Origin of the sequence: Pseudomonas sp. Irchel 3A7, assembly GCF_900187565.1 — a bacterium.
Taxonomy (GTDB): Bacteria; Pseudomonadota; Gammaproteobacteria; order Pseudomonadales; family Pseudomonadaceae; genus Aquipseudomonas.
This window is the reverse complement of record NZ_FYED01000001.1, coordinates 285,849-401,191: the sequence shown is the minus strand read 5'-3', so window position 1 is coordinate 401,191 and position 115,343 is coordinate 285,849. Positions and strand designations below refer to the sequence as shown.

Sequence of the window (115,343 nt, the reverse complement as noted above, 5' to 3'; positions counted from 1 at the left end):
TAGGGACAGGTAATTATGTCATCGGCTTGGGGATGAGGACTTCGCTGTCTATTTCTGGCGGGTATTCGATCCAGCGCAAGCTGTCGGTATCGGCGTAACTGAAGTTGATGCCCAGCTCTGTGTCATCTTCGCGCAGCAAGGCGTAGTGACTCTGCAGCTGATAAACCGCCAACATCTTGTTTTTCGGAACGATAGAGGCGACGACTACGGTATTTGAGCTCTCCCATCCGCTGGACGATGTTTCGGTGTGAGTGAAGTCAGTGCTCAATTTTGCCGAGAAATTTATTGATCGCGCGTTGGAAACCCCGGTCGGCCATTCTGAGCTGACCTCGATAGATGTGATTCGGGTGAATAATTTCTGATTCCTGCGGCTCAGAACTCGGGGCGCTGTCCATGTGAACAGCCTGCTTTTTTCTCCATTGTTATGGCCATGCCCGACAAGCACGTATTGGTCGGTCCTTTCCAGTCGGTAGTAGGGTGATTTGCTCATTTTTTCTTTGGGAAGCCGGTCGTGTTCTTCGACAGCGAACCAGGGAATCGTGGCGATTTGAGTGGTCTCTGAAGTCTCATCAGGTGGAGTTTCAAATCCTGAAAGTACTGGAAGCTCAGGTGCGGAGTTGATCTGCAGCGGGATCTGCATGCGCAATGAATAACCAGCGACCTCTATTAAAGGTTTGGTATAGCTGTTGAAGCCGACAAAGGTGCCCGGTGCGAAGTAGATTTCCCCCGCTGCTGCTGCCGGGGGATCGATATTCCAGCCGCTGAAGTTCTGTTTGGCACCGCTGCCTTTATCATCCCAGATCAAGTCACCGAGATTTGAGGCGATCACTAGATCCGACCGGACGCAGCGTACCGCGTTCAAGGGAGGTTTTTCGTGGTCGGAACACACCAATCCAAGTGTCACATAGCCCTCAGGAGGGATTGGACGCCATAGGCTGCAGTCCTTTCTAGCCCCGGAGCCTGTATCTTTCCAGACCTGTTCAAAGTCCACGGGTTGGCTGAGCGCTTTGCCTTTAGCACTATCCGCGCTCGGCGCCTCAGCTTCGCATACAACCGCCACTACTTTGTTCCCGTTGATGTTGCCGTATCCGGAAGCAGCGACGTCACCCAGCGGGAAAAAACCCGGCAACAAATCAGGAGCAGGGCTGGGGCGCCAAAAGGTTGCAGGTTTTGAGTCTGAGCCCTTGGTGTCCCAGATCCGTTGGAACTCCGTCGTGAAGTTGATCAGCAGGTTGTCGAGTTTTATCGATTCCATTGGCCTGGAGGCTGTTGTGAGACTGTTCTCGGTATTCATAGTCATTCCTGATAATTGAAAAGCGACTCAGAGTCGCGACCTGTTGCAGGTCTCAATATCTGGAATTGGATGAGGTGGCGGGCGGTAACTATTTATAGGTGTGTGGCGGGTTGTTACCGATATATTCCGTCTTTTCCATGGGCGCTCATGGCGCGATTGCCGCGCACGCTGATCATTTGTCGGACATCGATCCACTCAATTCCCTGCGCCTTGAGCTTCGGCAATTCCCGCTCCAGCACTGCCAGGGTTTGTGGATAAGGATGGCCGATCATCACCGCCGATCCCTGTTTGCGCGCCAGGCCGATCGCAGTCTGCAGCTGGGTGTAGATTGCCGTCTCGGTGGGTTCGTCATCAAGAAATACATCCCGCGAAACGCTCGCCAGATCAATCTTCTGCGCCTGTTGCGCCGCCACGGTCTGGGCGCTGGTGCGGCTGTCGACGAAAAACTTGTGCCTGCGCTGAAGCTCGCCCATCAACCACGCCATGGCGGCGGGTTGCGCGGTCATGCGGCTGCCCATGTGGTTATTGATGCCGGCGGTATAGGGCACCCTTTTGAAGGCGGCGTTGAGACGATTTTCGAGTTCTTCGATGGGCAGTTCGGGATGCCAGGCGAACGGGCCGGTGGCCGGGTCCATGGGCATGTGCAGGATGACGATCTTGCCGGCGCGATGGGCTTCGCCGGCAAATTCGGTGGCGTGGGGTGTATCGGGCATGATCGCCGTGGTCACCGGGCCGGGCAGGGCCAGGACGCGGCGATCCCGGGGCAGGTTCTGCCCCAGGTCATCAATGATCAGACTCAGGTAGGCCTTGTGAGGCGTCGACCCGGCGGGATCTGCGTGAGCAGTGCCCGCCAGGCAGCACAACAGGGCGAGGATGAAGCGCAGGCACATCCTCAGCGGCCGGACGTGATGCTCAGCCCTTTGAGCAGGCTCAGGGCCTGGGCCAGTTGGTAATCGTCATCCTGCGGCATCGCCTTGGCCTTGCCGCCGGTGCCGGTCGGTCTGTCGGCGCCACCGTTGCCATTGCCCAAGTGACCTTGCAGATCGGCCTCCTTGAAGTAGTCGCTGTCCTGCTCGCTGGTGATCTTGGCCTTGCGTACTTCGATGTCCGGGACGATGCCCTGGGCCTGGATCGAGCGGCCGTTCGGTGTGTAGTACAGCGCTGTAGTAATTTTCAGCGCGCGCTCGTTGTTCAGCGGCAGCACGGTTTGCACCGAACCCTTGCCGAAACTGGTGGTGCCCATGACGACCGCGCGTTTTTGATCCTGCAGGGCGCCCGCGACGATTTCCGAAGCCGAGGCGCTGCCGCCGTTGATCAGGGCAACCATTGGCACGGCTTCGCTTTCGTCCTTGCCGGTGGCCGAGAAGCGCAGTTCTGAGTTGGCGATCCGGCCCTTGGTGTAGACGATCAGGCCCTTGGTGATGAAATGGTCGACCACTTCCACCGCCGCTTGCAGCACGCCACCCGGGTTGTTGCGCAGGTCGAGGATGATGCCGTTGAGTTTCTTGCCGTTGTCCTTGCGCAATTTGGCCAGGGCCTTGGAGACCTCTTCGCCGGTCTTGACCTGGAACTGGGTAATGCGGATGTAGCCGTAGCCGGACTCCAGCAGCTGGCTCTTCACGCTCTTCACTTGAATGATCGCGCGGGCCAGGGTCACGTCGAATGGCGTTCCACCGTCACGTACCAGGGTCAGGGTAATTTTCTGGCCGATCTTGCCGCGCATCTTGTCCACGGCTTCGGTCATGCTCTGGCCGCGGGTTGGCTGGCCGTTGATCTTGACGATGAAGTCGCCCGCCTGGATGCCTGCCTTGGAGGCCGGGGTGTCATCGATTGGCGAAACTACCTTGATGAACCCGTCCTCGGAGCCGACCTCGATGCCCAGGCCGCCGAATTCGCCGCTGGTGCTTTCCTGCAACTCGGCGAAGTCTTCCGGTCCCAGGTAGGCGGAGTGCGGATCAAGGTTGCTGAGCATGCCCTTGATCGCGTTTTCCAGCAGGGTCTTGTCGTCCACCGGTTCGACATACGCGGCCTTGATCCGATCCATGACCTCGGCGAAAGTGCGCAACTCTTCCAGCGGCAATGGCGCCTTGGTGGTCGCGGCAGTGCCCGCAGGCGCGACAGCCGGGACCGGTTGAGCGGCAAACGCCAGGGGCGCGCCGATCACCAGGGCGATCGTCAGGGCCAGCGAGGTAAGGCGGGACAAATGCAGCATGTCGAACGAACTCCTGAAGTAGGTAGCGCGCTTATCCTTGCGCGCGACACCATTGCGCCGGATCACTCGGGTGACCCTGCTGACGAATCGCAAAATACAATGCTGGCGTGTCCTGCCCACCACTGTTACCGACAGTGGAGATGGACTCGCCGGCTTTTACCACGTCACCCGCAGACTTGAGCAGTGTCTGGTTGTGACCGTAAAGACTCAAGAAACCGTTGCCGTGATCCAGAATCACCAGCAGGCCGGCGCCACGCAACCAGTCGGCGAACACCACGCGGCCACCGTGTACCGCATGCACTGCGCTGCCAGCCGATGCGCCGATCATCACGCCGTCCCATTTGGTCCGGGCATCGTCGCCGCGGCTTTCACCGAAGCGTGCAAGCAGTCGACCGTCGACAGGCCATGGAAGTTTGCCGCGGCTTGAAGCAAAAGGTCCGCCGAAGGTTTCGCCTGAGCTTGAAACCAGAGCGCCGGGTGTCGATTTGATGGGTTTGCGTGGGGCGTCAGTGGCCTCTGCTTGAGCCTGAGCCTCACGTAAACGCTTTTTTTCGGCTTCCTGCTGGGCGATCAGCGCTTTCTGCCGCGCCTCTTCTGCCTCACGAGCCTGGCGGGCCAGGGTTTCTTCAATGGTTTTAAGGACTTTAGACAGGTCTGCCTGATCCTGCTCGCGGGCTGCCAGTTTCTGGTCGCGGGCTTTCACGTCGTCATTGAGCCTGGCCAGGACTTGCTGGCGTTCCTGGCGGACTTTGTCGAGTTCATCGCGCTGGCTGTCGAGGCTGCTTTTCTGCACCAGCAACTGGGCCTGCTGCTTGGCGATGTCCTGCTCGACGTTGGCCAGTTGGCGCAGGGTTTCATTGAAATTCTTCAGCTGCTCCAGGCGGGCCTGGCTCAGGTAGTCGTAATAGGTGAGGGTACGGGCGAATTTTTCAGGATTCTGCTGATTGAGCAGCAGTTTCAAGTATTCCTGACGACCGTTCTGGTAGGCCGCCCGGGCCTGGATCGCGATCAGTCTTTGCTGTTCAGTGCGTGCGCTCTGGAGTTTTTTTTTCTCCGCGTCGAGTCGCTGCAGCTCGGATTCGCTCTTCTTCAGCTCTTTTTGCAGGGCATCGACCTGCTTCTCGAGCTTGCCCATCTCGGTCTCGGTGCCTTTGAGATCCTTCTGCACGCCGGATTTTTCTTCCTGCAGTTTGCCCAGCAGCTTTTTCAGCTCGGCAATGTCCTGACGCGTGGCGTCCAACTGTTGTTGGGTTTGCGCGCGCTCGTCAGCGAAGGCCGGTTGGAGCAGGCAAGTCAGAGCAAGGGCTATCAGGACGCGAAGCATAGAGGCGGGCGACACCAGGGAAAGGGACAGCCTAGTATGCCCGCCCCACGCTGCAAAAAAAACGCCCAAATGGGGTTGTGTGATAACTGGCCCGAAAAACACTGAAGATCAATGTGGGAGCGAGCCTGCTCGCGAAAGCGGCGTGTCAGGCAACGTTGATGTCGACTGACAGTCCGTATTCGCGAGCAGGCTCGCTCCCACAGGGTATTGCGGTGTTTGTAAGTCCGGATTACACCAGGATCGATGTCCCGGTCATTTCCGCCGGTTTTTCCAGGCCCAGCAGCTTCAGCATGGTCGGTGCCACGTCCGCCAGCACGCCGCCTTCGCGAACCTTGAGGTCACGCTTGCCGACATAAATGAACGGCACTGGCTCGGTGGTGTGCGCGGTGTGCGCCTGACCGGTGGTTTCGTCGGACATTTGCTCGACGTTGCCGTGGTCGGCGGTGATCAGCGCTTCGCCGCCGACTTTTTCCAGGGCATCGACAATGCGGCCGACGCACTGATCCAGGCATTCAACGGCTTTCACCGCGGCTTCGAATACACCACTGTGGCCAACCATATCGCCATTGGCGTAGTTGACCACGATCACGTCGTAACGCTGGTTTTCGATGGCATCGACGATACGGTCGGTGACTTCCGGCGCACTCATTTCCGGTTGCAAGTCGTAAGTGGCGACTTTAGGCGATGGAATCAGGATGCGTTCTTCGCCCGGGAAGGGTTCTTCGCGACCACCGGAGAAGAAGAAGGTTACGTGAGCGTACTTCTCGGTTTCAGCGATGCGCAACTGGGTCTTGCCGTTTTTCGCCAGGTAGTCGCCCAGCACGTTTTCCAGGCTGCCAGCAGCGAAGGCCGATGGCGCTGGGATGCTGGCGGCGTATTGGGTCAGCATCACGAAGCCGGCCAGTTTTGGCTGACGGCTGCGCTCGAATTCCTTGAAATCGTCTTCGACGAAAACGCGGGTCAGCTCGCGGGCACGGTCGGCGCGGAAGTTCATGAACACCACGGCGTCACCGTCTTCGACTTTCACCGGCTCGCCGATAGAAGTGGCTTTGACGAACTCGTCGCTCTCGCCCCGCTCGTAGGCGGCTTGCAGGCCTTGCTGTGCGGTGGCGGCGTTGAATTCGCCAGCGCCATCGACGATCAGGTTGTAGGCCTGGGACACTCGATCCCAGCGGTTGTCACGGTCCATCGCATAGTAACGACCGATGAGGCTGGCGATGCGGCCTTTGCCCAGTGCCTGGAAGGTGGCATCCAGCAGTTCGATCGACGATTGCGCGCTTTTCGGTGGCGTGTCGCGGCCGTCGAGGAAGGCGTGCAGGTAGATTTTTTCCGCGCCGCGTTTGGCGGCCAGCTCGGCCATGGCCACCAGGTGATCCTGGTGGCTGTGCACGCCGCCATCGGACAGCAGGCCCATGAAGTGCACGGCCTTGCCGGCGGCAACGGCTTTATCCACCGCGGCGCATATGGTCGGGTTCTCGAAGAACTCGCCGTCGCGGATCGATTTGGTGACGCGAGTGAAGTCCTGGTACACAACGCGACCGGCGCCGAGGTTCATGTGGCCGACTTCGGAGTTGCCCATCTGGCCATCCGGCAGGCCGACGTCCATCCCGCTGCCCGAGATCAGGCCGTTGGGCACAGTGGCCCATAGACGGTCCAGCACGGGCTTCTTCGCTGCAAAAATCGCGTTGGATTCAGGGCTTTCACTGTGACCGAAGCCGTCGAGAATCATCAGGACCAAAGGTTTGGGCGTGGTAGTCATGGAATCCACTCTGGCTTAAGTTAAAAGAGGCGATGGAAAAAGGGAGTCGCAGTTTAAAGCGAAGTTCCGGCCACGTCACCGCCGGACGGGGTTTGGCCCACCATGGGGGCTGTGTATACTGGCCGACATTTTAACGCCCTGGAACCTCCTTCGATGGTTGCTAACCTGATTCAATTTGCCACCAACCACTACATTCTCGTCGGTATCTTCGTCGTACTGCTGGCACTGCTGATTGCCTATCAGTTGCAAGGCGGCGGCCGCAGCCTGAGCACTGGCGAACTGACGGGCCTGGTCAACAAAGACGCAGGCGTGGTGATCGACATCCGTCCGAGCAAGGACTTCGCCGCCGGTCACATTGTTGGCGCGCTGAACATTCCTCACGACAAGCTGGCTGCTCGCGTTGGCGAACTGGAAAAACACAAGGCCAAGACCATCATCCTGGTCGATGCCATGGGCCAGACCGCCGGCACCCACGCTCGCGAACTGGTGAAGGCCGGCTTCACCGCCGCCAAGTTGTCCGGTGGTGTTTCCAGCTGGAAAGCCGACAATCTGCCGCTGGTGAAGTGATATGAGCCACGTCGTCGTCTACTCCAGCGATTACTGCCCTTATTGCTCGCGAGCCAAATACCTGCTCGAGAACAAAGGCGTGGCCTTCGAAGAGATCAAGGTCGATGGCAAACCGCAGGTGCGCGCCGCCATGGCTCAGAAAGCCGGACGTACGTCCGTGCCGCAGATCTGGATCGGCAGCACCCACGTCGGTGGCTCTGATGATTTGTTTGCCCTGGAGCGCGCCGGCAAGCTCGACGCGATGCTCAAGGCCTGAATTCCGTACCCAATAAAAGACCCAAGATCAGAAAGGATCTGAGATGACTGACCAACAGAACACTGCAGCTAGCGAAGAAGAAACCGCACCGCAATTCTCCTTGCAGCGCATCTACGTACGTGACTTGTCCTTCGAAGCCCCGAAAAGCCCGGCGATCTTCCGCCAGCAGTGGGAGCCGAGCGTCGGTCTGGATCTGAACACCCGTCAAAAGGCGTTGGAAAACGATTTTCACGAAGTCGTTCTGACCTTGTCGGTTACCGTGAAGAACGGTGAAGAAGTGGCGTTCATCGCTGAAGTGCAACAGGCCGGGATCTTCCTGATCAAGAACCTGGACGCGCCTTCGATGAGCCACACCCTCGGTGCGTTCTGCCCGAACATCCTGTTCCCGTACGCTCGTGAAGCACTGGACAGCCTGGTGACCCGTGGTTCGTTCCCGGCCCTGATGCTGGCGCCAGTGAACTTCGACGCACTGTACGCACAAGAGCTGCAACGCATGCAGGCGGCTGGCGAGACGCCTACCGTTCAGTAAGCGGTCTCAGGCAAGCGATATCAATGTGGGAGTGAGCCTGCTCGCGAATGGGGAGTATCAGATGACATCCAAGTCGCCTGACACACCGCCTTCGCGAGCAGGCTCGCTCCCACATTTTGTTTCGGGTGTTATTTGAAGCCGTTCTGCCGCCATGCTTCGTAAACGGCCACCGCCACGGTATTGGACAGGTTCAGGCTGCGGCAGCCTTCACGCATCGGCAGGCGCAGGCGTTGTTCGCCGGGCAGGGCGTCCAGCACTTCGGCCGGCAGGCCCCGGCTTTCCGGGCCGAACAGGAACGCATCTCCCTCCACGAAGCTGGCGTCGTGGAACAGTCGCGAGCCCTTGGTTGTGAAGGCGAACACTCGTGGGTTACCCAGGCTTTCCAGGCAACTGGCCAAGTCAGCGTGGCGTTGCAGAGTGGCATACTCGTGATAGTCGAGGCCGGCCCGGCGCAGGCGCTTGTCGTCCATCTCGAAGCCCAGCGGTTCGATCAAATGCAGGTGGCAGCCACTGTTGGCGCACAGCCTGATAACGTTGCCGGTATTCGGCGGAATTTCTGGTTGGAAAAGGATGACGTGAAACATGCACGGCTCCGAAGGTAAAGATGAGCGGCATTCTACGCCGCAACCCGATCCTCGTTCGAAACTATTCCCGCGAGTGATGGCATCGCTGGCGATTGTCGGGGTGATGGTGGGGCTGATGATCGGTCGCCTGACCACACCCGACCCCAGCGAATTGCAGCAGGTCGAGGTGACGAATGACGGGTTGGTGGTGTGGTTCAACAACGAACCCAAGACCCACGGCGAGATCGTCGACGGCAGCATCGCGTTGTTGTTCGAAGCGCAAGGCAAGGCGCAGCAAGGTCAGCTCAAGCTCAACGACAAAAGCGTGAACTGGCGGGTACGTTCGAGTGACGGGGGATTGTTGCTGACGGCGGTGGCGGCCCGGCCCCTGCAAGGGGAGTGGACCGGCAGCGAAGTCGATGACCGCTGGCGGCTGGAGATCCATCTCCGGGAGCAATAAAAGAGGGAATCCCCGGCCTGCCTGTACCAAGGACCCCAAAACGGCAGGGCTCGTCGCTTATGCGGTGTGAGCCCGGTGTAAAGAGGGAATCCCCGGCCTGCCTGTACCAAGGACCCCAAAACGGCAGGGCTCGTCGCTTATGCGGTGTGAGCCCGGTGTAAAGAGGGGAATCCCCGGCCTGCCTGTACCAAGGTCCCCGAAACTGGGTAGTGAACTGAATCACTGATGAGACTATTGCAGGGGGCGTGCCAGGTTTTAACAAGTTGAAACAGAAAGGCGCATAGAAATGCTGAGAGCCCCGTAATCCGGGGCTTTCGTGTTTTTTCGATAGGGGTTCGATTGCGAACGGAGGCGGGATTTCGGATCAGTTTCCGTGCGCGATTGCGGTTCACGGTGCATTCGTGCGGTGCACAGTGGCCCTAAAAGCTTCGCGAGCAGGCTCGCTCCCACAAGATTCGGTGGTGTTCACTCAATAGTGAAAACACTGCAAATCCACTGTGGGAGCGAGCCTGCTCGCGAATGGGATGTGACGGTCAGTGAAGAACCAAGGCTAATTAGCCCTCATCCCCCTCATCATCATCCCCACCATCAACCTTCATCCCCAATTCCTTGATCTTGCGCGTCAGGGTATTACGCCCCCAGCCCAACAAGACCGCGGCGTCGCGACGACGGCCTGCAGTGTGCTTGAGGGCCGTTTCGATCATGATCCGCTCGAAGGCCGGCACGGCGCTGTCCAGCAGGCTCGACTGACCGCGGGCCAGCGCCTGGTCGGCCCACTGGCGCAGCGCCTGCTCCCAGTTGGTCACCGGTGCCGAATCCTGCGGCAGGCTCAGCAGCTCCGGCGGCAGATCACCGATGTGCACTTCGCGACCGGAAGCCATCACGGTGATCCAGCGGCAGGTGTTCTCCAGCTGACGCACGTTGCCGGGCCATGGCAGGTTTTTCAGGTATTCCTCGGTTTCGCTCTTCAGCAGTTTTGGCTCGACGGCCAGTTCTTGCGCGGCGCGGCTGAGGAAGTGCTTGGCCAGGGTCGGGATGTCTTCACGACGGTCCGACAGGCGCGGGATGTGGATGCGGATCACGTTGAGACGGTGGAACAAGTCCTCACGGAATTTCCCGGCATGAACCAAGGTTTCCAGATTCTGGTGGGTCGCGGCGATGATCCGTACATCGACCTTCACTGGTACGTGTCCGCCAACCCGATAGAACTCACCGTCGGCCAATACCCGCAGCAGACGGGTCTGGGTGTCGGCCGGCATGTCGCCGATTTCGTCGAGGAATAGCGTACCGCCGTCCGCCTGCTCAAAACGTCCGCGACGCAGGTTGGCGGCACCGGTGAACGCGCCTTTTTCGTGGCCGAACAGCTCGGACTCCATCAGGTCTTTCGGGATCGCCGCCATATTCAGCGCGATAAACGGCGAAGCCGCACGCGGACTGTGGCGGTGCAAGGCATGGGCCACCAGTTCTTTACCGGTCCCTGATTCGCCGTTGATCAGCACGGTGATGTTGGAGTGGCTCAAGCGCCCGATGGCGCGAAACACTTCTTGCATCGCTGGCGCTTCACCGATGATCTCCGGGGTGCGGGTCAGGGTCGGAGCGACTTCCAGGCCTTGCTGTTCCTGGGCGTGCTGGTTGGCGCGCTTGACCAGCGAGACTGCTTCGTCGACATCAAAAGGCTTGGGCAGGTATTCGAACGCGCCACCCTGGTAGGACGCGACAGCGCTGTCCAGATCGGAGTGCGCCGTCATGATGATCACTGGCAGTCGTGGGTGTTGTTCGCGAATCCGCGCCAGGAGATCCAGGCCGCTGGCGCCAGGCATGCGGATGTCGGAAATGATCACGTCCGGCTGCTGGCGCGCCAGTCGGCTCATCACGCCATCGGCGCTGTCGAAGCTCTGCGTGGTCATGCCTTCCTGTTGCAAGGCTTTTTCCAGGACCCAACGGATAGAACGGTCGTCATCGACGATCCACACGGTTTCACTACGGCTCATGTCGATGTGGCTCCTTGTTCCAGTGGCAGAAAGATCGAGAAAGTGGTGTGGCCGGGGTGGCTGTCACATTCGATCAGGCCCTGGTGCTGGCTGATGATGTTCTGGGTAATGGCCAGGCCGAGCCCGGTACCGTCCGGACGACCGCTGACCATGGGAAAAAAGATGGTTTCCTGGAGTTCGGCAGGAATGCCCGGCCCGTTGTCGATGATTTCGATCTTGGTCACCAGGCGGTGACGCACATGGCCGATGGTGAATTGCCGCATGGCACGGGTGCGCAGGCTGATGCGGCCCAGGCGCAGTTCGTTCTGGCTGCTGATGGCCTGCATGGCATTGCGCACGATGTTCAGCACGGCCTGGATCATCTGTTCGCGATCGATCAATACATCGGGAATGCTCGGGTCGTAATCGCGCACCAAAGTGATGCAGCCCTGGCTTTCGGCCTCGACCAGATGACAGACGCGCTCCAGCACTTCGTGGACGTTGCACATGGCCAGCGACGGCAGCTTGTTGGAGCCGAGCATGCGATCTACCAGATTACGCAGGCGGTCGGCTTCTTCGATGATGACGTTGGTGTAGTCGCGCAAGCTTTCTTCCGGCAGCTCACGGGCGAGTAACTGCGCCGCGCCACGAATACCGCCCAGCGGATTCTTGATTTCGTGGGCGAGACCGCGCACCAGCATCTTGCTGGTTTCCTGCTTCGACAGCTGCGCTTCTTCCTTGGTGATGCGCAGCAGGCGGTCGCGGGGATGTACTTCAAGCAGCAGCAGTGTGTCGCCATTGCTCAGGATCGGCGTGACCGCGTAATCCACCGTCAGGGTCTGGCCGGTGAGCGCGGTGAGCATTGCTTCACGCTTGGTGAACGGATGCGCCTGCTGGACGGCCTGACGCAACGAGTTCAGTGCCTCGGTGGATTCGGTGAACAGCTCGCTGATGAATTGACCATGGCTTCGCTGGCCGCTGATGGCCAGGAGCATCTCCGCCGCCGGGTTCATGTACTCGAGTCGCAATTCGGCGTCGAGCAGGATGGTGGCGGTTGTCAGGTTGTCGAGTAGCAAACGATGCAGTGCGTCGCTGATGGTCATTCAGGACCTCTTTTGGCGCATGGATAAAGAGCTGATACCAGGAAACTGCAAAAACCAAACCAAGGCTCCGAAAAGAAGCGTTCAACGCCTGAAACGGGCGTTTGACGCTCGATTGCGTGGCGTCCGATCGGACTTGGCGGGTACTTTCGAACCAAAATGGGTTGGATTTCGAGCGCGGCGCAACCATTCGCACCAATATAGTGCGCAAAGCTGAACAAGGTTAGAAAATCGGCAGGAACCGGCTTTTTCTTCGGCTGGTTTATCGATGAGCGGACATTCCGGCCATTGGCCGTCTTCAATGGACGTGACGACCATCGCTGACGCAGGCAATGCGAGCAGGCAGGCAATCAGCAGTCAGGGCTTCAGCGCTTGTGTACCCGTTGCACGGTAAAGGTCACTGTGGGGCTTTGCTGGATCACGGTTGCGCCGTCAATCACTTGCACCGCGAGGCTGTGCAGGCCACGGTCGATGTTCACCAGTTGCAGGGCCGGTACGTTGCCTGGCTGGCCGTAAGGGTTGCCGTCCAGCAGAAGCCGGAACAGGTGCGAGCCTTTCAGGTGTGGTTTGATCAGCACATTGACGGTAAACGTGCCGTTATTCGCGCGCAGGGCTTCGGTGGTGGGCAGGCCCGTGAGTTCGAGTAACTCGTAGGCGCTCTGAGGTTGTTTGCGGGCTTCGGCGGCGGGTGAGGGGTTGCCGGTTGGCTGGGTTCCAACACTGTTGAGCGGTGGCAACTCGACCGGCTGAGCCCTCACGCCATCCGGCGGTTGATTGCTGTAGGCGGTATTGCCATCGGAATCTGTGTACTTGTAGATCTGTGCTGAGGCGGGCAGGGCGATCAGTAGCAGGATGAAGAGAAAACAGCGACCCATAAAATCGACCGGAAGCAAAAAAAAACGTTGGATTGCAGCATAGAGCAGGAAGGGTGGTTGGCCTAGCTTGTTAACAATTGGATATGGATTTGCCAGTTGTCCCCTGTGGGAGCGAGCCTGCTCGCGAAGGCGGACTTGCAGGCGACAACTGTTTTGAATGTACAGGCCTCTTCGCGAGCAAGCTCGCCCCCACCGGGGGTCTTCAGTGGTCGTTGAATCGCGGGCATAAAAAAGGCCTCCCTAAGGAGGCCTCTTTTTTCACGCCGCTTGCGCAGGCGTCACTGGATTAGCAGCTGTAGTACAGGTCGTATTCCAGTGGGTGTACGAAAGTACGTACCTTGATTTCTTCTTCGCTTTTCAGAGCGATGTAAGCGTCGATGAAGTCGTCGGAGAACACGCCGCCTTTGGTCAGGAACGCACGACCTTTGTCCAGCTCTTCCAGGGCTTCTTTCAGGCTGCCGCAAACTTGTGGGATCTCTTTCGCCTCTTCAGGCGGCAGGTCGTACAGGTTTTTGTCAGCGGCATCGCCAGGGTGGATCTTGTTCTGGATACCGTCCAGGCCAGCCATCATCAGTGCTGCGAAGCACAGGTATGGGTTGGCAGCCGGATCCGGGAAGCGCGCTTCGATACGGCGCGCTTTCGGGCTCGACACGTAAGGAATGCGGATCGAGGCGGAACGGTTACGGGCGGAGTAGGCCAGCATTACCGGAGCCTCGAAGCCTGGAACCAGACGTTTGTAGGAGTTGGTTGCCGGGTTGGTGAAGCCGTTCAGAGCCTTACCGTGCTTGATGATGCCGCCGATGAAGTACAGAGCGGTATCGGACAGGCCGGCATAGCCTTCGCCTGCGAAGGTGTTCTTGCCGTCTTTCCAGATCGACATGTGAACGTGCATACCCGAGCCGTTGTCGCCGTACAGAGGCTTAGGCATGAAGGTAGCGGTGCGGCCGTAGGCATCGGCAACGTTGTGCACGACGTACTTCAGGGTTTGGGTTTCGTCGGCTTTCTTCACCAGGGTGTTGAACTTGACGCCGATTTCGTTCTGGCCGGCAGTTGCCACTTCGTGGTGGTGAACTTCGACGGTCAGGCCCATTTCTTCCAGTGCGTTGCACATGGAGGTGCGGATTTCGTGGTCGTGGTCGAACGGCGGAACCGGGAAGTAGCCACCTTTGACGCCTGGACGGTGACCTTTGTTGCCGCCTTCCACGTCCTGGTCGGACATCCACGAACCTTGTTCGGAGTAGATCTTGAACATGGAGCCGGAAATGTCGGACTTGAACTTCACTTGGTCGAAGATGAAGAACTCTGGCTCTGGACCGGCGTACACGGTGTCACCGATGGCGGTGGACTTCAGGTACTCTTCGGCGCGCTTGGCGATCGCACGTGGGTCGCGGTCGTAGCCTTGCATGCTCGAAGGTTCGATGATGTCGCAGACCAGGATCAGGGTCGGCTCTTCGGTGAACGGGTCCAGTACGGCAGTGCTGTCGTCCGGCATCAGGATCATGTCGGAGGCTTCGATGCCTTTCCAGCCAGCAATGGAGGAACCGTCGAACATTTTGCCGACTTCGAAGAAGTCTTCATCCAGCGCATCGCGAGCCGGCATGGTCACGTGGTGCTGAGTGCCGCGGGTGTCCGTGAAGCGCAGATCAATCCACTTGACGTCATGATCTTTGATGAGTTGAACCGACTTCGACATAGTGTCCTCCGGGTGGATTAGGGCGGTAGTGGATGCCCTTAAATGTTTGTGATGCCGGCGCGAATACTCTGCCAAGGCAACCTGCCTCACAAGGGAGCAAATTGCATGCCAGTGCCCCAGCATGGGTTTTTTGCCCCAATTTCACGCTTATAGAGGTGCAAAGCGTCTTAAAACGGAAATCCTCGCCCCTTAATGTAGCGTGGAAAGCGGAAAGTGACCCGTTTTGGTGCGTGCAAAACCTTCTGCACATTAACTGGTTAAACCTTGAGCAATTTCCGCTATAATCCGCGCCCCCCTTTTTCGGCTGGCCCAGCGCGCGCTGTTTTCATGAAACTAATCGTAAAAGTCTTTCCCGAGATCACCATCAAGAGCCGCCCGGTACGGATGCGTTTCATCCGCCAATTGGCCAAGAACATCCGTGCCGTGCTCCGCGATCTGGACCCGGCTGTGGTGGTGAACGGCGTATGGGACAACCTCGAGCTGGAAACCCGCGTCAGCGACCCCAAGGCCCTGAAAGAGATGGGCGAGCGCCTGAGCTGCATGCCCGGCATCGCGCACTTCCTGCAAATCGACGAATACCCGCTGGGCGATTTCGACGACATCGTCGAAAAGTGCAAGCAGCACTACGGTGATGCACTGGCCGGGAAGATCTTCTCGGTACGTTGCAAGCGCGCTGGCAAGCACCCATTCAGCTCCATCGATATCGAGAAATATGTCGGCAGCCAGTTGCGCCGTCAGTGCGGTGCTGCCGGGATCGACCTGAAAAAGCCGGAAATCGAAGTCCGCATCGAAGTTCGCGACCAACGGTTGTTCGTGATCCACAGCCAGCACAATGGCATCGGCGGATATCCGCTGGGCGCGCTGGAGCAGACGCTGGTGCTGATGTCCGGCGGTTTCGACTCCACCGTCGCTGCCTACCAGATCATGCGCCGCGGGCTTATGGCGCATTTCTGCTTCTTCAACCTGGGCGGACGTGCCCACGAACTGGGCGTCATGGAAGTCGCGCATTTCATCTGGAAGAAGTACGGCAGCTCGCAACGCGTGTTATTTGTCAGTGTGCCGTTCGAGGAAGTGCTGGGAGAAATTCTCGGCAAAGTCGATAACAGTCATATGGGCGTAGTATTGAAGCGTATGATGTTGCGCGCTTCCTCCCAAATTGCCGATCGACTGCACATCGAAGCGCTGGTCACTGGTGAGGCGATCTCCCAGGTGTCGAGCCAGACGTTGCCGAACCTGTCCGTGATCGACTGCGTGACCGACAAGCTGGTCTTGCGTCCGCTGATCGCCAGTCACAAGCAGGACATCATCGACACGGCCAACGAAATCGGCACTGCCGATTTTGCCCGGCACATGCCGGAGTATTGCGGGGTCATTTCGGTCAATCCGAAGACCGCCGCCAAGCGCTACCGCGTGGAGCACGAAGAGAAAGAATTCGACATGGCAGTCCTTGAGCGTGCGCTCGAGAACGCCAAGCTGGTGCCGATCGATCGCGTGATCGATGAATTGGGCCAGGACTTGCAGATTGAAGAAGTCAGCGAAGCGCTGGCCGGTCAGATCGTGATCGACATCCGCCACCCGGATGCCGCCGAGGATGACCCGCTGGAGCTTGCTGGTATCGAGGTACAAACGATGCCGTTTTATGCTCTGAACGCTCGTTTCAAGGAACTGGACCCTACTCGCCAGTACCTGCTGTATTGCGACAAAGGCGTGATGAGTCGCCTGCATGCCCACCATTTGCTCAGTGAGGGGCATGCCAATGTGCGCGTTTATCGACCGAGCTAAGTGCCCGGGGCTGTTTGCCTGTGGCCTGCGTCACCGGCCCCCCGATGCCACCGTCAAGCTGTAACGGCTTTCACGGACGCTACTGTTAATCGCTGCCAAGACTTGTCAGCACACCGAATCCTCTGATCGAGATACACAAGTGATCGAAAATCTACGCAACATCGCCATCATTGCCCACGTTGACCATGGTAAAACCACCCTGGTAGACAAACTCCTGCGTCAATCCGGCACCCTGGAGCGCAACGAGCTCAACGACGAGCGCGTGATGGACTCCAACGACCAGGAAAAAGAGCGCGGTATTACCATTCTGGCGAAAAACACCGCCATCAACTGGAACGGCTACCACATCAACATCGTGGACACCCCGGGCCACGCCGACTTCGGCGGCGAAGTTGAACGCGTAATGTCGATGGTCGACTCCGTTCTGCTGCTGGTTGACGCTCAAGACGGCCCTATGCCGCAAACCCGTTTCGTGACCAAGAAGGCGTTCGAAGCCGGCCTGCGTCCAATCGTGTGCATCAACAAGGTTGACCGTCCAGGCGCGCGTCCGGACTGGGTTCTGGACCAGATCTTCGACCTGTTCGACAACCTGGGTGCCACCGAAGAACAGCTGGACTTCAAAGTCGTCTACGCCTCGGCCCTGAACGGTATTGCCGGTCTGGACCACAACGAAATGGCTGATGACATGACCCCGCTGTACCAGTCGATCGTCGACAACGTACCGGCGCCGGCTGTTGACCGTGACGGTCCGTTCCAGATGCAAATCTCCGCACTGGACTACAACAGCTTCCTGGGTGTTATCGGCGTTGGCCGTATCGCTCGTGGTCGCGTCAAGCCGAACACTCCGGTTGTGGCGATCAGTGCTGACGGCAAGAAGCGTAACGGTCGTATCCTGAAGCTGATGGGTCACCACGGTCTGCACCGTGTCGACGTTGAAGAAGCAGCTGCCGGCGACATCGTGTGCATCAGCGGTATGGACGAGTTGTTCATCTCCGACACCCTGTGCCAGCTGGACACTCCAGAGGCGATGAAGCCTCTGACCGTTGACGAGCCAACCGTTTCCATGACCTTCCAGGTCAACGACTCGCCATTCTGCGGTAAAGAAGGCAAGTTCGTGACTTCCCGTAACATCAAGGAGCGTCTGGACAAAGAGCTGCTGTACAACGTTGCACTGCGTGTTGAAGAAGGCGACTCGGCTGACAAGTTCAAGGTTTCCGGCCGTGGTGAGCTGCACCTCTCGGTACTGATCGAAACCATGCGTCGCGAAGGCTTCGAAATGGCTGTAGGCCGTCCGGAAGTGATCATCCGTCTGGTTGACGGCGTGAAGCACGAACCGTACGAAAACGTCACCATCGACCTGCCGGAAGAATCCCAGGGCAAGGTGATGGAAGAGATGGGCCTGCGTAAGGGCGACCTGACTAACATGGTGCCGGATGGCAAAGGCCGTGTACGTCTGGAATACAACATCCCTGCTCGTGGTCTGATCGGTTTCCGTAACCAGTTCCTGACCCTGACCAACGGTGCTGGCATCCTGACCTCGATCTTCGACCGTTACGACGTGATGAAGTCCGGCGACATGTCCGGCCGTCAGAACGGCGTTCTGGTTTCGGTTGAAACCGGCAAGGCGCTGACCTACTCCCTGGAAACCCTGCAGGCACGTGGCAAGCTGTTTGTTGAACACGGTCAGGAAATCTACAACGGTCAGATCGTTGGTCTGAACAGCCGTGACAACGACCTGGGCGTTAACCCTACCAAGGGCAAGAAGCTCGACAACATGCGTGCTTCGGGTAAAGACGAAACCATCGCCCTGGTTCCACCTGTTCGCTTCACCCTGGAACAGGCTCTGGAATTCATCCAGGACGACGAACTGTGTGAAGTGACGCCTAAGTCCATCCGTCTTCGCAAGAAGATCCTGGACGAAAGCGAGCGTACCCGCGCTGCCAAGAAAGCCAAGGCGTAACTAGCCCCGGCTGAACGAAAACGCCCCCGGTCGAAAGGCCGGGGGCGTTTTTGTTTGTCCGGGATTTGTGCGGCGGTTTACTGGCCTCATCGCTGGCAAGCCAGCTCCCACAGGGTTTTGAGTGGGTACATGAAATTCGTGTACGACAACAATCGCTGTGGGAGCTGGCTTGCCAGCGATGGCGGCCGATCAGCCGCCAGAGTTTCAGGACAGATCAGAACCGCTCGATGGTCCGCGAATTACGCTCGCGCTCCACTTCCTTGGGCTTGTACGCGCAATACCCCGGCCGTGGGCCGATTTTCGGGTGATTGCGGCAAGTGTCGGGGCGCTTTTCATAAATAGTGCACAGACGGCTCTTACGATCCAGATAGTAGCAATCGTTGTTACTCATGCGCTGGAGGGTGAAGATGCCTGATTTCTGGTTGAAGCGTTCGACCAACCCTTCCTTCTGCAGACGCTTGGCGATGTTCTTCGGTGGATCGCCCAGCTCGAATTCGTCGACCACGCCGATACGGACCAGGTCCTTGATTTTGACCTCCACCGGCAGCGTGCAGCAGCTGGAGACACACGAGCCGCACATCGGGGCCGAATATTTGGCCCAGGTATCGAGACGGTCGATCTCGGCGGCGGCAATCAGGTTGGGCTTCATCATCGAGGGTTTTACCAGGCGTATGCATCAGGGCGCGCGATCATACCGGGACTGGTGGATTTTTGAACAACCTTTCGCCAGATTTTTTCTGCGTCGGCCAGCAAACCACTAATCCGGCACGGCCCCTGCATTGTTTGATGTAACCGACAATGTATTGCCGATCGATTCGCATAACAGGAAAAACTGCCGAACCAGAGCCTCTACCGCCTGTCAGACCGTCTAGGCTCAGACAACTCCAAGCTCGCTCGAGGTCCTATCGATGACTCAAGAACCACTTGTTCGCGAAGCAGAGGTGGCCGCATTCCGCGACGCCGTCTTGACCAAGCTCACCTATGCGGTGGGCAAAGACCCGGATCACGCCTTCGACCATGACTGGTTCGAGGCCATCGCGCTGGCGGCGCGTGATCACATGGTCGAGCACTGGATGGACCACACGCGACAGATCTACCGCAAGGGTCAGAAACGCGTTTATTACCTCTCCCTGGAGTTTCTCATCGGCCGGCTGCTCTATGACAGTCTGAGCAACCTCGGCCTGCTCGACGTGGCCCGCGAGGCGATGACGGAGCTCGGTGTCGACATCGAACGCATTCGCCTGCTGGAGCCCGACGCGGCACTGGGTAACGGTGGCCTCGGTCGCCTGGCTGCGTGCTTCATGGAAAGCATGTCGACCCTGGGTATCGCCGGCCACGGCTACGGTATTCGCTATGAGCATGGCTTGTTTCGCCAGGCCATCGTCGACGGTTGGCAGCAGGAGCAGACCGAACACTGGCTGGATTTCGGCAACCCTTGGGAGTTCGAGCGGCCAGAGGTGGTTTACACGATCGCCTTCGGCGGCGGTGTCGAGACCGTGACCGATGACGCCGGCAAGTCAAAGCAAGTCTGGCACCCGGCAGAAACCGTTCGGGCCATTGCCTACGACACACCGGTGGTCGGCTGGCGCGGGGCGAGCGTGAACACCTTGCGTCTGTGGCGCGCCCGGGCCATGGAAGATTTGCACCTGGAGCGTTTCAACGCCGGTGACCACTTGGGTGCGGTCGCCGAAGTGGCCCGGGCCGAAAGTATCTCCCGCGTGCTCTATCCGGCGGACAGCACCGAAGCCGGCCAGGAGCTGCGGCTGCGCCAGGAATACTTCTTCGTTGCCGCGTCCCTGCAGGACTTGCTGCGCCGCCATCGCAACATGCACACCTCGGTGCTGACCCTGGGCGACCACGCGGCGATTCAGCTCAACGACACCCACCCCTCGATTGCCGTGGCCGAGTTGATGCGTCAATTGGTCGACGTCTATGACGTGGCCTGGGACGCGGCGTGGCAGATCACGGTCGATACGCTGTCCTACACCAACCACACGCTGCTGCCCGAAGCGCTGGAAACCTGGCCGGTCGGTTTGATGGAGCGCATGTTGCCGCGGCACATGCAGATCATTTACCTGATCAACGCCCAGCACATCGACTCGTTGCGCGCCAAGGGCATCCACGATTTCGACGTGCTGCGTGCGGTGTCGCTGATCGAAGAAGACAATGGCCGTCGCGTACGCATGGGCAACCTGGCGTTCCTCGGCTCCCACAGTGTCAACGGCGTGTCCGGGCTGCATACGCAACTGATGCGCAAAACGGTGTTCTCCGAACTGCACAAACTCTACCCGCAGCGGATCAACAACAAGACTAACGGCATTACCTTCCGCCGTTGGCTGTATCAGTCCAACCCGGAGTTGACCTCAATGCTGGTCGATGCTCTAGGGCCGGATGTGCTGGACAATCCCGAGGAGCGCTTGCTCGGCCTGGAGCCATTCGCCGAGAAGACAGCGTTTCACAAGGCCTTCGCCGAACAGCGCCTGCACAGCAAAAAAGCCCTGGCGTACATCATTCACGAACGGCTGGGGGTGGCGGTCAACCCGGCGGCGATGTTCGACGTGCAGGTCAAGCGGATCCACGAGTACAAACGCCAGTTGCTCAATCTGATGCACACCGTGGCGTTGTACCAGGCGATCCGCGCCGAGCCGGAAATCGACTGGGTGCCGCGAGTGAAAATCTTCGCCGGTAAAGCGGCGGCCAGTTATCACCAGGCCAAGCTGATCATCAAGCTGACCAACGACATCGCCCGGGTGGTGAACAATGACCCGACGGTGCGTGGTTTGCTCAAGGTAGTGTTCCTGCCCAACTACAACGTCAGCCTGGCGGAGAGCATCATTCCGGCGGCGGATTTGTCCGAGCAGATTTCCACGGCCGGTTTCGAAGCGTCCGGCACCAGCAACATGAAATTCGGCCTCAACGGTGCGTTGACCATCGGTACGCTGGATGGCGCCAACGTGGAAATGTGCGAGCGCATCGGTGCCGAGCACATGTTCATCTTCGGCCTCAGTGCCCAGCAGGTTGAAGCGCGCAAGCAGAACCACGAGTTCAGTGCGGTGCCGGACATCGCCGCTTCCCACCGGCTCAACGATGTATTGCAGGCGATTCGCGGTGGGGTGTTCTCGCCGGATGATCCGTCGCGTTACACAGGGTTGATCGATTCGTTGGTGGACTACGACCGCTTCCTGGTCTGCGCCGATTTCGATTCCTACTGGAACGCGCAGATGCGGGTCGAGGCCCATTGGCACGATTCGAAAGAGTGGTGGCGTTCAGCGGTGCTGAGCACGGCGCGGATGGGCTGGTTCTCGTCAGACCGGACGATTCGCGAGTACGCCACGGATATCTGGAAAGCTTTGGGATAGCTTGTAGCAATAATTGCGAGCAAGGCCCAGCGGCTGCCGGGCCTGATCGATATACTAAGCATCAGTTTTACCGGGCGGCAGGGTACATCAAGAGTCAGGAAACTGCGCAGGCCAGTGTGGGAGCGAGCCTGCTCGCGAAGGCGGACTGACATTCAACATGAATGCTGAATGTCATGGCCACTTCGCGAGCAGGCTCGCTCCCACATGGTTTGTGCCGTTGCGCACTAGACTCAGGTCAGACGCTGTACCGCCTGGACTCGCCCCATGAAGGGGCCGCTTAGGGATATCGACCATGCAATGGATGTTCATGCTGATTGGCCTGGTGCTGGGCTGGATGCTCGACGAGTCGTTCAGCGACGCGTTGCTGGGCGCATTGCTCGGTTTGGCGAGTGGCCAGGCCATTCGCATCGGCCGGTTGGCGTCGCAAGCCAATGAGCATCGCCGTCAGCTGGAGCAGGCGCAGGTGGCACTGCATGGCGTCGAGCAACGGCTGGCACTTCTGGAGGTGTCTGGCGTCACCGCCCCTGAAACCGCTGAACCTGTCATCAGCGAAACCACGGCGGCCCCGGACAGCATTGTCGGGCAAACCGCTGCCGAAACCCCGGAACTGGTCTGGGAGCTTCCGCCCGAACTCGATCCCGTCACCGAACCCGACCGTCCACTGCCCGTGGACCCCTGGAAACCGCAACCGGTTTCCCGCGAATCGCAACAACCCGCGATCCCCCTCGGCCCCCATTTCATCGAGCGCGCCATCAGCGCTGCCCGCGCTTGGTTGTTTGGCGGCAACACTGTATTGCGGGTGGGCTTGGTCCTGTTGTTCCTCGGTCTGGCCTTCTTGCTGCGCTACGCCACCGAAGGCATGGTGGTACCGATCGAGTTGCGTTACGCCGGTGTCGCGGCGGCGTCACTGGGACTGCTCGGGCTGGGTTGGTGGCTGCGAACCCGCAACAACAATTACGCCTTGATGCTGCAAGGCGCCGGGGTCGCGGTGTTGTACCTGACGGTGTTTGCGGCGATGCGCCTGCACCCGTTGCTCGATCCTTCGGCGGCGTTTGGCGTCCTGGTTGCCATCACGGTGTTCTCGGCGATTCTTGCCCTGACCCAGAATGCCATGGGGTTGGCGGCCGTCGCCGCGCTGGGCGGGTTCGCCGCACCGATCCTGGCCTCCACTGGCACCGGTAGTCACGTCGCGCTGTTCAGCTATTTCGCCTTGCTCAATGCCGGCATCCTGGCCATCGCCTGGTTCAAGGCCTGGCGCCTGCTGAACGTTATCGGCTTTGTGGGCACCTTTGGCATCGGTTTCGCCTGGGGGTTGCGTTCCTATACGCCGGATTTGCTGTGGAGTACCGAGCCGTTTCTGATTCTGTTCTTCCTGATGTACCTGGCCATCGGCTTGCTGTTCGCTCGTCGCAAGCTGCATGTGATAAGCGACGGGCCCGCGGAAGGTGATCGAGAAGCGCTGTTGCGCTGGTCGGCCCGCAAGGGCGATTACGTTGATGGCACGCTGCTGTTCGGCCCGCCACTGGTGGGCTTCGGGTTGCAGTTCGCCCTGGTGCAGCATCTGGAGTTTGCCGCTGCCTTCAGTGCTTTGGCCATGGGCATGATTTACATGGCGCTGGCCCGTCTGCTGATGGGGGGGCGTGCAATGCTGTTGGGGGAAACCTGCCTGGCGTTGGGGGTGATTTTCACCAGTCTGGCAATCCCGCTGGGGCTGGATGCGCGTTGGACCACCGCAGCATGGGCGGTGGAAGGCGCGGGAATTTTCTGGCTCGGCCTGCGTCAACAACGGCCGTTGGCCCGGGCCTTTGCCTTGCTGCTGCAACTGGGGTCGGCCCTGACGTTTCTCAGCGAGCTGCGCGGCGGCGAGGGCAACCTGCTCGACGGCACACCGTTGGGCGCGCTGATGCTGGGTGTCGCGCTGTTGTTCAGTTTCTATCAGTTGCACAAAGCGTCGCCGGAGCAAACCAAATCCTGGGAACGCCAAGGCACGCCCGTTTTGGCCTGTCTGGGCCTGGTATTTCTCTATCTGCTGGCGCCGCTGTTTTTCTTCAGCCATGGCACGGTGATCTGTTGGGCCTTGGCGGGGCTAGTGACGTTAGTTGTCGGTCTGCGCATTGAGTCGCGTGCAGTCCTGTTCAGCGCGCTTGCCGTGCAATTGTTGGGTGGCGCCTTGATCCTCGCAGCATGGCCGCTGTCTGGTGAAACGTTGCGACCCTTGGCCCATGGCGGGTTCTGGGCGCCGCTCTTGCTGGGGCTGGCTGCGTTGGTCGGTGCCTGGCGTTTGCACATCAGCAATCTTGCCATGGCGCCTGATGGTTTGCAGCGTTTGTCCCGGATATTGCTGGTGTGGGGCGCGGCCTGGTGGATGTTGGCGTGGGTCAGTGATGTGATGCGCTTTGCACCGTTGCCGCTGCAGGGGACGTTGCTACTGATCGTCGCGGCCGTAAGCGTTGCGATGTGGACAGTGCTGGCGCTGCGTCTGAATTGGCCGTCGCTGGGGGTACTCTGCACGGTGTTGATCCCTGCTGCCGCACTGGTGCTGCTTGGGGTCTGGTACCCGCGCTATCACCCGGCCGCCCATTTCGGCTGGCTGGTCTGGTCAGCGTTGTTCGTGGTGCATTTCGTCTCCCTGCGACGCCTGGCAACGATGTTGCCGGCGCGGGTTTTGAGTGCGGCTCATGTACTCGGCTGTTGGTTGTTGATCGGGGTGCTGGCCCTGGAATTGCGTTATGGCCTGTTGCTGTTGTCCGAGCAATACAACGCCTGGCGCTGGTTGGGCTGGGCGATTCTGCCGAGCCTGTATCTGGTGCTGATGGCGGCCCCGCGCGCCTGGCCGTGGCCGGTGTCGGCCTGCAACCGCGAATACCGCCTGTACGCCGCTGCCCCGTTGGCGCTGTTGATGCTTGCCTGGTTCTGGTTGGCGAACGCCTTCAGTAATGGCAGCGCCGAGCCATTGCCCTACGTGCCGCTGATCAACCCGCTGGAGTTGGGGCTGATCTTTGCGTTATTCGGCGTGTATGTCTGGTCCCGCAGCGCCGTGACGCAGCTTGGGGTGGGCAGGGAGTCCGCAGCCAAAGCCAGTCTGGCGATCACGGGTGTCTCGCTGTTTGTATTCTTCACCGCATTGGTCATGCGCACGGCGCACCAGTGGAGTGGCGTGCCGTTCGAGCTTGATCGGCTGCTTGAATCCATGCGGGTGCAGGCTGGCCTGTCTATCGTCTGGACCTTGATGGCCCTGAGTCTGATGATCGGCGGACATCTGCGTGGTCGTCGCGAGGTCTGGCTGGTGGGCGCCGTGCTGATCGGGGTAGTCGTGGCCAAGCTGTTCTTTATCGAATTGAGCAACCGCGGCGGGCTGGCGCGGATTGTGTCGTTCATTGGCGTTGGCGTATTGCTGCTGGTGGTGGGCTACTTCGCCCCATTGCCGCCCAAACGCATCGAGGCTGTGTCGGAAGCAGAAAAACCGGCACCGCAAACCGAAGGAGTGTCGTCTTGAGTCAGAAGCTGAACCTGGGCTGGTTAGGCGCTGTTGCAATGGGTATGGCGCTGGCAGCCGGCGCTCAGGAAAAACCGGCGGATTTCGCCACGCAGGTACCGTTGTCCGTGAGCGGTGAAGGTCCGTGGTATCGCCTTGAATTGCCCCTGGCGGTTCAGCTGAATGCACGGCAGACCGACCTCAGCGATGTACGCGTGTTCAACGCTGCCGGCGAGCCGCAAGCCTATGCTCTGGCCCGGGAACCTGCCCAGGTCGACGACAATCGAACGCTGACCGACGTCAAATGGTTCCCGCTGTACGACTCGGCGGACGACACCGAGCGCGCACCGGGCGTGCGGGTGCAATCAAACGTAAACGGCACGCTGGTCGAAGTGCAGCCGTCCCGTCAGTTGGAGGCGGGCGAAGAAGTACTGCGTGGTTGGTTGCTCGACGCCAGCGGTATCAAGGCGCCATTGCAGCAGTTGATCCTCGACTGGACCAGCGAGCGTGACGGATTCCAGCGGTTCAGCATCGAGGCCAGCGATGATTTGCAGCATTGGCAGTCCTGGGGCGAAGGGCAAGTGGCGCGGCTGACCTTTGCCGACGAACGGGTCGAGCAGCATGAAGTCGGACTGCCGGGGCAATCGGCGCGCTATCTGCGATTGCTGTGGAACACGCCGCAAGCGGCGCCGATCCTGACGTCGGCGCAGCTGCAGAGCGCCAGCCCACGCAGCCTGCCGCTGCCGTTAGTCTGGTCGCAAGCGTTGGCCGGTAGCAGTGTCAAGGCGGGGGAGTACATCTGGCAATTGCCGATGGGGCTGAACGTCGAGCGCGTTCAGATCGTACTGGACCAGCCCAACAGTCTGGCGCCCGTGGTGTTGTCCGGTCGCCGGGAGAGCAGCCTGCCGTGGCAGCCGATGAGCAGCGGCTTGTTGTATCGCCTGACCCAGAACGGCCAGGACGTGCTGCAGAACGAATTGCAGTTATCGGGGCAAACCGTGCAGCAGTTGAAACTGGTGGTGGACGAGCGCGGCGGTGGTCTGGGGGCTCAGGCGCCCACGCTGAAATTTGCCGTGCGCGCCACGCAATTGGTGTTTCTGGCGCGGGGGGCGGGACCTTTTACGCTGGCGTTGGGCAGTGCAACGGCGAAGGCGGCGAATTTGCCGTTGTCGACGCTGATTCCTGATTTCAACGCAGCGAAGCTGGCGACGTTGGGCAGGGCTTCGGTCGATGGTGGGGCGGTGGTCACCCCGGCTGCTGCGGCCGTACCGGCACCGACCGGCACCGACTGGAAGAAATTCGGCCTGTGGGCAGTGTTGTTGCTCAGCGTGCTTTTTCTGGCGGCGATGGCGTTCAGTTTGCTGCGCAAACCACCGGTAAAGCCCTGAAGGCGGGTGCTTTGCACCCATTCGCGAGCAGGCTCGCTCCCACAGGATCATGCGTTCCCATGTGGGAGCGAGCCTGCTCGCGAATGCGATCGATCAGTCGACAAAGACGCTGAAATGGCCGCTATTCTTTGGCCCCCATCTCGCCCATTTCCATCTACGCTGAACCCCGCGCATGAACTCTCTTCGACCGATCACGTCTGATAGGAGGAAATGCGCCCCGACTCGCGCTAAACTGCGCGGGTTTTTAAGCCCCCCATTCCTCCGGAGCCTTCCATGTCCCGCGTTACCTTGAGTCGCTATTTGATTGAGCAGACCCGCAGCAACAACACACCTGCCGATCTGCGCTTCCTGATCGAAGTGGTGGCGCGTGCTTGCAAGGAGATCAGCCACGCCGTTTCCAAAGGCGCCCTGGGCGGTGTTCTGGGCAGCATGGGCACTGAAAACGTCCAAGGCGAAGTGCAGAAGAAACTCGACGTACTCTCCAACGAAATCCTGCTCGAAGCCAACGAGTGGGGCGGTCACCTGGCTGGCATGGCGTCCGAAGAAATGGACAACGCTTACCAGATCCCGGGCAAATACCCGAAGGGCGCGTACCTGCTGGTATTTGACCCACTGGACGGTTCGTCGAACATCGATATTAACGCCCCGGTTGGCACGATCTTCTCGGTGCTGCGTTGCCCGAATGAATACCTGAGCCAGAACGAAGCGCTGAATGAAAAGGCCTTCCTGCAGCCAGGCACCCAGCAGGTTGCCGCCGGTTATGCCATCTACGGCCCTCAGACCATGTTGGTGCTGACCCTGGGCGATGGTGTGAAAGGCTTCACCCTGGACCGTGAAATGGGCAGTTTCGTCCTGACCCACGAAGACATCACCATTCCTGAAACCACCCAGGAGTTCGCGATCAACGCGTCCAACCAGCGTCACTGGGAAGCGCCTGTACAACGTTATGTCAGCGAACTGCTGGCAGGTGACGAAGGCCCGCTGAAAAAGAACTACAACATGCGCTGGGTGGCCGCGATGGTCGCGGACGTGCACCGCATCCTGACCCGTGGCGGTCTGTTCATGTACCCGCGCGACAGCCGCGAGCCGTCCAAGCCGGGCAAACTGCGCCTGATGTACGAAGCCAACCCGATGTCGTTCCTCGTGGAACAAGCGGGCGGTGCTTCCACTGACGGCCGCCAGCGCATCCTCGACATCCAGCCTGAAGGTCTGCACCAGCGCGTGGCGGTGTTCCTCGGCTCAAAAGAAGAAGTTGCACGCGTCACGGCCTACCACAAGGAATAAACCATGACCGCGCCCTGGCAGCCGTTGCTCGAATGGTGGTTCGGAAACTCTGAATCATCGAAGGAAGTGGCGGCGCAGAAGGGCAAGTTGTGGTTCGGCAAGCGTGACAGCCAGGACCTCGAAGCGCGTGAGCGTTTCGGGGACCAGGTCGAGCAGGCACTGGCCGGCGGTTTGACCGAGTGGGCGCAATGCCCCGAAGGTTGGCTGGCTCTGGTGTTGTTGCTCGATCAACTGCCGCGAATGATCTTTCGCGATTCTCCCAAGACTTATTCCGGTGATGCCCGGGCCCAGGCACTGGTGGCGCAAGGCATTGCGGCGGATTTCGATCGCCAGTTGTTACCGATTCAACGGGTGTTTATCTACCTGGTGTTCGAGCACTGCGAAAATCTCGCGGTGCAGAACGAAGCCGTTTCTCGTTATCTCGGTTTGCTGGCGCAACAGCCGGAAAGCGACCGGGCGTTGTTTGCCGATTATCTGGATTACGCCGAGCAACATCAGAAAGTGATCGCGCAGTTTGGGCGGTTTCCGCACCGCAATGCGGTGTTGGGGCGGGAGTCTACGACTGAGGAGTTGGCGTTTCTTTCGAAGCCCGGCTCAAGGTTCTGAATCTTCATTGCGGCTGATGCCGTCTTCGCGAGCAGGCTCGCTCCCACACGGGATCTGTGTCGTTCACAAATCCCCTGTGGGAGCGAGCCTGCTCGCGAAGAGGCCAGTGAGAGCGCCTTAGATCCGGAAGCTACCCACCAACTGCTTCAACCGCGCCGCCTGCTGCTCAAGATCGGCACACGCGCGCAAGGTCGATTGCAGGTTCTCCACACCTTCCTGGTTCAGCGTGTTGATTTCGGTGATGTCGACGTTGATCGATTCCACCACGGCCGTCTGTTCTTCCGTCGCCGTCGCCACGGATTGGTTCATGCCGTCGATTTCGCCGATGCGCTGGGTCACGCTGCCCAGGCGTTCGCCGGCCTGATTGGCGATGTTCACGCTGCTTTCGCTATGGCGCTGGCTTTCGGTCATGGTACCCACCGCTTCACGAGCGCCGACTTGCAGCTCTTCGATCATCTTCTGCACTTGCTGCGCCGAATCCTGGGTGCGGTGAGCGAGGTTGCGCACTTCATCGGCAACCACTGCAAAACCTCGTCCGGCTTCACCGGCACGTGCGGCTTCGATCGCGGCATTGAGGGCCAGCAGGTTGGTCTGCTGGGAGATGCTGGTGATCACTTCCAGAATTTGCCCGATGTTGACGGTGTTGCTGTTGAGCGTCTCGATGTTGCCGCACGAATCGCTGATCTTCGCCGACAGCTGATGCATCGCGGAGATGGTTTTATCCACCACCTGTTGGCCTTCTTCCGCCAGCGAACGGGCATCGCTCGAATGCTGAGAGGCAAGGGCGGCGTTCTGGGCGATTTCCTGGGCGGCGGCGCCGAGTTGGTTGATCGCCGCGGCGACGCTGCTGGTGCGCGAGGCCTGTTGGTCGGAGTTGAAAATCGACGAGTTGGATGCAGCCACCACTCGCAGCGCCACTTCGTTGACCTGGCCAGTGGCCGAGGACACCTCACGAATCGAAGTGTGGATCCGCTCGACGAAACGATTGAACGACAGCCCCAGTGCGCCGAATTCGTCGTGACCGTGAATGGTCAGGCGTTTGGTCAGGTCACCTTCGCCCTCGGCGATGTCATGCATGGCGCGGCCCATGGTCAGCAACGGCTGCATCAGGAAGTTGATCAGCATGCCCAGCAACGCGATGATGATCACCACAGCAATCACCATGGCAATAATCGCCGAGGTGCGGAATTCGCTGAGCATCGAGAAGGCGGTGTCCTGGTCGAGAACCAGCGCCACATACCAATCCGCCGACGGTACGCCGTTGACGTGGGTAAAGGAGATGAACTGGCGCTTGCCATCGATTTCGACTTCTTTCATGCCCGGGCTGACTTTCGGTGCGCCATTGGGGTAAGCATCGGTCAGGTTCTTGAGTACCAGTTTGCTGTCGGGGTGGATCAGGATCTTGCCGTCTGCGCCGACGATGAAGGCATGACCATGACCACCGAAGTTCAGGGAGTTGATGATCGCGCTGACGCTGGACAGGTCGATGTCGGCGCCGGCAACGCCGATCATTTGGCCTTGCTGCTTTACTGGCGTGGCGACTGTGATCACCAGTTTGCCGGAGGACGCGGCGATGTACGGTTCGGTAACGATGGTCTGCTGTGCACTGTTGGCTGCTTTGTACCAGCCTCGGGCGCGCGGGTCGTAGTCCGCTGCGCGGTTGCCAGCCGGAATCGAGAACATCACGCCATCGATGCCACCGAAGTAGCTCAGCTGGAAGTTGCCGGTATAGGCGGGCAGGTCGATGGCGCGTTTGAGGTTAACCTGGGCGCTGCCGTCCACGGCGATTTGTTGGGACAGCGATTGCAGCAACTGAATGCGGCTTTCCAGCCAGGTCTGGATGTTGCTGGTGGTCAGGCTGCCGAGTTCCTGCATCGAGGCCTCGGTGCTGCTACGCAACGTCTGGCGCTGGCGATAGTCGTTGAACAGGATGAAACAAGCGAATGCAACGGCCACCACGAGGGCAGCAGCCAACAGGATTTTGTGGCTGAACTTCATGTTTCTGGTCATTAAATGAGCTACCGCGGAAAGACTCGTCGACAAAGGGGGCAAATGCCTCGCAAGTGGGCATTGCGCTGCCTTGTATGTCGACTGAGCTGCGCCAAAGATTAGGCGTTTTTTGACGAAACCCGACGAAATGCCCGATAGCCCTGCAAAGTGGTTGATTATTCGGCGCAAGGCAGACGAGCGGCCCTATAAATACCCAGCGGGTGAGGGAACCAGAAAGGGGTTTTCTCTTCTAAGGTTCTGCTTGGCAGCCATGCCAATCCCTTTTGCCCCTGGAGTTACACCATGTCGCTGCGATCCATCGCCCTGCTTTCGTTCTGCGTGTTGTTGGCTGCGTGCAGCAAGGTCAATCAGGAAAACTACTCGAAGCTCTCGTCCGGCATGGACAAGGCCGAGGTTGAAACCCTGCTGGGCAAACCCGCCGATTGCTCAGGCGCGCTCGGCATGTCCAGTTGCACCTGGGGCGACAAGAACAGCTTTATCAGCGTGCAATATGCCGGTGACAAAGTGCTGATGTTTTCCGGCCAAGGCCTGAAGTAAACCGGGGCCGAGCGCCCACGGGAGAAAAATAATGAAGCGGTTGTTGATCATGCTTTTTGCCGGCCTGGTATTGGCCGGCTGTGCCACTTCTGGCCAGGATCCGTTGGCGCCCAAGACCGCCAACAGCGTCAATCTCAAGCGTTACCAGGGCACCTGGTACGAATTGGCGCGGCTACCGATGTATTTCCAGCGCAACTGCGCGCAATCCGAAGCTCACTACACGCTCAATCCTGACGGCAATGTGGCGGTGCTCAATCGCTGCCTGACGCCGCAGTGGGAGTGGGAAGAGGTCAAGGGCACGGCTTATCCACAGGTGCCGGGCAAGACCGACAAATTGTGGGTCGAGTTCGATACCTGGTTTTCCAGGCTGATTCCGGGCGTTGCGAAGGGCGAATACTGGGTGTTGTACGTCAGCGAAGACTACAAGACCGCCATCGTCGGCGACCCGAGCCGTCGTTACCTGTGGCTGCTGTCGCGCACCCCGACCGTCAATGGTGTCGTGCGGGAGGAGTTGCTGAGCAAGGCGCGTCAGCAGGGTTACGACACCACGCGGCTGATCTGGCGGGCGTCGGATACGCAGATGGCCAAGACCTCGAACTAACCGCCGCCAAAGAACAAAACTGTGGGAGCGAGCCTGCTCGCGAAAGCGGTCTGCCAGTCAACATCTCTGTTGAATATGACGACCTCTTCGCGAGCAGGCTCGCTCCCACATTTCGTTTTGCGTTAACCCAGGAGGTCGCGCAGGACTTGGGTGAAGGCTCGGTTACTCTCTTCTTCGCCGGCATGCCGTCCATCACGCACAACCCACTGACCATTGACCAGCACGTCCCGCACCTGGCGATCGCCCCCGGCAAACAACCAGCGGTTCAAAATCCCGTCACCACTGGCCGTCGCCAGATACGGATCACTTCCATCCAGCACTAGCCAATCCGCCCGCTTGCCGACTTCCAGCGCGCCAATCGGTTGACCCAACGCTTGCGCGCCGCCATCCAGTGCCGCGTCGTACAGCGTGCGGCCAACCATCGGCTGCTCCGCCCCATACAACCGGTTGCGCCGCTGATCGCGCAGACGCTGGCCATATTCCAGCCAGCGCAGTTCTTCCACCACGCTCAGTGACACATGGCTGTCGGAGCCGATGCCCATGCGTCCGCCCTGTGCAAGGAAGTCTACCGCCGGGAAAATCCCGTCGCCCAGATTCGCTTCGGTGGTCAGGCACAGGCCGGCGATAGCGCGACTCTTGGCCATCAGCGTGACTTCTTCCGTGTTGGCGTGGGTAGCGTGAACCAGGCACCAGCGCTGATCGACCTCGATGTTTTCATACAGCCATTGCAGCGGACGACGGCCACTCCAGGTCAGGCAGTCGTCGACTTCCTTCTGCTGTTCGGCGATGTGAATGTGCACCGGGCACTGCTTGTCGCTGGCCGCCAATACTTCACTGATCTGCTGCGGCGTTACCGCGCGCAACGAGTGGAAACACAATCCCAGCGATTGCACCGGTTGCTGCGCCAGGATCGGCTGCAAGCGCGATTGCAGTTTGAGATAGTTTTCGGTGCTGTTGATAAAGCGGCGCTGGCCTTCATTCGGGGTCTGGCCACCGAAACCGGAGTGGCTGTAGAGCACTGGCAGCAGCGTCAGGCCGATACCGGCGGAACTGGCCGCCTGGCTGATACGCAGCGCCAGTTCGGCTGGGTCTGCATAGGGCAGGCCGCTGGTGTCATGGTGCACGTAGTGGAATTCCGCGACCGAGGTGTAACCGGCCTTGAGCATTTCGATGTACAGCTGACGTGCGATAACGCCAAGTTGTTCCGGGCTGATTTTTCCGACGAGGCGATACATCAAGTCGCGCCAGGTCCAGAAGCTGTCATTCGGATTGCCCGCCACTTCCGCAAGCCCGGCCATGGCCCGCTGGAAGGCGTGGGAGTGCAGATTCGGCATGCCCGGCAGCAGCGGACCGCTCAACCGCTCGGCGCCATCTGCATGGGAATCGGCCTGGATATGGGTCAGGACGCCATCGGCGCTGACCTCAAGACGTACATTGTTGGCCCATCCACTAGGCAGCAGCGCGCGTTCGGCAAAGAAGGCGGACATGGTTCAGCACCCCATCGTGTGTTATTTGTATATACATATACAGACGTTTGCCTGCCCGGTAAACTCCGGCAAGCTAGCAATCTTTCTTCAATGAACAAGGATCCACCGTGCCGACTCCGCCTCCAGTCTCTCCGTTGGCCGCGAACATGGGCGACAGTCCGGCGCCCTTGTACGCCCGCGTCAAACAAATGATCACCCAGCAAATCGACAGTGGAAACTGGCCGCCGCACTACCGCGTTCCGTCGGAAAGCGAGCTGGTCAGCCAGTTGGGTTTCAGCCGCATGACCATCAACCGCGCCCTGCGCGAGATGACTGCCGATGGCCTGTTGGTGCGCATGCAAGGCGTCGGCACGTTCGTCGCCGAGCCGAAAAGCCAGTCCGCCCTGTTTGAAGTGCACAACATCGCCGACGAAATCGCCTCCCGTGGTCACCGCCACACGTGCAAAGTCATCACGCTTGAAGAAGAGGCCGCGGGGTCCGAGCGCGCCCTGGCCCTGGATATGCGTGAAGGGCAGAAAGTCTTCCACTCGCTGATCGTGCATTTCGAAAACGACATCCCGGTGCAAATCGAAGACCGTTTCGTCAACGCACTGGTGGCGCCGGAATACCTCAAGCAGGACTTCACCCTGCAAACGCCTTATGCCTACCTGAATCAGGTTGCGCCATTGACCGAAGGCGAGCATGTGGTCGAGGCGATACTGGCCGAACCCTCCGAATGCAAGTTGTTGCAGATTGAAAAGGGCGAGCCGTGCCTGCTGATCCGTCGCCGCACCTGGTCCGGCCGCCAGCCGGTGACCGCTGCCCGTTTGATCCACCCCGGTTCCCGTCATCGTCTGGAAGGTCGTTTTCATAAATAGAGAGCAGTAAATGAGTGAGTTGAAGGTTCTACGCGCGGTCGATTACCCGCGCATGCCGTGGAAAAACGGCGGCGGCAGCACCGAAGAAATCACCCGCGACGCCGGCACCGGCCTGGATGGGTTCGGCTGGCGCCTCTCGATTGCCGACATCGGCGAATCGGGCGGATTTTCCACCTTCGCCGGATATGAGCGAATCATCACCGTACTCCAGGGCGACGGCATGACCTTGTCGGTCGACGGCCAGGTCACACGGCCGTTGTTGCCCATCGATCCGTTTGCCTTCAGCGGCGAGAGCCAGGTGTCCTGCACATTGCTCGGCGGACCGATTCGCGATTTCAACCTGATTTATGCGCCAAAGCGTTACAGCGCACGGCTGCAATGGTTGAGCGGTGAGCAGCGGTTTTTCAGTGAGGCGGGGACTGTACTGGTGTTCAGCGTCAGCGATGCGCTGGAGGTGAAGGTCGGTAACAGTGCTTCGCAACTGGGTCGTCATGATTGTCTGCAACTTGTCGGTAACACTGGCCTGCTGGAAGTTTCCAGCAATGACGCCTGTTGCGTGATCGAACTCACCGCACGCTGATCCATCTCTGTAGGAGCGAGCTCGCTCGCGAAAAACCAAAATTCGCCGCTGGGCATCTGGTTCTGCGCGTTATCGTTGACCACCATCGCGAGCAAGCTCGCTCCTACAGAGAGCGTGGTTTGCCCGCGATGTTGTTTTACCACTCATACCGTTTCCCTCCGCGCACCACTTTGTTACCGAACGCCCCAGCGTGGCGCAAAACCACACTCAAGTAACAGCCCTCCCTTCCACCACTAAATCCCCTCGAAAAATTTCATCTACGCCGGAGCCCTTGATCCAGGCGCTCTCCAGCCGTGCGCATGGTTTTCTTGAATGCCCATCCAACAAGTTGGCCGCTTGATTGCATATGCTTGTATGTACAAGTAAAGACGTATGCGTATGAGTCGATCGAGACTCCCCGCAACGTCCACTGATTCGCTTGTAGCGCTTTGATGCGCACAGGCTGGCTTACCCACCGCCAGGGTTGGTTTGGATTGATCGCTGAGGAGTCTTTTTCGTGACTGACAATACCCAGAAAACCACTAAGTTTCGTGACGTTGAAATCCGCGCTGCTCGCGGTAACAAGCTGACCGCCAAGAGCTGGCTGACCGAAGCGCCGCTGCGCATGCTGATGAACAACCTCGATCCGGAAGTCGCCGAGAACCCTAAAGAACTGGTGGTTTACGGTGGTATCGGTCGTGCGGCACGTAACTGGGAATGCTACGACAAGATCGTCGAGAGCCTGACCAACCTGAACGACGACGAGACCCTGCTGGTGCAATCCGGCAAGCCGGTCGGCGTGTTCAAGACCCACGCCAATGCCCCGCGCGTACTGATCGCAAACTCCAACCTGGTACCAAAATGGGCCAGCTGGGAACATTTCAACGAACTCGACGCCAAAGGCCTGGCAATGTACGGCCAGATGACCGCCGGCAGCTGGATCTACATCGGCAGCCAGGGCATCGTCCAGGGCACCTACGAAACCTTCGTCGAAGCCGGTCGCCAGCACTACAACGATGACCTGAAAGGTCGTTGGGTCCTGACCGCAGGCCTGGGCGGCATGGGTGGCGCTCAACCTCTGGCTGCAACCCTGGCCGGCGCTTGCTCGCTGAACATCGAATGCCAGCAGGTCAGCATCGATTTCCGCTTGAACAGCCGCTACGTCGACGAGCAAGCCAAAGACCTCGACGACGCGTTGGCCCGCATCGACAAATACACCAAGGAAGGCAAAGCGATTTCCATCGCCCTGCTCGGCAATGCCGCTGAAATCCTTCCGGAATTGGTCCGTCGCGGCGTGCGCCCGGACATGGTCACCGACCAGACCAGCGCCCACGACCCGCTGAACGGCTATCTGCCTGCCGGCTGGACTTGGGAAGAGTACCGCGCTCGCGCCAAGACCGAGCCTGCTGCCGTGGTCAAAGCCGCCAAGCAATCGATGGCCGTGCACGTTAAAGCGATGCTGGATTTCCAGAAAATGGGCATCCCGACTTTCGACTACGGCAACAACATCCGTCAGATGGCGCAAGAAGAAGGCGTGGAAAACGCATTCGACTTCCCGGGCTTCGTACCGGCTTACATCCGTCCACTGTTCTGCCGTGGCATTGGCCCGTTCCGTTGGGCTGCGCTCTCGGGCAACGCTGAAGACATCTACAAGACCGACGCCAAGGTCAAGGAACTGATCCCGGACGACGCTCACCTGCACAACTGGCTGGACATGGCGCGCGAGCGCATCAGCTTCCAGGGTCTGCCGGCGCGTATCTGCTGGGTTGGCCTGGGCCTGCGCGCCAAGCTCGGTCTGGCGTTCAACGAGATGGTACGTAGCGGCGAACTGTCCGCTCCCATTGTGATCGGTCGTGACCACCTGGACTCCGGTTCGGTATCGAGCCCGAACCGCGAAACCGAATCGATGCAGGACGGTTCCGACGCCGTATCCGACTGGCCATTGCTCAACGCCCTGCTCAACACCGCGAGCGGTGCGACCTGGGTTTCCCTGCACCACGGCGGCGGCGTCGGCATGGGCTTCTCCCAGCACTCGGGCATGGTGATCGTCTGCGACGGTACTGACGAAGCGGCGGAGCGTATCGCTCGCGTACTGCACAACGACCCGGCGACCGGCGTCATGCGTCACGCCGATGCGGGTTACCAGATCGCGATCGACTGCGCCAAGGAACAAGGGCTGAACCTGCCGATGATTACCGGCAAGTAACTCTGGAAATCAGGGGGCTTTATGTGGGAGCGAGCCTGCTCGCGAATGCGGCATGTCAGCAAACATAGATGTTGAATGTGCTGGCCTCTTCGCGAGCAGGCTCGCTCCCACAGGAGCCAAACCAGAAATAATCGGTAAACCCAGAATAACAATCCACAGAGGTTGAACCATGGCTGTTAACAGCGAGCGTGCAGGCAGCAAACCGTTGATCGAGACGCGCTCGATCGACTACATCCCGGAAGCGGAAAGACACGGTCGTCTGTTTAGCCAGTTCACCCTGTGGATGGGTGCCAACCTGCAAATCACCGCGATCGTCACCGGGGCCCTGGCCGTGGTGTTGGGCGGTGATGTGTTCTGGTCGTTGATCGGTTTGCTGATCGGGCAAGTGCTCGGCGGCGGCGTCATGGCGTTGCACGCGGCGCAAGGGCCCAAGCTTGGCCTGCCGCAGATGATCTCCAGCCGGGTGCAGTTCGGCGTTTATGGCGCGGCCATCCCGATCGTGCTGGTCTGCCTGATGTACCTCGGATTCACCGCGACGGGCACCGTGCTGTCCGGTCAGGCGTTGGGTCAGTTGTTCGGGGTCAGTGACAGCGTCGGTATCCTGATTTTTGCCAGTGTCATCGTGCTGGTCACGGTGCTCGGTTATCGGGTGATCCATTGGATTGGCCGTGTTGCCAGTGTCATTGGTGTGATTGCCTTCGTTTACCTGTTCAGCCGTCTGATGAGCCAGACCGATGTTGGCGCATTGCTGCAAATCCGTCACTTCAGCTGGAGCAGCTTCCTGCTGGCGGTGTCGCTCGCGGCGTCCTGGCAGATCGCCTTCGGCCCTTATGTGGCTGACTATTCACGCTACCTGCCGAGCCAAACGTCCTCGGTGAAAACCTTTTTCGCCGCGGGCGCAGGTTCGGTCATCGGCGCACAAGTGGCGATGATTCTCGGTGTGTTTGCCGCCGCCTCGGCCAATGGCCAATACGCCGGCCATGAAGTGGCCTACATCGTTGGTTTTGCCGGCAGTGGTGCCACCGCTGCGCTGCTGTACTTCAGCATCGCGTTCGGCAAGGTCACCATTTCCACGCTGAACTCCTACGGCAGCTTCATGTGCATTGCGACCATCATCAGCGGTTTCCGTGGTGACCTGAAGGTCACGCGCTTGCAGCGTCTGGTGTTCGTGCTGCTCATCGTGGGTGCGGCGACCCTGATGGCGTTGCTCGGCCAGCACTCGTTCCTCGGTGCGTTCAAGTCCTTCATCCTGTTTTTGCTGGCGTTCTTTACGCCATGGAGCGCGATCAACCTGGTGGACTACTACTGCATTACCCGCGAGCGCTATGACGTACCGGCGCTGGCCGATCCGAACGGTCGTTACGGCCGTTGGAACGCCCTCGGTATCAGCGTCTATGTGTTCGGTGTGTTGGTGCAGCTGCCGTTCATCGCCACCAAGTTTTATACCGGACCGCTGGTGGAAGCATTGGGGGGTGTGGATATTTCCTGGATCATCGGTCTGGTGCTTCCCGCAGCGCTGTATTACGTGTGTGCGAAAAAATGGCACGGCACGGTACCCGATAAGCTGATCCTGCCGGTCGAGCAGGGCAGCGTTGTACAACCAGAAACAAGCGGGGCCGGTCGCGCTGCGGCGCAGGCCTGATTGGACGTGGACAGGGCTGGATGCCTCTTGACTGCCGTAAGCCAATTCATGATTAGGAGCGTCACACAATGAAATCGAACAAGACCCTGCTGACCACATTGCTTTCCATGGGCCTGCTGGCCAGCGCCGGCGCCACTCAGGCGGCGGGTTGGTGCGAGTCGGGCAAACCGGTGAAATTCGCCGGCCTGAACTGGGAAAGCGCCATGCTGTTGACCGACGTGATGCAAGTCGTGTTGGAGAAGGGTTACGACTGCAAGACCGACAGCCTGCCGGGCAACTCCATCACCATGGAAAACGCCTTGAGCAGCAATGACATCCAGGTGTTCGCCGAAGAGTGGGTTGGCCGCAGCGAGGTCTGGAACAAGGCCGAGAAGGCCGGCAAGGTCGTCGGCGTCGGTGCTCCGGTCGTCGGCGCTGTAGAAGGCTGGTATGTGCCGCGCTACGTGATCGAAGGCGACGCGAAGCGCAAACTGGAAGCCAAGGCGCCGGACCTGAAAAACATTGCCGATCTGGCCAAGTACTCGGCGGTGTTCAAGGACGCCGAAGAGCCTTCCAAGGGCCGTTTCTACAATTGCCCGGCCGGTTGGACCTGTGAGCTCGACAACAGCGAAATGCTGAAAAGCTACGGTCTGGAAAGCTCCTACACCAACTTCCGCCCAGGCACCGGCCCGGCGCTGGATGCCGCCGTGCTGTCGAGCTACAAGCGTGGCGAGCCGATCCTGTTCTACTACTGGTCGCCAACGCCGCTGATGGGCCAGGTCGACGTCGTGAAGCTCGAAGAGAAACCCGGCGTGAACAAGACCGTGACCATCAAGGTCGGCCTGTCCAAGACTTTCCATGAGCAAGCGCCGGAACTGGTGGCCGTGCTGGAAAAGGTCAACGTTCCAATCGACCTGCTGAACCAGAACCTGGGTCGCATGAGCAAAGAGCGTATCGAGTCGCCAAAACTGGCCAAGATCTTCCTGAAGGAACATCCTGAAGTCTGGCACGCATGGGTGAGCGAAGACGCAGCCAAAAAGATCGACGCGGCCTTGTAGGTTGAGCCTCACCGACTGCCGGCGACGGCAGTCGGATGCTTGATCGCAACCCCTTGATTGAGAGTCTCTTATGTTTCCCGAAAGCTTTACTTTTTCCATCGCCGACTGGGTCAACGGTTGGGTCGATTCGCTGGTCACCAACTACGGCGATGTGTTCCGCAGCATCTCCGACACCCTGTTGTGGGCCATCGTCAATCTTGAAGGGCTGCTACGCGCGGCGCCCTGGTGGCTGATGCTGGCGATCGTTGCCGGTGTGGCCTGGCACGCGACGCGCAAAGTGGTGACCACAGCGGTCATCGTCGGTTTGCTGTTCCTGGTGGGCGCGGTCGGCCTCTGGGACAAGCTGATGCAAACCCTGGCGCTGATGATGGTGGCAACGGTCATCTCGGTGCTCATCGGCATTCCGCTGGGCATTCTCTCGGCGCGCAGCAATCGCCTGCGTTCGGTGCTGATGCCGCTGCTGGACATCATGCAGACCATGCCGAGCTTCGTGTACCTGATCCCGGTGCTGATGCTGTTCGGCCTGGGCAAGGTCCCGGCGATTTTCGCCACCGTGATCTACGCCGCGCCACCGCTGATCCGCCTGACCGATCTGGGCATTCGCCAGGTCGACGGTGAAGTGATGGAAGCGATCAACGCCTTCGGTGCCAACCGCTGGCAGCAACTGTTCGGCGTGCAACTCCCGCTGGCCCTGCCGAGCATCATGGCCGGGATCAACCAGACCACCATGATGGCCCTGTCGATGGTGGTGATCGCCTCGATGATCGGTGCCCGTGGCCTGGGTGAAGACGTGTTGGTGGGGATTCAGACCCTCAACGTCGGACGTGGCCTGGAGGCCGGTCTGGCGATCGTGATTCTGGCAGTGGTGATCGACCGCATTACACAGGCGTACGGTCGCGCACGGCATGAGGTGAGCAAATGAACAGCAACGAAGACATCAGCAAGATCGAAGTCAAAAACGTCTTCAAGATTTTCGGCAACCGTGCCCAGGATGCACTGGCCATGGTCGGCCAGGGCAAGACCAAGGACCAGGTGCTGGCCGAAACCGGCTGCGTTGTCGGCGTGAACGACCTGTCATTGAGCATCGGTAGTGGCGAGATCTTCGTGATCATGGGCCTGTCGGGTTCCGGCAAGTCGACCCTGGTGCGCCACTTCAATCGCCTGATCGACCCGACCAGCGGCGCGATCCTGGTGGACGGCGTGGACATCCTGCAATACGACATGGAAGCCCTGCGCGAATTTCGTCGGCGCAAGATCAGCATGGTGTTCCAGAGCTTCGGCCTGCTGCCCCACAAAACCGTGGTGGATAACGTCGCCTACGGCTTGAAAGTGCGTGGCGAGAGCAAGCAGATGTGCACCGAGCGCGCGCTGCACTGGATCAACACCGTGGGCCTCAAGGGCTACGAAAACAAATACCCGCACCAGCTTTCGGGCGGCATGCGTCAGCGCGTGGGCCTGGCCCGCGCCTTGGCGGCGGATACTGACATCATCCTGATGGACGAAGCCTTCAGTGCCCTCGACCCGCTGATCCGCGCCGAGATGCAGGACCAGTTGCTGGAACTGCAAAAGACCCTGCACAAGACCATCGTTTTCATCACCCACGACCTCGACGAGGCCGTGCGCATCGGCAACCGCATCGCGATCCTCAAGGACGGCCGCCTGATTCAGGTAGGCACCCCGAAAGAGATCCTGCATTCGCCGGCGGATGAATATGTCGACCGGTTCGTACAGCGGCGGGCGGCGGTGGTTTAAGAGATTTGCAGTGACTGTGCTGACCTCTTCGCGAGCAGGCTCGCTCCCACATTGGAATGCATACCCCTGTGGGAGCGAGCCTGCTCGCGAAGGCGGCGGCAGAGCTGCATCAATATTCAGGTTGTACGCATGAGGTTAATAATGTCCCAGGCTGAAAAAATCGTTATCGCCGATGCCCCGTTGCGTTGGCAGGATGTGGTCGCGGTCGCCCGCCATGGCGCACAGCTTGAGCTGTCGGCGCAGGCCTGGGCACGGATCGAGAATGCCCAGGCAATCGTCCAGCGCATCGTCACCAGCGGCGAACGCGCCTATGGCGTCAACACCGGCCTGGGTGCCTTGTGCAATGTCTCGCTGAAGGACGAACAACTCAGCCAACTGTCGCGCAACACTCTGCTCAGTCACGCCTGTGGCGTTGGCGCTCCGTTGGCCGACGAGCAGACCCGCGCAATCATGTGTGCGGCTATCCTCAATTTCACCCAGGGCAAATCCGGCGTGCATCGCCGGGTGGTCGAAGCCCTGCTGGCGCTGCTCAACCGCGGCATCACCCCGCAAGTGCCCTCCCAGGGTTCGGTCGGTTACCTGACCCACATGGCCCATATCAGCATCACTTTGCTGGGTGTCGGTAACGTCAGCTATCGCGGGCAAATCGTGTCCGCACAACAGGCGCTGGTCGAAGAAGGCCTGCAACCGGTTCAACTCGGCGCCAAGGACGGTCTGTGCCTGGTCAACGGTACGCCGTGCATGAGCGGTCTCAGCTGTCTGGCGATTGCCGACGCCACGCGTCTGTTGCAGTGGGCCGACGTGATCAGTGCCATGAGCTTCGAGGCCCAGCGTGGGCAGATCGATGCGTTCGATGCCGAGATCATCGCGCTCAAGCCGCATCCAGGCATGCAACAGGTCGGGATCAATCTGCGCGCACTGCTCGATGGCAGTGAAGTGATTGCCCAGAGCAAAGGCATTCGTACTCAGGATGCGCTGAGCATCCGCTCGATCCCGCAGGTGCATGGCGCCGCTCGCGATCAGCTCGAACACGCTATCAAACAAGTCGAAACCGAACTCAACGGCTGCACCGATAACCCGCTGCTGCTGGGGACGCCGGACAACTTCCGCGTCATGTCCCAGGCGAACCCGCACGGTCAATCGGTGGCGCTGGCAGCGGATTTGCTGGCCATTGCCATGGCGGAAATCGGCTCCATCGCCGAACGACGCCTGGACCGTTTGATCAACCCGCACGTCAGCGGTCTGCCGGCGTTCCTGGTGGCCAACCCGGGGGTGAACTCCGGGATGATGATCGTGCAATACGTCGCCGCTTCGCTGTGCGCGGAGAACCGTCAGCTGGCGCAACCGGCAGTGCTCGATAACTACGTGACTTCGGGCTTGCAGGAAGACCACCTGAGCATGGGCACCAACGCCGCGTTGAAGCTGCATCGCGCCCTGGAAAATTGCACGCAGATCCTCGCCATCGAGTACCTGCTGGCGGCCCAGGCTTTCGAGTTCCTCAAGGAACAACGTTTTGGTGCAGGCACCGATGCGGCGTGGCGCCTGCTACGTGAGCGCGTGCCTGCCTACGATCAGGATCGCTGGCTGGCACCGGACATCGCCGCCGCCGCCGGCGTTTTGAAAGACCCGGCCTTGCTGCAAAAAGCCTTGCCGAATTTGAACTGATTTTTAAACAAAACCAGCGTGCCAAGGCGCCAGCCCTCTCACAAAAGGGGGAAGCGACGGACAACGGATATCTCCGGAGCGTCTGGTAGTACTCTTCTTGAAAAAAGAAGAAAACTCTCAAAAGGAGAATGAATGTGACTGCGCTTAATTTGATTCCCGGCCAACTGACCCTTGCCCAACTGCGTGATGTTTATCAGCAGCCGGTGAAACTGACCCTCGACCAAAGCGCTTCGGCCCAGATCGAAGCCAGCGTCGCCTGCGTGGAACAGATCCTCGCCGAAAACCGTACCGCTTACGGCATCAACACCGGTTTCGGCCTGCTGGCGTCGACTCGCATCGCCAGCGAAGACCTGGAAAACCTGCAGCGCTCGCTGGTGCTGTCCCACGCCGCCGGTGTCGGCGAGCCGATCAGCGACGCATTGGTGCGTTTGGTCATGGTGCTCAAGGTCAACAGCTTGAGCCGTGGCTTCTCGGGTATTCGCCGCGTCGTGATCGATGCGCTGATCGCTTTGATCAACGCCGAGGTTTACCCGCACATTCCGCTTAAAGGTTCGGTCGGTGCCTCCGGTGACCTGGCGCCGCTGGCGCACATGTCGCTGGTGCTGCTGGGTGAAGGCAAGGCTCGCTACAAGGGCGAGTGGATGGAAGCCACCGAAGCACTGAAAATCGCTGGCCTGAAACCCTTGACCCTGGCTGCGAAGGAAGGCCTGGCGCTGCTCAACGGCACCCAGGTGTCCACTGCGTTTGCCCTGCGCGGTCTGTTCGAAGGTGAGGACCTGTTCGCCGGTGCCCTGGCCCTGGGTGGTCTGTCGGTCGAAGCGGTACTCGGTTCGCGTTCGCCATTCGACGCACGCATCCACGCCGCCCGTGGCCAGAAAGGCCAGATTGATGCTGCCGCCGCTTACCGCGATCTGCTGGGCGAGCGCAGTGAAGTCTCTGATTCTCACGAGAACTGCGAAAAGGTCCAGGACCCGTACTCCCTGCGTTGCCAGCCGCAAGTCATGGGCGCCTGCTTGACCCAGTTCCGTCAGGCCGCCGAAGTGCTGGCTGTCGAAGCCAACGCGGTCTCCGACAACCCGCTGGTGTTCGCCGCTGAAGGTGACGTGATTTCCGGCGGCAACTTCCACGCCGAACCAGTGGCCATGGCCGCTGACAACATGGCGCTGGCCATCGCTGAAATCGGCTCCCTGAGCGAACGCCGCATCTCGCTGATGATGGACAAACACATGTCGCAACTGCCGCCGTTCCTGGTGGCCAATGGCGGCGTGAACTCCGGTTTCATGATCGCCCAGGTGACCGCGGCCGCTCTGGCCAGCGAAAACAAGGCGCTGTCTCATCCGCATTCGGTAGACAGTCTGCCGACGTCCGCCAACCAGGAAGACCACGTGTCCATGGCCCCGGCTGCCGGCAAGCGCCTGTGGGAAATGGCTGAAAACACCCGTGGCATTCTGGCTGTGGAATGGCTGGCGGCGGCCCAGGGTCTGGATCTGCGCAACGGTCTGAAGACCTCGCCGAAACTGGAAAAGGCTCGGGCGATTCTGCGTAAGGAAGTGCCGTTCTATGAAAAGGACCGTTTCTTCGCGCCGGACATCAATGCAGCGACTGAGTTGTTGGCGTCGCGTTGCCTGAATGAGCTGGTCACGGCGAAGTTGCTGCCGAGCCTGTAAGGGCCTCTTCGCGAGCGGGCTCGCTCCCACAGGGAGTACGCATTCCACTGTGGGAGCGAGCCTGCTCGCGAATCGATCTATAAATTTGTGGAGACTAAGGGATGAAAACCCTCTGGCAACACTGCCACGTCGCAACCATGGCGCAAGGCGTCTACTCGATCATCGAGGATGCGGCCATCGTGACGTCCGGTGCGCACATCGAGTGGGTCGGCCCGCGCAGTGAACTGCCGTCCGGCGAATACCCGGCGGTCAATGATTTGAAAGGGGCCTGGGTCACACCGGGCCTGATCGACTGCCATACCCACACGGTGTTTGGCGGTAACCGCAGCGGTGAATTCGAGCAGCGCCTGCAAGGCGTCAGCTACGCGCAAATCGCCGCAAGCGGCGGCGGCATCGCCAGCACCGTACGCGCCACCCGTGCGGCGAGCGAAGACGAATTGTTCGCCAGCGCCGCCAAGCGCCTGAAAAGCCTGATGCGTGACGGCGTCACCAGCGTCGAAATCAAATCCGGCTACGGCCTGGACCTGGCCAACGAACGCAAGATGCTTCGAGTCGCCCGTCGTCTCGGTGCCGAACTGCCGATCAGCGTGCGCAGTACCTGCCTGGCCGCTCACGCCTTGCCGCCAGAGTATGTCGATCGCGCCGACGACTACATCGAACACATCTGCTCTGAAATGCTCCCGGCCCTGGCTGCCGAAGGGCTGGTGGATGCGGTCGACGCGTTCTGCGAGTATCTGGCGTTTTCGCCAGCGCAGGTCGAGCGCGTGTTTATCACCGCACAGAAACTGGGCTTGCCGGTGAAGCTGCACGCCGAGCAGTTGTCGTCCTTGCACGGTTCCAGCCTGGCGGCGCGTTATCACGCACTGTCCGCTGATCATCTGGAATTCATGACGGAAGAAGACGCCATCGCCATGGCCGCGTCTGGCACCGTGGCAGTGTTGCTGCCTGGCGCCTTCTATTTCCTGCGCGAAACCCAATTGCCGCCGATGGACGCCCTGCGCAAGCACGGCGTGAAAATCGCCATTGCCAGCGACCTCAATCCCGGTACCTCGCCAGCGCTGTCGTTGCGCTTGATGCTGAACATGGCTTGCACCTGTTTCCGCATGACCCCGGAAGAAGCCCTCGCAGGCGCGACGATCCATGCGGCTACGGCATTGGGCATGGCCGACACCCACGGTTCGATCGAGGCCGGCAAGGTGGCGGATTTCGTCGCCTGGCAAATCGATCGTCCAGCCGACCTGTCGTACTGGCTGGGCGGCGATCTGGAAAAACGCGTCGTGCGTCACGGCGTCGAAACGAGCGTGTAGGAGAGCAGTTGTGGATAAGGTTCTGAACTTCAAACAAGGCCGCGTGCCGCTGCTGATCAGCATGCCTCACGCCGGTGTGCGTCTGACCCCGGCGGTCGAAGCCGGGTTGATTCCCCAGGCGAAAAGCCTGCCGGACACCGACTGGCACATCCCGCAGCTGTACGACTTCGCCGCTGAACTGGGCGCCAGCACCTTGGCCGCGGAGTATTCGCGGTTTGTCATCGACCTGAACCGGCCATCCGACGACAAGCCGTTGTACGTGGGCGCCACCACCGGTCTGTACCCGGCGACACTGTTTGACGGCGTACCGCTGTTTCGCGAAGGTCTGGAACCTTCGAAAGCCGAGCGCGCGACTTATCTGGAGCAGATCTGGACGCCATACCACAGCACCTTGCAGCAGGAACTGGCGCGTCTCAAAGCCGAGTTCGGCTATGCGCTGCTGTTCGACGCGCACTCGATCCGCTCGCTGATCCCGCACCTGTTCGACGGCAAACTGCCGGATTTCAACCTCGGCACCTTCAACGGTGCCAGTTGCGATCCGCAGTTGGCTTCGCAGCTGGAAGCGATCTGCGCCGGGCACCCGGACTACAGCCATGTGCTGAACGGGCGCTTCAAGGGCGGCCACATCACCCGCCATTACGGCAATCCAGCGGAAAACATTCATGCGGTGCAACTGGAGTTGGGCCAGTGCACGTATATGGAAGAGTTCGAGCCGTTCCGTTATCGCGCGGATCTGGCGGAGCCGACGCGGGTGGTGCTCAAAGAGTTGCTGCAAGGCTTGTTGGCCTGGGGCAAAAAGCACTACAACCGTTAAAGCCGGGCGAATAACCCTGTGGGAGCGAGCCTGCTCGCGAAAGCTGTATTTCGGTCAACATCTCAGTTGGCTGATATTCCGCCTTCGCGAGCAGGCTCGCTCCCACAGGTATTTTGTCTCGCCACAGATTCGTGCGTGCTGACAGTCGCCACCGTGCAAAACACGGTCGCCACAGGTCGCTTTTACCGCTCGTCTGCTGCGTAATGTTTCCGGCACGGTGCACAAAGACACCGGCCCGACAATAATCCGCTGCCGCACGAGAATGCTCCCCATGACAAGCATCAAAGGTCTGTTCACCCGCTGTCTCTCAATCCTCTGCGGCACTGCTTTTCTGAGCGCCAGCGTCCTGGCCGCTGACGACCCTTCCTGCAAGGCCGTGCGCATGGGCGTGGTCAACTGGACCGACGTGATCGCCACCAGCGGCATGGCCGACGTGCTGCTCAATGGCCTCGGTTATGAAAGCAAGCAAACCAGCGCCGTGCAGCAAATCATCTTTGCCGGTATCCGCGACAAGCGCCTGGACATCTTCCTCGGTTACTGGAAACCGGCGATGGACAAGAACATCGCGCCGTTCCTGGCCGCCAATCAGGTCAAGGTCATGGACCGGCCAAGCCTGGCTGATGCCCAGGCGACCCTCGCGGTCCCTGACTACGTGGCGGCCGCCGGCCTGAAAACCTTCGCCGATATCGCAAAGTTCAAGGATCAGCTCGGCGGCAAGATCTACGGCATCGAACCGGGCAGCGGCGCCAACACCACGATCAAAACCATGATCGAGACCAATCACTTCGGTCTCAAGGACTTCAAGCTGATCGAATCCGGTGAGGCCGGCATGCTCGCCGCGGTGCAACGGGCCGTGAACCGCAAGGAGTTCGTGGTGTTTGTCGGCTGGACCCCGCACCCGATGAACATCAACATGAGCATCGCGTACCTGACCGGCAGTGAAGACGTCTACGGGCCGAACGAAGGCGCGGCGACCGTTTCTACCGTAACCGCCCCCGACTACGCCGAACGTTGCCCGAATGTCTATCGCTTGCTGGAAAACCTGACCTTCACCGCCGCCCAGGAAAGCCAGTTGATGGTGCCGATCATGGAGCGTCAGACACCCCAGGACGTCGCAAAAAAATGGTTGCGTGAGCACCCGCAGGATTTGCAACGCTGGCTGGCGGGTGTCAGCAGTTTTGATGGCAAGGACGGCGTGGCCACGGTTCAGGCCAGTTTGAAAAACTGACGGCAACCGCGAAACCTGTGGGAGCGAGCCTGCTCGCGAAAGAGTGTGCCAGCCAGGATTGATGTTGTCTGACACACCGCCTTCGCGAGCCTGCTCGCTCCCACAGGGGGCAGGCCCCCTATATTTTCCCTGAACGGGCAACAGGCTCATGGCTCCTTACTTGCTTTCTGAACAGATGCAGGCTTTCGTCAAGAAAACCGTCAGTTTCAACAGCACCGAAACCAGTCTGGAAGGATTGCGCCAGGCCTACAGCGAGATGTGCCGGGCGTTCACGCCACCCCGTCCGGCCGGGCTGTACGTGGTCGATTTCGAGTTGGCGGGTGTCTGCGTTCGCTCGTATCAACCCCCGGATTCACCCTCTGCTGGCGGTGTGCCCTGCGTCGTTTACTTACACGGCGGCGGGTGGGTGGTGGGGGATCTTGACTCCCACGATTTCATCTGCGCCGAGCTGGCCTCGACACTGGGTGTGTTGGTGATTGCCGTCGATTACCGTCTGGCGCCGGAGCATCCGTTTCCGGCCGCCTTCGATGACTGCCTGGCCGTCTGGCGGGCGTTGCGTACCGGGCCGTTTCGGCTGGACCCAGAGCGTACGTTGGTGGCCGGGGACAGCGCCGGCGGCAATCTTGCTGCTGCGTTGTGCCTGGCGCTACGCGATGCCGGCGAGCCGGTGCCATGCGCGCAAGTCCTGATTTATCCGGGACTCGGTGGTGATCACCGGTTACCGTCACGCAGCGAATGCGCTGACGCCCCGTTGCTCGGCAGCAGCGACCTGGATTGTTATCAGGCGTTGTATCTGCGTGGCACGCCAAAGCCGGGCGCTTACGCGATGCCGTTGCTGGCCGGGGATGTGAGCGGGTTACCACCGGCCTGGATCGCGGTGGCGCAATTCGACCCGCTGCGCGATGACGGCGTGCAGTATGCCGAACGACTTAACGCCGCCGGCGTGCCCACGACGCTGTACTACGGCAATGGACTGGTTCATGGCTGTTTACGGGCGCGAGGGCAGGCGGCCGAGGTCGATGCGCTGTATCAAACATTGATTGATTTTCTGGCGGCAAAACTCTGACTCCGCAAGGGCATGCTCATTGGCGTAATTCGGGTTTATGATGCCGGACGGCAGAATAATAGAAGTCCCCCCAGGGATGACCTCGACCCCTTACGGAGCGCGCAATGCAGACTTTGTACCCGCAGATCAAACCTCACGCCCGGCACGATCTGGCCGTCGACGAGACTCACACGCTGTATGTCGACGAAAGCGGTTCACCGGAAGGATTGCCGGTGGTTTTCATACACGGCGGCCCCGGCGCCGGGTGCGATGCGGCGAGCCGCTGCTACTTCGATCCCAACCTGTACCGTATCGTGACTTTCGACCAGCGGGGTTGCGGGCGTTCCACGCCCCACGCCAGTCTGGAAAACAACACCACCTGGGATCTGGTCGCCGACCTTGAGCGAATCCGCGAGCACTTGGGCATCGACAAGTGGGTGCTGTTCGGCGGTTCCTGGGGATCGACCCTGGCGCTGGCCTACGCGCAAACCCACCCGGAGCGTGTACACGGCCTGATCCTGCGCGGCATTTTTCTCTGCCGTCCGCAGGAAATCGAGTGGTTCTATCAGGCTGGCGCCAGCCGCTTGTTCCCGGATTACTGGCAGGACTACATCGCCCCGATCCCGTTGGACGAACGTGGCGATCTGCTCACCGCCTTCCACAAACGCCTGACCGGCAACGATCAGATCGCCCAGATGCACGCGGCCAAGGCCTGGTCCACGTGGGAAGGCCGGACCGCGACCCTGCGTCCGAACCCGCTGGTGGTCGATCGTTTTTCCGAGCCCCAGCGCGCGCTGTCCATTGCTCGCATCGAATGCCACTACTTCACCAACAATGCGTTCCTTGAGGCCAATCAGTTGATTCGCGACATGGACAAAATCGCCCATTTGCCCGGCGTGATCATCCATGGTCGCTATGACGTGATTTGCCCGCTGGATAACGCCTGGGAGCTGCACCAGGCCTGGCCGAACAGCGAACTGCAAATCATCCGTGACGCTGGCCATGCCGCCGCTGAACCCGGGATTACCGACGCATTGGTGCGTGCTGCCGATCGGATGGCGCGACGTTTGCTCGATCTGGCTCCCGACGAAGCATGAAGGGGTTGCTGCAACGCGTGCGTGGCGCGCGAGTCGAGGTGGCGGGGGAGGTGGTGGGTGCGGTCGACCAGGGCTTGCTGGTGCTGGTGGCCGTCGAGCCCGAGGACACTCGGGCCAGCGCCGACAAACTTCTCAATAAGCTGCTTAACTATCGGGTGTTCAGCGACGCTGAGGGCAAGATGAATCTGTCCCTGTCGGATGTGGGCGGCGGGTTGTTGCTGGTCTCGCAATTCACCCTGGCCGCCGACACCAAGAACGGGTTGCGCCCGAGTTTTTCGACCGCGGCCCCCCCGGCCCTGGGTGAGGAGCTTTTCGACTATCTATTAGTTAAAGCGAAACAGGTGCATGGCACTGTGGCATCAGGTAGATTCGGCGCGGATATGCAGGTGCACCTGGTCAATGATGGCCCGGTAACCTTCCTGTTACAGACCTGAAAGCGCTTGAAACATCTTTTTAAGCGCTTTTCGACTGAAAACAGGCGTTTTTCCCGATAAATACTTTGTTACCCCTGATGCGTTGTAACGCGGCCTACTAGATAATCGCGCGCTACGGGGATCAGCGTTCGTTGGTCCATTTTGACTTAGGTAGAGACTTGTCCTGAACCGTTTGGGGAATCATTTCGCCCCATCGGAGTCGGAACAATGCTCGCCAACTTGGCAAGAGTGGTCTGCAAGGCCGGGTTTTTCACACCGGATACCGTACAGACCCTTTAACTGGCCGTTGGTTTTTTGATCTGTTTTCGGCGAGGGTTGCTCGTGATTGTTAGTCCCTGTAACGCACCAAAATTGTCTGCCAAACGGTTACGTAGCGCTCTGGTAGCGGGCTCGGCAATGCTCTGCCTGCTCAGCGCGGGCCAGCTTTGGGCATTCAATCTGGATGATGTGTCGGCCAAGGCAAAAGAGCTGGCTGCTCAGAAATACGAAGCGCCGCGCAGTAACCTGCCGACCGAATTCCGCGAAATGAAGTTCGCCGATTATCAGAAAATTCGTTTTCTGACGGAAAAAGCCGAATGGGCGGACCAGAAGACCCCATTCAAGCTGTCCTTTTATCACCAGGGCATGCACTTCGATACGCCGGTGAAAATCAACGAAATCACCGCGAACACCGTCGAAGAGATCAAATACGATCCAAGTCGTTTCGATTTCGGCGACGTCAAGTTCGACCCCAAGGCCACGGAACAACTGGGCTACGCCGGTTTCCGCGTGCTGTACCCGGTCAACAAGGCCGACAAGCAAGACGAAATCATGACCATGCTCGGCGCGAGTTACTTCCGCGTTGTTGGCAAGGGGCACGTCTACGGCTTGTCCGCTCGCGGCATGGCGATCGATACCGCGTTGCCGTCCGGTGAAGAATTCCCGCGTTTTCGCGAGTTCTGGATCGAGCAGCCGAAGCCGGGCGACAAGCACCTGGTGATCTTCGCGCTGCTGGATTCGCCACGGGCGACCGGTGCTTATCGTCTGACCCTGCGTCCGGGCAGCGACACCATTGTCGACGTCAAGGCGCAGATGTTCCTGCGCGACAAGGTCGGCAAACTGGGTATCGCTCCACTGACCAGCATGTTCCTGTTCGGCGCCAACCAGCCGTCGAAAATCCTCAACTATCGTCGCGAACTGCACGATTCGAGCGGCCTGGCGATCCATGCCGGCAACGGCGAGTGGATCTGGCGTCCGCTGAACAACCCGAAACACCTGGCGGTGAGCAATTTCTCGGTCGAGAACCCGCGCGGCTTCGGCTTGCTGCAACGTGGCCGTGACTTCAGCCACTACGAAGACCTCGACGACCGCTACGACAAGCGCCCAAGCGCCTGGATCGAACCGAAAGGCGACTGGGGCAAGGGCACCGTCGATCTGGTCGAGATTCCGACCGCCGACGAAACCAACGACAATATCGTGGCTTTCTGGAGCCCGGAAAAGATGCCGGAACCAGGCCAGCCGCTGGACTTCGCCTATCGCATGCACTGGACCATGGACGAAGCGGCGTTGCACGCACCAGACAGTGCCTGGGTCAGTCAGACGCTGAAATCCACCGGTGACGTCAAACAGTCCAACCTGATTCGTCAGCCGGACGGTAGCGTTGCTTATCTGGTGGACTTCGAAGGTCCGTCCCTGGCGGCATTGGCACCGGACACCGATGTGCGCAGCCAGGTCAGCGTCGGCGAAAACGCCGAACTGGTCGAGAACAGCGTGCGCTACAACCCTGAAACCAAGGGCTGGCGCCTGACCCTGCGCATGAAGATCAAGGACCCGAGCAAGTCCACCGAAATGCGTGCTGCACTGGTGCAGAACATCGTGCCTGCCGATCTGGCCAAGACTTCGATTCCTGCGTCCAACTCTTCCGTTGCCAAGGCCGACAAGGTGGCTGCCAAGCAAGCGGAGAAAGCGGAGAAGGAAGCGAAGGCCGCCGAAGCCAAGCAGGCCGAAGCCAAGCCAGTCGCAGCTGCCAAGGACAAGGCGAACAACAATGACGCCAAGCAGCCTGCTGCTGCCGACGCGGCCCCAGCCACACCGGAATCGGCACCGACTGAAGAAGTCCTGACCGAGACCTGGAGCTATCAGTTGCCTGCCGATGAGTAATTCTCAAGTACAGCCAGAGACGCTTTCCGAGTATCTGGCGCATCTGCCGATGACCGACCAGCAGCGCGCGGAACTCGCGGGCTGCAGGTCCTTCAGTGAACTGCATGAGCGTCTGTCGTCTTCGACGTTCGACGCGCCGACTGAGGCCGCCCAGGCTTCGGTGGGCAAGCGCCTGACGCTCAGCACCGCCGAAGAATTGCAAGACGCCGAAATGCTGGCGCTCGACGCCAGCGGTCGGGTCTGCCTCAAGGCAACCCCACCGATTCGCCGGACCAAGGTTGTGCCGGAGCCATGGCGTACCAACATTCTGGTGCGCGGCTGGCGGCGCCTCACCGGTCGCACCAATCCGCCCAAGCCGCCGAAAGACGAGAACGTGCTCCCGGCGGCACGCTGGCGCACCGTCGGTTCGATCCGCCGTTACATTCTTCTGGTGCTGATGCTCGGCCAGACCATCGTCGCCGGCTGGTACATGAAAGGCATCATGCCGTACCAGGGCTGGTCGTTCGTCGACCTCGAAGAAGTGCTGCACCAACCGTTCCTGCAAACCGCCACGCAAGTGCTGCCGTATGCGTTGCAGACCAGCATCCTGATCCTGTTCGGGATTCTTTTCTGCTGGGTTTCGGCCGGTTTCTGGACTGCGCTGATGGGCTTCCTCGAGTTGCTCACCGGTCACGACAAATACCGCATTTCCGGCAAAAGCGCCGGCAACGAGCCGATTCCGAAGGACGCGCGCACTGCACTGGTGATGCCGATCTGCAACGAAGACGTGCCGCGGGTGTTCGCCGGTCTGCGCGCGACGTTCGAGTCGGTCGCGGCCACGGGTGACCTCGATCGTTTCGACTTCTTCGTCCTCAGCGACAGTAACGACGCCGATATCTGCGTCGCCGAGCAGCAGGCCTGGCTGGACGTCTGCCGCGAAGCCAAGGGCTTCGGCAAGATCTTCTATCGCCGCCGCCGTCGTCGCGTTAAACGTAAAAGCGGTAACCTCGACGACTTCTGCCGTCGTTGGGGGGGTGATTACAAATACATGGTCGTACTCGACGCCGACTCCGTGATGAGCGGCGAGTGCCTGACCAGCCTGGTGCGCCTGATGGAAGCCACGCCGGATGCCGGGATCATCCAGACCGCGCCGCGTGCGTCGGGCATGGACACCCTGTATGCGCGCATGCAGCAGTTCGCCACCCGGGTATACGGTCCACTGTTCACCGCCGGTCTGCACTTCTGGCAGTTGGGCGAATCGCACTACTGGGGCCACAACGCGATCATTCGCATGAAGCCGTTCATCGAGCACTGCGCCCTGGCGCCGCTGCCCGGTAAAGGCGCGTTTGCCGGTGCGATCCTGTCCCACGACTTCGTAGAAGCCGCGCTGATGCGCCGTGCCGGTTGGGGCGTGTGGATTGCCTACGACTTGCCGGGCAGCTATGAAGAGCTGCCGCCGAACCTGCTGGACGAACTCAAGCGTGACCGTCGCTGGTGCCACGGCAACCTGATGAACTTCCGCCTGTTCCTGGTCAAGGGCATGCACCCGGTGCACCGTGCGGTGTTCCTGACCGGTGTGATGTCTTACCTGTCGGCGCCGCTGTGGTTCTTCTTCCTGGTGTTGTCGACGGCGCTGCTGGCGGTCAACACGCTGATGGAGCCGCAGTACTTCCTCGAACCGCGCCAGCTTTACCCGCTGTGGCCACAATGGCACCCGGACAAGGCAATCGCGCTGTTCTCGACCACGATCGTGCTGCTGTTCCTGCCGAAGCTGTTGAGCATCATCCTGATCTGGGCCAAGGGCGCGAAAGAGTTCGGTGGCAAGTTCAAGGTGACGCTGTCGATGCTGCTGGAGATGCTGTTCTCCATGCTATTGGCGCCGGTGCGGATGATTTTCCACACCCGTTTTGTCCTCGCCGCGTTCCTGGGTTGGGCCGCGACCTGGAACTCGCCGCAGCGTGACGATGACTCCACGCCATGGAGCGAAGCGGTCAAGCGCCACGGTCCGCAAACCTTGCTGGGCTTCTTCTGGGCCTTGCTGGTGATTTGGCTGAACCCGAGCTTCCTGTGGTGGCTGGTGCCGATCGTCGGTTCGTTGATGCTGTCGATCCCGGTGTCGGTGATTTCCAGTCGTGTCGGCCTGGGCCTCAAGTCCCGTGACGAGAGCCTGTTCCTCATCCCCGAGGAATACAATCCGCCACAGGCGTTGCTGGCGACCGACCAGTACACCCATGAAAACCGCTGGCACGCACTGAACGACGGCTTCATACGTTCGGTGGTCGATCCACAGCAGAACGCCTTGGCGTGTTCGCTGGCGACTTCTCGTCACCGCGAGGCCGAGCCGATCGAATGGTTGCGGGTAGAGCGGGTACGCCACGCTATGAAGGTCGGACCGGAAGGCCTGACCAACAACGAGCGTGTGCAGTTGCTGAGCGACCCGGTGGCATTGGCTCGCCTGCATGATCAGGTCTGGAACGAAGGCCACGCCGAGTGGCTGGGCGCATGGCGCAAGTCGGTCAAGGCCGATCCCCATGCACCGCTGCTGCCGCTCAGGCCGCTGAGCGTTCAGCCTCAGTTGGCATGATGAAAAGCCCCGCTAAATCAGCGGGGCTTTTTTTTGCGTTGACGATCAACGGTCAGTGTTCGAGCAACAAATCCCGCCTAAACCCTTGTGCAATCGAGCGAGTGCGTTAGCATCCGTCCCCGAATTGGTGCGCCCGGACCGTTTTGTGTCCGTATCTATCGGTTTTCACAGGAAAACAGTCGATTTCGCGCCGCAAACGCAATGGTTTTGGGGACTTGAAGATGAAGAAGTATCTGTCGATGCTGCTGGTCGGCGTCACGGCATTGGTTGCAGTCAGCGCGGCGCAGGCCGGTGCCATTGATGACGCGGTCAAGCGCGGCACATTGAAGGTCGGCATGGATCCGACCTACATGCCGTTCGAAATGACCAACAAACGCGGCGAGATCATCGGCTTCGAAGTCGACATCCTCAAGGCCATGACCAAGGCCATGGGCGTCAAGCTGGAACTGGTGTCCACCGGTTACGACGGCATTATCCCGGCCCTGCTGACCGACAAGTTCGACATGATCGGCAGCGGCATGACCCTGACCCAGGAGCGCAACCTGCGCCTGAACTTCAGCGACCCCTTCATCGTGGTCGGCCAGACGCTGCTGATCCGCAAGGAGCTGGAAGGCACTATCAAGTCCTATAAAGACCTGAACACTGCCGATTACCGCATCACCTCCAAGCTCGGCACCACCGGCGAAATGGTCGCCAAAAAGCTGATCTCCAAAGCCAAGTACCACGGCTACGACAACGAGCAGGAAGCCGTGCTCGACGTGGTCAACGGCAAGGCTGATGCCTTTATCTACGACGCGCCTTACAACGTCGTGGCGCTGAACAAGGTGGGTAACGGCAAACTGGTGTTCCTCGACAAGCCGTTCACCTACGAGCCTCTGGCCTTCGGTCTGAAGAAGGGTGACTACGACAGCCTCAACTTCATCAACAACTTCCTGCACCAGATCCACGAAGACGGCACCTACGATCGCATCCATGACAAGTGGTTCAAGAGCACCGAGTGGCTCAAGGACATGGAGTAACACTCGGTCTGACAGACCGAGTCGCCCCATTCGCGAGCAGGCTCGCTCCCACATTTGATCTCGGTTCAATGTGGGAGCTAGCCTGCTCGCGAAGACGGCCTCCTTCGCGACACAAAATTCGGAATTTGCAGAGTAAATGAAGCATAAAAAAGCCCAATGGCCCTGGCACGTATTGACCGTGCTGGTGCTGATCGGCCTGGCCGGCGCGCTGTATTACGCCACCTCGCTGATGTCCTACGAATGGCGCTGGAACCGTGTGCCGCAGTACTTCGCCTACCACGCCGAAGAGTCCCAGCGCGCCGCCGACATCTCCACCGTCAGCGAACTGGTGCGCAAGGGCGACAAGGCTGAAATCACCTTGCGCAACGACGCGGGTGACGAGCAACACCTGACCGTTGACGAAAACAGCCTGCAAGTCGCCCAGGGCGATGAAGTTGCCGAAGGCGATGTGATCGGCGTGACCCGCCACTGGGCCGCAGGGCCATTGATGTGGGGGCTTTGGACGACCTTGTGGCTGTCCGTGGTGTCTGGCGTGCTCGGTCTGCTGATCGGCCTCGCCACCGGCCTGTGCCGGCTGTCGAACAACCCGACGCTGCGCGATCTCTCGACCATTTACGTCGAACTGGTGCGCGGCACGCCGCTGCTGGTACAGATCTTCATTTTCTATTTCTTCATCGGTACGGTGATGAACCTGTCCCGGGAATTCGCCGGGATTGCCGCGCTGTCACTGTTCACCGGCGCTTACGTAGCGGAAATCATCCGCTCCGGGGTGCAGTCGATTGCCCGTGGCCAGAACGAAGCCGCGCGCTCCCTGGGTTTGAGCGCTGGCCAGTCGATGCGTCACGTGGTCCTGCCGCAAGCGTTCAAACGCGTGCTGCCACCGCTGGCCGGGCAATTCATCAGTCTGGTGAAAGACACCTCGCTGGTGTCGGTGATCGCGATTACCGAACTGCTCAAAAGCGGTCGTGAAGTCATCACCACGTCGTTCTCGCCGTTCGAAATCCTGTTCTGCGTTGCCGGACTGTATTTGTTGATCAACCTGCCGCTGTCGAAAATCGCCGGCCGGCTTGAGCGGAGGCTCGCGCAAAGTGATTGAAGTCCGCGATCTGGTAAAAGTCTTCGACACCCGTGGCCAGGTGGTGCGCGCGGTGGATAACGTGTCCACCCATGTAGCCAAGGGCGAAGTGTTGGTGGTGATCGGTCCGTCCGGTTCCGGCAAATCGACGTTCCTGCGCTGCCTCAATGGCCTGGAAGCGTTCGACTCCGGCTCGGTGAGCATCGACGGCCTGCAACTGGCCGACCCGAAAACCGATGTGAACGCCTATCGCCGCGAAGTCGGCATGGTGTTCCAGCATTTCAACCTGTTTCCGCACATGACCGTGCTGGAGAATCTGTGCCTGGCCCAGAAGGTCGTGCGCAAGCGCGGCAAGAAAGAGCGCGAGGCCAAGGCCCTGGCGCTGCTGGAGAAAGTCGGGATTGCGCAGAAGGCCAACGAGTTTCCGTCGCGCCTGTCCGGCGGCCAGCAACAGCGCGTGGCGATTGCCCGCGCACTGGCCATGGAGCCGAAGGTCATGCTGTTCGACGAACCGACCTCGGCGCTGGACCCGGAAATGGTTGGCGAAGTGTTGGACGTGATGAAAAACCTGGCCCTGGAAGGCATGACCATGGTCTGTGTTACCCACGAAATGGGCTTTGCCCGGGAAGTGGCGGACCGGGTGTTGTTCTTCGATCACGGCAAGTTGCTCGAAGATGCTTCGCCGGCGGAGTTCTTCGATGCACCGAAGGACCCGCGGGCGCAGGCGTTTTTGCGGCAGGTTCTCTAACCTCGGCGCCTGCCGAATCGCCTTCGCGAGCAGGCTCGCCCCACATTGGATCTAGCGCACTCTGTGGGAGCGAGCCTGCTCGCGAAGGCATCACCTCGGTCCCAAGCAAACCGAGGCCCTCGCTTCACCTCAAACCCTGAACTTGCCCACCAGCATCTGCAAATGCGTCCCCAACCGCGCCAGCTCAACACTGGACGCCGCTGTCTCTTCACTCGCCGCCGATGTCTGATCCGACACATCGCGCACATTCAGCACGCTGCGGTTGATCTCCTCGGCCACGGCGCTTTGTTGCTCGGCAGCGGCGGCGATCTGTTGGTTCATGGCCTGGATCGCCGACACTGTGCGGGTGATGCTCTCCAGTGAGCCGCCGGCGCGGCGGGTCAGTTCGACGCTGCTATCGGTCAGGCTGCGGCTGTTGTCCATGATGGTCGCCACTTGCTGGGTGCCGTTTTGCAAGCCGACGATCAGCTCTTCGATTTCTTCGGTGGACTTCTGTGTGCGTTGAGCCAGGCTGCGGACTTCGTCGGCGACCACGGCAAACCCGCGTCCGGCCTCACCGGCACGGGCGGCTTCGATGGCGGCGTTGAGCGCCAGCAGGTTGGTTTGCTGGGCCACGGACTTGATCACGTCGAGCACGCTGCCGATCTTGTCGCTCTCGCGCTTGAGCTCGCCCATGGCTTCGGTGGAGTTACCGACTTCCAGGGCCAGGCGTTCGATCTGGGCGATGGCTTCGCCGACCACCTTGTCGCCTTCGCGGGCCTGCTGGTCGGCGGCGACGGCGGCTTCGGAGGCTTCCTCGGCGTTGCGCGCGACTTCCTGCACGGTGGCGGTCATTTCGTTCATGGCGGTGGCCACCTGGTCAGTCTCGACCTTCTGGCTGTTGACCCCGGCACTGGTCTGTTCAGTGACCGCCGAGAGCTCTTCGGCGGCGCTGGCGATTTGCGTGACACCGTCGCTAATGCCGCCGATCAGTTCGCGAAGGCCTTGGGTCATGCTCTGGATGGCGCGTTGCAGCTGGCCCAATTCGTCCTGACGTTTGGAGGTCAGGTTGTGAGTCAAATCACCGGCGGCGATGCGTTCCGCCACCTTGAGGGTTTGATTCAGCGGAATCACGATCTGGCGCGTGATGGCCCAGGCGGCGAACAGACCGAAAATCAAGGCCAGGACGGTGGCCAGTAGTAGCATATTCTTGGCGTGCGCCACGTCGGTATCGCGTACGAGGGTTTGTGAGGCGGTGAGCTTCTTGCTGACATCGAGGAGGATTTCACCTTGGGCAGCCATGCGCTTGAGCGCTTCGGCTGCGGCGACCTGGGAGTCCCGGTACTGGCTGACGGCCGCGCGGTAGGCCTTGAGCGAGTCAGTTGCTTGCTGAAGGTTGGCGATGTGTTGTTCCGGCAGTTTCGACGGCAGGCTTTCGAGGTATTTCAGGGCGTTGTCGATGGCATCCAGCGCGGGCTGCTCGGCCTCGGATTTGCCGCTGTAGGTGTAGCCCCGCACCTGAAAGCGTGCTTGCTGGATCAGTTTGCTCAGGTCGATCACGCTGTTGAACTGCGCAACGCTGTCGCCCTGCAACATGGATTTTTCGACTTCGGCGACCTTGGCCACGGCATTGTCGGCAGTGGCGCCGAGTTTGCTGCGGGCGTCTTCACGGTTGGCGCCGGCCTGGGTCATGGCGCCGAAGGCTTGTTTGTACTGGCTGAGGGCGGCCAGTTGTTGGTCGATCATGGCGACGTCGGCGGGCTGCTCGATCATCTGGCGAGCGGCTTGCAGGCTGGTGTCGATCTTGGCCAGCAAGTCGTTGACGATGCCGGGGCCTTGCTCGCCGCGACGCATTTCGTAGTCCAGGCGGGCGATGCGCAAATCTTTGGTCAATCCGTTGATATCGGAAATGAACCCCAGCTTGTCGCCGCGGCTGGTCACATCACTCAGGCCGGTCCAGCCGGTGACGGTGATCAGCAGTGTCAGCAGCAGCACCAGGCCAAAGCCGACGCCCAGTTTGCGATTGACGCTTACATTCCCTAGTTTCTCGGCCAGCCATTGGTACATGCTGCAACTCCCTCGGACCATCTATTGGTTTTATGGGGGGTATATCGGCAGGGGGGTGGGGTTCTGTAGGCGGCACCCGATGGACGGGCGGGTGCGAATGATGACCTGTGGGTGCGAGCCTGCTCGCGAAGAGGGAGTGTCAGCCGACATGTCAGTGGCTGAAACACCGCTTTCGCGAGCAGGCTCGCTCCCACAGGGGGGGCAGTGCTGGAGGTTAGAAGAGGCGTGCCAGCAGTGCGGTAACGGCGGTTTCGACACGCAGGATGCGCTCGCCGAGCTGAACCGGTTGCAGGCCGGACTTGCCGAGCAAATCGATTTCGTAAGGAATCCATCCGCCTTCCGGGCCGATGGCCAGGGTCACCGGTTCAGTCAGCGCGCGGGGGCAGGGCGGGTAGTTGCCGGGATGACCAACCAGGCCTAGGGTGCTTTCGCTGATCGCCGGCAGACGGTCTTCGACGAAAGGCTTGAAGCGCTTTTCGATGATGACCTCCGGCAACACGCTGTCCCGGGCCTGCTCGAGGCCGAGGATCAACTGCTCGCGAATGGCTTCCGGTTCCAGGAACGGGGTTTGCCAGAAGCTCTTCTCGACGCGATAGCTGTTCACCAGCACGATGCGCGGCACACCCATGGCCGCCACGGTCTGAAACACCCTACGCAGCATTTTGGGCCGTGGCAGGGCCAGAATCAGGGTCAATGGCAGCTTGGCCGGTGGTGGCTGGTCGAGAGTGACGCGTAACTCCGCTTCGGCGGCGTCCAGGCGCAGCACTTCGGCCGAGCCCATCAACCCGCCGATCCGCCCGACGCGCATGCTGTCGCCGACTTCACAGCGATGGACTTCCTGCATGTGGGTCAACCGGCGATCGCGCAGCACCACACGGTCAGCCGCAATGAAATCGGCCTCTTCGAGGAGCAGCAGGTTCACGCTTGGGTCGCTGGCGGCTGGTCGTTGTGATCGTCAGCCGGCTGGTCATCCGGATGTTCGCCGCGCTTGCTGATCAAGCCGCCAAACAGGATGCCGATTTCGAACAACAGCCACATTGGTACGGCCAGCAGCGTCTGCGAAAAGATGTCCGGCGGTGTCAGGATCATGCCGACCACGAAGCAGCCGATGATCACGTACGGGCGGATTTTCTTCAGGTATTTGACGTCGACCACGCCGATCCATACCAGCAGCACCACGGCCACCGGGATTTCGAACGCCACGCCGAAAGCGAAGAACAGCGTCATGACGAAGTCGAGGTAGCTGGTGATGTCGGTCATCATTTCCACGCCAGCCGGGGTGGCGGCAGCGAAGAACTTGAAGATCAGCGGGAACACCAGGAAATAGGCGAAGGCCATGCCGGCGTAGAACAGCACGATGCTCGAAACCAGCAAGGGCACGGCGATGCGTTTCTCATGCTTGTACAAGCCCGGCGCGATAAAACCCCAGATCTGGTGCAGGATCACCGGGATCGCCAGGAACAGCGACACCATCATCGTCAGCTTCAGTGGCGTCAGGAACGGCGACGACACGTCGGTGGCGATCATCGTTGCGCCTTCTGGCAGGTACTGGCGCAGAGGCGTGGAGACGAAGGTGTAAATCTGCTGGGTGAAGGCGAACAACCCGGCGAAGATGATGAACACCGCCGCTACGCAGCGCAGCAGGCGGGTGCGCAACTCGGTGAGGTGCGAAACCAGCGGCATGTGCTGGTCGTTTTCAGGAAGATCGCTCATGGGGCTCGCGGCGGCAATGTTGGGTCTTGAGGGGCCGGCGCGACAGGCGCAGCGGCTGGAGCAACAGGTTCAGTCGAGGGCGCTGCAACAACGGGCGCGGGTTCCACGCTCGCTGTAACCGGTGCTGACTCGGTGGCGGCAGGCGCATGAATCGTCGGCGTCGCCACAGGCTCGACCGGAGTCGGCTCCTGCTGGGTCGGCGTGAAAATCTTCCGCGCCTCCTGCTCCAGAGACAGAATGTGTTCGTTGTGCAGTTGCCGGCGAATTTCGTCGGCACCGATTTCACGTTCAACTTCCTGTTTGATCGCATTGAAGCTGCGCTTCAGGCGCCCGACCCACAGGCCGGCGGTGCGCGCAGCGCCCGGCAGGCGTTCGGGACCCAGCACCAGCAGGGCAACGAGGCCGACGAGCAGCAGTTCAGAGAAGCTGATACCAAACATTAGTCAGTGCTCACACGTCTTTGCGGATCGGCTCTTCGACTTTCTGTGCCTGCACGTCGATGGTGTGCGGCTGGTTTACCGACTGTGTGGCTTGTGGCTGAACAGGCGGAACCGGTTGGGCTGGAGTCGCGGTCGGATCGGCCGGTTTTTCGTCGTCGTTCATGGCCTTGCGGAAGCCCTTGATCGATTCGCCAACGTCGGTTCCGAGGTTTTTCAGCTTTTTGGTACCGAATACCAGCACGACAACAACCAGGATGACGACCCAGTGTTTCCAGTCAAAAATGCCCATATTGCTGCTCCTCTCTAATAGTTATTCAGGCGGACGGACGCGAGGCTTTCTCAGCGTGTCCGGACAGACCGAAGCGACGGTCCAGTTCATCGAGTACAGCCTGTGGATGCTGCCCCAATTGGGCGAGCATGACCATGCTGTGGAACCACAAATCGGCGGTTTCGTAGATCACATCGCTGCAGTCGCCGCTGACGGCGGCATCCTTGGCGGCAATGATGGTTTCGACCGACTCTTCGCCGACTTTTTCCAGAATCTTGTTCAAGCCCTTGTGGTACAGGCTGGCGACATACGAGCTGTCGGCGGCGGCGCCTTTGCGCTCTTCCAGCACCTGGGCCAGACGGGTCAGTGTGTCACTCATGTTTGTGTCCTGCGGAGTAAATGGCATGCGGATCTTTGAGGACCGGGTCGACGGTTGTCCAGTCGCCGTTTTCGTAGACGCGGTAGAAGCAGCTCTGACGGCCGGTATGGCAGGCGATGTCGCCGATCTGCTCGACCATCAAAATGATGACGTCAGCGTCACAGTCCAGGCGCATCTCGTGCAGGGTCTGCACATGGCCGGACTCTTCGCCCTTGCGCCACAGTTTGCCACGAGAGCGTGACCAGTAGATCGCACGGTTCTCGGCAGCGGTCAGTTCCAGCGCTTCGCGGTTCATCCAGGCCATCATGAGGACGCGCCCGGTCTTGTGATCCTGGGCAATTGCCGGTACCAGGCCATCGGCGTCCCACTTGATCTCGTCCAGCCAGTTTTTCATCTTCAGTTCCTGAAGTAGCTCCAAGCTTCAAGCTTCAAGCTGCAAGTAAAAGCCAGTTCGCTTAGGTTTTTCGTAATGTGCAATGTGCGATCTACAGGCCTAAGTCAAACATGAATGCGACGGGCACCGCTTGAAGCTTGCAGCTTATAACTTGCAGCTGATTCATGCTATCGACGAACGACCAGATACAAGCCGACGGCCATCATGATGCCCGCCGGCCAGTAGGCCAGGTCGTTCAACGGCCCGCCTGCTGCCAGGATCGCGCCGCCGGCCAGATGGGCGGTGCCGAGTAACCGCAGGAACCAGTCGTCGCGGCGTCGGTGCCAGGGTGGCGACGGGTCGCTGGCGTGGGGCTGGGACAGGCGTTCGAGCAAGTCGCGGGTCATGTTGGCCAGGTGCGGGATCTGCTCGATCTGGCCCTGAACGTTGCCAAACAAGGCCTTGGGGCTCACGCGCTCGCGCATCCAGCGCTCGAGGAACGGTTGCGCGGTGTTCCACAGGTCGAGGTCCGGGTACAGCTGGCGGCCGAGGCCTTCGATGTTCAACAGGGTTTTCTGCAAAAGAACAAGCTGCGGCTGCACTTCCATGTTGAAGCGCCGGGCCGTCTGGAACAGGCGCATCAACACCTGACCGAAGGAAATATCTTTTAACGGTTTTTCGAAGATCGGTTCGCACACCGTACGGATCGCCGCTTCGAATTCGTTGAGTTTGGTTTCCGCCGGTACCCATCCCGAATCGATGTGCAATTGCGCGACACGACGGTAATCACGCTTGAAGAACGCGAACAGGTTGCGGGCCAGATAATCCTGGTCTTCCGGGGTCAGGCTGCCGACGATGCCGCAGTCGATCGCGATGTATTGCGGGCTCCACGGCTGCACGGTGCTGACGAAAATGTTGCCGGGGTGCATGTCGGCATGGAAGAAGCTGTCGCGGAACACCTGGGTGAAGAAGATTTCCACGCCGCGCTCGGCGAGCATTTTCATGTCAGTTCGCTGGTCGGCCAGGGTGGCCAGGTCGGTGACCTGAATTCCGTAGATGCGCTCCATCACCAGCACTTTCGGCCGGCACCAGTCCCAGTAGACTTGCGGCACGTACAGTAGCGGCGAACCCTCGAAGTTACGTTTCAGCTGGCTGGCGTTGGCCGCCTCACGCAGCAGGTCGAGTTCGTCATAGATGGTTTTTTCATAGTCGCTGACCACGTCCACCGGGTGCAGCAGGCGCGCATCGGCCGAAACTTTTTCGGCGGCGCGGGCCAGGATGAACAGCCACGCCAGATCTTGGGCGATCACCGGTTTGAGGCCCGGGCGGATCACCTTGACCACCACTTCTTCACCGGTTTTCAGTTGCGCGGCATGCACCTGCGCCACCGAGGCCGAGGCCAGCGGTTCAACGTCGAAGCGGCTGAACACCTCGCTGATCTTTTTGCCGAGCTGCTCTTCGATCAGCTTGACCGACACTTGCGAGTCGAACGGCGGCACCCGGTCCTGCAACATCATCAATTCATCGGCGATGTCTTCGGGCAGCAGATCGCGACGGGTGGACAGAATCTGCCCGAACTTGATGAATATCGGCCCCAGGTCCTGGAGCGCCAGGCGCAATCGGGCGCCACGGCTCAGGTCCAGGGTCTTGCGCGGGAACCAGCGCCACGGCAAGGCATAACGCAGCACCAGCAAAAACCAGGGCAGCGGCAGGGCGAACAGCAGGTCATCGAGGCGGTAGCGGATCACGACGCGCTGGATGCGCAACAGACGGCGGACGGCAAGCAGCTTCATGCGTTATCGCTTGGGTCGAGGGATCGGGAAAGGCGCTCGAAACGCGCCTCAAGTCGTTCCAGATCGAGTTTGATCCGGTCCAGTTCACTGAATCGGGCTTCAGCTTCGCGCTGCCCCACAAGGGTGCGCGACTCTTCGGCCAGGTATTCGGCGAGGTTCTGGTTGAGGCTGGCAAATCCTTGTTGATACCAGCGGGCGCGGCTGCGCAGGTGGCCGCCGACCAATTGTGTGGCGACGGGGCCGAGCCAGCGTGAGAGTTCATACTCCCAGTCCAGTTCGAGGTCCTGCAGGATAGCCGCCAGTTCCAACAGCACACCGCTGTCGCCATCGAGCTCGACTTCGGGTGCATGCAGCACCGCAGTCTTGTCCTTGCTCATCGCCAGTTTCAGCAGGCTGGAGGCCGGTGCACGCAAGGTGCAATCGGCGCCGGTTTCCCACTGGGAGGCGAGCATCAGGCCTTCATCGCTGGGCAGGATGAACAATTGCAGCGCCGGGCTGCGGCAATCGACGGCAATCACTTTGCCGCTCAAATGCGCGAGCCGCGGCAGCGCCGTGCTGTCGAGTCGCAGCACCCGGTTCAGACCGAGTTCAACGCTGGCGAGCAGGCCGGCGAGCAGCATCAGGGTTTGATGCCGCGGTGCAAGGCGACGATGCCTGCGGTCATGTTGTGATAGGTCACGCGGTCGAAACCGGCCTCGACCATCATCGACTTCAGGGTTTCCTGGTTCGGGTGCATGCGGATCGATTCGGCCAGGTAGCGATAGCTTTCCGAATCATTGGTGATCAGCTTGCCCATCAGCGGCATGAAGGCGAACGAGTAGGCGTCGTAGGCCTTGGACATCAGCGCGTTGGTCGGCTTGGAGAACTCCAGCACCAGCAGGCGGCCGCCGGGCTTGAGTACACGCAGCATCGAACGCAGGGCGTCCTCTTTATGCGTCACGTTGCGCAGGCCGAAGGCGATGGTCACGCAGTCGAAGTGGTTGTCCGGGAATGGCAGCTTTTCCGCGTCGGCCTGGACGAACTCGACGTTGCCGGCCACACCGAGGTCCAGCAGGCGGTCACGACCGACCTTTAGCATGGATTCGTTGATGTCGGCCAGTACGACCTGACCGGTCGGACCAACAAGATGCGAGAATTTGCGGGTAAGGTCGCCGGTGCCGCCGGCGATGTCCAGCACGCGGTTGCCGGTGCGCACGCCCGACAGTTCGATCGCGAAACGCTTCCACAGACGGTGCATGCCGCCCGACAGGAGGTCGTTCATCAGGTCGTACTTGGCCGCTACCGAATGGAAAACTTCAGCGACTTTTTCCGCTTTCTGGCTTTCCGGAACGTTTTTGAAGCCGAAGTGAGTGGTGGGTTCGGCATCGTTGCCTTTGCGCTGATCAGTCATATCGCTGTCACCAAAAGAGAATGCGCGACATTCTAATCCCCATGGGATGCTTTGTCTTGGCAAGGCTGAAGGTAAGATGGGTCAACCTCGGGACGTTTTGCCGCAGCAGCGGTCAGGATCCACCGAATCAGTATTCATAGAACAGGAGTCATTCGATGGCCCGTATTAGTGTTGAGCGTGCCCACGGCCTGGGTAAGGAAGCGGCGCGCGAGAAGGCGGACAAGCTGGCGCAGAAACTCTCCGACCAGTATGGCCTGGCGCCGCAATGGTCCGGCGACACCCTGAATCTCACGCGCCCGGGTGTGAAAGGTGCTGTGTCTGTAAGCGAAGACTCGATCAGAGTCGATGTGGAGTTGGGCCTGATGATGTCGGCCATGAGCGGCATGATCAAATCGGAAATCGAAAAGGCGCTGGATAAAGCGCTCGTCTGACCTGATCTCTGATTGGAACGAAATCCATTGTGGGAGCGAGCCTGCTCGCGAAAGCGGTGTGTCAGCCAACTTCCATGTTGGATTTTCCGCCCTCTTCGCGAGCAGGCTCGCTCCCACAGGTTTGGTGGTGGTGAATCCAGGGTTTATGTCAGTTGTTAGGGTGCCGTTTCTAATTTTTCTCCCTACTTTGTGCCGGAGCCCGACACTTTCGCGGGCAGTTCCTCAAACCTTCTGCGCGTGAGGTGCACCATGGCCAAAGTTATTTTGAAGAAAAAAATCGACGCTTCGACTACCGCTCTGGGCGACGTCAAATCGTATGCCCGCAAGATCTGGCTGGCAGGCCTGGGTGCCTACGCCAAGGTTGGCCAAGAGGGCAGCGAGTACTTTCAAGAGTTGATCAAGGCTGGTCAAACTGTTGAAACGAAAGGAAAAAAAGTAGTTGCCGAGAAGCTCGAAGCGGCCAATGCCGAGATCGATGAAGCCAAGAACGAAGTGAGTACATTCAAGGGCAAGGTTGAAGTTCAGCTCGACAAGGTCGAGAAGGCTTTTGACTCGCGCGTTGCAAGTGCCTTGAATCGTATCGGCATTCCGTCTAAACATGACGTGGAGACACTCTCTGTCAAGCTCGATGAGCTGACGGCATTGCTCGAACGCGTCGCGCGTAAATCTTAAGGAGAACGGGATGGCTGTTAAAAAGAACACCGAAAAAGAAGGCAGCTCGTGGATCGGGAAAGTCGAAGACTACTCCCGCAAGATCTGGCTGGCTGGTTTAGGCGTGTACTCGAAGATCGACACTGACGGCAGCAAAATCTTCGATGCATTGGTTAAAGACGGCGAGAAGGCCGAGAAGGCGATTGGCAAGAAAGTCGACACTGCCAAGGACAGCGCCAAGGGCTCTGCCTCTTCGGCCAAGTCGCGCATCAGCGGCGTGAAAGACAAAGCGCTGGGCAAGTGGGATGAGCTGGAAGGGGCTTTCGACAAGCGTCTGAACAGCGCCATTTCGCGCCTGGGCGTGCCGAGCCGCAATGAGGTCAAGGCACTGCATAGCAAGGTCGATACCCTCACCAAGCAAATCGAAAAACTGACCGGGGCCAAGGTTGCGCCTGTTGCGGCGAAAACCGCGGCAGCCAAACCCGCTGCCAAACCGGCCGCCAAATCCGCAGCCAAGCCACTGGCCAAAGCGGCGGCTAAACCCGCTGCCAAAACGGCTGCTGCAAAACCTGCTGCCAAGACTGCAGCCAAACCGGTAGCAGCAAAAGCCGCGGCTAAACCGGCAGCGAAACCTGCTGCCAAGCCTGCAGCAGCAAAAACCGCAGCCGCGAAACCTGCAGTAAAACCTGCCGCCGCGAAGAAGCCAGCAGTGAAAAAGCCGGCCGCTCCAAAAGCCGCCGCACCAAAACCGGCAGTGGCAGCCGCCAAACCGGCAACCCCGGCCGCTCCGGTCAGCGCATCGAACTCCGCTACCGCGCCGACCCCTGCTGTGACCCCGACTGCCGCGCCAGCTCCATCGACGCCAACCAGTCAGTCCTGATTCTTCAGGGCTCCAAAAAAACGCCCGGCCTGCCAAGGTCGGGCGTTTTTGTTTGTGCATAGGCTTGGCATCGCCATAGATCCACTGTGGGAGCGAGCCTGCTCGCGAATGCGGTATGCCATTCAGCATTGATGGTGACTGTCACACCGCTTTCGCGAGCAGGCTCGCTCCCACAGAGATTGTGGTGGTCAGGGTTATTCGTGCTCTTCGAGGTATTGAAGTGCCAAGCGCTCCGTCGCCACCTTGATCGGCGGCAACAGATGCGGCGCCACCAGCATCATGATCTGGTACACCACCAGCCTCACTTCACCTTCTCGATCGAGAATCCGCTGATAGTCCAGAGAGAACAGTAGCGTCAGGGTGATTTGTTCCACCAGTTGGCCCAAGGCCTGGGTGTCACTGACCAACTGCCCCTGAGCCTTCAATCGTGCCAGCAGCGAAGCCAATGTGCGTTTCAGCCCATTGAGCAAGCTGCGAATACCCTTGGCCAGTTTTGGCAAGCGTCCGGCCAGGTTCGACAGGTCCTGGAACAGAAAGCGGTATTGGGCCAGGCGTTCGACGATCAGGTGCAGGAACAGCCAATAATCTTCGGGGGCCAGTTCGACGTCGGACGGTGGATCGAGCAGGGGAGACAGTTCGGCCTGGAAGCGTTCGAACAGCCCGAGTATCAACGGCTCCTTGCCGTGGAAGTGGTAGTAGAGGTTGCCCGGGCTGATGCCCATTTCGTTGGCAACTTCCATGGTGGAGACGTTAGGTTCGCCCTTCTGATTGAACAACTGCAGGGCACATTCGAGGATGCGGTCGCGGGTTTTCATCCAGTCTTCTTAATGTTCGGGTCATGCCACGGCCGGGAGCGGCCGTGGGTCGTTTGAACGTCAGCGCACGCGCACGTAAGTACCGGGCGCCGCCTCCATCGGTGGATAGTTCTGGTTGCCGAGGGTCATCAGGGTTTCCTTTTGCGCCCCCGAACGTTCCTGAATCCAGCCCAGCCATTGCGTCCACCAACTGCCGTCGACTTGCTTGGCGTCGTAGTACCAGGCCCGTGGGTCGCTGCTCAGTTTGGCGCCTTCGACGTAGTTGGCCTTGGGGTTGCTCGGCGGATTGAGAATGCTCTGCACGTGACCGCTGTTGGACAGCACGAAGCGGCGGTCTCCCCCCAGCAGCAGCGTCGAGCGATAGACTGCATCCCACGGGGTGATGTGGTCGTTGATGCCCGCCACGCTGAAGCTGTCGACAGTGACCTTCTGCAAATCGATCGGCGTGCCGCACACTTCGAGGCCACCCGGATGGCTCAGCGGGTTGTGCTTGAAGAAGTCCAGCAAGTCGCCATGCAGGGCTGCCGGCAGGCGCGTGTTGTCATTGTTCCAGTAGAGAATGTCGAACGCCGGTGGCTCCTTGCCCAGCAGGTAGTTGTTGACGAAGTAACTCCAGATCAAGTCGTTGGGGCGCATCCAGGCAAAGACCTTGGCCATGTCCCGGCCGTCGAGCACACCTTTCTGATAGGAGCGACGCTTGGCGGCTTCCAGGGTCTGTTCGTCGGCGAACAGGGTCGCCGGCGTATCCAGCTGGCTGTCGAGCAGGCTCACCAGGTAGGTCGCGCTGGACACCCGCCGCAGCTGGCGCTTGGCCTGCAGGTGACCTTGCAGCGCGGCAATGGTCAGCCCGCCGGCACAGGCACCCATCAGATTGACTTCACGGGCACCGGTGATCGCCCGGCAGACATTCATGGCTTCTTCCACCGCTTCAACGTAGGTCGACAGACCCCATTCGCGGTGGCGCACATCCGGATTGCGCCAACTGATCACGAAGGTTTGCAGGCCATTCTTGAGCGCGAACTGGACAAAGCTGTTGTGGGGGCTCAGGTCGAAAATGTAGTACTTATTGATCTGCGGAGGCACCACCAGCAGCGGTTTTGAATACTGCTTTTCGCTCATCGGCTTGTACTGGATCAGCTCCAGCAGTTCGTTGCGAAACACCACGGCACCGGTAGTGGTCGCGACGGTCTTGCCGACCTCGAAGGCCTGCTTGGTGACCTGACGGGGCAGGCCATCGTTGTGCAGGAAGTCGTCCACCAGATGGCTGATCCCGCGCACCAGGCTGTTACCGCCGGAGTTGAAGATTTCCTTGATCGCCAGCGGATTGAGAAGGCTGTTGGACGGCGCCACGGCATCGTTGAGCAGGGCGAACGCAAAGTGCGCGCGAGCGCGATCGTCCGGGCTCATGTTGCTTTCGTCGATCCAGCTTTTGACCTGCTTCTGCCAGCTCAGGTAGGCCTGCAGGCTGCGACGATAAAACGGGTTGAGGCTCCATGCCGGGTCGGCGAAACGGCTGTCCTGCGGGTTGGTCGGGTGCAGGGTTTCGCCCAGCAACACTCGGCCCAATTGACCGCCCAGCTTCAGGGCGTGCCGGGCACTGTGCACCGGGTTGCGCAAACCATGGGCGGCAACGCTGCGCAGGGTTGAAAACAGATCCCGACCCCGCAGGCCGGTAATCGCACTCTGTGCATTGATGAACGCGGCGGGAGTCGGTAATGAATCCCTCGCTGGTTTGTCGCGCATGAGTCAACACTCCTTCGTCTTCAGGCCAAATACAAACACCGAACCAGAACACCATAGACGCTGTAGCGGGTTGTTGCGCGGCGCGGCGTCCTGCCGTCCACTTTTCTTGAATAAAAACAGGGCTGATTAACCGCCCAGTGGCGACGGATGCGGATGCATCACCGCACGCTGACGTTCCTCTTCGAGAAACTTCATGATGATCGGCGCCACGGCTTCGGCCCGGGTAATCAGGAACAGATGGCCGTCATCGATGATGTGCAACTGGGCGTTGGGAATCCGCCATGCCAGCAAGCGCATGTTGACCAGCGGGATCAGTGGATCGTCGTCGCCGGCCAGGACCAGGGTCGGCTGGTTGATCTTGTGCAGCCAGTGAATGCTGGTCCAGCCGAGACCGGCGAACAGCTGCCAGTAGTACCCGAGCTTGCCCGCCGAACGCACCTTGGCCGCGTGGCTGGCAGCGAGCGTCGGATCGCGCCGGAAGGAGCCGCCGTAGATCATCGGTGCGATGCGGATCACGTGCGAAGGCTGGATGTAGCGTCTGGGGCTGGCCATCATCCACAGCACTTTCGGTTTGCCCGGTACCATCACCGCGCCCGCCGCCGTCGCCGCCAGTACAAGCTTCTTGCAGCGCTCCGGATAGTCATAGGCGAACTGCTGGGCCAGGGCGCCACCCCAGGACACACCGATCACATTGACCTGCCCGTAGTCGAGGTAGTCGAGCATGCGTGCCGTGAGCTTCGCCAGGCTGGGAAAGCGATAAGGGCGATTGGGCGTCGACGAACCACCGACACCTGGAACGTCGAATGCGATGACTTCCAGGTCCGGGTCCAGTGCCGCGACGAACGGAAACACCAGCTCCAGGTTGGCGCCAATGCCGTTGAAAATCAGCAAGGGCGTCAAGTGAGGCTTGCCGGGGCGCACCGCCGTGCGGAGGGTCTGTCCATCCAGGTCGACGGTACGGAATATGAACGGTTGCGGCATGCTCTAGCCCTGTGGATTAAGTCATCCCCGACTCCCTTGTGGGAGCGAGCCTGCTCGCGAAAGCGTCGGGTCAGTCGACCTCGATGTTGAATGTGCAACCGCATTCGCGAGCAGGCTCGCTCCCACAGGGGGAGACGGGGTGTGTCAGTTACCGCTCATGTACGTAAGTACCCGGCGATGCTTCGCCTGCCGGATAAGCCTTGTTGCCCAGTTTTGCCGGGGCCTTTTTCAGCTCGCCCGAGCGCTGGGCCTGCCAGGCTTGCCAGTGCAGCCACCAGGAATCGGTGTGCTTGGTGGAGTTCTCTTGCCACTGCTCGGCACTGTCCGCCATTTCCGTGCTGGTCATGTAACGGGATTTCGGGTTGCCCGGCGGGTTCAGGATGCTCTGGATGTGCCCGCTGCTGGACAGCACAAATTCGACATTGCCGCCAAACAACTGCGCCGACTTGTAGCAGGACTTCCACGGGGTGATGTGGTCGTTGGTGCCGGCCAGGGAAAAGATATCGGCCGTCACTTGCTTGAGGTCGATGGCGGTACCGCACACCTCCAGTGCATTCGGGCGGATCAATGGATTGTTTTTGAACATTTCGATCAGATCGCCGTGGAATGCTGCGGGCAATCGCGTGGTGTCGTTGTTCCAGAACAGGATGTCGAAAACCGGTGGCTCGTTGCCCAGCAGGTAGTTGTTGACCCAGTAGTTCCAGATCAGGTCATTGGGGCGCATCCAGGCAAAGACCTTGGCCATGTCGCGACCTTCCAGCACACCGGCCTGATACGAGTGGCGCTTGGCGGCCTCGAGGGTCTGCTCGTCGACGAACAGGGCTACATCGCTGTCCAGGGTGGTATCCAGCACGCTCACCAGCAGGGTGAGGGCGTTGACCTTGTTCTCGCCGATCGCGGCGTAGTGGCCCAGCAGCGCGGTGCAGGTGATGCCGCCGGAGCAGGCGCCGAGCATGTTCACGTCTTTGCTGCCGGTGATGGCGGTGACCACGTCGACCGCTTCCTTGAGCGCCTCGATGTAGGTCGACAGGCCCCACTCGCGCTGCTCCTTGGTCGGGTTGCGCCAGCTGACGATGAAGGTCTGCACGTTGTTGCGCAGGCAGAAACGCGCCAGGCTCTTGTCCGGGCTCAGGTCGAAAACATAGAACTTGTTGATCTGCGGCGGCACCACCAGGAGCGGGCGTTCGTGAACCTGCTCGGTGATCGGTTTGTACTGGATCAGCTCCAGCACATCGTTGCGGAACACCACCGCGCCTTCGGTCACGCCCAGGGTCTTGCCGACTTCGAACGCACCCATGTTGACCTGGCTCGGCATGCCGCCGTTGTGCACCATGTCCTTGGCCAGGTGCGAGAGGCCGTCGAGCAGGCTCTTGCCGCCGGTTTCGAAGAAGCGCTTGACCGCTGCCGGGTTGGCCGCCGTATTGGTCGGGGCCATGGCTTCGGTCACGAGGTTGATCACGAAGTGCCCGCGGGCGACGTCCTTGGCCGAGAGGTTGCTGTCGTCGATCCAGTCGTGGAGTTCCTTGCGCCACGCCAGGTAGGTTTGCAAATAACGTTTGTAGAGCGGGTTCTGGCTCCAGGCCGGATCGGCGAAACGGCGATCGTCGCTGGTCGGTTGCAGCTCGGACTTGCCGAACAACACGTTCTTGAGTTCCAGGCCGAAATGCGCGACATGCCTGGCGCTGTGCACCGGTTGTTTGATGGCTTGCCTGAGTACCATTCGAGCAGAAGCCAGTAGATCCTTTCCACGCAGCCCAACGACAGGATTCAGTCCCAAGGTATTTTCCGAGGCCTGATACTTCAAGTCATCGTTATTCTTGTTACTCATCTACGACGCTCCATTGTCCTGAGACGAGTACCCGGTCCCGCTGTGCAGTCACACAACCAATTCCAGGTACTACTGCTCGGGTGACCGTTAATTCTGCATCGCTGCTTTTTCTTCGCAGAGAGCACTGCAGGGAACTTGCCAGCTCCATTGGTTACCCGAGTTTAATTTTTTTCGCAAGCAGGCCAATCACCGGCATCGAAGCGGAGCATTCAAACAGATGGAATTAGAAAATGCCTTCTAATGAGCAAAAGGCTTGGGTTAGAGCATCAGCTTGACGACAGATTCGTTAGGGTCGCGGGTTTTTCCGGCGGCTTTGAGCTCAGCCAGATAATCCTCCCAGAGTGCGTCATAACGTCGCCCCAGTTCGTAGAGGTATTCCCAGGTGAACAGGCCGCTGTCGTGGCCATCGTCGAAGGTCAATTTCAGTGCGTACTGACCGGCCGGCTCTATCTTGGACAGCCCTACGTTGATCTTGCCAAATTGCAGGATGGGTTTGCCGTGGCCCTGGACCTCGGCGGAAGGAGAGTGCACGCGCAGGAACTCGGCGGGCAGGGTGTATTCCTCGCCGGACGCGTACTTGAGCGTCAGGGTTTTCGAGGCTTTGTGCAGCTTGATGTCGGTGGGGAGTTGGGTCATGACTAGGGTGTCCGTTTTATGTGGGACTTTGTGGGAGCGAGCCTGCTCGCGAAGGCGTCATAACATTCAACGGAGTCTTTGAATGTCAGACCGCTTTCGCGAGCAGGCTCGCTCCCACAGGTCCATCACCGCTGTAAGTATGGCTTACAGGATATAACGGGACAGGTCTTCGTTCTGCGCCAATTCGCCGAGGTGGCTGTTGACGTAGTCGGCGTCGATCAGGATCGCCTTGTCATCGTGGGCGCTGGCCAGGTCGCCGGCGCTGAACGACACTTCTTCGAGCAGGCGCTCGAGGAGGGTGTGCAAGCGACGGGCACCGATGTTTTCGGTTTTCTCGTTGACCTGCCAGGCGATCTCCGCCAGGCGCTTGATACCGTCCGGCTGGAACTCGATGGTCAGGCCTTCGGTTTTCAGCAGCGCGCAGTATTGCTCGGTGAGCGATGCGTGCGGCTCGCTGAGAATGCGCTCGAAGTCTTGTGGCGACAGCGCTTTGAGTTCTACCCGAATCGGCAGGCGGCCTTGCAGTTCCGGTACCAGATCACTCGGCTTGCTCAAATGGAACGCGCCGGAAGCGATGAACAGGATGTGGTCGGTCTTGACCATGCCCAGTTTGGTGTTCACGGTGCAGCCTTCGATCAGCGGCAGCAGATCGCGTTGCACGCCTTCACGGGACACATCGGCGCCACCGACATTGCCGCGCTTGGCGACCTTGTCGATTTCGTCGATGAACACGATGCCGTGCTGCTCGACCGCTTCCAGCGCCTTGGCCTTCAACTCTTCGTCGTTGACCAGGCGGCTGGCTTCTTCGTCGCGCACCAGTTTCAGCGCTTCCTTGACCTTGAGCTTGCGGCTCTTGCGTTTGCCCTTGCCCATGTTGGCGAACAGGCTCTGCAACTGGTTGGTCATCTCTTCCATGCCCGGTGGCGCGGAGATATCGACGCCGGACATTTCGGCGACTTCGATCTCGATTTCCTTGTCGTCCAGCTGGCCTTCGCGCAGGCGCTTGCGGAACAGCTGACGGGTGTTGGAATCGGTCGTCGGGGCATCGTCGCTGCTGAAGCCCATGCGGGCCGGTGGCAAGAGCGCGTCGAGGATGCGCTCTTCGGCGGCGTCTTCGGCGCGGTGGCGAACCTTGGTGATTTCCTGTTCGCGCAGCAGCTTGATCGCGGCATCGGCCAGGTCGCGAATGATCGACTCGACGTCACGGCCGACATAGCCGACTTCGGTGAACTTGGTCGCTTCGACCTTGATGAACGGCGCGTTGGCCAGTTTGGCCAGGCGACGGGCGATCTCGGTTTTACCGACACCGGTCGGACCGATCATCAGGATGTTTTTCGGGGTGACTTCAACGCGCAGCTCTTCAGGCAGCTGCATCCGGCGCCAGCGATTGCGCAGGGCAATGGCGACGGCGCGCTTGGCATCGTCCTGGCCGATGATATGGCGATTGAGTTCGTGGACGATTTCACGGGGAGTCATGGACATAATATTTGACGGACCTTGAACAAGATGAGTCGTGGCGATTGGCCGAAACAGACTTACTCGTCGCCTTTGGCGCAGTCCTGCTCCTCAATGGTCTGGGTGTGGTTGGTGAATACGCAGATGTCGCCGGCGATGCCGAGAGCGGTTTCGACGATTTCCCGGGCGGACAGGTCGGTTTTTTTCAGCAGCGCGCTGGCGGCAGCCTGGGCAAAGGCACCACCGGAGCCCATGGCGATCAGGCCATGCTCGGGCTCCACCACATCGCCATTGCCGGTGATGATCAGGGAAGCGTCTTTGTTGGCGACCGCCAGCATGGCTTCGAGGCGGCTGAGGGTGCGATCGGTGCGCCATTCCTTGGCGAGTTCGACGGCGGCACGAACCAGATGGCCCTGGTGTTTCTCCAGCTGACCCTCGAAACGTTCGAAAAGGGTAAAGGCGTCAGCCGTGGCACCGGCAAAACCGGCAAGGACTTCACCGTGGTACAGGCGACGGACCTTCTTGGCGTTGCCTTTCATCACGGTATTGCCGAGAGATACCTGGCCGTCGCCGCCCATGACGACTTTGCCTTGGCGGCGGACTGAAACGATGGTGGTCAAGGGGAGAGTCTCCACGCAGCGGGGCGAAAATGCCTTATGCCGATACATATGGGGGTGGTGGAGAGGATTTCAACTGCGGGGCGCCGCGGGGGACGAGCGGCGTTCTTGCGGATGAGGTTGCAGCGTCTGTGCTGACGCCTTCGCGAGCAGGCTCGCTCCCACAGGATATGCATCAACTTTGTGGGAGCGAGCCTGCTCGCGAAGAACGATAACGCGGTATAACCGACGGAATCAGCGGCTTTGGCGTTGTTGTAACAACAGGTTACTGAAACCGGCACCAGAGAGTTGCTTCTGTGCGGTGGTCAGCTGTTCACGGTTGCTGAACGGTCCCACCAATACCCGATACCAGGTCTCGTCCTTCACTGTGCCGGACTCAACCGCCACGGCCTGGCCGAGCAGGATGATCTGCGCGCGTACCTTATCCGCGTCAGACTCCTTGCGGAACGAGCCCGCCTGCAGGAAGAACCGGGTCACTGGCGCGGCCTTGGTGACGGGCGGTGCCGGCGGCGGCGTGATCCCCGCCAAAGCAGCCTGGGCGCGGGCTGTGTCGATTTTCGCCGCTTCCGCCGGGGTCACCGGCGTGGTCGGAATGGCCGGCACTTGGGGCGTCGGCAAGGTTTTTTCCGGCACGGCATCCGGCGGCACGATGACTTCCGACTCCGGCAGCAGGGTGTAGAAGTCGTACTTCGGCTTCACCGGTTGCGTCGGGCTCGGCGGGGTCTTGTTGGCTTCGGCGATCTTGGTGGCTTTCTGTTGCTGCTCGACCTTCTCGCGTTTGACCGTGTCGCTGCCCTTGCCCGGCTCCAGTTTCATCAGGAACACGATGAAGGCGCCGACCGTCAGGCCGATCGCCATCCACAGCCAACCCGGGATCGGTTGCTTCGCTGGAGCTTGGTAACGGCTGGCGCCACGCTTGGGTGCAGGTTTTTTCTTGGCAGCCAACTTACATACGCTCCAGAGTTTCCAGGCCCAAGAGTTCCAGGCCTTGCTTGAGAGTGCGTCCAGTCAGCGCGGCGAGGCGCAGACGGCTCTGCATTTGTTCCGGAGTGTCGGCGGCGAGGATCGGGCAGTTCTCGTAGAAGCTGGAGAACAGGCCGGCGACGTCGTACAGGTAGGTGCAAAGAATGTGCGGCGTGCCTTTCTCGGACACGTTGTTCAGCACTTCGCCGAACTGCGCGAGTTTCGCCGCCAGTTCGTGTTCGTGCGCCGCTTCGAGAACGATCTGGCCCTCGACCTCGCTGAAATCCTTGCCCAGTTTGCGGAATACACCGGCCACACGGGTATAGGCGTACAGCAGGTACGGCGCAGTGTTGCCTTCGAAATTCAGCATCAGGTCGAAGTTGAAGCTGTAGTCGCTGGTGCGGTGCTTGGACAGGTCGGCGTACTTCACCGCGCCGATGCCCACGACCTTGGCGATGTTGCGCAGGTCGGCTTCGGCCAGCTCCGGGTTCTTGTCCTTGACCAGGGTGTAGGCGCGTTCCTGGGCTTCGGTCAGCAGGTCGATCAGCTTCACGGTGCCGCCGTCACGGGTCTTGAACGGGCGGCCATCGGCACCGTTCATGGTGCCGAAGCCCATGTGTTCCATTTCCATCGGGTGCGTTACGAAACCGGCCTTGCGCGCCACGGCGAACACTTGCTGGAAGTGCAGGGCCTGGCGCTGGTCGACGAAGTACAGCGCACGATCGGCCTTGAGCTTGCCGCTGCGGTAGCGCACGGCGGCCAGGTCAGTGGTGGCGTAGAGGTAGCCGCCGTCAGCCTTGACGATGATCACTGGCAGCGGATCGCCGTCGGCGTTCTTGAATTCGTCGAGGAATACGCACTGGGCGCCGTTGCTTTCGACCAGCATGCCGGCAGCTTTCAGGTCGTTGACCACGTTGATCAGGTCGTCGTTGTAGGCGCTTTCGCCCATCACGTCGGCCATGGTCAGCTTGACGTTCAGCAGTTCGTAGATTTTCTGGCAGTGGGACAGCGAAATGTCCTTGAATTTGGTCCACAGCGCCAGGCAATCGGCATCGCCGGCCTGCAGCTTGACCACCAGGCCACGGGCGCGGTCGGCGAACTCTTCGGATTCGTCGAAGCGTTGCTTGGCAGCGCGGTAGAAGTTTTCCAGGTCCGACAGCTCGTCGCTGGTGATCGGGTTTTCCTGCAGGTAAGCCATCAGCATGCCGAACTGGGTGCCCCAGTCGCCGACGTGGTTCTGACGGATCACGGTATCGCCGAGGAATTCCAGAACGCGAGCCACGCCATCGCCAATGATGGTCGAGCGCAAGTGACCGACGTGCATCTCTTTGGCCAGGTTCGGTGCCGAGAGGTCAACCACCGTGCGCTGTACCGGGCCGGCCTTGCGTACACCGATGTGGGCATCGGCGAGGGCGGCGTCCAGGCGGGTGGCCAGGGCCTGGGTGTTCTGGAAGAAGTTCAGGAAGCCCGGGCCGGCGATTTCGGTCTTGGTGACGTTTTCGTCAGCCGGCAGCGCGGCGATGATCTTTTCCGCCAGATCGCGCGGCTTCATGCCCGCAGGTTTGGCCAGCATCATGGCGATATTGCTGGCGAAGTCACCGTGGGTCTTGTCCCGGGAGTTCTCCACCTGGATCGCCGGCGACAGGCCTTCAGGCAACACACCTTCGTTGACGAGTTGGGTGATGGCTTGTTGGATCAGCTGGCGAATGGTGTCTTTCATGGTCTTCTCTTTCAACCGCAGGCGCGGCGGGCGCTTCGATGCGCTGGTGGAAAAACTGGGCATTATCCGTTGCCAAGGCGGGCTTGCCAACTATAGCGGGGGGGTTATGGACATGTGGTGACAAATCAGGCCCCTTCGCGAGCAGGCTCACTCCCATACTGGAATGCGGACACTTGTGGGAGCGAGCCTGCTCGCGAAGGCGATCTTGAAATCAATACAAATCCACGGGATCGACATCCAAAGACCAACGTACCGCCCGCCCGCTCGGCATTTGCTCCAGCACCAGCAACCAACTGGCAAGCAATCGGTGCAATGGTGCGCGGGCCGTAGCCTGTAACAACAGCTGCGCACGATAGCGCCCGGCCCGGCGCTCCATCGGTGCGGGCACCGGCCCCAGCAGTTCGATGCCGGTCAGGTTCTGTTCGGCCAGCAAGCGTTCCGCCTCACTGCACGCTTCATCGAGAAAGCCTTCGGCCTGACCCGGTTTGTGTGCTTCGGCCCGCAGCAGCGCCAGATGCGCGAACGGTGGCAGGCCTGCCGCACGACGTTCACTCAAGGCCTGCTCCGCAAAGGCGAAGTAGCCCTGCTCGGTCAATTGCACCAGCAGTGGGTGGTCGGCCAGGTGCGTCTGGATGATCACTTTGCCCGGTTCTTCCGCCCGGCCGGCGCGCCCGGCGACCTGGACGATCAATTGCGCCATACGCTCACTGGCGCGGAAGTCACCGGAGAACAGCCCGCCATCGGCATCAAGGATCGATACCAGGGTCACCCGTGGGAAGTGGTGGCCCTTGGCGAGCATTTGCGTGCCCACCAGGATGCACGGCTGACCCTTTTGAATCGTCGCGAACAGTTGATTCATTGCGTCCTTGCGCGAGGTGCTGTCACGGTCGACCCGCAACACCGGGTAGTCCGGGAACAGGATGCCCAAGCGCTCTTCGGCCCGTTCGGTGCCGGCCCCCACCGGGCGCAAATCGACCTTGTTGCACTTTGGGCACTGGCGCGGCACGCGTTCGACATAACCACAATGGTGGCAACGCAGTTCGCCGTAGCGTTGGTGCACGGTCATGCGTGCATCGCAGCGCTGGCATTCGGACATCCAGCCGCAGTCGTGGCAAAGCAGCGTCGGGGCGAAGCCGCGGCGATTGAGGAACACCAGCACTTGCTGGCCGGCGGCCAGGGTCTGGCCGATGGCTTGTTGCATCGGCCCGGAAATACCACTGTCCAGCGGACGGCTTTTCACGTCCAGGCGCAGGAAGCGCGGCTGCTTGGCGCCGCCGGCACGTTCATTCAGGCGTAGCAGGCCGTAACGGCCGGTGTAGGCGTTCTGCAGGCTTTCTAGTGATGGAGTGGCCGAGCCGAGCACAATCGGAATGTTTTCCTGCCGGGCGCGCACCAGTGCCAGATCGCGGGCGTGATAGCGCAATCCTTCCTGCTGCTTATAAGAGCCGTCGTGCTCTTCATCAATGATGATCAGCCCCGGGTTCTTCATTGGTGTGAACAGCGCCGAGCGGGTGCCGATAATGATGTCGGCCTCACCGTCGCGGGCGGCGAGCCAGGCGTCGAGGCGTTCGCGATCATTCACCGCCGAGTGGATCAGCGCGATGCGTGCATTGAAGCGCTGTTCGAAGCGCGCCAGGGTTTGCGGGCCCAGGTTGATTTCCGGAATCAGCACCAGCGTCTGCTTGCCGGCCTCCAGGGTTTCGCGGATCAGCTGCAAATACACTTCGGTCTTGCCGCTGCCGGTGACGCCAGCGAGAAGGAACGCGTGATAGCTGTCGAAACCAGCGCGAATCGCCTCACAGGCGGCGCGTTGTTCCGGGTTGAGCGGCAACTCCGGTTGTGCCAGCCAATGCTCATGGCGGGCGCCGGGGGCGTGCTTGCGCACTTCGACCTGCACCAGGTCCTTGGCCAGCAACAGATCGAGGCTGTCCTTGCTCAGCATCAGTTTGCTGAGCAACTGATGGGCGACACCATGGGGATGTTGGGCCAGTGTTGCCAGTGCTTCACGCTGGCGCGGGGCGCGGGCGATACGCGGATCATCAAGGCTGGCACCGGGAGCGGCGGACCAGAACCGTTCCTGGCGGGCTTCGGCCAGTTCACCCTGACGCAGCAATACCGGTAGCGCCCAGCTCAGCGTATCGCCGAGGCTGTGCTGGTAATACTGGGCAGTCCACAGACACAGCTTGAACAGCGTGGGTGGCAGGGGTGGCGTGGCGTCCAGCAGTGCCAATGCCGGTTTGAGTTTCTCTGCTGGCACTTCGCTGGTGTCGGCGACTTCTACCAGAATCCCGATCATCTCCCGGCGCCCGAACGGCACCCGCAAGCGCATGCCAGGATGCAACTGGGCGCGCAGGACGCCAGCCGGCGCGCGGTAGTCGAACAGGCGGCGCAGGGGCGAAGGCAGGGCGAGGCGCAAAATGGCGTCGGGCACGCGGGGGATTCTCGATCAGCGGACAATAGAAGCAGGGGCAATCACATAACCTGTGGGAGCGAGCCTGCTCGCGAAGAGGGAGTATCAGCCAGCATTTCTGTCGTCTGACGCACCGCTTGCGCGAGCAGGCCCGCTCCCGCAGGGGTGGCGCATAGGGCCGGGAGCCTAGCAGACGGTCGGTCTGAGTGACAGCTTGCGTGATCAGGATTGTCTGGTAGAATCCGCGGCCTAATTACGTGCGGTATTCAACAATAGTGTTGGGTGGCGGCACGCTAGCCCGAGGAAGACACCATGAAAGCTGATATCCATCCAGAATACCCAGCAGTTGCTGTTACCTGCAGCTGCGGCAACAAGTTCGAAACCCGTTCGACCTTCGGCAAAGCCCTGGCGATCGACGTTTGCAACGAATGCCACCCGTTCTACACCGGTAAGCAGAAGACTCTGGACACTGGCGGCCGCGTTCAGCGCTTCGCCGACCGTTTCGGTGCTTTCGGCGCGAAAAAGGCCTAAGGCCGATCAACTTGGGAAGCCGTTCGGGTTTTTCCATGCTGATGAAAAAGGCGTCCCTCGCGGGCGCCTTTTTTGTGTCCGCGATTTGGCTATCCGCTGCCCAGGCCTTCTGCCCGGCGCCGGGCGGCCTGACATCCGTCGCGGTGCAGCGGGTGGTGGATGGCGATACGCTGCGCCTGAGCGATGGTCGCAATGTACGCATGATCGGCTTGAATACGCCGGAGTTGGGCAAGCAAGGCCGTTCCGATGAGCCGTTCGCCGTGGCTGCGCGCAAGCGTCTCGAAGCCTTGGTGGCGGCGAGCGACGGGCAAGTCGCTTTACTGCCCGGTAAAGAAAGCAAAGACCGCTATGGTCGGACCCTGGCCCACGTCTACGGTGCCAACGGTGCCAACCTCGAAGCGCAAATGCTCGCCGAAGGCCTCGGTTTTCTGGTGGCGGTCCCTCCCAATGTCGATTTGGTCGGCTGTCAGCAAGCTGCGGAACGCGCTGCCCGCCAAGCCGGGCTCGGTGTGTGGCGTCAATCACCTGTACTGAAAGCGGATCAGATCAGCACGGCCGGTTTTGCTGTACTCAGCGGCCGTGTGAGCAAGGTTCAACGCAATCGTGGCGGCATTTGGATCGAGTTGCAGGATTCGGTTGTATTGCGCGTTGCACCCAATTTGCTCGCTCGCTTCGATACGGCCTCGCTTGAAAAGCTCGAAGGCAGGCAAATCGAGGCGCGCGGCTGGGTGCTGGATCGTTCGCGCCGCGGTGGGCTCAAGGAGGGGCAGGCTCGCTGGATGTTGCCGTTGACGGACCCAGCGATGCTTGAAGTGGTGCAGTGATAAAAAATTGTAGACATTTTTTGCGCTGATTGTGAACAGTCTATCCCTTGTGTTCCGCGGCTCTTGGCCAAAAGTCGTAGGGCAGGGCGGTTGACAGGGGTGACCGGTCAGTCTTGTGGGGATTTTGCGAGGCGCGTATCCTCGCTGACCAGTCTGTCCAACAGTAAAAGCGGAATGCCCACATGTCTGATCTGAAAACTGCCGCTCTCGAATATCACGCCAATCCTCGTCCAGGGAAGCTGAGCGTCGAGCTCACCAAGGCCACCGCTACCGCCCGCGACCTGTCGCTGGCCTACAGCCCCGGCGTAGCCGAACCAGTACGCGAAATCGCCCGCGATCCTGAACTGGCCTACAAATACACCGGCAAAGGCAACCTGGTTGCAGTCATTTCCGATGGCACCGCGATTCTCGGCCTGGGTAACCTCGGCCCATTGGCTTCCAAGCCAGTGATGGAAGGCAAGGGCGTTCTGTTCAAGCGCTTCGCCGGCATCGACGTCTTCGACATCGAAGTCGACTCCGAAAGCCCGCAAGCCTTCATCGACACCGTCAAGCGCATCTCCATCACGTTCGGTGGCATCAACCTGGAAGACATCAAGGCGCCTGAGTGCTTTGAGATCGAACGTGCTCTGATCGAGCAGTGCGACATTCCGGTTTTCCACGATGACCAGCATGGCACCGCAATCGTCACCGCGGCCGGCATGATCAACGCCCTGGAAATCGCCGGCAAAACCCTGCCGGAAGCCAAGATCGTCTGCCTGGGTGCCGGTGCGGCCGCCATCTCCTGCATGAAATTGCTGGTGAGCATGGGCGCCAACATCGAAAACATCTACATGATCGACCGTACCGGCGTGATCCACTCCGGTCGTGACGATCTGAACCAGTACAAGGCTGTCTTCGCTCACGCGACCGACAAGCGCACCCTGGCTGACGCCTTGCAAGGCGCAGACGTGTTCGTCGGCCTGTCCGGCCCGAACCTGCTGAGCGCTGAAGGCCTGCTGTCGATGGCTGCCAACCCGATCGTGTTTGCTTGCTCGAACCCTGATCCGGAAATCTCCCCGGAACTGGCGCACGCTACCCGTAGCGACGTGATCATGGCCACCGGCCGTTCGGACTACCCGAACCAGGTCAACAACGTACTGGGCTTCCCGTTCATCTTCCGTGGTGCCCTGGACGTACGCGCCAAGCGCATCAACGAAGAAATGAAAGTGGCTGCAGCCAACGCCCTGCGCGAACTGGCCAAGCTGCCGGTTCCTCAGGAAGTGTGCGACGCCTACGGCGGCATCAAACTGGAATTCGGTCGTGAGTACATCATTCCGAAGCCAATGGATGCCCGCCTGATCACCCTGATCTCCGATGCCGTGGCCAAGGCTGCGATCGAGACGGGTGTGGCGACCCTGCCGTATCCGAAGAACTACCCGCTGAAAAGCGTGGATGACGTGTTCAACGGTTAACTGCAGTCGCCCATAAAAAAACCCAGCCAAGCGCTGGGTTTTTTTATGGACTCAAAGCGGCAAGCTACAAGCTGCAAGTTAAAAGCGGGCACAAGTCACTAGCTTTTTCTTGTGGCTTGCAGCTTGCAGCTGCTCCTCTAGAACAAATCGATCGGCGCCGCTTCGTCCGCTGGCAGCGGGCTGCCTGGTGCATTGCCGTTGCCCAGTTCATTCACCGACGGTGGCGTGTCTTCGGCCTTGAACAGTTCGAAATAAGCCCCCGGCGTGCCTGGAGTCGCCGCACGGCCGCTGATCGGGTCGACCCGCAGGCTCAGGATGCCTTCCGGTTCCGGTTGCGTATGAGGCGGCAGGTCTTTGAGCGCGGCGCCCATGTAGTTCATCCAGATTGGCAGCGCGACAGTTCCGCCGAATTCCTTGCGGCCCAGGCTTTCGGGCTGGTCGAAACCGGTCCAGACCGTGGTCACGTAATCGGCGTTGTAGCCGGAGAACCAGGCGTCCTTGGATTCGTTGGTGGTGCCGGTCTTGCCGGCAATGTCGCTGCGGCCAAGGGCCAGGGCGCGGCGGCCGGTGCCGAGTTTGATCACATCCTCGAGCATGCTGTTGAGAATGTAGGTGGTGCGGCCATCGACGATACGTTCAGCCACAGCCGGTGCCTGAGGCGCCGGCTGGGCGGTCAGCGTTTCGCCTGGCGTGGCGTTGACCGTAAAGGCCTCGGCGACTGGCGCAGCGATGCCGTCGCTGGCGACGCCACCCTTCGGAACGCTCGGCGGATTGGCGACAAACAGCGTATCGCCATTGCGGCTTTCGACCTTGTCGATGATGTACGGGGTGATCTTGTAGCCGCCGTTGGCGAAGGTGCTCCAGCCGGTGGCGATTTCCATCGGGGTCAGGGTGGCGGTGCCGAGGGCCAGGGACAGGTTGCGCGGCAAGTCCTGTTTGTTGAAACCGAACTTGCTGATGTAGTCGATGGTGCGGTCGACGCCCAGTGCTTGCAGCAGGCGGATCGACACCAGGTTACGCGACTTGTACAACGCTTCGCGCAGGCGGATCGGGCCGAGGAAGGTGTTGGTGTCATTCTTCGGACGCCAGACCTTGTCCAGGTACTCATCGACGAACACGATCGGTGCGTCGTTCACCAGGCTGGCGGCGGTATAGCCGTTATCCAGCGCGGCGCTGTAGACGAATGGCTTGAAGCTCGAACCCGGCTGGCGCTTGGCCTGCAATGCGCGGTTGTAGTTGCTCTGCTCGAAGGCAAAGCCGCCGACCAGCGAGCGGATCGCGCCGTTCTGTGGGTCGAGGGATACCAGCGCGCCCTGGGCTTGCGGGATCTGGCTGAACTTCAACGAGTTGTCCGGCTGGCGCTGAACGCGAATCAGGTCGCCGACCTGGGCTACATCCGACGGCTGCTTCGGATTGGGTCCCATGCTGTTGGTGTTCAGGAATGGGCGAGCCCACTTCATGGTGTCCCAGTTCACATGCTCGCTGCCGGTTCGAGTCAGGACCTGCAGGCCGTTCTTGTCGACCTGGGTGACGATGGCCGGCTCAAGGCTGCTGATGGTGCGCTGCTTGGTCAGTTCGGTGGCCCACGCCTCGCGGGTCTTGCCCGGCAGGCGCGATTCAGGGCCGCGATAGCCATGACGCTGATCGTAGGTCATCAGGCCTTCGTGGAGGGCGGTGTTGGCCATTTCCTGAAGGTTGCTCGGCACCGTGGTGGTGACGCGGAAACCTTCGGTGTACGCGTCGCTGCCATAGCGACCGACCATTTCGGCACGGGCCATTTCGGCGATGTAAGGGGCGTTCACTTCCGGCGTCGGCACGTGGTAGCTGGCGTTCAGCGGCTCGTTGATCGCGGCGGTGTAATCGGCTTCGGTGATTTTGCCAAGCTTGTACATGCGCCCCAGGATCCAGTCACGACGCTCCTTGCTGCGTGCCGGGTTGGCGAGCGGGTTGAAGCGTGACGGGGCTTTTGGCAGGCCGGCGATCATTGCCATCTGCGCCAGGCTGACGTCACGAATCGACTTGCCATAGTAAACCTGCGCCGCCGCCTCGATGCCGTAGGCGCGGTTGCCCAGATAGATCTTGTTGACGTACAGCTCGAGGATTTCGTCTTTGGTCAGCTGCCGTTCGATCTGCAGGGCCAGGAGGATTTCAGTGGTTTTACGCGAAAAGCTGCGCTCGCTGGTCAGGAAGAAGTTCTTCGCTACCTGCATGGTGATGGTGCTGCCGCCGGACTGGATATGACCGCTTTTGACCAGCTGGGTGGCGGCCCGCATCAGGCTGCTGGGGTCGACGCCATAGTGATTGGCGAAGTTATCGTCTTCAGCACTTAGTAACGCATTGATGAAGTTGGGGGGAATGTCGGCGAAACGGATGGGAGTACGGCGCATTTCGCCAAACTCTGCGATCAACTTGTTGTCGCTGCTGTAGACCCGCAATGGAATCTGCAACTGGATGCTTCTCAGCGCCTCCACCGACGGCAAACCGGGGCTAAGGTAAAGAAACGCCCCGCTCAGACCCAGAAGCAGTCCGCAGAAAACCGCGACGATGGACCAACCGAAAAATTTCAGCAGACGAATCAAGGCTTTTGGATATCCAGGGCAAAAAATGAATTAGGCATCAGGGTTCAGGCTAAAGGCGAACGACCCGCGCTTGAGAAAAACCGGAAAAAAACGCTGGGCATTATAAGCATTTTTCCGCCGCAGGCGTCATTGAAGGCTGCTGTCAAGACGGGTGGATGGAACGCAACACACATTACAGAGTCCGTAACTCACGGATAGTCATAGGGAATTGGTAGTGCCAGGACTCTTCAACAAAAAAGCCAATGTGCTTTTGGGTATCGACATCAGCTCCACATCGGTAAAACTTCTTGAACTGAGCCGTCATGGCGAGCGCTATCGGGTCGAGGCCTATGCGGTCGAACCGCTGCCTGCCAACGCGGTTGTCGAGAAAAACATCGCCGAACTCGAAGGTGTGGGCCAGGCAATCTCTCGTGTGTTGATCAAGGCCAGAACCGGTCTCAAGAACGTCGCCGTGGCCGTTGCCGGATCGGCAGTGATCACCAAGACCATCGAGATGGATGCCGGTCTTTCCGACGACGAGATGGAAAACCAGCTGAAGATCGAGGCCGATCAGTACATCCCTTATCCCTTGGACGAAGTCGCTATCGACTTCGAGGTTCAGGGCGCCTCGGCACGCAACCCCGAGCGGGTCAGCGTGCTGCTTGCGGCCTGTCGCAAGGAGAACGTAGAAGTCCGTGAGGCGGCGCTGACACTGGCCGGCCTGACCGCCCGTGTGGTCGACGTGGAGGCCTATGCCCTGGAGCGATCCTGCGGCCTGCTGGTGAATCGATCGGCAATCTCCGAGGGAGGGCTGGTGGCGGTGGTCGACATCGGCGCCACCATGACCACCCTGAGCGTGCTGCTCGGCGGGCGAATCATCTACACCCGAGAACAATTGTTCGGCGGTCGACAATTGACCGAAGAGATACAGCGTCGGTATGGCCTGACCGTTGAGCAGGCAGGGCTGGCGAAGAAGCAGGGCGGGTTGCCTGGCGATTACATCAGTGAGGTGTTGCAGCCGTTTCGCGAGGCGTTGGTACAGCAGGTTTCGCGTTCATTGCAGTTTTTCTTTGCCTCCGGTCAATATCACTCGGTCGACCACATTTTGTTGGCGGGCGGCACGGCGTCTGTCTCCGGACTGGATCGGTTGATCGAGCAGCAATTGGGCACGCCGACGCAGGTGGCCAATCCGTTTGCCGACATGGCGCTGAGCAGCAAGGTCAACGCTGCAGCGCTGGCCAGTGACGCGCCGGCCCTGATGATCGCCTGCGGGCTCGCCCTCAGGAGTTTCGACTGATGGCGCGGATCAATCTTTTACCCTGGCGCGAGGAGCAGCGTGAAAGGCGCCGCAAGCGGTTTTTACTGATTCTGGTCGTCGCGCTGGCAGGGGCGATTGGTGCTGTATTGATCGCAAATCAGGCGATCAATAACGCCATCGATCGGCAGATTGCTCGCAACGATTACATTGGCCAGCAGATCGTCGTGGTCGATGAGCGGATCAAGCAGATCAGTGAACTCAAGGTTCGTCGCCAGCAACTGCTCGAGCGCATGCGTATCATCCAGGACCTGCAGGGCAACCGGCCGATCAGTGGGCGAATGTTTGATCAGCTGGCGCGGACCTTGCCTGAAGGGGTCTATTTCACCGAAGTGAAAATGGCGGGCAAGACCCTGTCCATTACCGGTGCGGCAGAATCCAATAACCGTGTTTCCGACCTGATGCGCAATCTGGATGCTTCCGACTGGTTCGGCGCGCCCAACCTGACGGAAGTGAAGGCAATCACCGCCGGCCAACTGGACCAGGCCAACGTCTTCCGGTTGACCGTTCGTCAGACTCAGCCTGCAGCCCTGGAGGACGGAAAATGAGCCTGTCCGAATGGTTCGAAGGCTTGCGCAAGATCGACATCAACGATCTGGACACCAACAACATCGGCTCCTGGCCGCCCGCGATCAAGGTCGTGGTGGGTGCACTGCTCATGGTGCTGGTATTGGCAATCGGCTACAGCTTTTCCACGAGCGAGCTTGAGCGTCAGCTCCATCTCAAGCGCGAGGAAGAATCGACCCTCAAGGAACAATTTGCCACCAAGGCCCATATGGCGGCGAATCTGGAGCTGTACACCCAGCAGATGAAGGAATTGGAGAACGCCTTTGGCGTGCTGCTGCGGCAACTGCCCAGTGACACCGAAGTGCCCGGCCTGCTTGAAGACATCACCCGTACCGGCTCGGGCAGCGGCCTGGAGTTTGAAGAGATCAAACTGTTGCCGGAAGTCACCCAGCCGTTCTACATCGAACTGCCGATCCAGATTATCGTCACCGGCGCCTATCACGACCTGGCCACTTTCGTCAGCGGTGTAGCCGGTCTGCCGCGCATCGTCACTTTGCATGATTTCGACCTGGCGCCGGCAAATCCCGACGGCGGGACGAAGTTACGCATGAGCGTCCTGGCCAAGACCTATCGCTATAACGACAAGGGGCTGCACCCATGAGCCCGATTCGTGTCTTTTCGATGGTTGTGGCGTTGATCGTCCTGGCCGGTTGTGGTGGCTGCGATGACTTCAGTGATCTCGATGCTTACATGAACGAAATGCGCCTGCGGGCGCCGGGCAAGATTGAACCAACGCCGACATTCCGGTCTTACCCCACATTCACTTACAACGCCGCCAACCTGCGCAGCCCGTTTTCCCGACAAGTCAGAATCGACCTGGCCGGGCAGAGATACGGCTCGCGCAACGTCAAGCCCGACCCCGATCGGGTCAGGCAATACCTCGAAGGTTTCAACATCGAGCAGTTTGAAATGGTCGGCACGATCGCTAATGCGACAGGCTCCTTTGCGCTGCTGCGCGGGGCCGGCGGGGTACATCGGCTGAAAGTCGGAGATTACCTGGGGCGCAACGATGGTCGGATCGTCGCCATCAGTGCCTCGCAAGTCGATGTGGTCGAAATCGTCCCCGATGGCGAAGGTGCCTGGCTGGAAAGGCCGCGGACCATTTCTTTGAAAGAACACACTTAGTGGAACTCGAATGATGAACAGGATTTTCTCCACCCTCGGAGTGTCGCTATGGATAGCGCTGCTGTCGCCGATGGTACAAGCGGTCAACCTCAAGGCAGTGGATGTCGCCTCGCTGCCTGGGGACCGCGTCGAGTTAAAGCTGGCGTTCGATGAACAACCTCCGATGCCCCATGGCTATACGACGGAGTCGCCTGCGCGGATCGCGCTGGACTTGCCCGGTGTCGTCAGTCAGCTGACGAACAAAACGCGCGATCTGGGCAGTGGCAATGCCCGAAGTGCGACGGTGGTCGAAGCCAGGGATCGCACGCGGCTGATCATCAATCTGACCCAGTTGACCCCTTACAACGCACGGGTCGAAGGCAACAACTTGTTTGTGGTGGTGGGCCCGGGCGCCAAAAGTACGACATCCAGGCCACCAGCTGCTGTGGCCCCGGCGCGTGCACTTGCGCCGACGACGAAGGCCATTCGCGCAGTGGATTTTCAGCGCGGCACCCAGGGCGAAGGCAATGTGGTGATCGATTTGTCGGACCCATCCATTGCGCCAGACATTCAGGAGCGTGATGGCAAAATCGTCCTGAGTTTCGCCAGGACCCGATTGCCTGAACCATTGCGCGTACGCCTGGACGTCAAGGACTTCGCCACGCCGGTGCAGTTCGTCAATGCCGGCGCCACAGGTGACAGGGCCACGATCACGATCGAACCCAGTGGTGCCTTCGACTATTCGACCTATCAGACCGACAACAAGCTGACCGTCAGCATTCGCCCGATGTCCGTCGTTGACCTGCAAAAGCGCAATGCCGACCGCTACGCCTACAGCGGTGAAAAGCTGTCGCTGAACTTCCAGGACATCGATGTGCGCTCGGTACTGCAACTGATCGCCGACTTTACCAATCTCAATCTGGTGGCCAGTGACACGGTGCAAGGGGGCATCACCCTGCGTTTGCAAAACGTGCCGTGGGATCAGGCGTTGGATCTGGTGTTGAAAACCAAGGGGTTGGACAAGCGCAGGATCGGTAACGTCCTGCTGGTGGCGCCGGCCGATGAAATCGCCGCCCGGGAACGTCAGGAACTGGAGTCGCAGAAGCAGATCGAGGATTTGGCGCCATTGCGGCGCGAATTGCTTCAGGTCAATTACGCCAAGGCGGCCGATATTGCCAAGCTGTTCCAGTCGGTGACCAGCGCCGAGGCAAAGGTCGACGAACGGGGTTCGATCACTGTCGATGAGCGGACCAACAACATCATTGCCTACCAGACCCAGGATCGGCTCGATGAACTGCGTCGAATCGTGGCGCAACTGGATATCCCGGTACGTCAGGTGATGATCGAGGCGCGAATCGTCGAAGCCAACGTCGACTATGACAAGAGCCTCGGCGTGCGCTGGGGCGGTTCGATCCAGAACAAAGGCAACTGGAATACTTCCGGCGTCAGTAACGGTGCGAACGCTTCCACGACCATCGGCACGCCGGGAAGCACCAGCACCAATACGCCGTTCGTCGACTTGGGTGCGGCGGGGAATACCTCGGGGATCGGCATCGCGTTCATCACCGATAACGTGTTGCTTGATCTGGAGCTGACGGCCATGGAAAAAACCGGTAACGGCGAAATCGTCTCGCAACCCAAGGTGGTCACGTCGGACAAGGAGACCGCCAAGATCCTCAAGGGCACCGAAATTCCCTATCAGGAAGCCAGTTCCAGCGGCGCTACCTCGGTGTCCTTCAAGGAGGCCTCGCTGTCGCTGGAAGTCACGCCGCAGATAACCCCGGACAACCGGATCATCATGGAGGTCAAGGTCACCAAGGACGAACCGGACTACCTGAACAAGGTGCAGGATGTGCCGCCCATCAAGAAAAACGAGGTCAACGCCAAGGTCCTGGTCAACGATGGCGAGACCATCGTCATTGGTGGCGTTTTCTCAAATACTCAAAGCAAGGTTGTAGATAAGGTGCCATTTCTTGGCGATGTGCCGTATCTTGGCCGCCTTTTCCGGCGTGACGTGGTTTCGGAGAAAAAATCCGAGCTGTTGGTGTTTCTCACACCGCGTATCATGAATAACCAGGCGATTGCTGTGAGTCGTTGATTCTGTGCGAAATTTGATTCTTGTAGGACCGATGGGGGCTGGAAAGAGCACCATCGGCCGGTTGCTGGCCAAAGAGCTGCGCTTGCCATTCAAAGATTCCGATAAGGAAATTGAATTACGCACGGGCGCCAATATCCCATGGATCTTCGACAAGGAAGGCGAGCCGGGCTTTCGTGACCGCGAGCAGGCAATGATTGCCGAACTCTGCGATTACGACGGTGTGGTGCTGGCGACCGGTGGTGGCGCGGTCATGCGCGAAGCCAATCGCCGGGCACTGCATGCCGGCGGACGGGTGGTCTATCTGCATGCGTCCGTCGAGCAGCAGGTCGGTCGTACATCCCGTGATCGCAATCGGCCCCTGTTGCGCACTGCCGATCCGGCCAAGACCCTTCGGGATCTGCTGGCAATCCGTGATCCGCTTTATCGGGAAATCGCCGATCTGGTGGTGGAAACCGATGAGCGGCCGCCGCGAATGGTCGTGCTCGATATTCTCGAACGCTTGCAGCAGCTGCCTCCCCGTTAATGCGCAGCGCGAAATGCGCTATCCTCGGCGTCCTGCCACGACCGCTCAAGGTTGTGGCGAACGGCTACCGAACGGCGTCACAGCAGAGGCCGTGGACATTCGTTAACTCAAGGCAGGATGCCTGATTCCATCTTCACTGTGGGGACACATGCAGACACTCAAGGTCGATCTAGGCGAGCGCAGCTACCCGATTCATATTGGCGAAGGTTTGTTGGATCAGCCCGAGCTGCTGGCCCCGCATATCCGCGGACGGCAAGTGGCCATCATCTCCAACGAAACCGTTGCGCCGCTCTATCTCGAACGTTTGACCCGCAGCCTCGCGCAATTCTCGGTGATCTCCGTGGTGCTGCCCGACGGTGAAGCCTTCAAGACCTGGGAAACCCTGCAACTGATTTTCGATGGTCTGCTGACCGCACGGCACGACCGCCGTACCACGGTGATTGCCCTCGGTGGCGGCGTGATCGGCGACATGGCCGGTTTTGCGGCCGCCTGCTACCAGCGCGGTGTCGATTTCATCCAGGTTCCGACCACCTTGCTGTCGCAAGTCGACTCTTCGGTGGGTGGCAAGACCGGTATCAATCACCCGCTGGGCAAGAACATGGTCGGCGCTTTCTACCAGCCGAACGTGGTGCTGATCGACACTGCTTCCCTCAAGACCCTGCCGCCCCGCGAGCTGTCCGCCGGTCTGGCCGAAGTCATCAAGTACGGACTGATCTGCGATGAGCCGTTCCTGACCTGGCTCGAAGATAACGTCGATCGCTTGCGCAATCTTGATCAGCAAGCGCTGACTTATGCCATCGAGCGCTCGTGCGCAGCCAAGGCGGCGGTTGTCGGAGCTGACGAAAAAGAGACCGGTGTACGTGCCACGCTCAACCTGGGGCATACCTTTGGTCACGCCATCGAAACCCATATGGGTTACGGTGTCTGGCTGCACGGCGAAGCGGTTGCCGCTGGGACCGTGATGGCGTTGGAAATGTCCGCACGCCTGGGCTGGATCAGCGAACAGGACCGCGACCGTGGCATTCGTCTGTTCCAGCGTGCCGGCCTGCCGGTCATCCCGCCTGAAGAGATGAGCGAAGCCGATTTCCTCGAACACATGGCAATTGATAAAAAAGTGATCGACGGTCGATTGCGCCTGGTGCTGCTGCGCCGCATGGGCGAAGCAGTGGTGACCGACGATTATCCGAAAGAGGTTCTACAGGCCACGCTGGGAGCGGATTACCGCGCCCTGGCTCAGCTTAAAGGTTAATAAGAACGCGATGACTAGTTTGCATGCCGACGAGGCTTTCCTCGGCCATTACCAGTTGAGTCATGACCCTTTTGCTCCACGGGTGCCTGGCTTCAAGTTTTTCCCGGCCCAGCGCAAACCGGTGCTGGGGCAGTTGCACCACCTGGCGCGCTACAGCCAGTTGCTGCTGGTGGTCACTGGCCCGCAAGGCAGTGGCAAGACCCTGCTGCGTCAGGCCCTGGTGGCCAGCACCAACAAGCAGTCGGTGCAAAGCGTAGTGGTTTCCGCTCGTGGCGCTGGGGATTCGGCTGGCGTACTGCGTCAGGTCGCCCAGGCGCTGGACATTGCCCAGGCCGAGATCGGTGCCATTCTGGATCAGGTGGTGCAGCTCGCGCTCACGGGGCAGGAAGTCTATCTGCTGGTGGATGATGCCGAGCAGCTCGACGAGTCTGCGCTCGAAGCCTTGATGGCGCTGGCTGCCGGTGCGCCGGAAGGTCGTCCGCATGTGTTCCTGTTCGGCGAGTCGTCGTTCATTGCCCAGCTTGAGGCTTTGCATCTCGAAGAAGAGCGCTTCCACGTCATCGAGTTGCAGCCTTACACGGAAGAAGAAACCCGCGAATATCTGGAGCAGCGTCTTGAGGGCGCGGGTCGGGGTATCGAACTTTTCACCGCGGATCAGATCTCTGATATTCACGAAAGCTCCGACGGTTGGCCTGGCAACATCAACCAGGTCGCCCGCGATGCAATGATCGAAGCCATGATTGCCAGCCGCTCAGCGGTCAAGCGTCCAAGTATGGGGTTCAATATGCCGAAGAAACACGTATTGGCGATTTCCGCCGTCGTTGTGGTCGCGGTAGCCGCCGCCTGGCTGATGCCGGGTCGCACCAAAACACCGACCACGGGGGTACCCGCCAACGAGCAGGCGCAATTGCCGCTCGGCCAGGGGGCGTCGAACGGCGGCGCACCAGCCGTCGAATTCGCCGGCAACACGCAACCGATGCCACTGCCGTTGGTCGGTAATTCTCAACCGGTCATGCGTGGCCCGCTCGCCGAAGCCGCCGGTGGCATCACCGAGGGCGACGATGGTGTGCCGGTGGAAGGCTCCAGCGCAACGCCGCCGACTGTGACCACGATCGCGCCACCTGAGGGTGCCCCGGCTGGCCCGGCGCCAACGCCAACGCCAGCGGCCAAACCGACACCGGCACCGACTCAAGTCGCTACCGCCAAGCCGGCACCGGCTCCAGCTGCTGCCGCCAAGCCTGCTCCGGCGCAGGCCAAACCGGCCGTGGCCGCTGCTGCCAAGCCTGCCGAGAAGCCGGCCACCGTGGCCAAGGCCGCTGGCGGTACCTGGTACGCCGGTCAGGCGCCGGGTAATTACGTGGTACAAATCCTCGGCACCAGCTCCGAGGCGACCGCGCAAAGCTTCGTCAAGGAGCAGGGTGGCGAGTACCGTTATTTCAAGAAAGTCCTCAACGGCAAACCGCTTTACGTCATCACTTACGGTAGCTTCGCCAACCGCGATGCAGCTGTTACCGCCATCAAGGCCTTGCCAGCGAAGGTTCAGGCTGGTAAACCTTGGCCACGCTCTGTCGCCAGTGTCCAACAGGAACTGGCAACAGCTCGCTGAAGATTCGGCGGCCTTACCCAGGCCGCCTCTCTCCCGGCACCTCAAAATTTCTGCAACGCATGCGCCCTTCGGGACGCGTGCGTTGTGGTGTCTGCGTCACAGTAGTCTTTGAGTCGTTGCGGTCAAAATTAAAAAAGTTTTGACTAGCACAGCAGATCGCTTTAAACCTTTCACAAATGCGACATAGATTTGCGACATTTCGTCGTCAAATTTGTGAGGCCAAGTGTCGGTGTGTACAATGACCTCCCTTTTGCCCCCGCAAAGCTGGCGTACGTTCGGCGCGGATGGCAAGTGGTTGAATTGAAAAGAAATTTGCCTTGTTAAGAGGCAGCCTGGTGAGAAAGTGTCTATGAAAGCAGGTCTGTACCAACCAGATGAATTCAAGGATAACTGCGGTTTCGGCCTGATAGCCCATATGCAGGGCGAGCCCAGTCATACCCTTTTGCAAACGGCCATCGAGGCCCTGACCTGCATGACCCACCGCGGTGGGATTAATGCCGACGGCAAGACCGGTGACGGTTGCGGTCTGCTGATTCAAAAGCCGGACGTGTTCCTGCGAGCCATCGCCCAGGAAACGTTCGGCGTCGAAATGCCCAAGCAATATGCCGTGGGCATGGTCTTCTTCAACCAGGACCCGGTCAAAGCCGAAGCCGCTCGCGCGAACATGAACCGCGAGATTCTGGCCGCCGGCCTGCAACTGGTCGGCTGGCGCAAAGTGCCGATCGACACCAGCGTCCTCGGCCGCCTGGCCCTTGAGCGCCTGCCGCAGATCGAGCAAGTGTTCATCGGCGGTGAAGGCCTGAGCGACCAGGAAATGGCGATCAAGCTGTTCAGTTCGCGTCGTAAATCGTCCGTGGCCAACGCTGCCGACGTCGATCACTACATCTGCAGCTTTTCCCACAAGACCATCATTTACAAAGGCCTGATGATGCCGGCGGATCTGACCGCCTTCTATCCAGACCTGAGCGATGAGCGCCTGAAAACCGCAATCTGCGTGTTCCACCAGCGCTTCTCCACCAATACCCTGCCGAAATGGCCGTTGGCTCAACCGTTCCGCTTCCTGGCGCACAACGGCGAGATCAACACCATCACCGGTAACCGCAACTGGGCCGTGGCCCGTCGCACCAAGTTCGCCAACGACCTGATGCCCGATCTTGAAGAGCTCGGTCCGCTGGTCAACCGTGTCGGCTCCGACTCCTCCAGCATGGACAACATGCTCGAGCTGATGGTCACCGGTGGTATCGACCTGTTCCGTGGCGTGCGGATGATCATTCCGCCTGCGTGGCAGAACGTCGAAACCATGGACCCGGATCTGCGTGCGTTCTACGAATATAACTCGATGCACATGGAACCGTGGGACGGTCCGGCGGGCGTGGTCATGACCGACGGTCGCTACGCGGTGTGCCTGCTCGACCGTAACGGTCTGCGTCCGGCGCGTTGGGTCACCACCAAGAACGGTTTCATCACCCTGGCGTCGGAAATCGGTGTCTGGAACTACCAGCCTGAAGACGTGATCGCCAAAGGTCGCGTTGGCCCGGGCCAGATCTTTGCCGTGGACACCGAAACCGGTCAGATCCTCGATACCGATGCGATCGACAACCGCCTGAAGTCCCGTCATCCGTACAAGCAATGGCTGCGCAAGAATGCCCTGCGTATCCAGGCGACTATGGAAGACAACGACCACGGTTCGGCGTTCTACGACGTCGATCAGCTCAAGCAATATATGAAGATGTACCAGGTCACGTTCGAAGAGCGCGACCAGGTGCTGCGTCCGCTCGGCGAACAAGGCTACGAAGCCGTGGGTTCCATGGGCGACGATACGCCGATGGCCGTGCTGTCCCAGCGCGTGCGTACGCCGTACGACTATTTCCGCCAGCAGTTCGCGCAGGTCACCAACCCGCCGATCGACCCGCTGCGTGAAGCCATCGTCATGTCGCTGGAGATCTGCCTCGGCGCCGAGCGCAACATCTTCCAGGAGTCGCCGGAACACGCTTCGCGCGTGATCCTCAGCTCGCCGGTCATTTCCCCGGCCAAGTGGCGTTCGTTGATGAACCTCGATCGTCCGGGCTTCGAGCGCGCGATCATTGACCTCAACTACGACGAAAGCGTCGGCCTCGAAGCGGCGATCCGCAACGTTGCCGATCAGGCTGAAGAGGCCGTACGCGCCGGTCGCACCCAGGTCGTGCTGAGTGACCGTCATATTGCCCCGGGCAAGCTGCCGATCCACGCCTCCCTGGCGACCGGTGCGGTACACCACCGCCTGACCGAAAAAGGCCTGCGTTGCGACTCCAACATCCTGGTGGAAACCGCGACCGCGCGTGACCCGCATCACTTCGCGGTGCTGATCGGTTTCGGCGCCTCGGCGGTCTATCCGTTCCTGGCTTATGAAGTGCTGGGCGACCTGATCCGCACCGGTGAAGTGCTGGGCGACCTCTATGAGGTGTTCAAGAACTACCGCAAGGGCATCACCAAAGGCCTGCTCAAGATCCTGTCGAAGATGGGCATCTCGACCATCACCTCGTACCGTGGTGCGCAGCTGTTCGAAGCCATCGGCCTGTCCGAGGAAGTCTGCAACCTGAGCTTCCGTGGCGTACCGAGCCGCATCAAGGGTGCGCGTTTCGTCGACATCGAAGCCGAGCAGAAAGCCCTGGCCACCGAAGCCTGGAGCCCGCGCAAGCCGATCCAGCAAGGCGGCCTGCTGAAGTTCGTCCACGGTGGCGAGTATCACGCGTACAACCCGGACGTGGTCAACACCTTGCAAGCCGCGGTGCAGCAGGGCGACTACAGCAAGTTCAAGGAATACACATCGCTGGTGGACAACCGTCCGGTGTCGATGATCCGCGACTTGCTCAAAGTCAAAACCCTCGACACGCCGCTGGACATGAGTGAGATCGAACCACTGGAATCGGTGCTCAAGCGCTTCGATTCCGCCGGCATCTCGCTGGGCGCCCTGTCGCCGGAAGCACACGAAGCCCTGGCCGAAGCCATGAACCGCCTCGGTGCGCGTTCCAACTCCGGCGAAGGCGGCGAAGACCCGGCGCGCTACGGCACCATCAAAAGCTCGAAAATCAAGCAGGTTGCAACCGGCCGTTTCGGTGTGACCCCGGAGTATCTGGTCAACGCCGAAGTGCTGCAGATCAAGGTCGCCCAGGGCGCCAAGCCCGGCGAAGGTGGTCAACTGCCAGGCGGCAAGGTCAACGGTCTGATCGCCAAGCTGCGTTATGCAGTGCCGGGCGTGACCCTGATTTCGCCACCGCCGCACCACGACATCTACTCGATCGAAGACTTGTCGCAACTGATTTTCGACCTGAAACAAGTCAACCCGAAGGCGCTGGTCTCGGTGAAGCTGGTAGCAGAAGCGGGCGTTGGCACCATCGCCGCCGGCGTGGCCAAGGCCTATGCCGACCTGATCACCATTTCCGGCTACGACGGCGGCACCGGTGCTTCACCGCTGACCTCGATCAAATACGCGGGCGCTCCGTGGGAGCTCGGCCTGGCCGAAACCCACCAGACCCTGCGTGGCAACGACCTGCGCGGCAAAGTCCGGGTGCAGACCGACGGCGGCCTGAAAACCGGCCTCGACGTGATCAAGGCTGCGATCCTCGGCGCTGAAAGCTTCGGCTTCGGCACCGCGCCGATGATCGCCCTGGGGTGCAAATACCTGCGCATCTGCCACCTGAACAACTGCGCTACCGGCGTTGCGACTCAGAACGAGAAGCTGCGCAAGGATCACTACATCGGTACCGTCGACATGGTGGTGAACTTCTTCACCTACGTCGCCGAAGAAACCCGTGAGTGGCTGGCCAAGCTGGGCGTGCGCTCCCTTGAAGAGCTGATCGGCCGTACCGACCTGCTGGAAGTGCTCGAAGGCCAGACCGCCAAGCAGCATCACCTGGACCTGACCCCGTTGCTGGGCAGCGATCACGTGCCGGCAGACAAGCCTCAGTTCTGTGGCGTCGAGCGCAACCCACCGTTCGACAAGGGCCTGCTGGCCGAGAAAATGGTCGACATGGCCACCTCGGCAATCAACGACCTGAGTGGCGCTGAATTCGAGCTGGATATCTGCAACTGCGACCGTTCCATCGGCGCGCGGATCTCCGGCGAAATCGCCCGTAAGCACGGCAACCAGGGTATGGCCAACGCGCCCATCACCTTCCGTTTCAAGGGCACGGCTGGCCAGAGCTTCGGTGTGTGGAACGCCGGTGGCCTGAACATGTACCTGGAAGGCGATGCCAACGACTATGTCGGCAAAGGCATGACCGGCGGCAAACTGGTCATCGTTCCGCCCAAGGGAAGCGTCTACAAGACTCAGGACAGTGCCATCATCGGCAACACCTGCCTGTACGGCGCCACGGGCGGCAAGCTGTTCGCCGCCGGCACCGCGGGCGAGCGTTTCGCCGTGCGTAACTCTGGTGCCCACACCGTGGTGGAAGGCACTGGCGATCACTGCTGCGAGTACATGACCGGTGGTTTCGTCTGCGTCTTGGGCAAGACCGGTTACAACTTCGGCTCTGGCATGACCGGTGGTTTCGCCTACGTGCTCGACCAGGACAACACCTTCGTTGACCGGGTCAACCACGAACTGGTGGAAATCCAGCGGATCAGCGGCGAGGCGATGGAAGCCTACCGTAGCCATCTGCAACGCGTGCTGAACGAGTACGTCGAGGAAACCGACAGCGAGTGGGGTCGTGAACTCGCCGAGAACCTCGATGACTATGTGCGTCGTTTCTGGCTGGTCAAACCTAAGGCGGCGAGCTTGAAATCTCTGCTCTCCAGTACTCGTGCGAGTCCGCAATAAACGACGCAGCTGCAAGCGGCAAGCTTCAAGCGACAAGCTTGGAGCAATGCGCGGTGTATCGGATGAATTTGATTTTCTTGCAGCTTGAAGCTTGTAGCTTGAAGCTGTCGTGTAAGAGGTTTTGAAGATGGGCGAACGTCTCAGCAACGACTTCCAATTCATCGAGGTCGGGCGCAAGGATCCGAAGAAGAAACTGTTGCGTCAACGCAAGAAAGAGTTCGTGGAAATCTACGAACCGTTCAAACCCCAGCAGTCGGCCGACCAGGCCCACCGCTGCCTGGGTTGCGGTAACCCGTATTGCGAATGGAAGTGCCCGGTGCACAATTTCATTCCCAACTGGCTGAAACTGGTGGCCGAGGGCAACATCCTCGCCGCCGCCGAGCTGTCGCACCAGACCAACACCCTGCCGGAAGTCTGCGGCCGGGTGTGCCCGCAGGACCGTCTTTGCGAGGGTGCCTGCACCCTCAACGACGGCTTCGGCGCGGTGACCATCGGTTCGGTGGAGAAGTACATCACCGACACCGCGTTCGCCATGGGCTGGCGCCCGGACATGTCCCGGGTCAAGCCGACCGGCAAGCGTGTCGCCATCATCGGTGCAGGTCCTGCGGGCCTGGGTTGTGCCGACGTGCTGGTGCGCGGTGGCGTGACGCCTGTGGTGTTCGACAAGAACCCGGAAATCGGCGGTCTGCTGACCTTCGGCATCCCCGAGTTCAAGCTGGAAAAGACCGTGCTGAGCAATCGACGCGAAGTCTTCACCGGCATGGGCATCGAGTTCCGCCTCAACACCGAGGTGGGCAAGGATGTGACCATGGAGCAACTGCTCGAAGAATACGATGCCGTGTTCATGGGCATGGGCACCTACACCTACATGAAAGGCGGCTTTGCCGGTGAGGATCTGCCGGGCGTGTATGACGCGCTGGATTTCCTGATCGCCAACGTCAACCGCAACCTGGGCTTTGAAAAGTCGCCGGAAGATTTTGTCGACATGAAAGGCAAGAAGGTCGTGGTACTCGGTGGCGGGGACACGGCGATGGACTGCAACCGGACTTCGATCCGCCAGGGCGCCAAGTCGGTGACCTGTGCCTATCGTCGTGACGAAGCGAACATGCCGGGCTCGCGCAAAGAGGTGAAGAACGCCAAGGAAGAAGGCGTGAAATTCCTCTACAACCGCCAGCCGATCGCCATCGTTGGTGAGGACAAGGTCGAAGGCGTGAAGGTGGTCGAGACCCGTCTCGGCGAACCGGACGCCCGTGGCCGTCGCAGCCCCGAGCCGATCCCGGGCTCCGAAGAGATCATCCCGGCCGACGCCGTGGTCATCGCCTTCGGTTTCCGCCCGAGCCCGGCGCCGTGGTTCGAGCAGTTCAGCATCCAGACCGACAGCCAGGGCCGCGTCGTGGCACCGGAACAAGGTCAGTACAAGCACCAGACCAGCAACCCGAAAATCTTCGCCGGTGGCGACATGGTGCGCGGTTCCGATCTGGTGGTGACGGCGATCTTCGAAGGCCGTAATGCGGCTGAAGGGATCCTGGATTACCTGGGCGTTTAACCAGGCGACACAAAACCCTGTGGGAGCGAGCCTGCTCGCGAAAGCGGTCTGTCAGCCAACTTCAATGTTGGATGTGCCAGCCTCTTCGCGAGCAGGCTCGCTCCCACATTGGTTTTCAGGTGTCGCTGAAATCCGTGTGTCCCCGCGACAAATTGACCCGATAGACAAAAGGTGCGGTGCTTGCCGTGCCTTTTGCGTCGACCTCTGAGAAAATGCCCGCACTTTTTTTCCGGATGCCGACATGACTGCCCTGAAGAACGACCGTTTCCTGCGCGCACTGCTCAAGCAACCCGTAGACGTCACCCCTGTGTGGATGATGCGTCAAGCCGGCCGTTACCTGCCGGAATACCGCGCCAGTCGCGCCAAGGCCGGTGATTTCATGAGTCTGTGCATGAACCCGGCGTTCGCTTGCGAAGTCACGATGCAGCCGCTCGACCGTTATCCACAGCTGGATGCGGCGATCCTTTTCTCCGACATCCTCACCATTCCGGATGCCATGGGCCAAGGCCTGTATTTCGAAACCGGCGAAGGTCCGCGCTTCAAGAAAGTCGTCAGCACCCTGGCCGACATCGAAGCCCTGCCAATTCCCGATCCGCAGAAAGACCTGGGCTACGTGATGGACGCTGTCAGCACCATCCGCCGCGAACTCAATGGTCGTGTGCCGCTGATCGGCTTCTCCGGCAGCCCATGGACCCTGGCCACCTACATGGTCGAAGGCGGTTCGTCGAAAGACTACCGCAAGACCAAAACCATGCTCTACGACAACCCGCAAGCCTTGCACCTGCTGCTGGACAAGCTCGCGCAGACGGTCACCAGCTACCTCAACGGCCAGATCATGGCCGGTGCGCAAGCGGTGCAGATCTTCGACAGCTGGGGCGGCGCCCTCTCGGCGGCGGCGTACCAGGAGTTCTCCCTGGCCTACATGAAGAAAATCGTCAGCGGCCTGATCCGCGAGCACGAAGGCCGCAAGGTGCCGGTGATCCTGTTCACCAAGAGCGGCGGCCTGTGGCTGGAAAGCATCGCCGATGCAGGTGCTGATGTCTTGGGCCTGGATTGGACCTGCGACATCGGCAGCGCCCGCGCCCGTGTCGGCGACAAGGTCGCACTGCAAGGCAACATGGACCCGACCGTACTCTACGCCAAGCCTGAAGCCATCCGCACGGAAGTCGGGCGTATTCTGGCCAGCTACGGCAAGGGCAGCGGCCATGTGTTCAACCTGGGCCATGGCATCACGCCGGAAGTCGATCCGGAACACGCTGGCGCTTTCTTGCGCGCGGTGCATGAGTTGTCGGCGCAGTATCACGAATAACCAGCGCCCGGTTCAATGTGGGAGCGAGCCTGCTCGCGAAAGCGGTGGATTAGTCAGCAGCGATGTTGAATGTGAAGCCCTTTCGCGAGCAGGCTCGCTCCCACAGTTGTTTGTGGCGGTCGAATTCAGGCTTTTACGCCACCCAACGGCGGCAACTTGGCCAGCTTCAACGCGATCAACAACGCCACCACCAACAACCCACCAATGAACAAGCCGATGCCGTTCCAGCCCCCCACATGCCAGAACACCCCGCCTGCCGTGCCGGCGATGCTCGACCCGGCGTAATAGCTGAACAGGTACAGCGACGACGCCTGACCCTTGGCCTTGGTGGCGCGACGGCCGATCCAGCTGCTGGCCACCGAATGGGCGCCGAAGAAGCCGAAGGTGAACACCAGCATGCCGAATATCACCAGTGGCAGCGGCGTGAACATCGTCAGCGCGAGACCTGCGATCATCAGCACGATGGTGCTCCACAGAACTTTGCGCCGTCCCAACTTGTCGGCCAGGGAGCCGATTTTCGCCGAACTGTAGATGCCCGACAGGTAGACCACCGAGAGCAAGCCGACGAAGGCTTGGTCCATGTGGTACGGCTCGGCCAGCAGGCGGTAGCCGATGTAGTTGAACAGTGTGACGAACGCCCCCATCAGCACAAAGGCTTCGAGGAACAGCAGCGGCAGACCGGCGTCGCGAAAGTGCATGGTGAAACCGTCGAGCAGGCTGCGCGGATGCAGCGAACGGGCGCGGAAGTTGCGCGATTCGGGAAGGATTTTCCAGAACACCGCCGCCGCGATCAGCGCCAGGCCACCGATCACCAGCATCGCTGAATGCCAGCTGACAAAATCGATCAACACCCCGGTAATCAAACGTCCGCTCATCCCGCCGATGGCGTTGCCAGCGATGTACAAGCCCATGGCCAGACCGATGTGTTGCGGGTGGATTTCTTCACTCAAGTAAGTCATGGCGACCGCGGCCAGGCCGCTCAATGACAAGCCGATCAATGCGCGCATCAAGAGAACGCCATGCCAGCTCGGCATCATCGCACTGGCCATGGTGCACAGCGCGGCGGCAAACAGTGCCGCAACCATCACCGGTTTGCGCCCGACGCGATCAGAGATCGGGCCGGTGATCAGCAGGCCAATGGCGAGCAAGCCAGTGGCCACTGAAAGGATCAGGCTGCTCTGGGCCGCGTTGATGGAGTATTCCTGGGACAACAGCGGCATCATCGGTTGCACGCAATAGAGCAGGGCGAAAGTCGCGAAGCCGCCGCAGAACAGTGCCAGCACCGTGCGCATAAATGCCGGCGTGCCTTTTTCGATGTAGATCTCCTTCAGTTCGACGGCAACATCGTCCAGCGCTGAGGGGGAAACTTCATGGGCAAGTGGAGCGACAGCAGTTTTCACGTTCGACCTCGGAGAGAGCACAGCCGGTCAGGCAATGAAAAAAGCATATAGCTGGCTAATGATTCAATCCAATATATTGTTCGACCTGTTTGATAGCTTTAACGACCCAATGAGGTGTTCATGGAATTGCGTCATCTGCGCTACTTCATCGCCGTCGCCGAAGAACTGCATTTTGGCCGCGCCGCACAGGTGCTGGGCATCTCGCAGCCACCGTTGAGTCAGCAGATTCAGGCGCTGGAGCAGGAGGTCGGCGCGCGATTGTTCGAGCGTACCAATCGTCGGGTCGAGCTGAGTGAGGCCGGTCGGTTGTTCCTGGAAGAGGCGCGTCTGGTGCTGGCGCAAGTCGACAAGGCGGCAGATGTTGCGCGTCGGGCGCAGTTGGGTGAGTTGGGCGAACTGAAAATCGGCTTCACCTCGTCAGCGCCGTTCAATTCGACGATCCCCCAGGCGATCTTCTCGTTTCGCCAGCGCTTCCCGGCGGTGCACCTGAACCTGCGGGAAATGAGCAGTACCCAAGTGGCCGATGCATTGGTGGATGAATCCATCGAAGTCGGAATCATGCGGCCGCTCGGGCTGCCCGATTCGCTCACTGTGGTCGAGCTGATGCGCGAGCCGCTGGTCGCGGTGCTCAGCTCCAAGCATCCGCTGGTGAAGGACAGTGAGGAAGGCTTGTTCCTGTCGGCACTGGCCCTGGAACCTTTCGTGTTTTTCCCGCGCAGCTACGGCAGTGGCCTGTACGCACAATTGCTCAGCCTGGCCCGGGACGCCGGCTTCAGCCCGCACTTCGCCCAGGAGGCCGGCGAGGCGATGACCATCATCGGGTTGGTGGCGGCGGGGTTGGGCGTATCGGTGCTGCCGGCGTCTTATCAGCGGATGCGCATCGATGGTGTGGTTTATCGGCCGTTGCTGGATCCGGCGGCGGTGTCGGCGGTGTGGCTGGTGCAGCGTAAGGATCAGAGGTCGGCGATGGCGCGGGCGTTTGTCGAACTGCTCACGCGCAAGGTCGAGTCACTGTAGGAGCGAGCTTGCTCGCGATGGACTAAAGAGCACCGCGTGTACTCAGGAAGCACGCACCATCGTTCACGATCATCGCGAGCAAGCTCGCTCCTACAGGAAATCAGAAACATCACCGCTGGCCGTAAGATATTTCTGAAATCCCTCCAACAGGCTACAGCGCCTTGCGGCCCTGCCTACAACTACTCCAGAATCCGCCGGCTTGTGCGCTTTGAGGGTCGTCGCTAACTTGATTCGCGTCACTGAATGTCAGTGATCGGGTTTAGTAGCCCGTTTCGCTTTAAGTGCATTTGCGCTCCTGATAGGCAGGTACTTTCGTACCTGCCCTTGACGGTAGCTGTGCGCAGGGCACCTTCGGGTGCGCCGGATTGAAGCGAACCGGTCTACTAACCTGCGTACAGCTGCCACCCTTCTTTTTCAGGACGCTGACTCATGACCCATACGCCCAATCCACCGGACACCGATCCGGACGCGCCACGCCAACCCAGCCCGATCTTCCTCATCGCCACCGATATCGACAACCACACCCTGCTGGAATACGCCTGCGTATCGCTGGCATCAGCGAGTGTGATGGCGAGTGATTTTGCGAGGGATCTGAAGGGATCGCAGAGCCACACTCTGCTGGGGATTCAGCAATCGATCATGCTGGGGGAACTGGCGGTGAGTCGGGTGCTGGATAACCTTGATCCACCGTGATCGTCTGGGCAGGCGGGCCCCTTGTGGGAGCGAGCCTGCTCGCGAAGGCGGCAATACAGGCGACATTTCTGTTGACTGACCTACCGCTTTCGCGAGCAGGCTCGCTCCCACAAGGGATATACATCCCTCGGGGAAGTGTTTTTTACACCCAGCGCTTGAAGATCAACGACGTATTCACCCCGCCAAACGCAAAGTTATTGTTCATCACAAACTGATTGCTCATCTGCCGGAACTCGCCGCGCAGGTAGTCGAGTTTGCCGCAGTGCGGGTCGACTTCGTCGAGGTTGAGGGTGTGGGCGTAGAGGTCGCGGTTGAGCATTTCGATGCTGAACCAGGATTCCAGCGCACCGCAGGCACCGAGGGTGTGGCCGAGGAAGCTTTTCTGCGAGCTGATCGGCATGTGTTCGCCGAACAGGCTGCTGGTGGCCAGGGTTTCGGCGATGTCGCCTTGTTCGGTGGCGGTGCCGTGGCCATTCACGTAGCCGATGTCCGACGGTTTGAGCCCGGCGTCTTCCAGCGCCAGTTCCATGGCCCGGCGCATGGTGACTTGCTCCGGACGGGTGGTGTGCTGGCCGTCGGCGTTGCTGCCGAAACCGACGATCTCGGCATGGATGCGCGCGCCTCGGGCCAGGGCGTGTTCCAGCTCTTCGAGCACCAGCATGCCGCCGCCTTCACCGATCACCAGGCCATCGCGACCCTTGTCATACGGGCGCGGACTGCTTTGCGGGGCATCGTTTTTCAGGCTGGTGGCATAGAGCGCATCGAAGACCATGGCCTCGGTCGGGCACAGCTCTTCGGCGCCACCGGCGAGCATCAACGGCAGGCGCCCGAACTTGATGGCTTCGTAGGCATAGCCGATACCCTGGCTGCCGCTGGTGCAGGCGCTGGAGGTGGGGATCAGCCGGCCGGTAAGGCCGAAGAAGATGCTGATATTGGCCGCCGTGGTGTGCGGCATCATGCGCACGTAGGAGTTGGCGTTCAGGCCTTCGGCCACCGAGTTGAGCAGCATGTTGCCGAACGCCTTGATCTCGTCGGTGCTGCCGGTGGACGAGCCACAAGCAACGCCCATGCGCCCGTCCTTGATCGACTCGTCGCCCAACAGGCCGGCGTCGGCCAGCGCCATCTCTGCCGCACCCACGGCAAGCCGTGAGACCCGGCCCATGCTGCGCAGTTGCTTGCGGGTCCAGTGGCTCGGCACCTTGAAGTCATCGATGGGGCCAGCCAGGCGCGTGTTGAGTTCGGTGAAACGATCCCACTCATCCATCCGGCGGATGCCGCTGCGGTTGGCCGCGAAGTTGCCGGCGATGGTGTCCCAGTCGCTGCCCAGCGATGTGATGCCGGCCATGCCGGTGACGACGACGCGTTTCATCAACACAGGCCTCCATTGACGGCTAGTACCTGCCGGGTGATGTACGAGGCTTCCGCCGACATCAGGAAATTCACCGCGCCGGCCACCTCTTGCGGGGTGCCCATGCGCTGCGCAGGGATCATTTTCATCAGTTCTTCCACCGGCACGTTTTCATCGAGCATCGCGGTGTCGATCAGGCCGGGTGCGACACAGTTGACGGTGATTTTGCGCTTGCCCAGTTCGATCGCCAACGCCTTCGCTGCGCCGATCAGCCCGGCCTTGGAGGCGCTGTAGTTGACCTGGCCACGGTTGCCGATCAAACCGGACACCGAGGTGATGCAGACAATCCGCCCGGCGGCGCGACGACGGATCATCGGCATCATCACCGGGTGCAGCACGTTGTAGAAACCGTCGAGGTTGGTGCGCATCACCACATCCCAATCATCCTCGCTCAGCGCCGGAAAAGCACCGTCACGGGTCAGACCGGCGTTGAGTACCACGCCGTAATAGGCGCCGTGGGTTTCCACGTCAGCCTCCAGAATGGCTTTGCAGGCGGCACGGTCGGACACGTCGAATTGCAGGATGCGCGCCTTGCTTCCGAAGGCCTCGATTTCGCCCTGTACCGCCATCGCATCTGTCAGGCCGCTGCGGCAGTGCAGCACGATGTCATGTCCAGCCTGGGCCAGGCGCAAGGCAATGGCGCGGCCGATGCCACGGCTGGAACCGGTGACCAGTACGGATTCAGTCATGGCTGTGTTCCTTGTGTAGAACCTTGGGGTTCATGGAGATACTGAGCCGCCTGGGGCGGGCGATACACGTTCAGACGGGCGCTGGCGTGAATGCCAGGCGCATTGATGTGGCATTCGAACACGCCCATGCCGTTGTCGTCTTCCAGCGAGCGAATGCCGTGGATGGTCAGCTCGGTGCCGGCCGGGAAGCTTTCGACGTTGCATTCGAACTTGCGACTGCCGAGCAGGAAGCCAAGCTCTACCGCATCGCCACGCTGGCGTGCATGGCAACCGGCGAAGGCGGCAACGCTCTGGGCCATCAGTTCGATGCCGACCCAGGCCGGCAAACTGCCGTCCGGGTGGCTGAACAATCCGTCGGGTTTGACGGTGAGGCAGGTGTGAATCTGCTCCTCATCGAACGCCAGGATCCGGTCGATGAGGATCATGTCACCTGCGTGAGGGATCAGTTCGGCGAGCGGCCAGTCAATCATGGGGCGTCTCCGATAATCAGGCTGACGTTGTTGCCACCGAAAGCGAAAGAGTTGCTCATCAGGTAGCGAGGACCTGTGGACGTCAGGCGATCGGCCGGGGTCACCCATTTCAGGGCGGGCAACTCGGGGTCCGGTTGGCCGTCCCATACATGCGGCGGCAAAGCCTGTTCGCGGTTGCCTGCGCTCAGGCTCAACCAGCAGAACGCCGCTTCCAGCGCGCCAGCGGCGCCGAGGGTGTGGCCGGTCATGGGTTTGGTAGAAGAGCAGGGCACGTCGGTCGGGAACAACGCGGCCACTGCCTGACTTTCCATGGCGTCGTTATGCTGGGTGGCAGTGCCGTGCAGGTTCAGGTAACTGATTTGTTGCGGTTGCAGCCCGGCTCGGGTCAACGCCTTGCGCATCGCTTGCAGGGCTCCACGACCCGAGGGTTCCGGCGCGGAAATATGGTGCGCATCGGAGCTGGCACCGCTGCCGAGCAGAGCGATCGGATGATTGCCACCCGCCTGCTTGCTCATCAGGAACAGCACCGCCGCTTCACCGATGTTGATGCCGTTGCGATTCACTGAGAACGGGTTGCAGCGCTGATCGCTCACCGCTTCCAGCGCCGAGAAGCCATTGAGGGTCAATTTGCACAGGCTGTCGACGCCACCGCACAGCACCACGTCGCATACACCGAGGTCGAGCAGGCGTTGGGCGCTCATCAGTGCCCGGGCGCTGGAGGTGCAGGCGGTGGAAATCACATAGTCCGGACCGCTCAGTTGCAGCCAGTCGGCGAGGAAGCTGGCCGGCGCGCCGAGTTCCTGTTGCTGGTAATCATATTCGGCCGGGAACTGCTGCTCGCGGATGTAATGGGACAGGCCCTGGCTGGCTTCGTCGATGCCCGAAGTGCTGGTACCCAGGACGACGCCGATGCGGTCGCGGCCGTAGGTCTGGATCGCTTGGTCGATGTCCGGGCGAATTTGCAGGGCGGCTTCCATCAACAACCGATTGTTGCGGGTGTTTTGCCGGGACAGTTCGGCGGGAATCGCCACCAGTTCGCCACGCACCGCGCCCACCGGTAGCGAACGCTGCGCCACCCAGCCAGTTTCGCCACGCATGCCGGAGCAGTCGCCGGCATACAGGTTGCGCGCAACTTCTTGTTTGTCACGGCCCAGGGAGCAGATGATCCCCAGGGCATTCAGGTAGGCGGTCATGGTGCCTCCCCGCTCAGCGGCGTGACTTGGTATTTCGGGCCTTCGGGCAAGTTCAATTCAAAGCTCATCGGTTGTAAATAGCGCACGTCCCAGCGTGCGGGCAAGGAGCGTTGTGCGCCGTGTTGCCAGGCTTGCGGATAGTTGCCGGGCAATTCGTCCTGCGGGGTCAGCGCAAACAACAGCGCCGCGAACAGCTCCCGGGCTTCCGGGTTGGGCGGCAGCAGGCCATCAGCCTGCCATGCTCCATCCACCAGTTTCTGACGCGCCTGTGGAATGCCCAGCAGGTCCATCATCGACCAGCGAATGGCCGGGCCTTCACGCTGGATCACCAGCACCCAGTCCTGGCGCTGTTCGGCTTGCAGTCGCTGGATATGCAATTGCAGCGGCAACGACAGGCTCGGGGTTTGCTCGGGCAGCGGTGCCTGGCTGGCGCAGGCGCTCAGTAGCAGAACACAGCCCAGAAGCAAAAATCGCAGAATACTCGGAACCCTTGTGGGAGCGAGCCTGCTCGCGAAGAGGGCATCACATCCAACATCACTGTTGAAGGATGCACCGCTTTCGCGAGCAAGCCCGCTCCCACAGGTTGAATAGCTCATGTGGCATCCCTTGCACAGAGTTCCGAGATCATTTTCAAGCGACGCCTGGCCTCGCTGACGAACGGGTTGCGTTCGTCCCAGGCGTAGCCGGCCAGGATCGAGCTGATCATGCGACGGATTTCCGGCGAGCCGCCCTCATGGTAAATCACGTCCTGGAAGGTCCCGGCGTACCAGCCTTCGACGTAGCAACGGAAGGTGTCGACGCCGCGCTTGAGTGGTTCGGCGAACTCTTTTTGCCAGTCGACGGCTTCGCCTTGCAACTGGCGGTGCAGCACCCCGGCGGCCATGCTCGCCGAACGCATGGCGATGGTGACGCCGGAGGAGAACACCGGATCGAGGAATTCCGCGGCGTTGCCCAGCAGCGCAAAACCCGGCCCGTGCAGGGTTTTAACGTTGGCTGAGTAACCGCCGATGGTGCGCGCTGGTGTATCCCACACGGCATTGTCCAGTACGCCGGCCAGGCTTGGCGTCTCGGCAATGAAACCGCGCAGGCAGTCGTCCAGATCGTCGCTACGGCCCTCGAAGTGTTCTTTTGCCGCGACCACACCTACTGAGCATCTCCCATTGCTGAACGGGATGGTCCAGAACCAGATATCGCGGTGGATCGGATGGGTGGTGATGAGGATCTTGGTGCGGTCGAAATTCGGCTGGTCGATATGGTCTTCGACGTGGGTGAACACCGCCTGGCGCACCGGGAAGTTCGACGGTGCTTCGAGGTCGAGCAGGCGTGGCAGCACGCGACCGTAACCGCTGGCGTCGAGCATGAAATCGGCCTCGACACGATATTCGCTGCCATCTTCGCGACGCACGCCAAGTCGCGGTTTGGCGTGTTCGAAATCGACGCTGACGATGGCTTCGCCGTAACGGATCTCCACGCCTTGCAGTGTCGCTTGATCGGCCAGCAACTGGTCAAAATCGGCGCGCTGGACCTGGAAGGTCGTCGGCTTGCCGTGGGTGAAGGTGTCGCCGAAATCGAAGGCGCTGTACCGCTCGCCCCAGGCAAACGCGGCGCCGGTCTTGAGCTGAAAACCGGCGGCGTTGACAGCGTCGAGCATGCCCGCTTCTTCGACGAAATCCAGGCAATGGGACAACAGGCTTTCACCGATGGAAAAGCGTGGGAAATGCTGACGCTCGATGACCAGCACATCGTGTCCCTTGCGTTTGAGCAGCGCGGCGGCGATGGCACCCGAAGGGCCTGCGCCGATGACCACGATCCGGCGATGTTCCATTTCAACGGTTGGCATGAGGGCTCCTTGCCGGGACGGCAGCTTTCAGGGGAATCCGGTGCATGCCGGCCAGTACCGGCAGCAATGTGGCGATCAGGCCCATCAGCATCAGCGCAAAGTACAGCGCCGGGCTGATGAGCTGTTGTTGCAGCAGCAGGTTGAGAAAGACGATCTCGCTCAAGCCGCGAATGTTCAGCAGCACACTTTCCCGCCAGCGACTGGCGCCCTGGAACGAGGCGCCGGCCCAGCCCAGGCCGAGCCAGTTGCCCAGCAGTTTGCTGGCAATCGGCAACAGCAGCAGCGCCGCCAATTGCACCCAGCCGAGGCTGTCCATGGCGCTGTGCACGTTGATTTGCACGATGCCGAAGGTGAGGATCAACGGAATGGCCATGTAGGTCTGCAAGCGGCTCATCCAGATCGCCGGCAGCGGCAGTACCAGCGGTGCTTTCAGTGCGGCCATGATCAGCACATAACCGATGCCGAAAATCAGCGCATTGAGCTTGTAGTGTTCGGCCACCACCAGCAGGGCGAAAAAGCCCAGGCTGTACAGCCACAGTTGGCGCAGGCCCAGCAGTCTCAGCAGCACCGGAAGACAGGCGCCGGCCAGTGGCAGTAACAGACTGCTCAGGTGCAGGGTGCCTTGGGCGACGGCGAACAGGCTCCAGCAAGTGAGGTCGATGAGGATCGCGGTCTGCACCAGCCGCCGAGTGGCGGCGGGCGGATAATCGATATGCCGCAGGTACAGGTACAGCACCGGGATCGCGGTAATGGCGAACAGCAAGCCTACCGCCAGGGAGCTGATCCAGGGCTGCGGCGGCAACAGCCAGATCGCCGTGGCAAGGCCGCAGGCGAACGGAATGCAGAAGCTCGGCAGGGCGATTTTCAGGCTCTGGCGGTCCAGGTGCAGGTCGATCACGTCGCTGAGGATGTAACCCAGCAACAGCGCGAAACTCAAGCTGTAGAGGTTCTTCAGCCAGAGCGGCGACACCAGCGCCGCGCCGCTCAACTGCCATTGCGGTTCGATCCAGAAATACATCAGCAGCGGCAGGCCGACGGTCGCCAACAGCAGCTGGCTGACGATCGGGATCAGGCCGAAGTGGCGACCGACTCGTGTCGCTACGGCAAACAGGGTCAGGGCCATTACCCAAAACAGGGCGATCATCATGCTGTCGGCTCCGCGACCGTGGCCGCATGCACCTGGCGACCGGCCCAGGGGGCCAGCATGAAGCTGAACACCAGGCCCAGGCTGACCGACAGGCCGAAGTTACTCACCGCCGGCGTGCTCGACACCGCCAGCAGGCCGAACGACAGCCAGGTGGTCAAAGCCGCCAGCAAGGTGCCCAGCAGGCTCACGGCCGCGCCGCCCACCTGTTCACGCATGAGGATCGCATAGTCGACGCTGATCGCCGTCACCAGCAGCAGGCCGAACAGGCTGAACAGGGTCAACGGTTGCCCCAGCCAACCGAGGCTGGCGAGGCTGCACAATGCAGCCAGCAATGGCAGGGAGACGATGCGCAACGCCCCGCCGAAGCCGAACGGCAGGATCAGCACCAGCACAATGAGTACGCAGGACGCGAGTTTCAGTTCGGCGGCACTGATTTGCGTGTCAGCGAACACTTTGTTCAATTCACCCAGCCGATCCACCAACTGCACGCCCGGCAAGTCTTCGGCCTGGACCCGCAGCAGGGCAGGGTTGTTCAGGCCTTGCAGGCTGACCATCGCCGCCACGCCATCCGCGGTCGGTCCCAGCCACAACAGGCGATAAGGCTCGGCCAGGGGGCCGGCCAGCGCGGCGTCGATGTCTTCGATGGGCAGTGCCTGCAACGTCTTCAGCTCCGCCTGCAGTGCCTCGACCGGCACGCCGACATCGAGCAACGGCTGCCAGAACTTCGGCAGTTTGCCCAGCGCTTCGCGCACCTGCTGCTGTTCGCTCGGCTGATTGACCAGTTGATTGAGCGACAGGAAACCCTGGAGTTTTTCCAAGTTGACCAGTTGATCCAGGCGTTCGCTCAAGGCGGACTGACGTTCAAGCAATTGCTGTTGATCGGTCGCCTGCACCAGGAAGAACTGGCTGGTGGGTTGATAACCGGTAATCCGCGCAATGGTTTGCGCCTCGTCAGTCAATTGCTGCGGTGCGCCGACCCATTGGCGGATGTCATTTTTCGTTTCCAGTTGCACCAGACCACCGATGCAGAAGGCAATCAGCAGCGCCAGCAACACCGGCGTATGCAGGCGCTTGAGCAGTGCTTCCCGACAGCTCAGCAACGACTCCGAAATGCGTAGCGGCCACTGTGCCGGACGCAGTTCCACACCCTTGAGCAATGCCGGCAGCAGGCACACGGCAGACAAATAGGCACCCAACAGGCCGGCGGCGGAGAACACCGCGATCTGGGTCAGTGCGGGGAATGGCGTCCAGGCCAGGGCCAGGTAGCCAATGGCGCTGGTGATCAGGCTCAGGGTCAGGCCCGGCAAGGTCAGGCGCAGGGCCGGCCAGCTGTGCCAGGGCTTCAGGCTCCAGCTCTTGGACAGGTAATGCAACGGGTAATCGACGGCGACGCCGATCAGGCTTGAACCCAGCACCAGGGTCATCACATGCATGCGGCCGAACAGCGCCACGCAAGCCACCGCGCCGAACAGCATGCCCACCAGCACCGGGACGAAGGCCAGCAGCACGCGCCAGCGACGGAAGGCCAACAACAGCAGCAACAGAATCCCGACCGTGGCTCCGCCGCCGACCCAGGTCATTTCGCGGGAGGCCTGCTTCTGACCGTTGGCGGCATACAGCAGGCCGCTGGCCGCCAGCAGCTGCACGCCGGACTCGGCAGCTTCTTCGCGGCTGTGCTGGAGCAGGTCGGCCACTTGCAGCGGCAGGTTCATGTCGAAGGCGTTGCCGGTGGTCCGCGCGCGCAGCAGTACCCAATGTTTGCCGTCGGCCTGGGCAATCAAGGCGCCGCTGCCGATGTCCAGCTGCACCGCGCCGTGTTGCGGCTGGCTGTTCTGGATGCGCCCGGTCAGGCCCAGCCAGTCGTCCTGGCTCGGCACCAGGCTGAAACCGGTGAAGGGGTCGAACAGTGCCTGCACCCGTTGCTGAATGAAGGCGTCGGGATGCTCGATCAGTTGCTGGCGATCTGGCGCCGACAGCATCGCCAATCGGCCTTGCAGCAGCTGCGTGCGCAGCGCCGGCAAATCGGCTTGCAGGTTCCACTGGACCTTTTCGAACAGGCCGCTGGCCTGCCACTGATCCCCCAGTTTCTGCGCCATGTTGATGGCTTGTTCACGATGTTCATGGCCGACCAGCACCAGCATTTCGCGGTTCAGCGGTTCTTGCATGCGTTGTTCGGCGCGCAGCTCCAGGGCGTCCGGCGCGGTGCCGGGTACCAGTTCCATCAGGTTGGCCGACAACGGGGCGCCGTCGCGCCATTGCCAGCCCGCGAGCGCCAGCACTGCCAGCAACAGGATCAGGAATAACCGCGGAAGCATCCGTTCACTCGGCAAAGTCATGTTGCTCCGCGTCGCTCAACGGTTGTGCGCTGGTGCTGTCCTGCATGCGCAACAGGGTGCTGTCACCCTGGGTTTCCAGCAATTCGATGCTGTGCACCAGTTCACCGCCGGTGATGTTGATCTGGTTGAACACCTGCTTGAGCAGCATTGAGCGTGGCACCAGTGTCAGTTTCCAGTTCTGTGGGTCACCACTC

General features: G+C 60.4%; 98 protein-coding genes and 3 pseudogenes (2 of these 101 cut by a window edge). 55 read left to right on the top strand and 46 right to left on the bottom strand.

Annotation, left to right across the window (positions count from 1 at the left end; genetic code table 11):
- Positions 1-3, top strand: the end of a protein-coding gene (locus CKW21_RS01770; protein ID WP_095192305.1) for an ABC transporter substrate-binding protein. Its footprint begins 753 nt before the window's first position; only the last 3 of its 756 coding nucleotides appear in the window; its start codon lies beyond the left edge, outside the window; its stop codon occupies positions 1-3.
- Between the two features lie 10 nt (positions 4-13).
- Here the strand turns inward: CKW21_RS01770 and CKW21_RS01765 are convergent, their stop codons facing one another.
- From CKW21_RS01765 to gpmI, 5 genes are all read right to left on the bottom strand, one after another.
- The gene (locus tag CKW21_RS01765; RefSeq protein WP_095192304.1) at positions 14-1,294 is read right to left on the bottom strand and encodes a Vps62-related protein; all 1,281 of its coding nucleotides are present in this window, start codon (positions 1,292-1,294) and stop codon (positions 14-16) included.
- A gap of 113 nt (positions 1,295-1,407) precedes the next feature.
- Entirely contained in the window at positions 1,408-2,184 is a 777-nt protein-coding gene (locus CKW21_RS01760; RefSeq protein WP_095192303.1) for a divergent polysaccharide deacetylase family protein, read from the bottom strand.
- Positions 2,185-2,186: 2 nt separating this feature from the next.
- The gene (locus CKW21_RS01755) at positions 2,187-3,506 is read right to left on the bottom strand and encodes a S41 family peptidase (RefSeq protein ID WP_095192302.1); all 1,320 of its coding nucleotides are present in this window, start codon (positions 3,504-3,506) and stop codon (positions 2,187-2,189) included.
- Between the two features lie 31 nt (positions 3,507-3,537).
- Positions 3,538-4,830, bottom strand: coding sequence for a murein hydrolase activator EnvC (locus CKW21_RS01750; protein WP_095192301.1), 1,293 nt, complete (start codon positions 4,828-4,830; stop codon positions 3,538-3,540).
- A 229-nt stretch (positions 4,831-5,059) separates the two neighbouring features.
- Positions 5,060-6,589: a 2,3-bisphosphoglycerate-independent phosphoglycerate mutase gene (gpmI, locus tag CKW21_RS01745; RefSeq protein ID WP_095192300.1), complete on the bottom strand. Its 1,530-nt coding sequence runs from the start codon at positions 6,587-6,589 to the stop codon at positions 5,060-5,062.
- Positions 6,590-6,742: 153 nt separating this feature from the next.
- Between gpmI and CKW21_RS01740 the strand changes: the two genes are divergently transcribed.
- Genes CKW21_RS01740 through secB form a run of 3 tightly spaced genes read left to right on the top strand, consistent with a single transcriptional unit; the run spans position 6,743 to position 7,941 of the window.
- A complete protein-coding gene (locus CKW21_RS01740) occupies positions 6,743-7,156 on the top strand; it encodes a rhodanese-like domain-containing protein (protein ID WP_095192299.1) in 414 nt (137 codons plus the stop codon).
- Between the two features lies 1 nt (position 7,157).
- On the top strand, positions 7,158-7,412 hold the full coding sequence (gene grxC, locus CKW21_RS01735) for a glutaredoxin 3 (protein WP_095192298.1): 255 nt from the start codon (positions 7,158-7,160) through the stop codon (positions 7,410-7,412).
- Between the two features lie 43 nt (positions 7,413-7,455).
- Entirely contained in the window at positions 7,456-7,941 is a 486-nt protein-coding gene (gene secB / locus CKW21_RS01730) for a protein-export chaperone SecB (RefSeq protein ID WP_095192297.1), read from the top strand.
- Between the two features lie 128 nt (positions 7,942-8,069).
- Here the strand turns inward: secB and CKW21_RS01725 are convergent, their stop codons facing one another.
- The gene (locus tag CKW21_RS01725) at positions 8,070-8,525 is read right to left on the bottom strand and encodes a tRNA (cytidine(34)-2'-O)-methyltransferase (protein ID WP_095192296.1); all 456 of its coding nucleotides are present in this window, start codon (positions 8,523-8,525) and stop codon (positions 8,070-8,072) included.
- Here CKW21_RS01725 and CKW21_RS01720 point away from each other — a divergent pair.
- Positions 8,524-8,964 (top strand): hypothetical protein, encoded by a 441-nt coding sequence (locus tag CKW21_RS01720; RefSeq protein WP_095192295.1) that lies wholly within the window; start codon positions 8,524-8,526, stop codon positions 8,962-8,964. The genes CKW21_RS01725 and CKW21_RS01720 overlap by 2 nt on opposite strands.
- A gap of 554 nt (positions 8,965-9,518) precedes the next feature.
- On the opposite strand, the gene ntrC is transcribed toward CKW21_RS01720, so the two are convergent.
- From ntrC to glnA, 4 genes are all read right to left on the bottom strand, one after another.
- Positions 9,519-10,955, bottom strand: coding sequence for a nitrogen regulation protein NR(I) (ntrC, locus tag CKW21_RS01715; protein ID WP_056852210.1), 1,437 nt, complete (start codon positions 10,953-10,955; stop codon positions 9,519-9,521).
- Complete coding sequence (gene glnL / locus CKW21_RS01710) at positions 10,952-12,037, bottom strand: nitrogen regulation protein NR(II) (RefSeq protein WP_056852211.1); 1,086 nt, start codon at positions 12,035-12,037, stop codon at positions 10,952-10,954. The genes ntrC and glnL overlap by 4 nt, the downstream gene beginning before the upstream one ends.
- Positions 12,038-12,399: 362 nt before the next feature.
- On the bottom strand, positions 12,400-12,909 hold the full coding sequence (locus CKW21_RS01705; RefSeq protein WP_095192294.1) for a DUF4124 domain-containing protein: 510 nt from the start codon (positions 12,907-12,909) through the stop codon (positions 12,400-12,402).
- Positions 12,910-13,195: 286 nt separating this feature from the next.
- Complete coding sequence (glnA, locus tag CKW21_RS01700; RefSeq protein WP_095192293.1) at positions 13,196-14,602, bottom strand: type I glutamate--ammonia ligase; 1,407 nt, start codon at positions 14,600-14,602, stop codon at positions 13,196-13,198.
- A 327-nt stretch (positions 14,603-14,929) separates the two neighbouring features.
- On the opposite strand from glnA, the gene thiI reads away from it, so the two are divergent.
- Entirely contained in the window at positions 14,930-16,384 is a 1,455-nt protein-coding gene (gene thiI, locus CKW21_RS01690; RefSeq protein ID WP_095192291.1) for a tRNA uracil 4-sulfurtransferase ThiI, read from the top strand.
- Positions 16,385-16,523: 139 nt separating this feature from the next.
- Positions 16,524-18,344 (top strand): translational GTPase TypA, encoded by a 1,821-nt coding sequence (gene typA / locus CKW21_RS01685; protein ID WP_040063516.1) that lies wholly within the window; start codon positions 16,524-16,526, stop codon positions 18,342-18,344.
- Positions 18,345-18,558: 214 nt separating this feature from the next.
- Here the strand turns inward: typA and CKW21_RS01680 are convergent, their stop codons facing one another.
- Positions 18,559-18,996 (bottom strand): YkgJ family cysteine cluster protein, encoded by a 438-nt coding sequence (locus CKW21_RS01680; protein WP_095192290.1) that lies wholly within the window; start codon positions 18,994-18,996, stop codon positions 18,559-18,561.
- Positions 18,997-19,252: 256 nt separating this feature from the next.
- Here CKW21_RS01680 and CKW21_RS01675 point away from each other — a divergent pair, with 256 nt between their 5' ends.
- From CKW21_RS01675 to CKW21_RS01655, 5 genes are all read left to right on the top strand, one after another.
- Positions 19,253-21,703, top strand: a complete 2,451-nt coding sequence (locus CKW21_RS01675; RefSeq protein ID WP_095192289.1) for a glycogen/starch/alpha-glucan phosphorylase — start codon at positions 19,253-19,255, stop codon at positions 21,701-21,703.
- A 292-nt stretch (positions 21,704-21,995) separates the two neighbouring features.
- Positions 21,996-25,199 (top strand): DUF2339 domain-containing protein, encoded by a 3,204-nt coding sequence (locus CKW21_RS01670; protein ID WP_095192288.1) that lies wholly within the window; start codon positions 21,996-21,998, stop codon positions 25,197-25,199.
- On the top strand, positions 25,196-26,566 hold the full coding sequence (locus CKW21_RS01665) for a DUF3999 domain-containing protein (RefSeq protein ID WP_095192287.1): 1,371 nt from the start codon (positions 25,196-25,198) through the stop codon (positions 26,564-26,566). Before CKW21_RS01670 ends, CKW21_RS01665 begins: the two co-directional genes overlap by 4 nt.
- Positions 26,567-26,839: 273 nt before the next feature.
- Entirely contained in the window at positions 26,840-27,850 is a 1,011-nt protein-coding gene (locus CKW21_RS01660; protein ID WP_095192286.1) for a class 1 fructose-bisphosphatase, read from the top strand.
- A 3-nt stretch (positions 27,851-27,853) separates the two neighbouring features.
- Positions 27,854-28,456, top strand: a complete 603-nt coding sequence (locus tag CKW21_RS01655) for a DUF924 family protein (RefSeq protein WP_095192285.1) — start codon at positions 27,854-27,856, stop codon at positions 28,454-28,456.
- Between the two features lie 117 nt (positions 28,457-28,573).
- On the opposite strand, the gene CKW21_RS32145 is transcribed toward CKW21_RS01655, so the two are convergent.
- Both CKW21_RS32145 and CKW21_RS32140 read right to left on the bottom strand, forming a co-directional pair.
- Positions 28,574-29,359 carry a methyl-accepting chemotaxis protein gene (locus CKW21_RS32145; protein ID WP_371917499.1) on the bottom strand — a complete coding sequence of 262 codons (786 nt, stop codon included), beginning with the start codon at positions 29,357-29,359 and terminating at the stop codon, positions 28,574-28,576.
- A 72-nt stretch (positions 29,360-29,431) separates the two neighbouring features.
- A pseudogene (locus CKW21_RS32140) lies at positions 29,432-30,454 on the bottom strand (cache domain-containing protein); the annotation flags it as partial.
- A gap of 294 nt (positions 30,455-30,748) precedes the next feature.
- Between CKW21_RS32140 and CKW21_RS01645 the strand changes: the two are divergent.
- Positions 30,749-31,003, top strand: a complete 255-nt coding sequence (locus CKW21_RS01645; protein WP_095192283.1) for a hypothetical protein — start codon at positions 30,749-30,751, stop codon at positions 31,001-31,003.
- A gap of 31 nt (positions 31,004-31,034) precedes the next feature.
- Positions 31,035-31,604, top strand: coding sequence for a lipocalin family protein (locus CKW21_RS01640; protein ID WP_095192282.1), 570 nt, complete (start codon positions 31,035-31,037; stop codon positions 31,602-31,604).
- A gap of 122 nt (positions 31,605-31,726) precedes the next feature.
- Here CKW21_RS01640 and CKW21_RS01635 read toward each other — a convergent pair whose 3' ends face one another.
- Positions 31,727-33,091, bottom strand: a complete 1,365-nt coding sequence (locus tag CKW21_RS01635; protein ID WP_095192281.1) for a formimidoylglutamate deiminase — start codon at positions 33,089-33,091, stop codon at positions 31,727-31,729.
- Positions 33,092-33,237: 146 nt separating this feature from the next.
- Between CKW21_RS01635 and hutC the strand changes: the two genes are divergently transcribed.
- The 20 genes from hutC (at position 33,238) to CKW21_RS01535 (ending at position 57,945) form a co-directional block, all read left to right on the top strand.
- Positions 33,238-33,948, top strand: coding sequence for a histidine utilization repressor (gene hutC / locus CKW21_RS01630; protein ID WP_170948611.1), 711 nt, complete (start codon positions 33,238-33,240; stop codon positions 33,946-33,948).
- 10 nt (positions 33,949-33,958) lie between these two features.
- On the top strand, positions 33,959-34,528 hold the full coding sequence (locus CKW21_RS01625; RefSeq protein ID WP_095192279.1) for a HutD family protein: 570 nt from the start codon (positions 33,959-33,961) through the stop codon (positions 34,526-34,528).
- Between the two features lie 496 nt (positions 34,529-35,024).
- A complete protein-coding gene (gene hutU, locus CKW21_RS01620) occupies positions 35,025-36,713 on the top strand; it encodes a urocanate hydratase (protein ID WP_095192278.1) in 1,689 nt (562 codons plus the stop codon).
- A gap of 169 nt (positions 36,714-36,882) precedes the next feature.
- The gene (locus CKW21_RS01615) at positions 36,883-38,355 is read left to right on the top strand and encodes a cytosine permease (RefSeq protein WP_095192277.1); all 1,473 of its coding nucleotides are present in this window, start codon (positions 36,883-36,885) and stop codon (positions 38,353-38,355) included.
- 68 nt (positions 38,356-38,423) lie between these two features.
- Positions 38,424-39,392, top strand: a complete 969-nt coding sequence (locus CKW21_RS01610) for an ABC transporter substrate-binding protein (RefSeq protein WP_095192276.1) — start codon at positions 38,424-38,426, stop codon at positions 39,390-39,392.
- Positions 39,393-39,462: 70 nt separating this feature from the next.
- Positions 39,463-40,314, top strand: a complete 852-nt coding sequence (locus CKW21_RS01605; protein WP_008058061.1) for a proline/glycine betaine ABC transporter permease — start codon at positions 39,463-39,465, stop codon at positions 40,312-40,314.
- The gene (locus tag CKW21_RS01600; RefSeq protein ID WP_095192275.1) at positions 40,311-41,144 is read left to right on the top strand and encodes a glycine betaine/L-proline ABC transporter ATP-binding protein; all 834 of its coding nucleotides are present in this window, start codon (positions 40,311-40,313) and stop codon (positions 41,142-41,144) included. Before CKW21_RS01605 ends, CKW21_RS01600 begins: the two co-directional genes overlap by 4 nt.
- 141 nt (positions 41,145-41,285) lie before the next feature.
- Entirely contained in the window at positions 41,286-42,809 is a 1,524-nt protein-coding gene (gene hutH, locus CKW21_RS01595) for a histidine ammonia-lyase (RefSeq protein WP_095192274.1), read from the top strand.
- Between the two features lie 128 nt (positions 42,810-42,937).
- Positions 42,938-44,476, top strand: a complete 1,539-nt coding sequence (gene hutH, locus CKW21_RS01590; protein WP_095192273.1) for a histidine ammonia-lyase — start codon at positions 42,938-42,940, stop codon at positions 44,474-44,476.
- A gap of 101 nt (positions 44,477-44,577) precedes the next feature.
- Positions 44,578-45,783, top strand: a complete 1,206-nt coding sequence (gene hutI, locus CKW21_RS01585) for an imidazolonepropionase (RefSeq protein ID WP_095192272.1) — start codon at positions 44,578-44,580, stop codon at positions 45,781-45,783.
- Positions 45,784-45,793: 10 nt separating this feature from the next.
- Positions 45,794-46,597 (top strand): N-formylglutamate deformylase, encoded by an 804-nt coding sequence (gene hutG / locus CKW21_RS01580; protein ID WP_095192271.1) that lies wholly within the window; start codon positions 45,794-45,796, stop codon positions 46,595-46,597.
- A 280-nt stretch (positions 46,598-46,877) separates the two neighbouring features.
- Positions 46,878-47,825 (top strand): choline ABC transporter substrate-binding protein, encoded by a 948-nt coding sequence (locus CKW21_RS01575; protein ID WP_095192475.1) that lies wholly within the window; start codon positions 46,878-46,880, stop codon positions 47,823-47,825.
- Positions 47,826-47,973: 148 nt separating this feature from the next.
- Positions 47,974-48,891 carry an alpha/beta hydrolase gene (locus CKW21_RS01570; RefSeq protein ID WP_095192270.1) on the top strand — a complete coding sequence of 306 codons (918 nt, stop codon included), beginning with the start codon at positions 47,974-47,976 and terminating at the stop codon, positions 48,889-48,891.
- A gap of 104 nt (positions 48,892-48,995) precedes the next feature.
- Positions 48,996-49,967 carry a prolyl aminopeptidase gene (gene pip / locus CKW21_RS01565; protein WP_095192269.1) on the top strand — a complete coding sequence of 324 codons (972 nt, stop codon included), beginning with the start codon at positions 48,996-48,998 and terminating at the stop codon, positions 49,965-49,967.
- Positions 49,964-50,401, top strand: a complete 438-nt coding sequence (gene dtd, locus CKW21_RS01560) for a D-aminoacyl-tRNA deacylase (protein WP_095192268.1) — start codon at positions 49,964-49,966, stop codon at positions 50,399-50,401. Before pip ends, dtd begins: the two co-directional genes overlap by 4 nt.
- Before the next feature lie 321 nt (positions 50,402-50,722).
- Positions 50,723-52,540, top strand: coding sequence for a glucan biosynthesis protein G (locus CKW21_RS01555; protein ID WP_095192267.1), 1,818 nt, complete (start codon positions 50,723-50,725; stop codon positions 52,538-52,540).
- Positions 52,533-55,103, top strand: a complete 2,571-nt coding sequence (gene mdoH / locus CKW21_RS01550; protein WP_095192266.1) for a glucans biosynthesis glucosyltransferase MdoH — start codon at positions 52,533-52,535, stop codon at positions 55,101-55,103. The genes CKW21_RS01555 and mdoH overlap by 8 nt, the downstream gene beginning before the upstream one ends.
- 221 nt (positions 55,104-55,324) lie before the next feature.
- Entirely contained in the window at positions 55,325-56,122 is a 798-nt protein-coding gene (locus CKW21_RS01545) for a transporter substrate-binding domain-containing protein (protein WP_095192265.1), read from the top strand.
- 136 nt (positions 56,123-56,258) lie between these two features.
- Positions 56,259-57,218, top strand: coding sequence for an amino acid ABC transporter permease (locus CKW21_RS01540; protein ID WP_095192264.1), 960 nt, complete (start codon positions 56,259-56,261; stop codon positions 57,216-57,218).
- Positions 57,211-57,945 carry an amino acid ABC transporter ATP-binding protein gene (locus tag CKW21_RS01535; RefSeq protein ID WP_095192263.1) on the top strand — a complete coding sequence of 245 codons (735 nt, stop codon included), beginning with the start codon at positions 57,211-57,213 and terminating at the stop codon, positions 57,943-57,945. The genes CKW21_RS01540 and CKW21_RS01535 overlap by 8 nt, the downstream gene beginning before the upstream one ends.
- A 129-nt stretch (positions 57,946-58,074) precedes the next feature.
- On the opposite strand, the gene CKW21_RS32135 is transcribed toward CKW21_RS01535, so the two are convergent.
- The 11 genes and pseudogenes from CKW21_RS32135 to ubiE form a co-directional block, all read right to left on the bottom strand.
- Positions 58,075-58,788 (bottom strand): methyl-accepting chemotaxis protein, encoded by a 714-nt coding sequence (locus CKW21_RS32135; protein WP_371917498.1) that lies wholly within the window; start codon positions 58,786-58,788, stop codon positions 58,075-58,077.
- Between the two features lie 141 nt (positions 58,789-58,929).
- Positions 58,930-59,991, bottom strand: a pseudogene (locus CKW21_RS32130) (methyl-accepting chemotaxis protein); the annotation flags it as partial.
- 214 nt (positions 59,992-60,205) lie between these two features.
- Positions 60,206-60,913 carry a 16S rRNA (uracil(1498)-N(3))-methyltransferase gene (locus tag CKW21_RS01525; protein WP_095192261.1) on the bottom strand — a complete coding sequence of 236 codons (708 nt, stop codon included), beginning with the start codon at positions 60,911-60,913 and terminating at the stop codon, positions 60,206-60,208.
- Positions 60,910-61,704: a twin-arginine translocase subunit TatC gene (gene tatC, locus CKW21_RS01520; protein WP_095192260.1), complete on the bottom strand. Its 795-nt coding sequence runs from the start codon at positions 61,702-61,704 to the stop codon at positions 60,910-60,912. The genes CKW21_RS01525 and tatC overlap by 4 nt, the downstream gene beginning before the upstream one ends.
- Entirely contained in the window at positions 61,701-62,144 is a 444-nt protein-coding gene (gene tatB, locus CKW21_RS01515; protein WP_095192259.1) for a Sec-independent protein translocase protein TatB, read from the bottom strand. The genes tatC and tatB overlap by 4 nt, the downstream gene beginning before the upstream one ends.
- Before the next feature lie 10 nt (positions 62,145-62,154).
- Positions 62,155-62,433, bottom strand: a complete 279-nt coding sequence (locus CKW21_RS01510; RefSeq protein WP_095192258.1) for a twin-arginine translocase TatA/TatE family subunit — start codon at positions 62,431-62,433, stop codon at positions 62,155-62,157.
- 25 nt (positions 62,434-62,458) lie between these two features.
- Positions 62,459-62,791 carry a phosphoribosyl-ATP diphosphatase gene (locus tag CKW21_RS01505; protein ID WP_046816939.1) on the bottom strand — a complete coding sequence of 111 codons (333 nt, stop codon included), beginning with the start codon at positions 62,789-62,791 and terminating at the stop codon, positions 62,459-62,461.
- Entirely contained in the window at positions 62,784-63,185 is a 402-nt protein-coding gene (gene hisI / locus CKW21_RS01500) for a phosphoribosyl-AMP cyclohydrolase (RefSeq protein WP_007989281.1), read from the bottom strand. Before hisI ends, CKW21_RS01505 begins: the two co-directional genes overlap by 8 nt.
- A 167-nt stretch (positions 63,186-63,352) precedes the next feature.
- Positions 63,353-64,957 (bottom strand): ubiquinone biosynthesis regulatory protein kinase UbiB, encoded by a 1,605-nt coding sequence (gene ubiB / locus CKW21_RS01495; protein ID WP_095192257.1) that lies wholly within the window; start codon positions 64,955-64,957, stop codon positions 63,353-63,355.
- Entirely contained in the window at positions 64,954-65,577 is a 624-nt protein-coding gene (locus CKW21_RS01490) for an SCP2 domain-containing protein (RefSeq protein WP_095192256.1), read from the bottom strand. Before CKW21_RS01490 ends, ubiB begins: the two co-directional genes overlap by 4 nt.
- Positions 65,577-66,347, bottom strand: a complete 771-nt coding sequence (gene ubiE / locus CKW21_RS01485) for a bifunctional demethylmenaquinone methyltransferase/2-methoxy-6-polyprenyl-1,4-benzoquinol methylase UbiE (protein ID WP_033045331.1) — start codon at positions 66,345-66,347, stop codon at positions 65,577-65,579. The genes CKW21_RS01490 and ubiE overlap by 1 nt, the downstream gene beginning before the upstream one ends.
- Before the next feature lie 155 nt (positions 66,348-66,502).
- Between ubiE and CKW21_RS01480 the strand changes: the two genes are divergently transcribed.
- The 3 genes from CKW21_RS01480 (at position 66,503) to CKW21_RS01470 (ending at position 68,309) form a co-directional block, all read left to right on the top strand.
- Positions 66,503-66,778, top strand: coding sequence for a polyhydroxyalkanoic acid system family protein (locus tag CKW21_RS01480; RefSeq protein WP_095192255.1), 276 nt, complete (start codon positions 66,503-66,505; stop codon positions 66,776-66,778).
- 249 nt (positions 66,779-67,027) lie between these two features.
- Entirely contained in the window at positions 67,028-67,450 is a 423-nt protein-coding gene (locus CKW21_RS01475) for a phasin family protein (RefSeq protein WP_095192254.1), read from the top strand.
- Between the two features lie 10 nt (positions 67,451-67,460).
- Positions 67,461-68,309 carry a phasin family protein gene (locus tag CKW21_RS01470; protein ID WP_095192253.1) on the top strand — a complete coding sequence of 283 codons (849 nt, stop codon included), beginning with the start codon at positions 67,461-67,463 and terminating at the stop codon, positions 68,307-68,309.
- A 194-nt stretch (positions 68,310-68,503) separates the two neighbouring features.
- Here CKW21_RS01470 and CKW21_RS01465 read toward each other — a convergent pair whose 3' ends face one another.
- The 3 genes from CKW21_RS01465 to phaZ form a co-directional block, all read right to left on the bottom strand.
- Positions 68,504-69,124 carry a TetR/AcrR family transcriptional regulator gene (locus CKW21_RS01465; protein WP_095192252.1) on the bottom strand — a complete coding sequence of 207 codons (621 nt, stop codon included), beginning with the start codon at positions 69,122-69,124 and terminating at the stop codon, positions 68,504-68,506.
- A gap of 60 nt (positions 69,125-69,184) precedes the next feature.
- Positions 69,185-70,867, bottom strand: a complete 1,683-nt coding sequence (gene phaC / locus CKW21_RS01460) for a class II poly(R)-hydroxyalkanoic acid synthase (RefSeq protein ID WP_095192251.1) — start codon at positions 70,865-70,867, stop codon at positions 69,185-69,187.
- Between the two features lie 126 nt (positions 70,868-70,993).
- Complete coding sequence (gene phaZ / locus CKW21_RS01455) at positions 70,994-71,848, bottom strand: poly(3-hydroxyalkanoate) depolymerase (protein WP_095192250.1); 855 nt, start codon at positions 71,846-71,848, stop codon at positions 70,994-70,996.
- 23 nt (positions 71,849-71,871) lie between these two features.
- Between phaZ and CKW21_RS31665 the strand changes: the two are divergent.
- Positions 71,872-71,976, top strand: a pseudogene (locus CKW21_RS31665) (metal ABC transporter ATP-binding protein); the annotation flags it as partial.
- 20 nt (positions 71,977-71,996) lie between these two features.
- Here the strand turns inward: CKW21_RS31665 and phaC (CKW21_RS01445) are convergent.
- The 6 genes from phaC (CKW21_RS01445) to argS form a co-directional block, all read right to left on the bottom strand.
- On the bottom strand, positions 71,997-73,676 hold the full coding sequence (gene phaC, locus CKW21_RS01445; protein WP_095192248.1) for a class II poly(R)-hydroxyalkanoic acid synthase: 1,680 nt from the start codon (positions 73,674-73,676) through the stop codon (positions 71,997-71,999).
- 258 nt (positions 73,677-73,934) lie between these two features.
- Complete coding sequence (locus tag CKW21_RS01440; RefSeq protein ID WP_095192247.1) at positions 73,935-74,312, bottom strand: gamma-butyrobetaine hydroxylase-like domain-containing protein; 378 nt, start codon at positions 74,310-74,312, stop codon at positions 73,935-73,937.
- Positions 74,313-74,456: 144 nt separating this feature from the next.
- Positions 74,457-75,794, bottom strand: coding sequence for an ATP-dependent protease ATPase subunit HslU (hslU, locus tag CKW21_RS01435; RefSeq protein ID WP_095192246.1), 1,338 nt, complete (start codon positions 75,792-75,794; stop codon positions 74,457-74,459).
- A 53-nt stretch (positions 75,795-75,847) separates the two neighbouring features.
- The gene (gene hslV / locus CKW21_RS01430; RefSeq protein WP_095192245.1) at positions 75,848-76,387 is read right to left on the bottom strand and encodes an ATP-dependent protease subunit HslV; all 540 of its coding nucleotides are present in this window, start codon (positions 76,385-76,387) and stop codon (positions 75,848-75,850) included.
- A 231-nt stretch (positions 76,388-76,618) separates the two neighbouring features.
- A complete protein-coding gene (locus CKW21_RS01425; RefSeq protein WP_095192244.1) occupies positions 76,619-77,329 on the bottom strand; it encodes an SPOR domain-containing protein in 711 nt (236 codons plus the stop codon).
- Between the two features lies 1 nt (position 77,330).
- Complete coding sequence (gene argS / locus CKW21_RS01420) at positions 77,331-79,067, bottom strand: arginine--tRNA ligase (RefSeq protein ID WP_095192243.1); 1,737 nt, start codon at positions 79,065-79,067, stop codon at positions 77,331-77,333.
- Here argS and CKW21_RS31660 point away from each other — a divergent pair.
- Positions 79,066-79,188, top strand: a complete 123-nt coding sequence (locus CKW21_RS31660; RefSeq protein ID WP_256590092.1) for a hypothetical protein — start codon at positions 79,066-79,068, stop codon at positions 79,186-79,188. The genes argS and CKW21_RS31660 overlap by 2 nt on opposite strands.
- A 90-nt stretch (positions 79,189-79,278) precedes the next feature.
- On the opposite strand, the gene CKW21_RS01415 is transcribed toward CKW21_RS31660, so the two are convergent.
- Positions 79,279-81,498 (bottom strand): primosomal protein N', encoded by a 2,220-nt coding sequence (locus CKW21_RS01415; protein WP_095192242.1) that lies wholly within the window; start codon positions 81,496-81,498, stop codon positions 79,279-79,281.
- Between the two features lie 291 nt (positions 81,499-81,789).
- Here CKW21_RS01415 and rpmE point away from each other — a divergent pair, with 291 nt between their 5' ends.
- From rpmE to CKW21_RS01400, 3 genes are all read left to right on the top strand, one after another.
- Complete coding sequence (rpmE, locus tag CKW21_RS01410) at positions 81,790-82,008, top strand: 50S ribosomal protein L31 (RefSeq protein WP_008047849.1); 219 nt, start codon at positions 81,790-81,792, stop codon at positions 82,006-82,008.
- 35 nt (positions 82,009-82,043) lie between these two features.
- Complete coding sequence (locus tag CKW21_RS01405) at positions 82,044-82,832, top strand: thermonuclease family protein (RefSeq protein WP_095192241.1); 789 nt, start codon at positions 82,044-82,046, stop codon at positions 82,830-82,832.
- A 182-nt stretch (positions 82,833-83,014) separates the two neighbouring features.
- On the top strand, positions 83,015-84,283 hold the full coding sequence (locus CKW21_RS01400; RefSeq protein ID WP_095192240.1) for a malic enzyme-like NAD(P)-binding protein: 1,269 nt from the start codon (positions 83,015-83,017) through the stop codon (positions 84,281-84,283).
- A 137-nt stretch (positions 84,284-84,420) separates the two neighbouring features.
- Here CKW21_RS01400 and CKW21_RS01395 read toward each other — a convergent pair whose 3' ends face one another.
- Positions 84,421-86,859, bottom strand: a complete 2,439-nt coding sequence (locus tag CKW21_RS01395; RefSeq protein WP_371917497.1) for a penicillin-binding protein 1A — start codon at positions 86,857-86,859, stop codon at positions 84,421-84,423.
- Between the two features lie 217 nt (positions 86,860-87,076).
- On the opposite strand from CKW21_RS01395, the gene CKW21_RS01390 reads away from it, so the two are divergent.
- From CKW21_RS01390 to hemE, 11 genes are all read left to right on the top strand, one after another.
- Positions 87,077-88,138 carry a pilus assembly protein PilM gene (locus CKW21_RS01390; RefSeq protein WP_095192238.1) on the top strand — a complete coding sequence of 354 codons (1,062 nt, stop codon included), beginning with the start codon at positions 87,077-87,079 and terminating at the stop codon, positions 88,136-88,138.
- Positions 88,138-88,704, top strand: coding sequence for a PilN domain-containing protein (locus tag CKW21_RS01385; protein WP_095192237.1), 567 nt, complete (start codon positions 88,138-88,140; stop codon positions 88,702-88,704). Before CKW21_RS01390 ends, CKW21_RS01385 begins: the two co-directional genes overlap by 1 nt.
- Positions 88,701-89,324, top strand: coding sequence for a type 4a pilus biogenesis protein PilO (gene pilO / locus CKW21_RS01380; protein WP_095192236.1), 624 nt, complete (start codon positions 88,701-88,703; stop codon positions 89,322-89,324). The genes CKW21_RS01385 and pilO overlap by 4 nt, the downstream gene beginning before the upstream one ends.
- On the top strand, positions 89,321-89,848 hold the full coding sequence (locus CKW21_RS01375; RefSeq protein WP_095192235.1) for a pilus assembly protein PilP: 528 nt from the start codon (positions 89,321-89,323) through the stop codon (positions 89,846-89,848). The genes pilO and CKW21_RS01375 overlap by 4 nt, the downstream gene beginning before the upstream one ends.
- Before the next feature lie 13 nt (positions 89,849-89,861).
- Positions 89,862-91,925 (top strand): type IV pilus secretin PilQ, encoded by a 2,064-nt coding sequence (pilQ, locus tag CKW21_RS01370; RefSeq protein ID WP_095192474.1) that lies wholly within the window; start codon positions 89,862-89,864, stop codon positions 91,923-91,925.
- Between the two features lie 4 nt (positions 91,926-91,929).
- On the top strand, positions 91,930-92,448 hold the full coding sequence (gene aroK / locus CKW21_RS01365) for a shikimate kinase AroK (RefSeq protein ID WP_056725695.1): 519 nt from the start codon (positions 91,930-91,932) through the stop codon (positions 92,446-92,448).
- A 148-nt stretch (positions 92,449-92,596) separates the two neighbouring features.
- Complete coding sequence (aroB, locus tag CKW21_RS01360; protein WP_095192234.1) at positions 92,597-93,697, top strand: 3-dehydroquinate synthase; 1,101 nt, start codon at positions 92,597-92,599, stop codon at positions 93,695-93,697.
- 10 nt (positions 93,698-93,707) lie between these two features.
- Positions 93,708-95,303 (top strand): AAA family ATPase, encoded by a 1,596-nt coding sequence (locus CKW21_RS01355; RefSeq protein ID WP_095192233.1) that lies wholly within the window; start codon positions 93,708-93,710, stop codon positions 95,301-95,303.
- A gap of 349 nt (positions 95,304-95,652) precedes the next feature.
- The gene (gltB, locus tag CKW21_RS01345) at positions 95,653-100,101 is read left to right on the top strand and encodes a glutamate synthase large subunit (protein WP_095192232.1); all 4,449 of its coding nucleotides are present in this window, start codon (positions 95,653-95,655) and stop codon (positions 100,099-100,101) included.
- Between the two features lie 127 nt (positions 100,102-100,228).
- On the top strand, positions 100,229-101,647 hold the full coding sequence (locus CKW21_RS01340) for an FAD-dependent oxidoreductase (protein ID WP_095192231.1): 1,419 nt from the start codon (positions 100,229-100,231) through the stop codon (positions 101,645-101,647).
- A gap of 241 nt (positions 101,648-101,888) precedes the next feature.
- Entirely contained in the window at positions 101,889-102,956 is a 1,068-nt protein-coding gene (gene hemE / locus CKW21_RS01335) for a uroporphyrinogen decarboxylase (protein WP_095192230.1), read from the top strand.
- Between the two features lie 125 nt (positions 102,957-103,081).
- On the opposite strand, the gene CKW21_RS01330 is transcribed toward hemE, so the two are convergent.
- Positions 103,082-104,308 carry an MFS transporter gene (locus tag CKW21_RS01330; protein ID WP_371917496.1) on the bottom strand — a complete coding sequence of 409 codons (1,227 nt, stop codon included), beginning with the start codon at positions 104,306-104,308 and terminating at the stop codon, positions 103,082-103,084.
- Between the two features lie 168 nt (positions 104,309-104,476).
- On the opposite strand from CKW21_RS01330, the gene CKW21_RS01325 reads away from it, so the two are divergent.
- Complete coding sequence (locus CKW21_RS01325; protein ID WP_095192228.1) at positions 104,477-105,373, top strand: LysR family transcriptional regulator; 897 nt, start codon at positions 104,477-104,479, stop codon at positions 105,371-105,373.
- Positions 105,374-105,802: 429 nt separating this feature from the next.
- The gene (locus tag CKW21_RS01320) at positions 105,803-106,066 is read left to right on the top strand and encodes a DUF6124 family protein (protein ID WP_095192227.1); all 264 of its coding nucleotides are present in this window, start codon (positions 105,803-105,805) and stop codon (positions 106,064-106,066) included.
- A gap of 142 nt (positions 106,067-106,208) precedes the next feature.
- Here the strand turns inward: CKW21_RS01320 and CKW21_RS01315 are convergent, their stop codons facing one another.
- From CKW21_RS01315 to CKW21_RS01275, 9 genes are all read right to left on the bottom strand, one after another.
- On the bottom strand, positions 106,209-107,435 hold the full coding sequence (locus CKW21_RS01315) for a beta-ketoacyl-ACP synthase (protein WP_095192226.1): 1,227 nt from the start codon (positions 107,433-107,435) through the stop codon (positions 106,209-106,211).
- A complete protein-coding gene (gene fabG / locus CKW21_RS01310) occupies positions 107,435-108,163 on the bottom strand; it encodes a 3-oxoacyl-ACP reductase FabG (RefSeq protein WP_095192225.1) in 729 nt (242 codons plus the stop codon). The genes CKW21_RS01315 and fabG overlap by 1 nt, the downstream gene beginning before the upstream one ends.
- Complete coding sequence (locus tag CKW21_RS01305) at positions 108,160-108,633, bottom strand: hotdog family protein (RefSeq protein WP_095192224.1); 474 nt, start codon at positions 108,631-108,633, stop codon at positions 108,160-108,162. The genes fabG and CKW21_RS01305 overlap by 4 nt, the downstream gene beginning before the upstream one ends.
- Positions 108,630-109,826 carry a beta-ketoacyl-[acyl-carrier-protein] synthase family protein gene (locus CKW21_RS01300; RefSeq protein ID WP_095192223.1) on the bottom strand — a complete coding sequence of 399 codons (1,197 nt, stop codon included), beginning with the start codon at positions 109,824-109,826 and terminating at the stop codon, positions 108,630-108,632. The genes CKW21_RS01305 and CKW21_RS01300 overlap by 4 nt, the downstream gene beginning before the upstream one ends.
- Positions 109,823-110,305: a hypothetical protein gene (locus tag CKW21_RS01295; protein WP_095192473.1), complete on the bottom strand. Its 483-nt coding sequence runs from the start codon at positions 110,303-110,305 to the stop codon at positions 109,823-109,825. Before CKW21_RS01295 ends, CKW21_RS01300 begins: the two co-directional genes overlap by 4 nt.
- A 113-nt stretch (positions 110,306-110,418) precedes the next feature.
- A complete protein-coding gene (locus CKW21_RS01290) occupies positions 110,419-111,666 on the bottom strand; it encodes an NAD(P)/FAD-dependent oxidoreductase (RefSeq protein WP_095192222.1) in 1,248 nt (415 codons plus the stop codon).
- Entirely contained in the window at positions 111,653-112,813 is a 1,161-nt protein-coding gene (locus tag CKW21_RS01285; protein ID WP_095192221.1) for a sodium:proton antiporter, read from the bottom strand. Before CKW21_RS01285 ends, CKW21_RS01290 begins: the two co-directional genes overlap by 14 nt.
- On the bottom strand, positions 112,810-115,149 hold the full coding sequence (locus CKW21_RS01280; RefSeq protein WP_095192220.1) for an MMPL family transporter: 2,340 nt from the start codon (positions 115,147-115,149) through the stop codon (positions 112,810-112,812). Before CKW21_RS01280 ends, CKW21_RS01285 begins: the two co-directional genes overlap by 4 nt.
- On the bottom strand, positions 115,133-115,343 hold the 3' portion of the coding sequence (locus CKW21_RS01275; RefSeq protein ID WP_095192219.1) for an outer membrane lipoprotein carrier protein LolA. It continues 488 nt past the right edge of the window; only the last 211 of its 699 coding nucleotides appear in the window; its start codon lies beyond the right edge, outside the window; it ends in the stop codon at positions 115,133-115,135. The genes CKW21_RS01280 and CKW21_RS01275 overlap by 17 nt, the downstream gene beginning before the upstream one ends.

Excerpts from the sequence above, each read along its gene's own strand:
- CKW21_RS01765 (WP_095192304.1), bottom strand. The coding sequence starts at position 1,294 with ATGAATACCGAGAACAGTCTCACAACAGCCTCCAGGCCAATGGAATCG.
- CKW21_RS01760 (WP_095192303.1), bottom strand. The coding sequence starts at position 2,184 with ATGTGCCTGCGCTTCATCCTCGCCCTGTTGTGCTGCCTGGCGGGCACT.
- CKW21_RS01755 (WP_095192302.1), bottom strand. The coding sequence starts at position 3,506 with ATGCTGCATTTGTCCCGCCTTACCTCGCTGGCCCTGACGATCGCCCTG.
- CKW21_RS01750 (WP_095192301.1), bottom strand. The coding sequence starts at position 4,830 with ATGCTTCGCGTCCTGATAGCCCTTGCTCTGACTTGCCTGCTCCAACCG.
- gpmI (WP_095192300.1), bottom strand. The coding sequence starts at position 6,589 with ATGACTACCACGCCCAAACCTTTGGTCCTGATGATTCTCGACGGCTTC.
- CKW21_RS01740 (WP_095192299.1), top strand. The coding sequence starts at position 6,743 with ATGGTTGCTAACCTGATTCAATTTGCCACCAACCACTACATTCTCGTC.
- grxC (WP_095192298.1), top strand. The coding sequence starts at position 7,158 with ATGAGCCACGTCGTCGTCTACTCCAGCGATTACTGCCCTTATTGCTCG.
- secB (WP_095192297.1), top strand. The coding sequence starts at position 7,456 with ATGACTGACCAACAGAACACTGCAGCTAGCGAAGAAGAAACCGCACCG.
- CKW21_RS01720 (WP_095192295.1), top strand. The coding sequence starts at position 8,524 with ATGCACGGCTCCGAAGGTAAAGATGAGCGGCATTCTACGCCGCAACCC.
- CKW21_RS01725 (WP_095192296.1), bottom strand. The coding sequence starts at position 8,525 with ATGTTTCACGTCATCCTTTTCCAACCAGAAATTCCGCCGAATACCGGC.
- ntrC (WP_056852210.1), bottom strand. The coding sequence starts at position 10,955 with ATGAGCCGTAGTGAAACCGTGTGGATCGTCGATGACGACCGTTCTATC.
- glnL (WP_056852211.1), bottom strand. The coding sequence starts at position 12,037 with ATGACCATCAGCGACGCACTGCATCGTTTGCTACTCGACAACCTGACA.
- CKW21_RS01705 (WP_095192294.1), bottom strand. The coding sequence starts at position 12,909 with ATGGGTCGCTGTTTTCTCTTCATCCTGCTACTGATCGCCCTGCCCGCC.
- glnA (WP_095192293.1), bottom strand. The coding sequence starts at position 14,602 with ATGTCGAAGTCGGTTCAACTCATCAAAGATCATGACGTCAAGTGGATT.
- thiI (WP_095192291.1), top strand. The coding sequence starts at position 14,930 with ATGAAACTAATCGTAAAAGTCTTTCCCGAGATCACCATCAAGAGCCGC.
- CKW21_RS01680 (WP_095192290.1), bottom strand. The coding sequence starts at position 18,996 with ATGATGAAGCCCAACCTGATTGCCGCCGCCGAGATCGACCGTCTCGAT.
- CKW21_RS01675 (WP_095192289.1), top strand. The coding sequence starts at position 19,253 with ATGACTCAAGAACCACTTGTTCGCGAAGCAGAGGTGGCCGCATTCCGC.
- CKW21_RS01670 (WP_095192288.1), top strand. The coding sequence starts at position 21,996 with ATGCAATGGATGTTCATGCTGATTGGCCTGGTGCTGGGCTGGATGCTC.
- CKW21_RS01660 (WP_095192286.1), top strand. The coding sequence starts at position 26,840 with ATGTCCCGCGTTACCTTGAGTCGCTATTTGATTGAGCAGACCCGCAGC.
- CKW21_RS01655 (WP_095192285.1), top strand. The coding sequence starts at position 27,854 with ATGACCGCGCCCTGGCAGCCGTTGCTCGAATGGTGGTTCGGAAACTCT.
- CKW21_RS01645 (WP_095192283.1), top strand. The coding sequence starts at position 30,749 with ATGTCGCTGCGATCCATCGCCCTGCTTTCGTTCTGCGTGTTGTTGGCT.
- CKW21_RS01640 (WP_095192282.1), top strand. The coding sequence starts at position 31,035 with ATGAAGCGGTTGTTGATCATGCTTTTTGCCGGCCTGGTATTGGCCGGC.
- CKW21_RS01635 (WP_095192281.1), bottom strand. The coding sequence starts at position 33,091 with ATGTCCGCCTTCTTTGCCGAACGCGCGCTGCTGCCTAGTGGATGGGCC.
- hutC (WP_170948611.1), top strand. The coding sequence starts at position 33,238 with ATGGGCGACAGTCCGGCGCCCTTGTACGCCCGCGTCAAACAAATGATC.
- CKW21_RS01625 (WP_095192279.1), top strand. The coding sequence starts at position 33,959 with ATGAGTGAGTTGAAGGTTCTACGCGCGGTCGATTACCCGCGCATGCCG.
- CKW21_RS01615 (WP_095192277.1), top strand. The coding sequence starts at position 36,883 with ATGGCTGTTAACAGCGAGCGTGCAGGCAGCAAACCGTTGATCGAGACG.
- CKW21_RS01610 (WP_095192276.1), top strand. The coding sequence starts at position 38,424 with ATGAAATCGAACAAGACCCTGCTGACCACATTGCTTTCCATGGGCCTG.
- CKW21_RS01605 (WP_008058061.1), top strand. The coding sequence starts at position 39,463 with ATGTTTCCCGAAAGCTTTACTTTTTCCATCGCCGACTGGGTCAACGGT.
- CKW21_RS01600 (WP_095192275.1), top strand. The coding sequence starts at position 40,311 with ATGAACAGCAACGAAGACATCAGCAAGATCGAAGTCAAAAACGTCTTC.
- hutH (WP_095192274.1), top strand. The coding sequence starts at position 41,286 with ATGTCCCAGGCTGAAAAAATCGTTATCGCCGATGCCCCGTTGCGTTGG.
- hutH (WP_095192273.1), top strand. The coding sequence starts at position 42,938 with ATGAATGTGACTGCGCTTAATTTGATTCCCGGCCAACTGACCCTTGCC.
- hutI (WP_095192272.1), top strand. The coding sequence starts at position 44,578 with ATGAAAACCCTCTGGCAACACTGCCACGTCGCAACCATGGCGCAAGGC.
- CKW21_RS01570 (WP_095192270.1), top strand. The coding sequence starts at position 47,974 with ATGGCTCCTTACTTGCTTTCTGAACAGATGCAGGCTTTCGTCAAGAAA.
- pip (WP_095192269.1), top strand. The coding sequence starts at position 48,996 with ATGCAGACTTTGTACCCGCAGATCAAACCTCACGCCCGGCACGATCTG.
- dtd (WP_095192268.1), top strand. The coding sequence starts at position 49,964 with ATGAAGGGGTTGCTGCAACGCGTGCGTGGCGCGCGAGTCGAGGTGGCG.
- mdoH (WP_095192266.1), top strand. The coding sequence starts at position 52,533 with ATGAGTAATTCTCAAGTACAGCCAGAGACGCTTTCCGAGTATCTGGCG.
- CKW21_RS01545 (WP_095192265.1), top strand. The coding sequence starts at position 55,325 with ATGAAGAAGTATCTGTCGATGCTGCTGGTCGGCGTCACGGCATTGGTT.
- CKW21_RS01540 (WP_095192264.1), top strand. The coding sequence starts at position 56,259 with ATGAAGCATAAAAAAGCCCAATGGCCCTGGCACGTATTGACCGTGCTG.
- CKW21_RS32135 (WP_371917498.1), bottom strand. The coding sequence starts at position 58,788 with ATGAACGAAATGACCGCCACCGTGCAGGAAGTCGCGCGCAACGCCGAG.
- tatC (WP_095192260.1), bottom strand. The coding sequence starts at position 61,704 with ATGAGCGATCTTCCTGAAAACGACCAGCACATGCCGCTGGTTTCGCAC.
- tatB (WP_095192259.1), bottom strand. The coding sequence starts at position 62,144 with ATGTTTGGTATCAGCTTCTCTGAACTGCTGCTCGTCGGCCTCGTTGCC.
- CKW21_RS01510 (WP_095192258.1), bottom strand. The coding sequence starts at position 62,433 with ATGGGCATTTTTGACTGGAAACACTGGGTCGTCATCCTGGTTGTTGTC.
- CKW21_RS01505 (WP_046816939.1), bottom strand. The coding sequence starts at position 62,791 with ATGAGTGACACACTGACCCGTCTGGCCCAGGTGCTGGAAGAGCGCAAA.
- hisI (WP_007989281.1), bottom strand. The coding sequence starts at position 63,185 with ATGAAAAACTGGCTGGACGAGATCAAGTGGGACGCCGATGGCCTGGTA.
- ubiB (WP_095192257.1), bottom strand. The coding sequence starts at position 64,957 with ATGAAGCTGCTTGCCGTCCGCCGTCTGTTGCGCATCCAGCGCGTCGTG.
- CKW21_RS01490 (WP_095192256.1), bottom strand. The coding sequence starts at position 65,577 with ATGCTGCTCGCCGGCCTGCTCGCCAGCGTTGAACTCGGTCTGAACCGG.
- ubiE (WP_033045331.1), bottom strand. The coding sequence starts at position 66,347 with ATGACTGATCAGCGCAAAGGCAACGATGCCGAACCCACCACTCACTTC.
- CKW21_RS01480 (WP_095192255.1), top strand. The coding sequence starts at position 66,503 with ATGGCCCGTATTAGTGTTGAGCGTGCCCACGGCCTGGGTAAGGAAGCG.
- CKW21_RS01475 (WP_095192254.1), top strand. The coding sequence starts at position 67,028 with ATGGCCAAAGTTATTTTGAAGAAAAAAATCGACGCTTCGACTACCGCT.
- CKW21_RS01470 (WP_095192253.1), top strand. The coding sequence starts at position 67,461 with ATGGCTGTTAAAAAGAACACCGAAAAAGAAGGCAGCTCGTGGATCGGG.
- CKW21_RS01465 (WP_095192252.1), bottom strand. The coding sequence starts at position 69,124 with ATGAAAACCCGCGACCGCATCCTCGAATGTGCCCTGCAGTTGTTCAAT.
- phaC (WP_095192251.1), bottom strand. The coding sequence starts at position 70,867 with ATGCGCGACAAACCAGCGAGGGATTCATTACCGACTCCCGCCGCGTTC.
- phaZ (WP_095192250.1), bottom strand. The coding sequence starts at position 71,848 with ATGCCGCAACCGTTCATATTCCGTACCGTCGACCTGGATGGACAGACC.
- phaC (WP_095192248.1), bottom strand. The coding sequence starts at position 73,676 with ATGAGTAACAAGAATAACGATGACTTGAAGTATCAGGCCTCGGAAAAT.
- CKW21_RS01440 (WP_095192247.1), bottom strand. The coding sequence starts at position 74,312 with ATGACCCAACTCCCCACCGACATCAAGCTGCACAAAGCCTCGAAAACC.
- hslU (WP_095192246.1), bottom strand. The coding sequence starts at position 75,794 with ATGTCCATGACTCCCCGTGAAATCGTCCACGAACTCAATCGCCATATC.
- CKW21_RS31660 (WP_256590092.1), top strand. The coding sequence starts at position 79,066 with ATGGTCTTCTCTTTCAACCGCAGGCGCGGCGGGCGCTTCGATGCGCTG.
- argS (WP_095192243.1), bottom strand. The coding sequence starts at position 79,067 with ATGAAAGACACCATTCGCCAGCTGATCCAACAAGCCATCACCCAACTC.
- rpmE (WP_008047849.1), top strand. The coding sequence starts at position 81,790 with ATGAAAGCTGATATCCATCCAGAATACCCAGCAGTTGCTGTTACCTGC.
- CKW21_RS01405 (WP_095192241.1), top strand. The coding sequence starts at position 82,044 with ATGCTGATGAAAAAGGCGTCCCTCGCGGGCGCCTTTTTTGTGTCCGCG.
- CKW21_RS01400 (WP_095192240.1), top strand. The coding sequence starts at position 83,015 with ATGTCTGATCTGAAAACTGCCGCTCTCGAATATCACGCCAATCCTCGT.
- CKW21_RS01385 (WP_095192237.1), top strand. The coding sequence starts at position 88,138 with ATGGCGCGGATCAATCTTTTACCCTGGCGCGAGGAGCAGCGTGAAAGG.
- pilO (WP_095192236.1), top strand. The coding sequence starts at position 88,701 with ATGAGCCTGTCCGAATGGTTCGAAGGCTTGCGCAAGATCGACATCAAC.
- CKW21_RS01375 (WP_095192235.1), top strand. The coding sequence starts at position 89,321 with ATGAGCCCGATTCGTGTCTTTTCGATGGTTGTGGCGTTGATCGTCCTG.
- pilQ (WP_095192474.1), top strand. The coding sequence starts at position 89,862 with ATGAACAGGATTTTCTCCACCCTCGGAGTGTCGCTATGGATAGCGCTG.
- aroB (WP_095192234.1), top strand. The coding sequence starts at position 92,597 with ATGCAGACACTCAAGGTCGATCTAGGCGAGCGCAGCTACCCGATTCAT.
- CKW21_RS01355 (WP_095192233.1), top strand. The coding sequence starts at position 93,708 with ATGACTAGTTTGCATGCCGACGAGGCTTTCCTCGGCCATTACCAGTTG.
- gltB (WP_095192232.1), top strand. The coding sequence starts at position 95,653 with ATGAAAGCAGGTCTGTACCAACCAGATGAATTCAAGGATAACTGCGGT.
- CKW21_RS01340 (WP_095192231.1), top strand. The coding sequence starts at position 100,229 with ATGGGCGAACGTCTCAGCAACGACTTCCAATTCATCGAGGTCGGGCGC.
- hemE (WP_095192230.1), top strand. The coding sequence starts at position 101,889 with ATGACTGCCCTGAAGAACGACCGTTTCCTGCGCGCACTGCTCAAGCAA.
- CKW21_RS01325 (WP_095192228.1), top strand. The coding sequence starts at position 104,477 with ATGGAATTGCGTCATCTGCGCTACTTCATCGCCGTCGCCGAAGAACTG.
- CKW21_RS01320 (WP_095192227.1), top strand. The coding sequence starts at position 105,803 with ATGACCCATACGCCCAATCCACCGGACACCGATCCGGACGCGCCACGC.
- CKW21_RS01315 (WP_095192226.1), bottom strand. The coding sequence starts at position 107,435 with ATGAAACGCGTCGTCGTCACCGGCATGGCCGGCATCACATCGCTGGGC.
- fabG (WP_095192225.1), bottom strand. The coding sequence starts at position 108,163 with ATGACTGAATCCGTACTGGTCACCGGTTCCAGCCGTGGCATCGGCCGC.
- CKW21_RS01305 (WP_095192224.1), bottom strand. The coding sequence starts at position 108,633 with ATGATTGACTGGCCGCTCGCCGAACTGATCCCTCACGCAGGTGACATG.
- CKW21_RS01300 (WP_095192223.1), bottom strand. The coding sequence starts at position 109,826 with ATGACCGCCTACCTGAATGCCCTGGGGATCATCTGCTCCCTGGGCCGT.
- CKW21_RS01290 (WP_095192222.1), bottom strand. The coding sequence starts at position 111,666 with ATGCCAACCGTTGAAATGGAACATCGCCGGATCGTGGTCATCGGCGCA.
- CKW21_RS01285 (WP_095192221.1), bottom strand. The coding sequence starts at position 112,813 with ATGATGATCGCCCTGTTTTGGGTAATGGCCCTGACCCTGTTTGCCGTA.
- CKW21_RS01280 (WP_095192220.1), bottom strand. The coding sequence starts at position 115,149 with ATGACTTTGCCGAGTGAACGGATGCTTCCGCGGTTATTCCTGATCCTG.